The following is a 112,022-nucleotide window of genomic DNA, read 5'->3' on the forward strand; positions in this document are numbered from 1 at the left end:
GTGGAATTGGAGGCCCAGGCCGCCCGCCAAGGTTATTCCCGCATCTACCTGACGACCGGCTTTCGCCAGCCCGAAGCCGTCGGCCTCTATCTGAACTACGGCTACACCGCTCTCTTCGACACCTCCGTTGATCCCGAGATCTACAAGAGCCTGCCCTTCGAGAAGGACATCACCCATCTCGCTGAGCCTGCTCACGAAGATGCCGAACCGCGCCTGCGGGTGGCCGGCGCAAATTTCTGAAAACGGCAAAGACCGACAATCATAAAAGGGAAGCACAATGGCGCTGACAACGGATTTCGCCGGCATCGACCCCGGCAGCAGGACGGCAGGATCGAAGGATTACTCCCGTTACCGCATCGTGCCGGCGCGTCATCCGGGCCGCCTGGCAGGCACGATCTTGGCCGCCGTCGTCATCATCGCCGTGCTCTATTCCATCTTCACCAATCCGCGCTGGGGCTGGGGCGTCTTTGCTGAATGGTTCTTTGCCGAACCAGTGCTCGTCGGTCTCGGCAGGACGCTGCTTTTGACCGTGCTTGCCGCCATATCCGGATCCATCCTCGGAACCGCTCTGGCGCTCGCCCGCGTTTCCAGGTCGCCGCTGCTCTCAGGTCTTTCCTGGGGCTATATCTGGTTGCTGCGCTCGATCCCGGTCATCGTGCTGCTGCTGATCCTGAACAATCTCGGCTACCTCTACGAGACGATCAAGATTGGCATTCCCTTCACCGATACCGTCTTTCTCGACTATCCGACAGTGCAGTTGCTGACGCCCTTTGCCGCCGCCTTCCTCGGCCTCACGCTCAACCAGTCTGCCTTCTTCGCCGAGATCGTGCGCGGCGGTATTCTCTCGGTGGATCATGGTCAGCTGGAGGCGGCCGCCGCACTCGGTCTGCCGCGCCGCCGCCAGGCCTTCCGCATCGTGCTGCCGCAGGCCATGCGCTCGATCCTTCCGACCGGCTTCAACGAACTCATCGGACTGGCGAAGAGCACCTCGATGGTCTACGTGCTGGCGCTGCCGGAGCTCTTCTATACGGTCCAGGTGATCTACCGCCGCAATCTCGAAGTCATTCCGTTGCTGATGGTCGCGACCGTCTGGTACCTGATCATCATGACGGTGCTGTCGATCGCTCAGCGCTATATCGAACGCTACTTTTCCAAAGGCGCCGTGCGCAACCCGACGCCGTTGCCCTTCCAGGCATTTTTCGAGCGTTTGCGCCGTCCGCTGCCTGTCCTCGAGACGGCGACCGACACCGTGCGCAAGATCGGTTTCCAGGATGCGGCGACGCTGCGGGCCGCAGGCGGCGCGGTGCGCATCCACGGTATCTCGAAGAGCTTCGGTTCGCTGAAAGTGCTCGATGACGTCGAACTCAGCCTTCCCGCCGGCAGCGTGACCGCCATCCTCGGTCCATCCGGCTCGGGCAAGTCGACGCTTCTGCGCGCCATCAACCATCTGGAGCGTGTCGATGAGGGCTTCATTTCGGTCGACGGCGATTTCGTTGGTTACAACAGGAAGGACGACACGCTCTACGAGCTCAAGGAGAAGGATATCCTCAAACGCCGCGCCGATATCGGCATGGTCTTCCAGAGCTTCAATCTCTTCCCGCATCTGACCGTGCTCGAAAACCTCATCGAGGCACCGATCCAGGTTCGCGGTGTCGGCCGCGAGGACGCCGTGCAGCTGGCGCAGGAGCTGCTGGCACGCATTGGCCTCAGCGACAAGATCAACGCCTATCCGCGCCAGCTCTCCGGCGGCCAGCAGCAGCGTGTGGCGATCGCCCGCGCACTGGCGCTCCGCCCGAAGGTGCTGCTCTTCGACGAGCCGACATCGGCGCTCGATCCGGAGCTCGTCGGCGAAGTGCTCGACGTCATCAAGGAGCTTGCCCGCACCGGCACGACGCTCGTCATCGTCACCCACGAGGTGGGCTTTGCCCGCGAAGTTGCCGATACGGTCGTCTTCATGGACAGCGGCCGCATCCTGGAGGCCGGGCCGCCGGCCCGCATCTTCGCACAAGCGGAACATCCCCGCACCCGGGAATTCCTCGCCAAGGTTCTCTAGCGCGAAACAGCGCTGGCGAAACGCCGGGCCGCGACGGGCTGCTCCGGCCGAATAACAATAACCACAACCTAAAGATGAAATGGAGAAGGGGCATGACATTTACAGATAGGGCAAGGCTTCTGATAGCGGGAGCCGTCACCATGGCCGCAATCGGTTTCGGTTCCGCGCAGGCGCAGCAGAAGTTCGATCTCAGCCCCGAGCAGCTGAACCGGCTGCGGGTTGAAAAGAACGAGAAACGCATTGCCGAAATCAAGGACTTCAAGTTCGTCGAAAACGGCGTCTTCACCGTCGGCATCAGCTCGAGCGGCAATCTGCCGCTGCATGATTATGCCTCCGATTTAAAAACCGTCATCGGTTATGACGTCGATCTGGCGCAGGCCATTGCCGACAGCCTGGGCCTGAAGCTCGAGTTGGTTTCGGTCGCCTGGGCCGATTGGCCGCTGGGGCTGACCTCCGGAAAGTTCGACGCGGTGATCTCCAACGTGACGGTCACGGAAGAACGCAAGGAGAAGTTCGATTTCTCGACCTACCGCAAGGATGAGCTTGGCTTCTACGTCAAGGCCGATAGCCCGATCGCGGCGATCAAGCAGCCGAAGGATATTGCCGGCCTGAAGGTGATTACCGATGCCGGCACCAACCAGGAAAAAATTCTGCTGGAGTGGGATCGCGAGAACGTCGCCGCCGGCCTGAAGCCAATCGAGGTGCAATATTATGACGACGACGCGGTCAAGGATCTCGCCGTTCAGTCCGGCAGAGCAGACACCGTCTTCAGCGTGAACGCGACGCAAGCCTATTCGGCGGGGATCAACGGCAAGACCAAGCTCGTCGGCACCGTCAGCGGCGGTTGGCCGATCACGGCGGAAATTGCCGTCACCACGCGCAAGGGCAGCGGCCTGGCAGCGCCCTTGACCGATGTCGTCAACGACCTGATCGCCAGTGGCGCCTATCGGAAGATTCTCGATACGTGGAATCTCGGTCCTGAGGCGATCGACAAGGCCCAGACCAACCCGCCGGGCTTGCCGAAGAGCGGCTCCTGATCAGTTCCTATAGGGCCGGCGGCATTGCTGCCGGCCACCCTGCCTGACAGTTTGGAGAATAAAACCATGATTGCCTTTCCGGCATTCCGGACCCTGCTGATTGCCGCCATGGCGTCTGCCCTTTGCTACGGCGCAGCTCATGCAGCCGAGGATTTCGACCTCAGCCCAGAGCAGCCGGGTCGGCTTCACGCCGCCAGGAACGATGCGGCGATTGCCGCAATCCCCAAGGATTTCAAGTTCGTTACGTCAGGCAAGTTTACTATCGCGGTCAGCCCCGGCGGCCCGCCGCTTGCTACTTATGCCACCGACGCCAAGACTGTGGTCGGGGCAGATCCCGATTATGCCTATGCCATCGCCGATAGCCTCGGCCTGACGCTGGAGATCGTGCCGGTCGCTTGGATTGACTGGCCGCTCGGCCTCGCCTCGGGCAAGTATGATGCCGTCATCTCCAATGTCGGGGTCACCGAGCAGCGCAAGGAAAAATTCGATTTCTCCACCTACCGCCAGGGCCTGCATGGTTTCTTCGTGAAATCCGACAGCCCTGTCACCTCGATCAAGGAGCCCAAGGATGCGGCAGGCCTCAGGATCATTGTCGGGGCCGGCACCAACCAGGAGCGCATCCTGGTGAAGTGGAGCGAGGAAGATGTTGCCGCGGGCCTGAAGCCGATCGAACTGCAATATTACGACGACGAGGCGGCAAGCCTTCTCGCACTGCGTTCCGGCCGGGCGGATGTCATCGTCCAGCCGCATGCGCAGCTCGTCTTCATCGCCGCGCGCGACAAGAACATCAGGCGGGTCGGCACGCTGAGCGCCGGCTGGCCGGATCGCTCGGACGTCGCGATCACCACCCGCAAGGGAAGTGGGCTGGCCGATGCGCTGACTGTCGCCACCAACGACCTGATCAAGGACGGCACCTACGCAAAAATCCTCGACCACTGGCATCTTTCCGAGGAAGCCTTGCCGGCATCCGAGACCAACCCGCCCGGCCTGCCGAAATACTGATCATCGGATGGCACGAGTGGGCAATATATCCATCAGCCGTATCGGCTTCCTCACCCCCGGCAATTATCCCGACGGCGATCCGTTGTCGGGATTGGAGCAGACGCTTGAGCAACTGCAATATGGCGAAGATCTGGGCTTCGACAGCGCCTGGGTCCGCCAGCGGCACCTGGAGCCTGGAATCTCTTCGGCCAGCGCCTTCCTGGCGGCGGCGACGCAGCGCACCAGCCGGATCGAGCTTGGAACCGCGGTCATCCCGATCGGTTACGAGAGCCCTTACCGGCTGGCCGAAGATCTCGCCACCGTCGATGTTCTGTCGCGCGGACGGCTGAACATCGGCGTCAGCGCCGGACGACCATTGCACGCAGACCTGATTGCCCCGCTCGTCTTCGACGGCGACTGGAAGGGCTACGATTTTTCGCATGATCGTGTGTTGCGCTTTGCCAGCAATCTGCGTGGCACTTATCTTGGCGACGAGCAGACCTTGATCAAAACGCCCTTCGGCCCGCAGCGGCCGCGGCTGCAACCTTATGCCAAGGGCCTGATCGACCGGATCTGGTATGGCGGCGGGTCGCAGCGCTCGGCCGAATGGGCCGGCCGCAATGGCTTCAACCTGTTGACCGGCAATGTGATAACGGGTGAGGGGACCGATGATTTCTTCACCGCGCAATCGCAGCTGATCGAAACCTATCGCGCGGCGGGCACGCAGCGCCGGGTCGCGCTGGGCCGCGTCATCGTGCCTTTCGATAGCGCCGATGCGGCAACGCGGCGCCGGTATCGAGACTATGCCGATGGCCGTGAGGAGCGGACGCTTTCGCCGCAGGGCGAGCGGTGCACGCTGTTCGCCCGTGATGTCGTCGGCACATCGGACGAGATATTGACGCAGCTGTTTGCCGATCCGATCCTGCCCGAGGTCAGCGAGTTGAGACTGGAGCTCCCTTACGAATTCGAGCACGAGGAGTATCGCCAGATTCTCCACGACTTCGTGACGCTGATCGCACCGGAGCTCGGATGGAAAGCACAATCCGAAGTTAGATCCGCTTCCTGAAAATACCGTCGCCCATTCGACGCCAGAACAATCACCTCGCAGGGAACATGCATCAGTGACCAAATCAGTAGAGTACTTCTTTTCGATCGGCTCACCCTGGTCCTATATCGGCTTCGACGCCTTCGCCGAACTTGCGGCGAAGAACGACGTCGTCATCACGCCCTATCTGACGACGGTGGTCGAGGAAAATGGCGGTATCTTTTCGCGCAACCGCCCGGAGATCCGGCGCGCTTATTGGACGCGGGACCTCAAGCGCTGGGCGCGCGTGCGCGGCAAGGAACTGCGGCTCGAACATCGCCCTGATTTGAGTGATCCGACGCCAGCGTCCCTCTTCGTGATTGCCGCCTATCTCGACGGACAGGATTGGATCGGCGTTGCCCGCGCCCTGCAGCATGCCTTCTGGAGCGAGGCGAGGGATATCGGCAAGCCCGACGTGCGCGAGGCGATCGTGACATCAGCGGGTTTCGATGGCGCAGCACTCCTCAGACGACAAGCCGACGACGATGTCCAGAACAAATGGTCGGCGGACCGCGTGCATGCGCGCGACAGCGGCGTCTTCGGCTTTCCCACCTATGTCTATGATGGCGAGATCTATTGGGGACAGGACAATTTGCCCTTCCTCGAACGTCATCTTCACGGCGACAAGCCTTAGGCTTGGACTAAGCAATCCAGCCCCCGCAGACGGATTTTTTCAGATAAGCCTATAAAATAGATGGCTTTATTCTCTACTCCTGATGCCCTGCGATAGATTGGTGTGGTTGATGGGGAAATCACGCGCCTGCTCGACAGGACTTCGCAAGCCGCCGGAAACATTGCTTCCAGGCGTTCGACGGAATGGCCGACCGTCATTCTCGCACTCGTCATCCACGGCGGATTTCTCGCGCTGACATGGTGGTGGCAATCATTGCCGCTGATGGTGGCCGTGATCGCAGGAGGCTGGTTGATTGCCTGGCACGGATCCCTTCAGCACGAAGTCATTCACGGCCATCCGACGGGAAACCAAGGGATAAACGACGCGATCGGGTCGATACCGCTGTCACTGTGGCTGCCTTATCCGATCTATAAGGAAAGCCATCTGGAGCATCATCGCGACGAATATCTGACCGATCCGATCGAAGATCCGGAATCTTCCTATTTTACCAAGGCTACCTGGGAGCAGCTTGGCGCCACCGGCAGGTTGCTGGCGCGGTGGAACACCACCCTGTTCGGCCGTTTGACTATCGGTCCTGTCGTGATGCTGTTGAGTTTCCTTGGACAGGAATGGCAGCAGATACGGGCGAACGAGCCGGGACAACGTCGGATTTGGGCAATGCACGGCATCGCCGTTGCCGCCGTCCTTTTCTGGGCGATGGTCGTTTGCGGCGTGCCGCTGTGGCTTTATCTCGCTTTCGTCTATACGGGCGCTGCGATGACGCGGCTCAGATCCTATGCCGAGCACAGATATGCCGAAAGCCATGAGGAACGCACCGCCATCATCGAAAACAGCCATCTCTTCGGCTTGCTGTTTCTCTACAACAATCTGCACGTTCTCCATCACCGCCGGCCGGGCATCTCCTGGTATCGCCTCCCGGCGGTCTATCGCAAAAACCGCGAAACGCTGGTCCGCTCGAATGGCGGGCTTGTCTATGATGGCTATTGGGACATCGTGCGCCGGTTTTTTCTGAAGCCGCACGACGACCCGACGCATCCTCATCATTCATAACAGGTACGGCGCATCGTATCCGGGGTCACCGGCTGAGCCGCCAATGCCATCGCCACGTCTCAGCTTTGCTGGGCGTGGGTCCAATCGCCTTTGCTGAGGTGCGTCGCGCGAAGCAGCAGGCGCTGGCCGGCGAAGCGCGCGTCGTTCCGCTCGAGCGATGATAGCGGACGGAATTCTGTTATCTTGGCAAGATTGCGCCATCCCATCGAAACCGTTCCATTCTATTGGAGGAAAAGATATGGGAAGATTTTTTTACATTGTTTGCTGCAATTAGTTCTTTTATCTCCCGGTTCATTGAAACGCGAAACGCCGCTGTATTGATCGGAGAGAGACAATGAACCCCGCCATGAACATGATGCCGATGATGAACAACATGATGCCTGCCATGATGAACCCGATGATGGGTGGAATGATGCCGATGGGCGGCATGCCCATGATGAACGGCGCGATGATGCCGATGATGGCCTCCATGCCGATGATGATGATGATGGGCTCCATGAAATGCACCATGACCGCCGAGGGCATGGTCTGCGAAATGAAGCCGATGGAAGGCATGGACAAGGACATGTTCATGGAATGCTGCAAGCGCATGATGTCGATGATGTCCGGCGGCATGCCCGTGATGATGAACTGCGGCGGCATGATGATGTGCTGCATGATGGCCGCCTGAGCCATCCGCCTCTCAAAGGAAACGACCAGGAGCCTCCGGAGACGGGGGCTCTTTTTTTGCATCAGACGCGAACGTCTTCGAGATAGGTCGTAACCAGATAGAGGATTGCTTCCGTTCCCGTCATGTTTCGGTAGATATGGGGCACGTCTGCATCGAAGATGATGGCGTCGCCTTCACCTAGAATATGCGGTGCCTGCTTGCCGGCAATGATTTCGACGGTTCCTTGGGCAACGACCAGATTTTCGACTGTTCCATGCTGATGGGCATCGGCACTTTCTGTATGGTGCGGAGCGATCCTGAGCTCGTAGAATTCCACCTTTCTTTCGCCTTCGAAGGGGAAAAGAGCCCTTGTCCGGAAGCGCCCTTCGGAAGAGGCGAGGATCTTCGATCTTGCTCGCGGTACGGCAATGATCGAGGTTTCGCCGCGTTCGGCGATCAGCGCGGCGCACGGAATACCAAGAGCAAGTGCGATCTTCGAGAGAATGCTTAACGTCGGGCTGCTTTTACCCGTTTCGATTTGCCCGAGCATGGCACGGCTGACACCGGCGATCTTTGCCAGCCGGTCCAGGGAGTAGCCGCGGCGGGTGCGAATGCGCCGCAGATTCTGTCCTGTCTGAACCGTGATCTCCTCGGCGGTGTCTCTGGCTTCGCCGTCGGGAAGAAGCGCTTGATCAGACGCCATATCCCGCAATGCCCATTGCCATGACCGGGACAAAACCCCAATACGGCACCCACATCAGAACCGGCTGCATCGCAAAGGATACGGGTGCGGCCGCCTTAAACGCATCGGGCGCATCTTTGCTGCGCGATTGCCGGTATGCCTGGAAATCGATGACATCAGCCGTCTGCACTGGCATGAAAAGCTCCTGCTAAAATCTATAAGAAGCGTATATTTTCCGCAGGGAAAAGGCAGGGTTTGTCATCCAATCATTCCGCTGAACCGGAAATCTTATACCAATTATATTCGCCCTTGCGGCAAAGCCATTTATGGCGGGCAGTTTGCAAGAGCTCTCGCCGGGCTCGAGACATCACGATGCCGCCCGCATCAGCGTCTCCAGAAGCAGCCGAAAAGTCGCCTCCCTGCCTTTCTTCCCGCACGCGCGATCGCAGATGCCGAAGCGGCCGCCAGATCGTCGATCGCTTGTGACGATCGCCATACAGCTTATGCGTGCTCGATCGGCGGCGAACGTTTTTTTCAACCAGGCGAAGAAGGAGAGACGCATGTTTCTTTAATCTATCAATTTTGTAGACAATAGTTGAGGCAACACAAAGAGAGGAAAAACCAATGTCAGCTTTCAAACTCGTCGGCATTGCTGGCAGCTTCAACCGTCCATCGAAGACATTGGCACTCGTTCGGCATGTCGCCGAACGTGCGGGCATTCGCTACGGATTTACCAGCAAGACCTACGATCTCAATGATGTCGGTCCGTCGCTCGGCAGCGCCTTGTGGCGCAAGGATCTCGACGCGCAGGCCAGGCATGTCGTCGACGAGATCGTCCAGGCCGATGCCCTGATCATCGGCTCGCCAACCTACAAGGGCTCATATCCCGGCCATTTCAAGCACCTGATCGACCTGATCGACCCCCACGAACTTCGGGGCAAGCCGATTATCATCACGGCGACCGGCGGCGGTGACCGGCATGCGTTGATGGTCGAGCATCAGCTTCGGCCGCTGTTCGGGTTTTTCATGGCCCACACCTTGCCGACCGCCGTTTATGCGTCCGATCGCGATTTCACAGACTATGCGGTCTCATCCGACCCGCTGTTGGCCCGCATCAACGACGTGATCGGCGAGTTGGCGGCCTTCTTTCCCCGCGCAAACCCCGCCTTGGCGGCAGCCGAGTAGGAGTGCCGCGATGGCTCGATCTCAGGAATCAACGATCACCGATGCGGAACGGCCGGGGCCAAGCGAGCAATTGTGGAGCGTCTTCGAGTTCGCCCGACGATATCGTCTCGCCAAACGCGAGGAGAACCGCCTGTTGATGCTTTTCGGACCGACGGCATCGCTTCACGTTCTTCTCGCCAATGCACAACGACACTCGCTGATTTCGTAGAGCAATTCCAACAAAACTGTACAGCGGTTTTGCGTCCGGAATTGCATGAAAACAAAGAGATGAGCACTTCCGCAATTCGAAGAAAAACGGAAATGCTTTAACCGAGGAATACCGGTTCCTGACAGGAGGTTCGCATGAAGCTTGATTTTCAGTTCTGGCTGAAGCTTTCGATCGGCCGGTTCCTCGGCCTGAAGCCGCCCGCTGCACGGGAGCCGGTAAACGGATTGTTCGCGCGGGACGACGAGCGCGACCGGTCCGCCCGCGAATACGAACTCCATTATTGGGGCACCATGCCCGGCCTTTGGTATTGAGGAGAACGGCGCGATGGCGATCGTCGTTGAGACCGACCTGCGTCGGGGCGGTGCGAGAAGAGCGGAAGGCAGCGTCATGTCGCATTTCAGGCATGCGGCCGGAATCTGCACGATCGTCAGCTCCTTCACATTCCTGTTCGCCCTGGTGATCGGGTGGATCTGATGAGTGATGTCCGATGTTTGCCCCAATCGAGAAAAAGGCCGACGCGCAGCTTCAAAGAGGAAGCCGTCAGATGATCGACGTACTTATTCTTCCCGGGCTTTTCGGCTCGGGAGAAGGGCATTGGCAACAGCATTGGCTGCAGGATCAGCCGGGCAGTCGTCTAGTCGCTCAGGACGACTGGGACCATCCGAACCTTGACAACTGGCTGCTGCGATTGGAAGGCGCGCTTGAAGAGGCCGGCGAGGCCTATCTGGTTGCCCACAGTCTCGGATGCCTGCTTGCCGCCCGCTTGGCCGGGCGAAGTGCTGCTCGCCGCGTCAAAGCAGCATTGCTCGTTGCTCCATGCGATCTACCGGTCACGGAAAACCTGCATCCCGGGCTTATCTCGTTTGGCGCCATGCCCACGGCGCCTTTGCCTTTTCCGAGCATTGTCGTCGGCAGCATGAACGATGCGTACATGACGGTCGATCGGTTGACCCTGTTCGGCCGCTTGTGGAACACAGAGACCAGGAATATCGGCCTTGCCGGGCACATCAATGTCGCCAGCGGCTTTGGCCGCTGGCGCAGCGGCTACCGATTGCTGGAGGGCTTGAAGACGCAAACGCGCGGTCGAAGGCATGTCGTTTCCATGCCGCCGGCTTTTGCTATGTGAGTGGAATCGCCATGTCCGACATTGTCGCCGACCTGCTGCGCCTAAGCGAAGATCCGAATGCCGACCCGAGGACCAAGCGCCGCCAAACCATGGAGCGGCTGGTGCAGACGCTGCTCGCCATGGCAGATACCGAAATGGGATCAGAAGATCCGCAGCACCGCCATTCCATCATTCATTTGACGACGATCATCCGCGAGATGACGGGAAGGATCGCAGAGGCCGATGATGCGACGTTTTCGGCAATCGTCAGGGAGGCCGCGATGCTGATACGCAGCCTGCAGCGGCGCCAGGCCGATGCGGCCAGATTTACGGTGCACTGACGCATGACGGATATCCGGGAGCATAAGCTGGTGACGGCCCGGGAAAGCAAACTTTTGCTGACCGGATCAACAATGGCTCTGACGGACGAGCTCGTATCGCTGAGCCTTCGCCCCGCGATCGATGTCGGCCCGGAGCCACACCGAAAACCGCTGACCGAAGCGGAGGTGGAGATGCTCGCCAACCGGCTTCTTCACGAGTCTACCGGCGCGCCGCTTTGGATCTTCGCCTATGGATCATTGATATGGAAGCCGGACTTCGATGCCGTCGAATCGCAGCATGGCGCGACAAGAGGGTGGCATCGCTCCTTCTGCCTGCAGATGACCCGCTGGCGGGGAACGCGGTCCCAGCCGGGCCTGATGATGGCACTTGATCGCGGTGGACGATGCAACGGCGTCGTCTTCAGGCTTGCCGATGATGACCGCCTTGGCCAGATTCGGCGGTTGATCCGCCGTGAGGTCGGCACGATCGAAGACGCAGCGACGGTGCGCTGGATCCCGGTCGCAACCGCGCATGGGCTGGTGCGTGCGCTGGTCTTTTGGGCTGGTCCCAAAGGCGAGCGTGTTTCCCGCAAATTGCCGCTGGAGACGGTGGCGCAGGTACTTGCGAGAGCCTGCGGGCACATGGGCTCCTGTGCCGAGTATCTGTATCTGACGGTGAAACATCTGGAAGAACGTGGCATCCGGGACCGCAATTTATGGCGGCTTCAGAAGCTGGTCGCAGCCGAGCTCGTCGCCATACACGGGCTGAATGCGGCGGCGGGAAACCATTGAATATCACTCCCTGCCGCCCTCCGGTCAGAGCTTGCCCTTCCAGGGCACGAGGTACGCCTCCAGAAACCGGATTGCGGCCGAGAAGGTGAACGCGCAGATCGCGATGATGCCGATACCGACGAAGACGACGTCGGTCGCCAGGAACTGTGAAGCCGACATGATCATGAAACCAATCCCGCGCGTAGAGGCGATCAATTCAGCTGCAACCAGCGTACCCCAGCCGACACCGAGCGCAATTCGAATGCCGGTGAGAATCTCCGGCAGGGCCGACGGCAGCACGATATCAAGGAAGAGCTGCAGCCGGCTCGCGCCCAGCGAACGCGCGGCATTGACGCGCTCGATCGGCAGCGCACGGACGCCGGCCTGGGCCGAGAGGCAGATCGGTGCGAACATCGCAAGCACCAGCAGCGTGATCTTCGACGTCTCGCCAATGCCGAGCCAGATGATCATCAGCGGCAGGTAGGAGAGCGGCGGAAGCGGCCAGTAGAATTCGATCGGCGCGTCGAGCACCCCTTTTGCCCATCGGTTTAGGCCCATGAGCAATCCGAGTGGGATGCCGGCGGAGACGGCGATCAGGGCGGCGACGACGATGCGGAACAGGCTTGCAAAAACATGCTCGGACAGCGACGCACCTGCGTAACCGTCGCGATAGATGGCGCCGATCTGTGTCAGCACCTCGTCAGGACGCGGCAGAAACAGGTGTGGAACGACACCGAGCGCAGAGACGACCCACCACAAAAGCAGTATGGCCAGCGCTGTCGCAATGCTGATGGCCACCGTCGATTTCTCGCCGGCTCCAAAGCCCGCCATTTTCACCAGCTTGACCTGATGGTCCTCTCTACCCGCCGCAATCGGCGGTGCCTGCACTATATCGCTCATGCGGCGCTCCTGAGGTCTTCGGTGCTGTGGAGAATGGCGCGGATCTCCTCGCGCAGCTCGGCAAATTGCGGTGACGCCTTGATTGATCGGGCGTCGCCGGTTTCGGCGAAGCGGCGAACGAAATCCAGATCGAAGCGCGCCACGACGCGCCCCGGTCGAGGTGACATGACCAGGACCTGCGTGCCCAGGAACAAGGCCTCTTCGATCGAGTGCGTGATGAAGAAGACCTTCTTTGCCGTCTTATCCCAGATGGAAACCAGCAGTTCCTGCATCTGCTCGCGCGTCAGGCTGTCGAGTGCGCCGAACGGCTCGTCCATCAGCAGGATGTCGGGATTTGTTGCCAGAGCCCGTGCGATGCCGACACGCTGGCGCATGCCGCCCGACAGCTCGTAGGGAAAAGCGCCGGCGAATTCGTCGAGACCGACGAGCCGGAGCAGCTCCAGGGCGCGCGCTTGGCGCTCCCTGCGCTTGACCCCGGCGAATTTCAAACCGAGCGCGACATTGTCGATCACCGATTTCCAAGGCAGCAGCGAGTCTTTCTGAAAAACGACGCCGCGATCTGCGCCGGGTTGTTCGACCGCGCGGCCATCGAGCGTGATCCGGCCATCCGAAAGCGGAAGGAAGCCGGCAATCGCGTTGAGAAGGGTTGATTTGCCGCATCCCGAAGCGCCGAGTGCGACGACGAAGCCCCGTTCGGGAATATCGAAGGAAACGCGATCGAGCGCGTGAACGGTTCGCCCGTCGCGGGCTGCGAAGAAAACGCTGGCGTGATCGACTTTAAGCATGTTGCCGCTCGCAAGTTCGATGCCGGCGCGGTAAGCCGCGCCGGCGCTGGGGAGGATCAGTTGCTGACGCCGGTGAGGGCATCTGCGGTGACGAAGGCGCCATAATTCGCCTGTACATCGGAAACCTTGCCCTGTTCCTTCAGGAACGATGCCGTGTCCTTGAGAATCTTGCCGGCACCCGCCTTTTCGCCGCCGCCGAGCCAGGCATCCGATGCCTGGACCTCAGGTGTCAGAAGCGTGAGGTTCTTCAGGGCCGATGCCTGCTGGTCGGCTGTTCCGCCGAGAAGCTTGGCAAGTGATTTGGCGTTGTCGCTGTCGGGACCCCAGGCGGATTTGTCCGATGCGAAGGAGGCGTAGTATTTGTTGATGACCGAAGCGAAGCCCTTCAGAAAGTCCGGGTTGTCAGCGGCAAATTTCGAGGTCGCGACCCAGGCCGAGAATGTCGGCGCACCCTTGTCTGCCACGTCCTTGGAGGTGACGAGAACCTTCCCGTTCTTCTTCAGTTCGGTGAGCGCCGGATCCCAGACGAAGCCGCCATCGATATCGCCGCGGTTATAGCTGGCGACGATCTCAGGCTGAGGGATTGCGAAGACCTGAACGTCTTTTTCGGTCAGGCCCAGCGATTTGATCAGCGCCAGCAGCTGATAGTGGTCCGTGGATACCGGTGCAGCAGCAAGCTTCTTGCCCTTCAGATCATTCAGGCTTTCGATGCCGGAACCGTTGCGGACGACCAGAGCCTCGTCGATGCCCGAGATGGAGGCGAGGTAAAAGGCCTTGACCTCGAGCCCGCGTGATACCGCAGCCGCAAACGGGCTGGAGCCGACATAGCCGATCTGGACGTCACCGGAGGCAATGGCCGCAAAGATTTCGGCGCCGGAATTGAACCTGCGGAAGTCGATGTCGTATCCCGTCTCCTTGGCGAATTCACCATTGGCGATCGCCACGGAAGACGGCAAGGCGTCGGTCTGATAGGCGACAACGACCTTCTTGTCCGCCGCTTCGGCGACAACAGCCGTTGCAAAAGTGCCGACGCCGACGGCGATCGCGGCAACCAAATTCCTGAAATTCATCTTGAGCCCCTTTGTTCAGGGCCGGACGGCCCTTGATCTCACCCTCAAAAGCGTAATGGTTGGGGAGGGGCTAGCGGGAGAAATAACAAACTATATTTATAGACAATAGAGATAATTGTTTCGTGATTCTGCCGCTTGTGCGATCAACAGGGACCGGCGAGCGACATTGGGCTTGAATGACGAAATATCTCGATGACGCTCTGAGCTTCAGGGAGAATGTATTTGGCATATGATGTTATCGTGGTCGGTTCCGGTTTTTCAGCGATAGCGGTTACCTGCAATCTCATCGAGCAGCTTCCCGCTTCGGCGAAGGTCGCCGTCGTCGGCGACGATCCTGGTTTCGGCCGCGGGACGGCTTACCGGACGGAGCTCTATCTCCATCGCCTCAATGTTCCGGCCGGCCGCATGAGCCTTTTGCCGCATCAACCCGACGACTTTGTCGACTGGCTTAAAAGCCATGGCCGTCCGTTGCAGGCCGGCGATTTCGCCTCGCGCAGCGATTATGGTCTTTATGTCCGCGATACGCTTGCACGGTTGCTTCGAAAGCGGGACGGCCGTTGCCGGGTCGATTTCATCAAGGCTAAGGCAGCGGGATGCGTGGAACGTTACAGCAGCACGCTGGCCTTCCATCTCGGCAACGGTGACGAGATTGCCGGGAAGACCGTGGTGCTCTGCCTCGGCGTCGGGAACGCGACCCTTCCGGTCGCTCCGGACGGAATTCCGCCATCGCTGCGATCTCGGATCATCGAGAACCCGTGGCGGCTTTCGTGGCTGAGGCGCGTCGCACCATCCGATGCGGTGTGTATCCTCGGATCCGGCCTGACGATGATCGATCAGGTGCTGGCGCTTCGCGCCCATGGCCACCGCGGCAGGATCGATGTGCTTTCGCGGCGCGGGCTCGCACCCCTCGGGCACGCTTGGAAGCCGCCAGTGCCTCTGCCGATCGACGTCGAGAAGCTTCCGGATACGATCAGCGGCATATTGAAGACCCTGCGGGGAAAGAGCAGGACGGTTGCCGACTGGCGAGCCGTGATGGACGGTCTGAGGCCTGCAACGCAAGCTCTCTGGCAACGGCTTTCGGGCGAGGAACGTGCACGATTCCTCAGGCATGCGCTTCCCTGGTGGAACATCCACCGTCACCGGGTCGGGCCTGACGTGTTCGACAGGTTTGAGAAGCTGGTCTTAGACGGAACTGTTCGTTTCCACGCAGGCTTCATGAAATCGCTCGGGGCCGAGGAGGGCCGGCTTGTTGCCGGCTACAGGGTCAGAGCGGCGCGCGAGATCGCCGAGATCAGGGCGGACTGGCTCGTCAATTGCACGGGAATGGAGCGGGCCGGGATCAGTCATTCACCGCTTTTGAAGGAAATGAGCCGCTTCGAGTTGATTGCCCCCGATCCTCTTGGCCTCGGGATCCAGGTGGATGCCGCTTCCGAGGTGATAGCCCCGTCCCGGATGTCGCCGGCCCGACTATTTGCGGTCGGTGCCCTCACGGCGGGGCAATTCTGGGAGATTACCGCCGTTCCGGATATCCGGGTGCAGGCCAAGGCCGTGGTCGAAGAGATCGTTTCAAGAGGCTAGCTCCCGACGCGTCCGCAGCAGATCAAAGGTGCTGCAACGTCCTTTGCGCGTCTGAAAAGGCGAGCGGCGCTATAGGTCGGCACAGCGCTTGTTGAATTGCCGGGCGCCGACAGCTACAGTATCTGGTACGCCATAATACGATTCTTGCATTCGGCTGCCGCGGCGGAAGTTGAGCGTGCAAAGTCCAACACTGAGGTACAGAATGAGCGGCGCTCTAAAGGACGCAATTAGAGTCGAGCGTCCTGCAAAGACCTTGCGGGAATTGGCGCTCGACAAGGTCCGCGAAGCCATCGTCAACGGATATTTCCGTCCCGGAGATCGCCTTGTCGAGCGTGACCTCTGCGCCCAGCTCGGCGTCAGCCGAACAGTCGTGCGCGAGGTTCTGAGGCATCTGGAATCGGAAGGGCTTGTCGCCAATCTGCCGAACAAGGGGCCGATCGTCGCGCAGCTCGACATCGGGGAAGCCAAGCAGATCTATGAGATCCGTGGCGCGCTGGAAGGCATGGCGGCGCGGCTGTGCGCGGAGCGCCGCAGCCCCGAGATCGTCGCTGCGCTGGAGGAATCTCTGGCCGGGATCCGCAACAGTTACCGCGATAACGATATGGCGGCTGTGCTGACGAACACCTCTTCCTTCTATCATACGCTGTTCACGATGGTTGACAGGAACGTTGCCTGGGGTGTCGTCAATCTTCTCACCGTGCGCATCAACCACCTGCGCTCGATGACGATCAAGACGGAGAGACGCGGCATCGAAGGCCCGCTGCAGATGTCGAAGATCGTCGACGCCATCCGCCGCGGCGACGGCGAGGGGGCTTACCGGGCGGCGATGGATCACGTCGCCGCCGCGAGCGCGATTGCCGAAGCGGTGCTGTCGGGGAAGAAGCCTGCCGACTAGGCACGAGCGGCCCGTGCCGCTTCCCCGCAGGCCTGGCAAAGCGCTCATCTCAGCTGTCGATATCACTCCATTCGCGATGATGTTCCGCGCAATTTAGCGGAACCCATACTCCGCGCTTGACACCCAACTTTGTCCAATGTGATGGTATGCCATATTAAGTAATATGTAAGGCGGTAGCATGGACTGGGATGACCGTGACTTCTGCACTCGGCCTGCCTCCACGGGCGCCGCCATGTCGTTTGTCAGCTGACAACGCGCTGACGGGAAGAAAGCGCTGCCCGGTGGGTCGAAGGGCGCACGCGCGGCAAATCGAAAAACTCGCCTTGGCCTAAACTGCTCCTCGAGGGAACCAACTTGACACTCATATATTATGGTATACCATAATACGAAATTGAGAAATGAGGTGCTCGATGGCCATTCAAATTCGCAAGACGGGACTGCAGATCGAAACGACGCTGATCGAAGGCGGCAAGGCCGCGGCGGTTCCGCTGAAGCTGTTTACCGCCTTCGCGGTCGTGAAGAATCCCTGGGCCGGTCGCGGCTTCGTCGACGACCTCAAGCCCGAAATTCACGCAGGCGCTCCGGTGCTCGGCGAGTTGCTGACCAAGATGATCATCGATGCGGTCGGGTCCGGCGAAGCTGTCGAAGGATATGGAAAGTCCGCTGTCGTCGGCCTGGACGGCGAAATCGAACACGGATCCGCGCTTATCCACACGCTGCGTTTCGGCAATTTCTATCGCCAGGCCGTCGGCGCCAAGTCCTATCTCGCCTTCTGCAACACACGCGGTCCGGCCAATGCGCCGATCATGATCCCGCTGATGGACAAGAACGATGAAGGCCGCCGTTCGCATTACCTGACCATCCAGACGTCGATCCCCGACGCGCCTGCTGCCGACGAGATCGTCGTGGCTCTCGGTGCTTCGATAGGCGGGCGCCCGCATCACCGCATCGGCGACCGCTACCAGGATCTGAAAGACCTGGGGCAGGACGTTGCCAATCCTGCGGGCGTTTGAAGGAGCGCTCTGAGATGCTGACGGCCGGATCGACCACACGCACCGCTGCAGCAACAAACGCCGCCGGTGCCTTGCCCCGAAAAAGGACGGCAAGCGGAACGGCCTATCACGAGGCCGGCAGCGGTGAGCCGCTGGTTCTCATTCATGGCGTCGGCATGCGGCTGGAGGCCTGGGCTCCGCAGATCGCATTCCTGTCTGCGGGCCATCGCGTCATCGCCGTCGATATGCCGGGACATGGCGAGAGCGCAAAGTTGCCGGCGGGCAGTCGGCTCGAGGAGTTCGTCGACTGGTTCGGACGCTTTCTCGACGAGATGGCAATCGACACGGCAAATGTTGCCGGACACTCGATGGGCGCACTGGTTTCAGGAGGGGCGGCCGTGACCTTTGGCGAGCGGATCAGCCGCGTCGCCTACCTCAACGGCGTCTACAGGCGTGATCCTGAAGCAAAGGCCGCCGTGCTTGCGCGCGCCGCGGCCATTCCGGTATCGGGCGTCGACAAGGAAGGCCCTCTGGCCCGGTGGTTCGGCGATGATGCAGACAGCGTCACTGCGCGTGAATTGACGCGAAAATGGCTGAACCTCGTTGATCCCCAGGGCTATGCCGTCGCTTACGCCGCCTTTGCGGGAGGAGACGCGACCTATGCTAACGGCTGGAAAGACGTGGCTGGTCCGGCCCTGTTTCTGACGGGGTCCGATGATCCGAACTCGACGCCCTTGATGGCGACGCAAATGGCAGAGCTTGCGCCGCAGGGCTACGCTCGCATCGTCGAAGGCCATCGTCATATGGTGAACCTGACCGCGCCTGATATCGTCAATTCGCTGCTCGCTGAGTGGCTGTCGTTCGGGGAGGATGAACGATGACAATCCAGACTGTCGACCCAAGAGCACTGCGAGATGCATTCGGGGCCTTTCCGACCGGGGTGACTGTCGTCACCGCCTGTGACGGGGATGGAAATCCGATCGGCTTCACAGCGAACTCCTTCACCTCAGTCTCGCTTAATCCGCCTTTGCTGCTCGTCTGCCTTGCCAAGTCGTCGCGCAATTTCGCCACCATGACCGGAGCACAGCACTTTGCGATCAACGTGCTTTCGGAAACGCAGAAAGACGTGTCGAACACCTTTGCACGCCCGGTCGAGGACAGGTTTGCGGCGGTCGAGTGGGCGAAGGGATCGGCAGGCTGCCCGATATTCTCGAACGTTGCGGCCTGGTTCGAATGCGCCATGGAAGAGGTCATCGAGGCTGGCGACCACGTCATCTTGATGGGGCGCATCGAAGCTTTCGACAATAGCGGCCGCAACGGTCTCGGCTATGCGCGTGGCGGTTATTTCACGCCGACGCTCGCAAGCAAGGCGGTGTCCGCGGCAAGCGAAGGCAATATGGAACTTGCAGCCGTTGTCGAACGCCGCGGCGAGGTTCTGCTGCTCGGCGAAGATGTGCTCTCCCTGCCAGGTGTCGATGCCCATGACGGCAGTCCGACCGAGACGCTGCAAAAATACCTGGAAACGCTCACCGGGTTGAAAGTCAGCATCGGCTTTCTCTATTCGGTTTATGAGGGCAAGAGCGACGGCAAGCAGCACATCGTCTATCACGCCGTTGCCGGAGAGGGCGAGCCTGCCGGCGGCAGGTTCCTGAAGCCTGACGCATTGGTTGCGGCAAAGTTCAAGACCAGTTCGACTGCCGATATCGTCAACCGTTTTGCGATGGAAAGCTCGATCGGCAATTTCGGCGTCTATTTCGGCGACGAGACCGGCGGCACTGTTCACCCAATTCCAGCCAAGGACGCAAAAGCATGAAGTTCTCCCTCTTCGTCCATATGGAACGGCTCGACGCCAGCCAAAGCCATAAGATCCTCTACGAGGAATTCGTCGCGCTTTGCGAGATCGCCGACAAGGGCGGCATGCACGCGATCTGGACCGGTGAGCACCATGGCATGGATTTCACCATCGCGCCCAATCCGTTCGTGACCATTGCCGATCTGGCGCGCCGCACATCGCGGGCACGGCTCGGAACGGGGACGGTGATCGCCCCCTTCTGGCATCCGATCAAGCTTGCCGGCGAGGCGGCCATGGCCGATATCATCTGCGATGGACGACTCGACATCGGTATCGCGCGCGGGGCCTATTCTTTCGAATACGAGCGTCTGCTGCCCGGTCTCGATGCCTGGGGCGCCGGCCAGCGCATGCGCGAGCTCATCCCGGCGGTCAAGGGCATATGGGCCGGCGACTACGCCCATGACGGGGAATTCTTCAAGTTTCCGTCGACCACGTCGGCGCCGAAACCGCTGCAGCAGCCGAACCCGCCCATCTGGGTGGCAGCGCGCGATCCGAACTCGCACGAATTTGCCGTCGCCAACGGCTGCAACGTTCAGGTGACGCCCCTCTGGCAAGGCGATGACGAGGTTCAGTCGTTGATGGAGCGCTTCAACGACGCCTGCGCCAAGCATCCCGAGATCGAGCGGCCCAAGATCATGTTGCTGCGCCATACCTATGTCGGCTCGTCGGCGGACGATGTCGCCCAGGCCGCCCATGAGCTCAGCGTCTACTACAATTATTTCTTCGCCTGGTTCAAGAATGAGAAGCCGGTTACCCAGGGTCTGATCGAACGTATCCCGGACGAACAGATCAGAGCAAACGCCATGCTGTCGGACCAGGTCATGCGCACCAACAATGTCGTTGGTGACGCTGAGACCGTCATCGCCCGGCTCAAGGCGTATGAAGCACTCGGCTACGACGAATATTCCTTCTGGATCGACACCGGCATGAGCTTCGAGCGCAAGAAGGCGTCGCTCGAACGCTTCATCACCGAGGTCATGCCGGCATTTCAGGAGTAACACCATGCGGCGTTTCCAGCACTATATCGACGGCGAATTTTCAGATGGCGAGGCCAGCTATCCGAGTATCGACCCCGCTTCCGGCGCGGTCTGGGCTGATATGCCCGAAGCGCGCGAGGCCGATGTCGACCGGGCTGTCAACGCGGCCGACAGGGCGCTTTACGACGGCCCATGGCCGAAACTGACGGCCACCCAACGCGGCAAGCTGCTTTACAAGCTGGCCGATCTGGTTGCCGCTAACGCGCAGATCCTCGCAGAACTGGAGACGCGCGACACCGGAAAGATCATCCGCGAAACATCGGCTCAGATCGCTTATGTCGCCGAATACTATCGCTACTATGCCGGCATCGCCGACAAGATCGAAGGCGCCTACCTGCCGATCGACAAGCCCGACATGGATGTCTGGCTTCGCCGCGAGCCGATCGGCGTCGTTGCGATGGTCGTGCCGTGGAACAGCCAGCTCTTCCTGTCTGCGGTGAAGATCGGACCGGCGCTGGCGGCCGGCTGCACGATGGTGGTCAAGGCCTCGGAAGACGGGCCGGCGCCGCTTCTCGAATTTGCACGGTTCGTGCACGAGGCAGGCTTTCCCGCCGGCGTCGTCAACATCATCACCGGTTTCGGCGCGTCGTGCGGCGCCGCCCTCGGACGGCACCCGAAGGTTGCGCATGTCGCCTTTACCGGCGGCCCTGAAACCGCCCGGCACGTCGTTCGCAACTCGGCCGAAAACCTCGCCTCCACCTCGCTTGAACTTGGCGGCAAGTCGCCATTCATCGTCTTTGCCGACGCGGATCTCGAGAGCGCTGCCAATGCCCAGGTCGCGGGGATCTTCGCCGCGACAGGGCAGAGCTGCGTTGCCGGATCGCGCCTCATCGTCGAACGCAGCGTCAAGGACAAATTCGTCGCCCTGCTGCGTAAGAAGGCGGAGGCAATCCGGATCGGTGCTCCGCTCGATATGGCGACCGAAGTCGGCCCGCTTGCCACCAAGCGCCAGCAGGACAATATCGGCGCCCTCGTCGCCAAGTCGATTGAAAGCGGCGCCCGCCTCGTCACGGGAGGGCGCAAGATCGACGGCGACGGCTACTATTTCCCACCGACGATTCTCGACTGCGACGATGTCGCCTCGCCCTCGCTCATCGAGGAATTCTTCGGGCCGGTCTTGTCCGTCGTGTCATTCGAGACGGAGACCGAGGCGCTGCGACTCGCCAACGATACCCGTTATGGCCTGGCTTCCGGCGTCTTCACCCAGAACCTGACCCGGGCGCACCGGCTGATGAAGGGGCTGCGAGCCGGGATCGTCTGGGTCAACACCTACCGCGTGGTATCACCGATCGCGCCGTTCGGCGGTTTCGGCCTGTCGGGCCATGGCAGGGAAGGCGGCATGGCCGCAGCACTCGACTATACCCGCACCAAGACGATCTGGCTCAGGACATCGGACGATCCGATCCCCGATCCCTTCGTGATGAGGTAGCGCCGATGTTTTACGAAATCCGCACCTATCGGCTGAAGAACGGCACCATCCCGCAATATCTCAAGGTCGTCGAGGAAGAGGGGATCGAAATCCAAAAGAGCCATCTCGGCACGCTCGTCGGTTACTTCTTTTCGGAGATCGGAACGATCAACGAGATCGTTCACATCTGGGCCTTTGCGAGCCTGGACGACCGGGAGGCGAGGCGCCAGAGGCTTCTGGCCGATCCCCGGTGGCAGGCCTTCCTGCCCAAGATCCGCGATCTGATCGAAGTGGCGGAAAACAAGATTATGAAGCCAGCCAACTTTTCTCCCAGGAGCGAGTCGCACTGACGGCATAAGGCATACCCGTAGGACAAACCAGAACAAGGATAAGGGAACATGAAAACAACATTTGCTGTCGCGGCGGTTGCCGCATTCGTGGCTGTGTCCGTACCGGCTCACGCCGACAACATGGTCTTCTCGAGCTGGGGAGGAACGACCCAGGACGCGCAGAAGGCCGCATGGGCCAGCCCGTTCACGGAGAAGACCGGTATCACCGTCGTGCAGGACGGGCCGACGGATTACGGCAAGCTCAAGGCGATGGTCGAGGCTGGCCAGGTCACCTGGGACGTCGTCGACGTCGAAGGCGACTATGCCGCCCAGGCCGGCAAGAATGGCCAGCTCGAGAAACTCGATTTCTCGGTCATCGACAAATCCAAGCTCGATCCGCGCTTCGTGACTGATTACTCGGTCGGCAGCTTCTATTATTCCTTCGTCATCGGCTGCAATGCCGATGCCGTCACCGCCTGCCCGAAGACATGGGCGGATCTGTTCGACACGGCAAAGTTTCCGGGAAAGCGCACATTCTACAAGTGGTCGGCTCCCGGCGTGATCGAAGCGGCGCTGCTTGCCGACGGTGTGGCCGCCGACAAGCTCTATCCACTTGATCTCGACCGCGCCTTCAAGAAGCTCGATACGATCAAATCGGATATCGTCTGGTGGTCGGGCGGCGCACAGTCGCAGCAGCTTCTGGCATCCGCCGAGGCTCCCTTCGGCAGTGTCTGGAATGGCCGCATGACCGCGCTTGCGGCGAGCGGTATCAAGACCGAGACCTCATGGGAACAGAACATCACCGCTGCGGATTCGCTCGTCGTGCCGAAGGGTTCGCCGAACGTGGAAGCCGCGATGAAGTTCATTGCAATGGCGACTTCTGCCGAACCGCAGGCCGCCCTTGCAAAAGCCACCGGATATGCACCAATCAACGTTGACTCGGCCAAGCTGATGGATCCGGAGACTGCCAAGACCCTGCCGGATCAGCAGACGGCCAGCCAGGTGAATGCCGATATGAACTACTGGGCTGATAATCGCGATGCCATCGGCGAGAAGTGGTACGCCTGGCAGGCGAAATAGCCTGAAACTTGAGATGAACGGGTACGGCGAATGTTCGCCGTGCCCCCGCAGTGTCGGTGCCCGCTTGTCGGACCTCGGCGCCTGCGGAAATTGACGGGTGGGAAGGACTGTCATGTCGACATATAGCGATGCCTCCGCTGCAATTGCGCCCCTTCCAAAGGTGCGCAGGGCAACAGGTTTTGGCGGGGTGCTTCCGGCTCTCGCCTTCGTGACGATCTTTTTCATCGCGCCGGTGGCAGTGCTCCTGTTGCGCAGCGTGCTGGAACCCGTGCCGGGTTTTGGAAACTATGCGCAGCTGATCGGGTCCGCGACCTATCTGAAGATCTTCGCCAACACCTTCATCGTCTCAGGTCTCGTCACGGTGATTTCGCTGCTGATCGGATTTCCCGTTGCCTGGGCGCTGGCAATCATGCCCGGGCGCCTAACCTCGGTGATCTTTGCGATCCTGCTCCTATCGATGTGGACCAACCTGCTTGCCCGCACCTATGCCTGGATGGTTCTTTTGCAGCGCACGGGGCTCATCAACAAGATGCTGATCGGAATGGGGCTGATCGACAAGCCCCTGGCACTGGTCAACAACCTGACCGGGGTGACCATCGGCATGACCTATATCATGCTGCCCTTCATCATCCTGCCGCTCTACGGCGTGATCAGGAAGATCGACCCGTCTACCCTGCAGGCGGCGGCACTTTGCGGCGCCAACCGGTGGCAGTGCCTGACCCGTGTTCTGCTGCCCTTGGCAATGCCCGGCATGGCGGCTGGTGCACTCATGGTCTTCGTCATGTCGCTTGGTTATTTCGTCACGCCGTCGCTTCTCGGCGGCACCGCCAACATGATGCTCGCAGAGCTGATCGCGCAATTCGTGCAGTCGCTGGTCAACTGGGGCATGGGAGGTGCTGCGGCGCTGGTTCTCCTCGTGGTGACCCTGTTGCTTTATGCCGTGCAGCTGCGCTTCGTCGGCAACCAGAATCCGGGAGGGCGTTGACATGTTGCTCAATTTCGACCGTCTCGGCTGGTGGAAATACATCCTGCTGGCGATAACGCTTCTGACTTCGGCCTTCCTGCTGATGCCGATCGTCTTTATCGCGGCGCTCTCCTTCGGCTCCTCGCAGTGGCTGATCTTTCCGCCGCCCGGCTGGACGCTTCAATGGTACAGCGAGCTCTTTGCCGATCCGCGCTGGCTGGAATCGGCCTGGACGAGCTTCAAGATCGCGGTCATCGTGACTGTTCTGTCGGTGCTGCTCGGGCTCGTGACCTCCTTCGGGCTGGTGCGCGGTTCGTTCCTGTTCCGCGATGCGCTGAAAGCACTGTTCCTGACGCCGATGATCCTGCCCGTCGTGGTTCTTGCGGTCGCCCTTTATGCCTTCTTTCTGAGGATCGGCCTTGGCGGCACGTTGGTAGGCTTCGTCATTTCGCACCTCGTTCTCGCGCTGCCCTTCTCGATCCTCTCGATCTCAAGTGCGCTGGAGGGCTTCGACAAGTCGATCGAGGACGCGGCGGTTCTGTGCGGCGCCTCGCCTCTGGAAGCAAAGATCAGGGTCACCCTGCCGGCGATCAGCCATGGGCTGTTTTCGGCGGCCGTCTTCTCGTTCCTGACTTCCTGGGACGAGGTGGTGGTGGCAATCTTCATGTCCAGCCCGACCCTGCAGACGCTGCCCGTCAAGGTATGGGCAACGCTGCGGCAGGACCTGACGCCCGTTGTCGCTGCGGCGTCGACCCTTCTCATCCTTTTGACGATCCTCTTGATGGCGCTGGTTGCCGTCGTGCGTAAGGTACTGAAACAATGAAAGAACCGTTCCTTCAGATCCGCGGAATACGCAAGGAATACGGCCCGGTCGTCGCCGTCCACGACGTCAATCTCGACGTCCGGCGCGGGGAGTTCCTGACCTTTCTCGGACCGTCCGGATCCGGCAAAAGCACCACCCTCTACATCCTGGCCGGTTTTGAAACTCCAACGAAAGGCGACATCACGCTGGAGGGCAAGACCTTGCTCGACACGCCTTCGCACAAGCGCAACATCGGCATGGTGTTCCAGCGCTACACCCTGTTTCCGCATCTGACGGTGGGCGAAAACATCGCCTTCCCGCTGAAGGTGAGGCGGAGGTCCAAGGCCGAGGTCGACAGCAAGGTCAAGGAGATGCTGCGTCTCGTCAGGCTCGAAGGCTTCGAGGATCGCAAGCCTGCGCAAATGTCCGGCGGCCAGCAGCAACGTGTCGCCCTTGCCAGGGCCCTTGCCTATGACCCGCCGGTGCTTCTGATGGACGAGCCGCTGTCGGCGCTCGACAAGAAGCTGCGCGAGGAAATCCAGCATGAGATACGCCGGATCCACCAGCAGACCGAAGTGACTATCCTCTATGTCACGCACGACCAGGAGGAGGCGCTGCGGCTCTCCGACCGGATCGCCGTCTTTTCCAAGGGTGTCATCGACCAGATCGGCACGGGGCCGGAACTCTATGCCAATCCGCGGACCCGCTTCGTGGCCGAATTCATCGGCGACAGCGACTTCATTTCCTGCGACCTGCTGTCATCCTCCGATGGGCAGGCCACCATTTCGCTTGGCGGCGGAAGCGTCTTCAATGACATTCCGGTGCATGGAAAAGGAAGCTCCGGGACAAGGGCAGCCCTGATGCTGAGGCCTGAGCGCATTCGGTTGTCGCGAAACCAGGTGGCGGGAGCGGGTCTTGCCGCAACCGTCAGCGACATTACCTTCCTCGGCAACAATATTCACGTCTCGACCGAGACGGCGACGGGTGAGGCGCTGGCGGTTCGTCTGCCGTTCGGTCATGAGGCTATCGTCGGGCTCAGCCGTGGCGATATAGTCCATCTGAATTTCGATCCCGGTGCCGCTCACGTATTTTGTTGAAAGTTGTCATATGAAGCTCAATGATCCCTCGCTGTTCCGTCAGGCGTGCCCCATCGCTGATCGCTGGATCGAAGCGGAAGGCCGCAAGGCGGCGACGGTCCGCAATCCGGCCACAGGCGAGCCGCTGGGGCTGGTCCCCGACCTCGGTGCGGCGGAAACGGAAGATGCGATCCGCGCCGCGGTCATCGCCCAGAAGCTTTGGGCGAAGAAGACGGCCGGGGAGCGCGCCGCCGTTCTGAAGGCTTGGCACAGGCTGATGATCGAAAACCGCGACGATCTGGCGATGATCCTGACGCTGGAGCAGGGAAAGCCGCTCGCCGAAGCCAAAGGGGAGATCACCTATGGTGCGAGCTTCATCGAATGGTTCGCCGAAGAGGCGAGGCGCATCAACGGCGAGGTCGTACCGGGACATCAGCCGGACAAGCGGATCCTCGTCCTGCGCCAGCCCGCAGGCGTAGTGGCGGCAATCACGCCCTGGAACTTTCCGAATGCGATGATCACCCGCAAGATTGGCCCCGCGCTCGCCGCCGGCTGTGCCGTGGTTCTCAAGCCGGCGCTGCAGACGCCATTCTCCGCCATTGCCATCGCCGTTCTCGGTGAGCGTGCCGGCCTGCCGCCGGGGCTTCTCAACATCGTCACGGGTGACGCAGCGGCAATTGGCGGAGTGCTGACGGCAAGCCGTGATGTTCGGGTCCTGACATTCACGGGTTCCACCCGGACGGGCGAGCTGCTTTACCGGCAATGCGCGCCGACGATCAAAAAGCTCGGCCTTGAGCTTGGCGGCAATGCACCCTTCATCGTGTTCGACGACGCCGATCTCGACGCTGCCGTCGAAGGCGCGCTCATCGCCAAGTTCCGCAACAACGGTCAGACCTGCGTCTGCGCCAATCGGCTGTATGTTCAGGACGGCGTCTATGAGGCGTTTGCCGCCAAGCTCGCCGCGGCGGTTTCGGACTTGAAGGTCGGCAACGGTCTCGACCGTGACGTCGTGCTTGGCCCGCTGATCGACGACAACGCCGTCGCCAAGGTCGAAAGCCATATCAGCGACGCCGTTTCAAAGGGTGCTGGGATCGTCATAGGCGGCAAACGTCACGCGCTCGGCGGCCATTTCTTCGAGCCGACAATCCTGCGCGATGTCGCTGCCGGCATGCAGGTCGCGGGCGAGGAAACCTTCGGGCCGCTTGCACCGCTGTTTCGCTTCCGCGACGAAGAGGACGTTATCGAACAGGCAAACGACACCGAGTTCGGGCTTGCTTCGTATTTTTACGCTCGCGATCTGTCGCGGGTATTTCGTGTGGCTGAAGCGCTCGAATATGGCATGGTCGGCGTCAATACCGGTCTCGTCTCGACGGCTGAGGCTCCGTTCGGCGGTGTGAAGATGTCGGGTCTTGGCCGCGAAGGGTCGCGGCACGGATTGGACGAATATACCGAGCTTAAATATGTCTGCCTGGGCGGTATTGCCTGACGTGGTCGATGCTTTCGCTTTGCCGCAAAGAAAGACCTAAAATGCATCTCTTGAAACCCATTGAACTAGATCTGTTGCGCGTTTCCCTGAAATTGACTGCGATGGAATTGAACGGTGCCGCTACGCGAAATATACAATACCGATGCTATGCTAAAACCGGCAACACCGATTCCTGCAACCAAATCGACGACATAGTGTCCGCCTTCGGTGATCGCGGACAGCAGCATTAGCGTATTTAAGAAGATCGTCGGAATTCTTATCCATCGTATTGTCCACGCACCCCAACTGCACAAAACCGCTACCGCCGCATGGACCGACGGGAACGAGATGATGCCGCTCGCGTGCTCCAATTGCAGAACAAATTGGGGGTCATCCCTGACTGCTAGGATTTGAGGAACGTATTCCAAACCGAGCATGCCGTTGATATTTTTAAGATCGGCGGGATTGATGGCAAAATCTGTGTAGGTCCCGAGCGCAGGATACCAAATGGTTATGACACTCGCGATGACGCATATCAGGCCGTATGCCCCGACGACCTGATATGCGCGAGCTCGGTAACCGCACAGGCTTAGCAACACTGGAAGAAATAAAAGCTGATGGTGGAATGTTTGATAAGCAAGCGTCAGTGACTTTGCGAGCAGGGGATGTGTGTCCAAAAATGCAATCAAGCTCAACAATCGACGCCAATAAGCCGATCCAGTTGGAGCAGCTTTTGATCCTGCAAAGGCAGCTTCAGGGCAAAAGCAACGTAGGTGGACACGACAAGCGGGCTCGTTAGCAATAAGCCGATGCCAGTGCATTCAACAATGCAGAGCAGGGACGGGATTCTGCGCCAATGACATAGGAGGCCGAAGCCCAAGAGAAAAATCAGGGCGACCGTGCTAAGCTGCGTGAAGCCTCTTGGATCCACCGACAGGCCAACGAGCCAAGCCAGTATCGGAACAAGCGCGTAAGCGCATCCGGTAAGGCCCATCAAAAAGGCTCGCGCTCTGGATGCCTCAGTCATGAGATAACCCCTTAACGTGTCCGTGATCTATTACCAATCACAAGTTAAGGTTTAGTGGATTTTTGTAGCCGTTTGTTGCCAATTCTGGATGCACGATGATGGCGTTTCCGCCATTTATCACCTCGGGCGATGTTTTGGATGACAGGGCCCTTCTCCTGCCGAACGCACTCACCGCAGCGAGCCGTCGCTGGCATCGATGCGCACACATACAGCCTCGCCGTTTTTCGCTGCTTTCCGGAGCGAACTACTCGCCGCTCTTGTCGTTGCCGGCGCAATTGAAAGCGTCAGTTCCTATCACTCGCACTTTGATGTAAGGAAAAATTCCATTATTCGTATTGGTTAAGACAGGTGAAATTCCATGGCTTCCCTTGCCGTCACAATGAAAGGGCAAGCACACTGAAACGGGATTTGCTGACGCACCTTGGGGTCAAACCGGGGGAACGGATCGACTTCGACAAGCTGCCTGGGGCTGAGCTTCGGTAGCTGCTCGTCCGACGGGGAAAATCGACGACTTTATCGGTCGGCATGCTGGCAAGATGAAAAAACCGTTGACCGTTGACGAGATGAACGAAATCGCGGCATCGGGCTGGGCCGGCGAGGAATGAAAGTTTCAGTCCATACCAGCACTCTTGCTCGAACAGTCCTGCAGGACGATGCTGAGTAGGGGAGGGCCGCGGCGATTTCGCAGATGGCGTGATTGCCCACGAAGGAACACGGCTTGGCGGCGAGAGCTTCGCATCTGCGACAAGCAGGCGGTCGAACTGGTAATCCGCTAAGACTAACCCGCACGTCTTCTCACCTGAAATTCCGTAGGGCTTCTGACCAAGAATGGCTCCAGCCCTGGGCGCTTTTCGCCTGGTGCCGATTAGGTCAATGCTGAGCGGTTGCATAGTTTTCAAGGCTGGGACGATGGGCGAGCGTTCGCTCAGAACCGATGTTCCGCTCCTTCGACCGGATTTGCCCAGACCGTCATTCCAGGCGCAAACGGCGTCTCGCCTTCGGCGCGCACCACCATCTCGCCGAGTTCGGGAACGTCGAGGTAGAGGATCGCGTCGGCGCCAAGCCGCTCGAGATGCCGGATCCTGCCCTGCCATTGCCCGGCACTTTCCGAAAGCCTGATATGCTCAGGGCGGATGCCATAGGTCGTGCAGTTCAATCGCCGCGCTATCTCGCCGCCATAGAGGTTCATTTTCGGGCTGCCGATGAACCCGGCGACGAAAGGTGTTGCGGGATTGCGGTAGAGTTGCATCGGGCTACCGATCTGCTCAACCGCGCCGCCCTTCAGGACGACGATCTTGTCCGCCATCGTCATGGCTTCGACCTGGTCGTGGGTGACATAGATCATCGTCGATTTCAGGCGCGCGTGCAGATCGGCGATCTCAAGGCGCATCTGGGCGCGGAGCGAAGCGTCGAGATTGGAGAGCGGCTCGTCGAACAGGAAAACCTTGGGATCGCGGATGATCGCGCGGCCGATGGCGACGCGCTGCCTCTGGCCGCCGGAGAGCGCTTTCGGCTTTCTCTCCAGTAACTGGGTGAGCTGCAGCGTTTCAGCTGTCGCCGCGACCTTGGCGGCGATTTCCGCCTTTGGTCGGCGGGCGAGCGAAAGCCCGAAGCCGATATTCTCGGCAACGGTCATGTGCGGGTAGAGCGCGTAGCTCTGGAACACCATGGCGATGCCGCGCTCGGAGGGTTCGGCATAGGTCACGTCCTTGCCGCCGATGGTCAATGTGCCTGATGTCGTCTCCTCCAGGCCAGCTATGATGCGCAGCAGCGTCGACTTTCCGCATCCCGACGGGCCGACGAAAACGACGAACTCGCCTGAGGCAACCTCCAGATCGATCCCCTTGATGACTTCAAGGGCGCCAAAGCTCTTGCGAACTTGCTTAAGAGTGAGCTCAGCCATTCGGTTACCCTTTTACTGCGCCGGCCGTCATGCCGGCGACGATCTGCCGGTTGAAGAAGATGAAGACGATCAGCGGCGGGATCGTCACGAGGAGGATATTCATGAAGAGGAGATTGTACTGGCTCGTATACATGCTCTGGAAATTATAGAGCGTCAGCTGCACGGTTACGTTCTCCCTGCCGGGAAGGTAGTAGAGCGGATTGGTAAAATCGTTGAAGATCGCAATCGACTGCACGACGATGTTGGTGACGGTCACAGGCTTCAGCAGTGGCAGGATCACTCTGAAGAAGATCTGTCGGGGCTTGGCGCCGTCGATCAGCGCCGCCTCGTCGAGGTCGCGCGGTATGGTCGAAATGAACGACCGGTAGAGCAAGGTCGAGAAAGAGAGATTATAGGCGACCTGGATCAGGATCATCCCGGTCACGGTCTTGAAGAGACCGATCTCCTGCAGGAGGCCGATGGTGGGCACGACGGCCGGCGGCATCATCAGACCCATGAACAGGGCAACGGAGGCCACCCTGTTCCAGACGGTCTTGCGGCGCTGCATCACATAGCCGACCATTGCCGACAGCAGGATCAGGATCGTGACGGAGGCTACGGTGATCAGGGTGGAGTTGAAATAGGCGAGCGCGAGCTGGTAGTCGCGCGCCTTGAAAACGGCGACCAGATTATCCCAGAACAGCCACTGCGCAGGCAATTCGAAATTAAGGCGAGACGCCTCGGATTTCGATTTGACCGCCTGCAGAGCGACGAAAACGAAGGGCATGACGAAGATGACGGCCGCCGCCGCAAGGGCTATCGCGCCGGTCACGTAAGGGCGGACGCTTCTCATTCCTCGACCTCGCGCCGGTTGAACCACAGGGTGAATGGCAGGATGATTACGGCGATTAGCGCAAACAGGATGACGTTTCCGGCCGTCGACAGGCCGTAGAAACCCGCCTGGTACTGCTTATAGATCACCGAGGCGACCACATCGGAGGAGAAACCTGGCCCGCCGCGGGTCATGGCCCATATCAGATCGAAGGATCGAAGCCCGCCGATCAGCGACAATGTCACCACGATGACAGTGGCGGGACGCACGAGTGGCAGAGTGATTCGGAAAAATTGCTGGAGACGCGTGGCGCCGTCAATCCGCGCGGCCTCATAATAATCGGGGCTGATCGCAGCAAGGCCGGCGATGAAGATCAGCGTTGCGAGGCCGACACCCTTCCAAACATCGACCAAAGCCACCGAAAAAAGCGCCAGCGCCGGATTGGTGAGCCATCCCGGGCCGGGAATGCCGAGCGTTTCGAGCGTGACGTTGATGATGCCCCTGGTTGGATGCATCATCACCGTGAAGGTGATGCCGATACCGATCGTCGAGACCAGGACGGGAAAGAAGACCAGCGTGCGCAGGAAGCCGCGGGCAAAGATATTGCTGGTCAGGAGCACGGCGAGCAGCAGCCCGCAGACCGTCTTCAGGCCGGATGTCGTAACAGCATAGATCAGCGTGTTGACCAGTCCCTTGACCAGGAATGGTTCGGAAAAGAACTGCTGAAAATTTTCGAGCCCGATGAATTCGGCGGTCGAAAGATCCCAGCGCGTGAGGCTGAACCAGAGGGAGGATACCGTGGGAACCAGAAACAGCACGCCGTAGATGATTGCGGCCGGAATGAAAAACCACAGCGGGTAGGGCGATTTGCGCGAGCGGGGGCGTGTCTCGGTCATGACTACCTCTTCGATCGGGTGGAACCTCGCTCCATCGGGAGCGAGGTTAATTGACCCGAAAGACCGCTACCAGTTCGGCAGGCCGAGTTGCTTGGCCTGTTTGCGCACATCGTCGTCATAGAGTTTTGCCGCGTCGGCGGGCTGGCGAATACCGGAGCCGACTTCGACGGTGATCTGCTCGAGAGCCGGCCCCTTGACCGGCGAAACAAATTCCAGCGCCGGGGTCGTCTTGTCCTTGGCCTCGAAATAGGGAAGCATGTCCTTCACCGCAGGCGGCACGTCGGCAGGCAGACCGCAGCCGTCGATCAAGGGAGGCCCTTGCACGGTGTTGGTTTCCACCATGATCTTGCAGCCTTCGACGCTTCCTGCGAAATCCACGAATTTCTGCGCTTCCTCTGCGTGCTGACTGGTAAGGGGAATGTAGAGGGCGGGCGGCATCCAGACCGTCAGGCCATTCGTCGCCGCGTCGTCGCTCGGCTGCGCGAAGAAACCGACATCTGCGAGGTTGTCGGGATAATTCTGCTTGAGCGCGCCGATTGCGAAGCTCAGCATTGGATAGTGCGCTGCCTCGCCCGTTGCCACCATTCTCAGGCCATCGTCATAGCTTGCTGCGCCGAAATCCTCGTTCATCAGGCCAGCGTCGTGAACGTCCTTCAGCCGTTCGAAGCCTTTCATGGCCGCCGGCGTCTCTGCGTATTTCGCCTTGTTGGCAGTGTAGTCGGCGGCGAAGTTCGGCACGGCGGCATGCAGGTTGTAATAGTCCGCCAGAACGAATAACTGCGAGGTCCAGGTATCGCGATAGGTCTGCGCCACGGCGACCTTGCCTGATGCCTTGACCTTTGCGTTGTTCGCCATGAAGTCCGCCCATGTCTTCGGGACTGACAGGCCGAGGTCCTGGTAGATTTTCCTGTTGTAGAGGATGCCGCCCGCCATCGCCGTGCCGAAGGGAACACCGTAGAGCTTGCCGTCGGCGCGGACGACCGACTTGAAGCCTTCGTCCACCTTCGCCTGCGACGCAAGACCGCTCAGATCGACAAGCGTCTGCGCGGGTTTCAGCGCCTGGAGCAGCGAGCCGGAATTATAGAGAAACACATCGGACATCTCGCCGGTCGCTAGGCGCGTCTTGATGATGTTGTCACCCTCGCCGCCACCGGCCCGTGGCTCGATTTCGATCGTCACGTCGGGCACCTTTGTCTGATAGGCGGCAACCAGCGCCTCGGCGGCAGCGACCGTGTCCGGATTGTTGTCGATCAGGAATGACAGCGTGGTTTCTGCATGCGACGGGCCGGCCGCAACCAATGCCAAAAGCGCGGACGCGCCCGCAAGAATGAGTTTAATCCGATGTGTCATGACGTTCCTCCTCTGAACGGTGTGACGTTTATGCTCCTCAGGAAGTGGGTAGAGAAAAGGCCAGTCGGTGCGTCCCGGGGTGAATAACGGCTTCCTCGACGACGGGCTCTCCGTTGAGCGACGGGTTTTGATGCCGTTTTCCGGGCCGGAACCGGCCGATGCAACCTTCCGGAAGTGTCAGCACATAGGTGACCTTGTTGCCGTCGCACTGCCAGCCGGCCTCGATGCGTCCCTGGCTGATATCATGATGGGCCGATACCGGCGAAAGCGAAGGAATCGGCGCTGGATCGACGATCACCTCGGCAAATCCGGGTGCGCTCGGGCTCGGCGAAATTCCGGCGACGCTTTCGAATAGCCATTGGCAGACCGCGCCATAGGCATAGTGGTTATAGCTGTTCATGTCGGGTTCGTAGATCGTGCCGTCAGGCGCCATGGAATCCCAGCGCTCCCAGATCGTCGTCGCCCCTTTCGACACCTGGTAGAGCCACCCCGGCACATCCTCCTGCAGGAAGACCTTTTCGGCAAGATCGTCCATGCCGAGCTTCGTCAGTGCCGGTAGCAGGGCGGGCGTGCCGATGAAGCCGGTGCCGATCTTGTAGTCGGCATCAATGATCACCTGCCGGAAATGCTGCTGCGCGGCTTGCCTGTGCTCTGCCGGTATCAGGTCGTGAAGGAAGGCCAAGGCGTAGGATGTCTGGTCGTTGTGCGCGAGCCGTCCCGCCGGCGTGATGAACTCGTTGCAAAATGTCAGCCGGATCTCGTTTGCGCGCTGTTTCATCTTCTCTTCAAGGGCATGCTCGCCGAGAGTGGCTGCGATCCTTGCCAGAAGGTCGGTCGAGATGAAGTGATAGAGCGTCGCCGCGCAGTCGTCGGCGATCGTCGGGCGAGGCTTTCGATTGTCGCCGACCGGCTGCAGCCAGTCGCCGAAGGTGAAGCCTCGGGCGCCCCAATGCGACGGCGGGCGAACCAGGGGACCGTCCGAGATCGACCAGACAAAATCGACCCAGCGCACCATGGAATCCAGGCACTCCGCCAGAACGGCCCGGTCGCCGTAATGGGTGTAGAGCACCCAGGGGATGACGACGATCGCGTCGCCCCAGCCGGTCGAGCCGGCATAGCCCGGGAAATTGGCCGGATGCAGACGCGTCGGATCCGGCGAAAAATGTGAGACGGCGCCATCCTCGCGCTGATCGGCCATCACATCCCGCAGATACTTTCTCAGGAAGGATTGGCTGTCGCTCAGCCAGCATGCGGTTGCGGCAAAGACCTGGGCGTCGCCCGTCCAGCCGAGGCGTTCGTCGCGCTGCGGGCAATCGGTCGGCACTTCGACGAAATTGGAGCGCTGCGACCAGATGGTATTTTCGACCAGACGATTGACCAACGCATTGCCCGAGGTGAAACCGCCGGCGGGCTCGGCCACAGACGAGATCGGGATGGACGCGATTGCGAGGATCTTCGCATCGCCCGTAATCGTCACCCTGGCATAACGGAAGCCGTGGAAGGTGAAATGCGGCGCGTAGGTCTCGTCGCCGTCTCCCCGTAGCGTATAGACGGTGTGCGCGGCAGCCGTGCGATAGTTGCGATTGTCGAAATGACGGTCGGGACCAAGAATTTCCGAATGCTCCACCCGGACTTCGGCGCCGGCCGTGCCCCGGACCGTATATCTAATGTAGCCGCCGGCATTCTGGCCGAAATCATAGATCGTCCTGCCCTCATCGTCGATCCAGTTTTCGACCGCGGCGAGTGGCCGCAGCTCGCGCACCGCAGCAGTTTCATGCGCGACGAGCAATGCCCTGTCGAACGGCAGTCTCTCGGTGCCGTGGCTCTCCAAGTAGTTTTCCTGCCGGGCATCATAGATTTCGCCGAAATAGATCCCCGACTTCAGAATCGGCAAAACACCGCTTCGCCATGTGGTGTCGGTGGAAAGAAGGGCGCCATCAGCTCCGATCAGATCCGCAATGGCGCCGATCCTGTCACCCCAGCAATTCGGGATCGCCTGGGCGCCCCACATCAACGGCGATCGGTACCATCCGTCGGCAAGCCAGATCTCGATGCGGTTGAGGCCCGGCTTGAGCAGGTTCGAGACATCATACCGCTGGTAAGCAAGGCGATCGTCGTAGTTCGTCCAGCCGGGTGTCAGCAAGTCACCGCCGACGCGAACGCCGTTGATGAAGCAGCGATAGAGGCCAAGTGCGGAGATGAAGAGATCGACGGGGAGCCCCGGGCCATCATGCTCGAAATTTTGAGAAACGAAGCTTGCCGCCGTTCCCTGACCGCCATCCGATAGCGGCGCGATCATATCCCCGGACCAGGTACGCGAAACGAGGTTGCCGCTTATGGCTGCCGGCTGAAAGTTCATCAAGTCCTCCCGACGAGTTGTAGAACGTTCTCCATATAACGTTCTACATTTTCTTCGGAAGCGCAATAGAATTTTCGTTACCAGTCTGCCATGGTGGTTGTGCGGGCGATGTTGACGACCCGCAGCAAGCCAGAGATTTCATGTCAATCGAAGAAAAACAAAAGCCGCAACGGAATGATCGCGTAACGATCCGGACCGTGGCAACTCACGCCGGCGTATCGGTCGCAGCAGTTTCCAAGGTGATGCGAAACGCCTATGGCGTCAGTGATGCACTGCGCGCAAGGGTGACTGATTCCATCGAAACACTCGCATATCGCCCCTCGCGGGCAGCACGAGGGCTGCGTGGCCGGAGTTTCACCATCGGCGTGCTCCTGATCGATATCCGCAATCCTTTCCTTCCGGAGGTGATTGCCGGCGTGAACGGGGTGCTGGCGCCTTCGCACTATCAGGCGATGATCGGGGTCAGCGATGCGCGCGTGCAGCTGGAGACGTCGTTGATCGAGTCGATGATCGACTACAAGATGGATGGCCTGATCCTCGTTGCGCCGCGTTTGCCCTCGGACATCCTCGCAAAGTTCGCAGTCCAGATACCGATCGTCGCCGTCGGTTACCACGATGCCAGCGCTACGGCCTTCGATACCGTCAATGCCGACGATCAGCGCGGCGCGGAGATCGCGGTGGAAGCGCTTCTTGCCTGCGGCTATCGCGACATCGAAATGCTGAGCCTTGGCGAGCGCCAGGGGCACGCGGTCTCCGTCGTCCGCCAGCGTGAGATCGGGTTTCGCCGGGCGATGCAGCGTGGCGGGCTCGGCTCCTCGCCAGCGATCGGCAAAATTCCGATTGCCTCGCCGAAGCGGGAAGAGGCGATGCGAAAATTCCTATCGAGGAAGGACAGGCCGCGCGCCGTATTCTGCTGGAGCGATCTCGACGCGATCACCCTTCTCAGCCTGGCTATGGAGATGGGCGTGCGCGTCCCCGAAGATCTCGCCGTCATCGGATACGACAATTCGCCGACCGCAGCACTCGGCCTCGTCAATCTCGCGAGCATCGATCAGTCGGGCCGGGAACTCGGTCAGGTCGCAACCCGGGCCCTCATTTCCAGAATAGAAGGCCGCACCGCTTCCGAGCATATTTTCCAGATACCGTCACTGGTCAGCCGCAACAGCCTGACCCGTTCAGGCAATTCCACGGACAGATAATAGCGACGACGGCCGGCTTGCCTGTGTTGCTTGCCGTCGTTTTCAGTCGGATTGAGGCGGACTGCCGCACGACTGCCGCACAACCAGGCGACACGGCAATCTGGTGATGCCGGCAGGGACCGGTTCACCCTTGGAGAGGCTGAGGATTGCCAGGCCGGCGCGATGGCCCAGTTCCTTCAACTCCATGTCTATGGTGGTCAGCGGCGGGCGCGTTTGCCGTGCGACGACCTCCCAATTGTCGAACCCGACCACAGCGACATCCGTGGGAATCTCCACGTTGAGGTCGCGCAGCGCATCGATGACGCCGCGGGCGATCTCGTCACTGCCGCAGAAGATGGCGTCGGGCTTTGCGCCGGACCGGGCAAACACCGTCTGGACGGCTTCGTGACCCCATTCCTCCGACCACTCGCCGAACATCGCTTCGGCACCGTCGCCGCAGGCGTCGAGATAGGATTGAGCGCGGATGCGAGCGGCCAGGTAATCCCGCGGGCCGGTGATGTGCAGGATCCGCGACCGGCCCAGTTCCTTGAGATGGTCGACGGCGAGGCGGGCGCCCTGTTCGTCATCCGGGAAGAAAGTGACGCTGTCGGCCGGCCCCTCGGCAAAGACGTAGACGACGGGTATCGGCAAGCGGGACAGCTGGACCGGCGGCTTGAGGTCGAGGCGGGTCGCGGTGAATATGATGCCGTCGACCTGCCGGTCAAGAAGCGCCTCCAGGTGCAGCTGGGCGAGCCTTGGATCATTGTTCGTGGCGCAAAGGAAGACGGAAACGCCGTGATCGACGAGCACCTCCGATACCCCGGCCGCCATCGGCAGCGTCAGTCTGCCATAGGTGTCGTTGGTCAGCATGCCGATCGCATGGCTTCGCTTGCTTAGCAACCCACGGGCGAGTGCGTTGGGCCGAAATCCGATCTTTTCCGCCACACGCCGGACCCGTTCGCGCGTCTCCGCATTCGTCCGGCCGGTGTCGTTCAGCGCGTTCGACGCCGTCGAAATGCTGACGCCCGCAGCCTTCGCCACGTCGTAGATCGTCCGTCTCCGATCACCGCTATTCTTCAAATTCCGCCTCGTCATCGGTTCATGATAAAAGCTTTTAGCAGAAAAAAATGTGCTGTTAAAAGGTTTTATCAAACGGACATCCGATTTATGCACACAGACTGTCGACACCAAAAAATTTCTGATCTAACGTCCATTTCGTCCGACGGCCTTGGGCCTGAACGAGAAAAAGGGGAACAAGCATGCTTCGACTGAAAACAACGATCACTGCTCTTGCGCTGCTGGCAAGCTCTTCTCTCGCCGGCGCCGAAGAAATCACCCTATGGGTGCGCACGTCGTCCGGCGCCGTCCTTCAGGGACTGGCAGACAAATACAATGCCGCACATTCCGACAAGGTCAATGTCACCCAGATCACGGCGGAGCAGATGGTGCCGAAGCTCGGTGCGGCGATTGCCGGCAGCGCGGCTCCTGATGGCGCCGTGCTCGACCTGATCTATCTCCCGACCTTTGCTGCCGCGGACGGTCTCGAGGATATCTCCGACTTCGTGAAAGGCCTGCCTTATTCCGCGGCGATGAGCCCGTCCCACATCCGCCTTGCCACCTATGACGGCAAGATCTACGGCGTGCCGGCCCTGCCGGATGCCTCGATCATCGCCTATAACACCGATCTCTTCACCAAGGCCGGCCTCGACCCCAACAAGGCGCCGGCATCGATGGAGGAGGTCGCCGCCGATGCCAAGAAGATCGCCGCGCTCGGCAACGAGACCTACGGCTTCTATTTCGTGGCAAATTCGGGAAGCTGGCTGATCTACGACTTCCTGCCGCATCTGTGGGCCGCCAATGCCGATGTGCTGAGCGATGACGGCCGCAGCGCCACGGTCGATACGCCGGCGCTGCGTGAGACCATCGCCGCCTATCGCGATATGTGGAAGGCCGGTGCGATCCACCCGACCTCGCGTTCCGGCAACGGCAACAATGCCGTCGAAGCCTTCGCCTCGGGCAAGGTCGGCATCCTGATGACTGGCTCCTACATCGTCAATCTTCTGACCAGCAAATATCCCGACGTGAAATTCGCCGTCGCACCGATCCCGGGGCCGAAGGGCGGTGAATCGAGCTTTGCCGGCGGCGATACGCTGTCCCTCATCAAGGGCATCAGTGAAGAGAAGAAGAAGGTCGCGCTCGACTTCGTCAATTTCTACATGCAGCCCGAGCAGCAGGTCTATATCACCCAGGAATCGGGGATGCCGTCGCGCACCGACCTCGCAGCGGAAGCCTATGCGAAGTTCGACCCGCGCAATCTCGTTGCCTACAATATCCTCGCCAAGGCGCGCACGCCCTACACTTTTTCGTCCGATGAACTCTTCGTCAGCCGCACCGGGCCCTTCCTCAACCTGATCCAGGGCACGATCTTCGGTGACGACGTCGACGGAACGATTGCCAAGACGCAGGCCGACTTCACCCGTATCCTTGAACGTACCAATCCGAACTAAGCCAACGCGTTTCGTCAGGGTGTCCGTGGATGCCCTGACGTTCATTTCACATCTCGACATTCAAGCGGAAGGAGGAGTTGCGGTGGTATCCTCGACACTTCGCAGCCGGAGGCGCGCAATCGCGACCGGAGAAGCCGAGCCAAAGGGTTGGCTTGGTCTTGCCTTCATCCTGCCGGGCTTGCTGTTCATCGTCGTGCTTTTCCTCGTGCCGCTTGTCATGACGGTCTGGATGAGCTTTTACAATTGGCCGCTTCTCGGCCGGACGAAGTTCATCGGCTTGTCCAACTATGCCGAACTGATCGGCGATACCCAGCTCTGGCATTCCCTGGGTTTCACGCTGCTCTACACTGTGCTGGTTACGGTTGCGATCTTCCTGGTGGCCTTTCCTCTGGCGCTGCTCGTCGACCGGCCGCTACGGATCGCCGGCTTTTTCCGCACGATCTATTTCATGCCCGTCGTCATCGGCTTCGGGGCGGCCTCGACATTGTGGATGTGGCTTCTCAATCCCGATAGCGGCGTCTTTGCGCAGCTGCTGCGCGGAGCGGGCATCATCGACAGCGCGCCGAGGCCGCTCGAAAGTTTCTGGCCAGCCCTCGGCGTCGTCATCCTGATGGTCGTCTGGAAAACAGCGGGCTTCACGATGATCATCCTCCTGACCGGCCTTCAGAGCATATCGAACGACGTCATCGAGGCCGCCAGGACCGACGGCGCCAGCGTCTGGAGCCGGTTTCGCCGGATCACGCTGCCTTTGATGAGGAACTCGGTGGTGCTGGCGCTTGTCCTCAACGTCACCTCGTCGATGCTGGCCTTCGACCAGTTCTTCATCATCACCCAGGGCGGCCCCGAGAACAGCACGATCTCGGCGGTCTTCTCGATCTATCTCGCGTCGTTCTCATCCTACCGTCTCGGTTATGGCTCGGCGATCTCCTTTGCCCTGCTCATCGTCCTGGTGGCGATCAGCGCCATCCAGTTCGTCCTGCTGCGCCAGCGGCCGGAGGAAGGTTGATGGAACGGCTCAACCACAATCTCGCAGGGAAGCCGGCGAGCGAGCGGCTCGGTTATCTCGCTTTCGTTCTGACGGCATGCGTCTTTGCCGTCTTCTTCGTGATGCCGATCGTCTGGTCTTTCGCCAATTCCTTCAAGCCCGCGGCCGCAGCACTTGCCGATCCGGCATCGCTTTTCTCGAAAGCCTTCTCGCTCGAAAACTACCGTCGCCTCGAGCATGTCGGCGCCGGCTGGTACGTCTATGCCGGCAATTCGGTGCTGATCGCCGCCGGAACGGTGATCCTGACGGTGCTCGTCGCGGTGCCGGCGGGATACGGTTTTTCGAAGTTCCGCTTTCCCGGCCAGTCGCTGCTCTTCGTGCTGATCATGGCAACGATGATGATCCCCTTTCAGTCGATCCTGACGCCGCTTTTCCTGATCCTGAAATTCCTCCACCTGCAAAACAGCCTTCTCGGGCTGGTGCTGATCTACGTGACGTTCCAGCTACCCTTTTCCGTCTTCATGATGCGCAACGCCTTCGACGCGGTGCCAAAGGCGCTGATCGAGGCGGCGCGGATAGACGGTGCGTCGCAGGCGACGATCCTGCGCCGGATCATGCTGCCGATCGCGCTTCCCGGTGTTGCCACCGTTGCCATGTTCGCCTTCCTGAACTCCTGGAATGAATTCCTTGCCGCCCTCATCTTTCTGTCCGACCAGAACAAGTTCACGCTGCCGATCATGCTGGTCAATGTTTCGTCGGGCATCTATGGCATCATCGACTGGGGCGCGCTTCAGGCCGGCATAGCCGTGACCATGGTCCCCTGCATCCTGCTTTTCCTTCTCTTGCAACGATATTACGTGCGCGGCCTGACGGCCGGCGCCGTGAAGTAACAGCGCTCGTCCCGCTCAGGAGTACTCATGACCAGCTCACCTCGTTTTCAACCGGCACGCGCTGCGGGACGGCAGCGATACAGGCCTGCCGACCATTCCGGTGTCGTATTCGATGGCGGCTTCTGGCAGAGCTGGACGGAGACGGTCCGCAACGTCACCATCCCGACGCAGCACAAGCGGCTGGAAGAGGAGGGCTTCCTCGAGGTGCTCGATTTTGACAAGCCGGCCGCGCCGCTGGTGCGCCCGATCCAGCCGAGCGGACTGTCGATGCAGCATTTCTTCGATTCCGATTTCGGCAAATGGATCGAGGCCGCAAGTTACACGCTGAAGGCTTACCCGAATGCTGCGCTCGAAACGAAGATCGATGCTATCGTCGAAAAACTCGAGAAAGGGCAGATGGCAGATGGCTACCTCAACAGCTGGTTCATTCGCCGCGAGCCGGAGAGGCGCTGGACCAATCTGCGCGACCTGCACGAGATGTATTCGATGGGCCACCTGCTGGAAGGGGCCGTCGCCTACTACGAGGCGACGGGAAAGCGCCGTTTCCTCGATGTGATGATCCGCGCAGTCGACCATATCATCGCCACCTTCGGCGCGGAGCCCGGAAAGCTCAGGGGTTACGATGCCCATGAGGAAATCGAGCTGGCGCTGGTCAAGCTCTACCGTGTGACGCGCGATCCGCGGCATCTGAAGCTTGCGACCTATTTCGTCGACGAACGTGGCCGGATGCCCTCATATTACGACGAGGAGGCTCGCAAGCGCGGCGAGAGCCCCGATGATTACGTCTACAAGACATATGCCTATAGCCAGGCCCATATGCCGGTGCGCGACCAGCACCAGGTCGTCGGACACGCGGTTCGCGCCATGTACCTGTTTTCGGCGATGGCGGATCTCTCCCGCGAGAACGACGATCCGACATTGAAGGAGGCCTGCGACCGGCTTTTCGACAATCTGGTCAGCCGCCAGCTCTATGTGACCGGCGGCCTTGGCCCATCGGCATCCAATGAAGGGTTCACCCGGGAATTCGACCTGCCGAACGAGACGGCCTATGCCGAGACATGCGCCGCCGTCGCGCTCGGCTTCTGGAGCCATCGCATGGCGCAGGTCGATCTCGACAGCAAGTTCACCGACAGGCTGGAAACGGTGCTTTACAATGGCGCGCTTTCCGGCATCTCGCGCGACGGCGAGCGTTATTTCTATGAGAACGTCCTTGAAAGCCACGGGCAGCACCGCCGGTGGAAATGGCATTACTGCCCCTGCTGCCCGACAAACATCGCCCGTTTCATCACGTCGCTCGGCCAATATTTCTATTCGACTGATGATCATCAGCTCGCCGTCCATCTCTACGGCACCAATTCCGCCGAGCTGACAGTCGGCGACAGCTTCGTGCGCCTGATCCAGGAGACGCAATATCCCTGGGATGGCGACATCAGCCTGCGGTTCGCCGTCGAGCGGCCAAGCCGGTTTCAGCTTCGTCTTCGCATCCCCGGATGGTGCAGGCAGGCGCAAATCTCGGTCAACGGCGTTGCCGTCGATCTCGATCAATGCGTGACGAAGGGTTATGCCGCAATATCAAGGGAATGGCGCAATGGTGACGAGGTGCGCATCGGCTTCTCGATGCCGGTCGAGCGCATCTACGCGCATCCTGCCGTCTCCGAAGACGGCGGGCGCGTCGCGCTGCGGCGCGGGCCTGTCGTCTATTGCATCGAGGAGACGGACCTCGGCGGCGAGCCGCAGCGGCTCCGCCTGCCGGCATCTGAGGAAATTTCTGCCCGTTACGATGCCTCGCTTCTCGGCGGAGCGACCGTCCTCGAAGGCACCGCGCTCGAAGCCGATATATCCGATTGGCAAAATGCGCTCTATCGCACCGCGCGCCCCGCGCTGAAGGAGCGGCCTTTCACCGCGATCCCCTATCACCTCTGGGCCAATCGCGAGCCCGGAGCGATGGCGATCTGGTTGCACGAGGTCTAGGAGAAAACCATGGCACGGCTGGAACTCAAGAGCATCGTCAAATCCTATGGCATCTACGAGGCCGTGCGCGGCATCAGCCTTGACATCGAAGACAATGAATTCGTCGTTTTCGTGGGTCCGTCGGGATGCGGAAAATCGACGACATTGCGCATGATCGCGGGTCTCGAACACATCACCGGCGGTGAGATCGTGATCGGCGACCAGGTCGTCAACCGGCTTGGCCCGGGCAAACGCGATATCGCCATGGTCTTTCAGAACTACGCGCTCTATCCGCACATGACGGTGCGGGAGAATATTTCGTTCTGCCTGGAGCAGCAGAAGCTCGCCAAGAGCGAGATTGACGCCCGTATCATCAGGGCGGCGGAAACCCTGCATATCAGCGAGCTGCTCGGCCGGCGCCCGGGCCAGCTTTCGGGCGGCCAGCGCCAGCGCGTCGCGATGGGGCGCGCGATCGTGCGGAACCCGAAAGTCTTTCTCTTCGACGAGCCGTTGTCCAACCTCGATGCCAAGCTTCGCGTACAGATGCGCACGGAGATCAAGCGGCTGCACCAGCTGTTGCCGACGACGACCGTCTACGTCACGCACGACCAGGTCGAGGCGATGACCATGGCGGATCGTGTCGTGGTGATGAATGGTGGCATCATCGAACAGGCGGGACCGCCGCAGGCGCTCTATCATCGGCCCGTCAGCCAGTTCGTCGCCGGCTTCATCGGCTCACCGTCGATGAATTTCCTGTCGGCGACGCTGCTATCAGGAGACAAGGGTCTCGTCGTCAAACTGACTGACGGCAGCGAGCTTCCGGTGCCGAAGGCGCGCGCCGGCGACTATGCCAGCCATGCCGGTAAATCAGTCGTGTTCGGGATCAGGCCGGAATCGATCACCGACCGCCAGGCCCGTCCTGGTTATGCCGACATCGAAGCTAAGATCGATCTTGTGGAACCACTCGGGCCGGAGACCATGGTCTATTTCGGCATCGGCGAGGCAAGTCTTTGCGCCTGCATCGATCCCGAGAGCGGGCCCAGGCCGATGTCGACGATGCCGCTCTCGTTCAACATGAACCAGATGCATCTGTTCGATCCGGCGACCGGCCGGTCGCTGGCGCTTGCCTGAACCGCAAACACTGAAAGGCCGGCAACCGCGAGGGTCGCCGGCCTCGATGATCAGGCAGCCTGGCGGATCTTCGAAGGACGCGTGGCAGCGGCCTTCTCGACCATCGCGGTGACTTCGGCGCGTCGGGCGCCCGAAAGCGGCAGGCGCGGCATGCGAACGCGCTCGGAGCCGCGGCCCATGATCTGCTCGGCAAGCTTGATCGACTGCACGAGGTCGTGTTCGGCATCGAGGTGCAGAAGCGGCATGAACCAGCGATAGATCTTGCGGGCCTCTTCCCAGTCGCCGCGTTCGGCGGCGGCAACGAGTTGTACGGATTCCTGCGGGAAGGCGCTGGTCAAGCCCGAGACCCAGCCCTTGGCGCCGAGCATCAGGCCTTCAAGCGCCACGTCGTCGAGACCTGCGAAGATATCGAAACGATCGCCGAATTCATTGATGAGATCGGTGAAGCGGCGCGGATCCGGCGCGCTTTCCTTGACCGCCTTGATGTTTGGCACATCGGCAAGCACCTTCAGCACATCGGCGCCGATGTTGACGCGGTAGGCCGGCGGGTTGTTGTAGAGCATGATCGGCAGCGAGGTCGCTTCGGCGACGGTACGGAAATGCGCGATCAGCTCTTCGGGCTTCGGCACATAAACCATGGCCGGCAGCAGCATCAGCCCGTCGGCGCCGAGTTTTTCGGCGTCGCGAGCATAGGCGACGGCACGGCGCGTGTCGAATTCGGACACGCCCGTCACCACGGGAACGCGGCCGTTGACGACCTCGACGGCAGCTTTCAAGATCGTGCGCTTCTCCTCGGGGTCCAGCGAATTGTTCTCGCCGCATGTGCCCATGACGATCAGTCCGTTGACGCCATCGTTTACAAGCGCGTCCTGGACGCGCTGGGTCGAGGGCAGATCAACGGAAAGATCATCGTTGAACTGTGTCGTTACGGCGGGAAATACGCCCTTCCATCCTGTGGTCATTGATCGAGCCTCGTTGAAACTGGTTGCCTTATATACAAACTGTCGACAAGATTCAATGATGTGAGCTTACATATTTGAGACCCCGAAGACCGACATTGCGAGAATCGGCCGAAACGCAATACAAGGCTCTAACAAAAGAGGGCGGACGAATGCGGAACGACGCGGAAAATGTGCGGGTGCGCGGCTCTGGCACGCAGAGCGTCTATGTGACGCTCAGGCAGGAAATCCTGTCGATGGCGCTGGAACCCGGCAGTCCGCTCGACGAAGTGCGGCTGTCGGAGCGTTTCCGGATGTCGCGGACACCCATTCGAGAGGCGCTGTTGCGGCTCGCCGCCGATGGGCTCGTCACGACGCTGCCGAACAGGAACACGATCGTCGCAACGATCGATTTCGCAAGCCTGCCCACCTATTTCGAAGCGCTGACGCTGATGTACCGGGTGACGACGCGCGGCGCGGCGCAACGGCGAAACGGCGAGATCATGAAGACCATCCGCCGGCATCAGAAGGACTTCGCCGATGCCGTTGCCGCGCGCGATGCCTATGCGATGATCGAGGCCAACCGCGAATTTCACGTCGCGATCGCTGAACTAGCCGGCAATTCCTATTACACGGCCTTCTTCGCCAGGCTGCTCGACGAGGGCCGCCGCATCCTGCGCCTTTACTACTCGACATTCGACGACCGCCTGCCGCGCCAGTATGTCGACGAACACGAGGAGATCATCGCCGCAATCGAGGCCGGTGACGTCGAGCGGGCCGACCAACTGGCGATCGCCCACGCCGGGCAGATCGTCCGCCAGATCCAGGAATATATTGCCCGCGACCTCGACCGGCCGGTGGCGATCAGCATGTCCTGACGCGACGAGAGCAATGAACCGCTCGAGCCTCAAGAGGCGAGGGGGCCGCCTTGCTCTCTGACCAAGGTCATCAGCCGGCGCAGGACAGCCGCTGACTGGCGAACACCGTCATGCTCGAATTCGTTGGTCACCCATGCCTGCACATTGGCGACGTGGCGCGCTGTTTCGAGCGAAAGCCCGGCATCGACATACATGTCGTCATGATAGATGACCGCGGCGACCGGCACCTCGTTTGCAGCGAGACGTGCCGGAGCATAGAGCGGGGCGTAGTGCTCAAACGTTGCCAGCGCCTCGACACCTGCCCTGAAGGCCCTAAGCGAGCGAATTTCCTCGAACATCCAGGGATACATCATCTCCCCCGTCAACAGCAGCGGCCGCCGGTCGCCGGCAAAGGCCGGATGCTCGGCGCGGATGCGTTCGGCTGCCCAGGCAGTCGGCGTCCCGGCCTGGCCATAGATGCTTTCCTGCAAAACGGCGAAGAGCGGATTGTCGTCATATGAGGTCAGCGACATCACCGACGCGAGGAAGCGCTCGGAGAGACGTTCTTCATTGGGACCGGAGAAAGCCTCGTCGACCAGCCAATGGATGTTCTCGTAACCCGGCGCCATGCCGAAATCGATGCCAATGGTCTGAAAGCGGCGAACGGAGAGGCGATCGCCATCGGGCAACCGCACCTCATTGGTCTCGATATAGTCGGCGATCCGGCCGATGCGTTCGGCATCCCCGGGGTAGCGGCGGTAATAGGCGGCGTTCTTTTCGGTAACGCGCGGGTAGGTGCGCCGATAGACATCATCGGCCGTCGCCCCAAGTCCGGCAAGGCCGCCGGTGACATAACAGGCGGAAAGTCCCTCCGGCGCCTTCGAGAGATAGGTGAGTGTCAGGAAGCCGCCATAGCTCTGGCCAAGCGTCTGCCAGCGCCCGCCGCCGAAGACGGTTTTCCTCAGATGTTCGCAATCGGCAACGATGCTGTCGGCACGAAAGAGGCTGAGATAGTCGGCTGCGGCCCTGCCGTCGGCAAAGTGCTCCATCGTCGCACTTTCGATCCGGCTGCTGCGCCCGGTGCCGCGCTGGTCGATCAGGATAACGCGGTGCGTCTTCAGGGCTTCGGCAAGCCATGGCGGCCCGCCGTTGCTCGGCCGCGGCGACTTTCCGCCAGGACCGCCTTGAAGGAAAGCCAGCAACGGCAGTGTTTCACGACGGCGGGCGGGATCGCACACTTCACGTGCAAAAATCCGGATCGTCTCACCCTCCGGCTTCGACCAATCCAGGGGCACGTCGACCATATGATCGCGCATCAGCATGCCCGGTGTGGTGTATTCGACCGCCATGGCTATCTCCTCACTTTTCATGTCGACATATTGCCTACAGCGGCATTAGTGTCGGTTCAAGATCCTGGCTGCAAGGCGAGGGTTTCATCGATCTCGAAGCGCAGGAAAAGCAGGAAAACAACATGTCGTGGCAGCACCCCGTACCCCGCATCACTGAGGACGAACGGCAGAACCGCCTCGCCGGGCTTCGGCAACTGATCGAAGCCGAAGGATTGGCTGCCGTGCTTCTTGGGCCGACCGAAAGCCTCCACTACTTCACCGGGCTCGTCTGGCATCCGAGCGAAAGGTTCCTCGGCGCGCTCGTCATGCCCGCGACCATTTCCTACATCGTTCCGGGGTTCGAGCGCAGCCGTGTCGAAACGCTGCCACATCTGCCGGGGGAAATCCTGGTCTGGGAAGAGGAGGAGAGCAGCGCCGCTCTCATCGCCCGCCTTGTTGCCCAGGGCGGCAGACTTGCCCTCGACGATGGCTTGCCGCTTTTCTTCTATCACGCATTGGCAGCGGAGATGGGCGCGGCAAGGCTTGCCGATGGCGGGCGGCTGATCCGCGACCTGCGTTGCATCAAATCGGCCGCGGAGCTTGCCCTCATTCAGTATGCGATGGACCTGACGCTCGACGTCCACAAGCAAGTGCATGGGCTTTTGAAGCCGGGCATCAAATCATCCGAGGTGATCGAATTCATCGACCGACAGCATCGCCAGGCCGGCGCCGATGCCGGCTCGACGTTCTGCATCGTCTCCTTCGGCGCGGCGACCTCGCTTCCGCATGGCGCCGACGGCGATCAGGTCCTTGGTCGCGACGACGTCGTTCTCGTCGATACCGGCTGCCGGATCGACGGTTATCATTCCGATATCACCAGGACCTATATTCTGGAGGACGGCAACAGCGCGTTCGAACGCGCCTGGTGGATCGAGCGCGAGGCGCAACAGGCCGTCTTCGACGCAGCCCGGATCGGCGCCGCCTGCTCGAGCCTCGACGATGCGGCCCGCAAGGTGCTTGCCAAACACTCGCTCGGCCCCGACTATCGCCTGCCGGGTTTGCCGCATCGCGCCGGTCATGGCCTCGGGCTCGAGATCCACGAGGAGCCCTACATCGTTCGCGGCAACGACGCGCCGCTTGCCGCCGGCATGTGTTTTTCCAATGAACCGATGATCGTCTTCCCCGGGAAATTCGGGATCCGGCTGGAAGACCATATCTACATGACCGCCGAGGGACCACGCTGGCTGACCAATCCGGCGGCGGGACCGACAAAGCCATTCTCCTGAGAAGGCCCCATCTCGCCCGCTCAGGCAGCGCCGATTTTCAAGTGGCTGTCAGGCTGGGCGACCTTGAGGAGATCATCGCCGCGATCAAGCCTGACGATCGCTCACGCCGCGCAGATCGTCCGACAGCACCAGGACTAAATTGGCCGCGATCTCGGCCGGCCGCTGGCGATCAGCGTAGCCTGAAGCGACCGGATTGAAGAGGTGGAGGCTGCCCCGGCCCGCACATTAGCGAGAGGTGCCGGAAATTCGATCCGTAAAGTATTACTTCGCAAACATTACTTGCTTTCTGGCGTGGTAAAAGGTTGACTATGGTTAACCCTATAGTCTCGAGGATAGGATGATGGATTTGTTTAGAAGGGAGGGGGATGACCAGGCTCAACTGAAGAAAATGACACTAAATAGCAGATATAGAAATATAGCGGCGATGCTTTCGATTGCAGTGGTTGCCCTGTCTATATTCTTGATATCGATTGGCGCTTTAATTGAGTTTTTTCAACCCGCATTTTTGTCAAACGTCATTCTCGACGACGTCCCTTTGCACTACATCGCGTGGTTCATGATAACCTTCGGGATCACTATCGCCGTCATCAACGTGATTTTGGCGGCAAGGCGGGAGATCGAGCAAGAGACGGCCGAAAGCATGCTTCCATCGGACGCAGCCGAGATCAAAAGGCAGGCTTTGCGTGACCTTCGAACACATCGAAACGGCTATGCTCGTTCCTCCAAGGTTAATCAATATCTCTGGAATTTTCTCACCTTGGCGATCATCGTTCTGAGTGGCCTTTCATCATTGTTTTCGGCCTATGGACCGGTTGTCCCGAATTGGCTGCCAATGACCGCTTCCGCGCTCGTGGCGCTTTTCGGCGTCATAATGGTCCAATTTCGCGTCAGGGATGTCTGGCAGTTGAGAGAGCAGGGCAGGATTGAAGCGGAAATGCTGGTCGCCGATGCGCATCTCATTGAGACGACAGACAACCTTGCAACGCTCAAACAGGCAGCCGCCCTCAGAAGGCGCGCCCATGCACTTGAGATGAAACAGCTCAACCAGCTCTTCGTGGAAACCACAGAAGCAAATCGGTAAGTCACTCTCGGCATATGGCGGACCGTTCTTCTGAGCGGGCATATGCCTCGTCGCTCGAGCACGTGTCGACTGACGCTCCACGACTTTGACAACGAACCGATGCCTCACGACGGTCCCTGGTGTCAGCGTTCGCCTTCTATTTCGGCCCTTCGCTCTGCGCCCGTGCCGCGCTCGATGGCTATTGCCGCCTTGCCGGCATTTGCTTCCTCGAGGCGATGCGCCGCAACCTCGTCGGCGTCGGTAGGCTTGTGGAACTGTTCGATCTGTCCGGTAAACACGCCGTGATCACCCGGAGCATCAATCACCCCGTTCCCCCAATGGAGATGTCTTCCAGGTGAGCATGACGCTCTATTGGAACGGTTTCTGCGCGTCCTGAGTGGATCCCGGGACTCAAGAAAGAAGCAATTGAGACATAGTTCGTTGAAGCAAGCTTCGATAACCACCGCCAAATCTCGACACAGATGACTTTCCGCTCCGCAAAGCGGCACCGCAGAATATTTCGATGTGCCTTGGACACACGACACTCCGGATCGAACTGAGGTCGAACTGTAATAGCTGTGTGGATGTTAAGCGCGGTTAAGGAAGTGTAAAGTTTGGTAAAGGTTCTCTCTGCGACACAGGCCAGATACGCTGTTGGCCGAGAAAATGCAGGACGCGCAGGCGGCGCGGGGCCGCCTGCGGGGTAACGCGTCCCGCGGTCTCGTTCCGGGGGGGAATTCGACCGAAGAGGTGGTCAAAGGCATCGATGCCTTTTCCCGATCCGCGCCAACTCAACGAGGGATTGCGGGCCATGTCGCTGCAATCCGGTTTCAGCGCGTATTATGTCATGGCAGGATCAGTAGCGGGACGAACGTTAAGTGCGGTCAAGTTAGTGTTAAGTTAGGTAAAACTTGGCTGCGCGACTGTATTTGTGCTGTATGGCTTGCCGGGATTGAGAGCGGATAATGCGAATGAACAAGGTTCTCCTTATCGACGACGATGCCGAGCTGACGACGCTTCTGCAGGAATATCTGGTCGAAGAAGGATATGAGGTCGTCACGGATACAGACGGGCGCGCCGCCATTGCCGCGGCGGCCGGCAATACGGTTGATATTATCGTGCTCGACATCATGATGCCTCGGATGAACGGGATCGAGGTTCTGCAGAGGATCAGGAAGCTCAGCCAGGTTCCTGTGCTGATGCTGACCGCAAGGGGCGATGACGTCGACAGGATATCGGGTCTCAATCTCGGCGCCGACGACTATGTGCCGAAGCCATGCTCGCCGGGCGAACTTGCGGCGAGACTGCGCGCCATCCTCCGCCGGGCGGGCCAGCCGGCAGCCGGTGCTTCGATCGACATCATAAGGGCCGGAAAACTCGTGATCCATCCTGGCAGCAGGATCGCCGAATGGCGCGGCGAAAGCTTGGACCTGACCGGCACGGAATTCAGCCTGCTCGAGGTCCTCGCCCGCAGCGCCGGCCAGCTCGTGTCGAAGCAGGACATTTCGAAGCGGGCCTTCGGCAAGCCGCTGACCCCGTTCGATCGCCGGATCGACGTCCATATCAGCAGCGTTCGCCAGAAGCTCGGACTGAGGGAGGATGGCCAATCCTGGATCCAGTCCGTTCGCGGCCAGGGCTATCAACTTCTCGTGGACTGACCATGCCCCGGCTTTTCTGGAAATTCTTCACGACGATCTGGTTGACGATGGCGGCAACCGTCGGCGTTATCATCCTGCTCGTCAATTTCCTCCAGGGCGTTCCTTTTGCGCGCGAACTGGAGGAAGAGCGGCGAGTGATTGCCCTGAATCTCACCGCAAACATGCTCGCCAGAGATGGCGAGGATGCCGCCGCGCATTTCGTGCGCGCAAGTGAAGAGACGCTACCATCTGGTCTGACGATCTCCAAAACGGCCAAAGCCGATGCCTGCGCGGTTCAAAAGACCGTCGACACACGATTCGTCCTGAAGGACGAGGTTTGCTACCAGATTTCCCTGCCGGCCAAGGCGACGTTCACGTTCGAGAACTTCGGTCCGTTCTTGCCGTGGCTCACGATCCTGATTTCGAGCACGATTTCGGCAGGTGCACTCGCCCGATATCTCATTCGTCCCGTGGTGCATCTGCGCGATGGCTTGAGCGCGCTCGCCCATGGCCGCTTCGATTTCCGCATCGGTGACAAGATGGCCGGCCGAAAGGACGAGGTTACCGCGCTTGCGCATGACTTCGATTCCAGCGCCGCCCGGCTTCAGGAGCTGCAGGATGCGCAGCAGAGGCTGTTCCATGATGTCTCCCACGAGCTGCGTTCGCCTTTGTCCCGCCTGCAGGCCGCCGTCGGCGTGCTCCGGCAGAGCCCGGCAAAACTCGGCGCCATGCTAGACCGCATGGACCGGGAGGTCGAACGGCTGGATGCGCTGGTCGGCGAAGTTCTGACGCTTGCCAGGTTGACTGCCGGATCCAGCCGGCCGCTGAAAACGCACGCTCTTGATGTCATCGAGCTGCTCAACGAAATTCTCGGCGATGCGGCATTCGAAGCTCAGGCGCGGGAGGTCTCAATCACAACCAGTGTCGAGGGCGTTTTCCGCGCCGAAGTCGAAGGCGAGCTCATCTACAGGGCGCTCGAAAACGTCGTCCGCAACGCCGTCAAGTACACAGCCGAGCATTCGCGCATATCCGTATCGTGCGAGACGACAGACGAGCGCCTCAAAATCTGTGTCACCGATCAGGGGCCAGGTGTCAGTCGAGACGAACTCGAACGGATCTTCCAGCCGTTCTCACGCGGAAACGAGGCTGTACCGAGAGGTGGATATGGCCTGGGTCTGGCCATCACCAGACAGGCCATCGAGCGCCATGGCGGGCGGGTACATGCGTCGTTGCCGGATGCCGGAGGTCTGGCAATCACCCTGGAGCTTCCCCGAAAGCCGACACTCTATGGTTCGGCTGACGACCAAGCCTGATCCGGCCCAGCGATTTTACCTAACTTTACAGTGTCTTTACCGCCATTAACGTTGGCGTCGCTAAGCCTGAACCCACGATCCCGGTTCAGAAAGCTCGCCCGTGAATCCGTCGCTCTGCATGAACCTATCATCGCTCCGCTACGCCGCATCGGCGGTCACGCTTCTGCTGGCAGGCTGCGTCAGCGGCCCGAATCACGTACCCCCAGAGATGCCGCTTCCTGCTAAATTCAAAGAGGGGAGTACCAAGAGCAACGGCGATGTCGTGGCGGCGCAGTGGTGGACGGCTTATCGTGACAAGCGGCTCGACGGCCTGGTGGCTCATGGCCGCAGCGAGAACCTTGATGTCCTGCAGGCGCTCGAGCGCATCAATTCGGCTTCCGCCAATGTCACGGTTGCCGCTGCCGGTGGCCTGCCGAGCCTCGATGTCGGCGCATCGCACACGGTATCCGGTGAGAAGGGTTCTGAGCGTACGACGATCGGTACCACGAATGAGACAGGTGGCGAGGCCAGCCTTTCCTGGCTGCTCGACATCTTCGGCCAGTACCGTCGCTCGAAGGAGAGTGCGATCGCCTCGCTGGGGGCCGCCTATGCAACGGCCGACAATGCAAAGCTCACCTTTCTGAAAGACCTGGTCGAGAGCTATATCGACGCCCGCTATTATCAGCAGCGCATCGCGCTTTCGCAGGCGAATTTGAAATCCCGCCAACAGACTTACGAACTCACGCAGCTGCAGCTCAAGGCGGGTGCGGCCTCCCGCCTCGACGTCATTCAGGCCGAGGGTCTGGTACAGTCGACAAAGTCCGACATTCCTGGCCTCGAACAGAGCTTCACCGAATCGGGCCATCACATTGCCACTCTGCTCGGGATGCCGGCGGCCTCGCTGATGGGCGAACTGCAGAAAAGCGCCGGCCAGCCGGTTTTCCGCGGCGACATTCGGGCCGGCATTCCGGCCGATCTCATCCGCAACCGTCCCGATATCCGCAAGGCGGAACGCGAGCTGGCGGCGGCTGTCGCCGATATCGGGGCCGCGGAAGCCAAGCTCTACCCGTCGATCTCTCTATCCGGCTCGATCTCGCCGAGCTGGGTCAAATCATCCGGTGCAAGCGGCGGAACTCTGACCAGTTGGACCTTCGGGCCGACACTCAACCTGCCGATCTTCGATGGCGGCAAATTGCGTGCGAATGTCGACATCGAAAAATCCGATGCCAGGACCCAATATCTCGCCTGGAAAGCGGCGGTGCTGAACGGGGTCGAAGAGGTGGAAAATGCGCTGTCGGCTGTTCGCCGTGACACGCAGACGCTCGAACCGTTGCGCAGACAGGTGCAGACGGCACAGGAGTCGCTTGCGCTTTCGACCACGAGCTACAAGGATGGCGCCTCGTCATTGCTCGATGTCCTGGAGGCGCAGCGGTCGGTCTCCGATGCCCAGGAGAGCCTTGCCGACACCGTGCAACAGGTTGCCAAGGACTATGTGGATCTCTACGTCGCCATCGGTGCCGGCTACCTCAACCGAGAGAACGCCGCCTCCAAGCACACCGCAAAGGCGGGCTGATTGGTGGCGCATTTGCTCTATCGCCCGGCCACATCGAGAATGCGGGTCGCGAGCTTGAGATGCGGCAGGTCCATCATGCGTCCGTCAAGCTGGATGACGCCCGCGTCAGGGCTGGCGGCAAAGGCGGCGGCGACTTTCTCGGCCCAGGCGATCTCGGACGGATCCGGCGTGAAGGCGTGATTGATCGTTTCGATCTGGCTCGGATGGATGGCCATCATGCCGGAAAAGCCGTCGCGCCGGGCTCGGCCGACATAGGCCCTGAGACCGTTGAGATCGTGGAAATCGGGATAGACGGTGTCGATTGCCGGAACGGCGGCGGCATGGGCTGCGAACAGCGTGAGCGAGCGGGCAAGCTCGTAAGGCGGCGTGTAGCGGCCATCCGTCCTCCGCGCGGTCGTAGCCCCCATCGCGGCAGGCAGATCCTCAGCACCCCAGGTCAGGCCGCAGAGGCTGGTCGCGACATTCCGGTAGCTGCCGATCTCGAAGATCGCGGATGGCGTTTCGGTTGCGATCGGCAAGATGGGCATTGCAGATGCAAGAGAGCCTGCAAGCTTCAGCACCGAAGCGGCACCCTCGGCCTTCGGCAGCACGATCGCAAAAGGACGAAGGCCGCTCAAAGCGGCAAGGTCGCCTTCGAATTCTGGCGAGGCGAGGGGATTGATGCGGATCAGGAGAGCGGTCTCGCCGGCATGATGCAGGACGAACTCGTGCACTCTCTCGCGCGCTTTCGGCTTGTTTGCGGGCGCAACCGAATCTTCCAGGTCGAGAATGACGGCGTCGGCGCCTGAGGCGAGCGCTTTTTCGAAACGCTCCGGCCGGTCACCGGGCGCAAAGAGCAGCGAGCGCAGCCTCATGACGGTTTCACCTTCAGCATTGCCGTGCGCAGGCACTGGCAGACGATCTCGCCGCGCTGGGTCAGGGTGATATGCCGGAAGGTGACGATGCCGGCATCGGGCCGGGAGTTCGAGCGACGCAGCTCCATCACTTCCGTTTCCACCCGCAGCGTATCGCCGATGAAGACCGGCTTTGGCATCGTTACCTTGTCATAGCCGAGATTGGCGACGAGCGTGCCGAGCGTCGTGTCGCCGACCGAAAGGCCGACCGTGAGGGCAAAGGTGAAGGTGCCGTTGACGACGATCCGGCCGAATTCGGTGCCGGCCGCATAATCGGCATCGAGATGCAGCGGCTGCGGATTGTGGGAGAGCGTCGTGAACAGCAGATTGTCGGTCTCGGTGACCGTGCGGCGGATGTCGTGGGCGATGCGGTCTCCGACCGTCCACTCGTCGAAATAACGGCCGGCCATCAAATCTCCTCCTTCACAATGCTGACGACCAGCTGGTTTTCCGAGACCCTGATCCCTGAGGAAACCTGCAGTTTTTCGACGATGCCGTCGAAGGGCGCACGCAGAGAATGTTCCATTTTCATCGCTTCGACCGTCAGCAGGCGGTCGCCCTTGGCGACACGATCGCCGTCGGCGACATCCACCGAAATGACGAGGCCGGGCATGGGCGACAGGATCGCGCCATCGCCGGCACTCTGACTTGCCTCGACCTCGCTGGCGACGGGCAGGCTGATCGGCCAGGCATTGCCGGCCTCGAAAAGCACCGTGGTTTCACCGATCGTGATGGTATTGGCCTCAAACTCCGGACGCGATTGCCCCCAATGGAGGTGATCGCCAATACGGATGCGCACCCTCTTGTCCTCCGCGCCGGCGATGCGGAACCCGGTCAGCGCGGTCCAGGGATTACCATCGGTGTTCTTTAAAAGCGCCGTGGCCGCGCTATCGATTGCAGTTTCGCTCGGCTCCGTCGCCACAAGCCTTTCGTCATGACGATCGAGAAAGCCGGTATCGATCCGAGCTGCGCGAAAATCCGGATCGATGGCGATGTGGGCGAGAAGACCGGCATTGGATCTGACCGGCCAGACCTCGATGCCAGCGCAGGCGGCTGCGAGCTTCGAAAGTGCGGCCTCGCGGTTCGGCCCATGCGCAATGACCTTGGCAATCATCGGGTCATAGAAGGCGGTGATGTCATCCCCTTGCTCGACACCGCTATCGACACGGACGGTTTGCGGCAGGCTGAGATGTTCAAGCCGGCCGATCGACGGCAGATAGCCGGCGGCAGGATTTTCGGCATAGAGCCGGGCTTCGAAGGCCCAGCCGCTCATGGCGATCTCGTCCTGCATTTTCGGCAGCGGTTCGCCGCTAGCGACCTTCAACTGCCAGAGCACCAGATCCTCGCCAGTAATTGCCTCGGTGACCGGATGTTCCACCTGCAGGCGGGTGTTCATCTCCATGAACCAGATGCGATCTTCGCGAAGGCCTTCCGAGGCATCGGCGATGAATTCGATGGTGCCGGCGCCGACATAATTCACCGCTCTTGCGGCTTTCACCGCCGCATCGCAGATCACTGCCTGGGTGGCGGCATCGAGACCGGGGGCAGGGGCCTCCTCGATGACCTTCTGGTGACGGCGCTGCAGCGAACAATCGCGTTCGAAGAGATGAACGCAATTTCCGAGCTTGTCGGCGAAAACCTGCACCTCGATATGGCGCGGATTGGCGATACAGCGTTCGATCAGAACGCGGTCATCGCCGAAGGCGGCAGCCGCCTCACGGCGGCAGGAGGCGAGAAGTTCGGCGAAATCCTGTGGGCGATCGACGCGGCGCATGCCCTTGCCGCCGCCACCAGCGACCGCCTTGATGAGCACGGGATAACCAATGATATCAGCCTCGGCCGCCAGCCTCTCTTCGCTCTGGTCCGCGCCGATATAACCGGGGGTCACAGGCACGCCGGCTGCTTGCATCAATTCCTTGGCCGCATCCTTGAGCCCCATCGCCCGGATTGCAACAGGGGGCGCGCCGACCCAGATGATCCCGGCCTTTTCCACCGCTTCGGCAAATCCGGCATTTTCCGAAAGGAAACCGTAGCCGGGATGGATCGCGGCAGCGCCGGTTTTCCGGGCGGCATCGAGGATGCGTTCCTGCGAGAGATAGCTTTCGCGGGCCGGCGAGGGGCCGATGGCGATCGCCTCGTCCGCCTCCCTGACGAAGGGGAGGCCGGCATCGGCCTCGGAGTAGACGGCGATGGTGCGGATGCCGAGCATCTTGGCCGAGCGGATGATGCGGCGAGCGATTTCGCCCCTGTTGGCAATGAGAAGGCTTTCCATCATGCCGCACCTCACATCCTGAACAGGCCGAAGCGCGGCCCTTTCGGGATCGGCGCATTCAGGCAGGCGGAAAAGGCAAGGCCCAGCACGTCCCGGGTCTGGCGCGGATCGATGATGCCGTCGTCCCAGAGGCGAGCCGTGGCATAATAGGGATTGCCCTCGGCCTCGTAGCCCGCGCGGATCGGCGCCTTGAAGGCTTCCTCCTCTTCAATTGGCCAATTCTCACCGCGCGCCTCCGTGGAGTCTCGGCGGATCGTGGCGAGCACCGAGGCCGCCTGTTCGCCGCCCATCACGCTGATGCGGCTGTTCGGCCAGGTGAAGAGAAAGCGCGGGCGATAGGCGCGGCCGCACATGCCGTAATTGCCGGCGCCGAAGCTGCCGCCGATGATGACCGTGACCTTCGGCACGCTCGCGGTCGCAACCGCCGTCACCAGCTTTGCCCCATCCTTGGCGATGCCGCCGGCCTCATAGCGGCCGCCGACCATGAAGCCGGAGATGTTTTGCAGGAAAAGCAAAGGCACGCGGCGCTGGCAGGCGAGCTCGATGAAATGCGCGCCCTTCAGCGCGCTTTCGGAAAACAGCACGCCGTTATTGGCGATGACGGCGACGGGCATGCCCCATATGCGGGCGAAGCCGCAGACCAGCGTGGTGCCGTAGAGCGGCTTGAACTCATGCAGTTCCGAGCCATCGACGATCCGGCCGATGACCTCCCGCACATCATAGGGCGAGCGCACATCCCCCGGGATCAGGCCGCAGAGATCCTCGGGATCGAGTTTGGGCGGCCGTGGCTGCTGCAGGTCGATATCAATGGCCTTCACGCTGTTGAGAGTGGCTGCGATATCACGCACGAGCAGCAGCGCATGTTCGTCGTTCTCGGCGACATGATCGACGACGCCGGAGCGACGGCCATGGGTTTCGGCGCCGCCGAGCTCTTCGGCTGAAATGATCTCGCCGGTCGCGGCCTTCACCAGCGGCGGGCCGGCGAGGAAGATCGTGCCCTGATTGCGCACGATGACCGTCTCGTCGGACATGGCGGGCACGTAGGCGCCGCCGGCGGTGCAACTGCCCATCACGCAGGCGATCTGCGGGATTCCCTCGGCCGACATCTGCGCCTGATTGTAGAAGATCGCGCCGAAATGATCGCGATCTGGAAAGACTTCGGCCTGATGCGGAAGATTGGCGCCGCCGCTATCGACGAGATAGAGACAGGGCAGCCGGTTCTGCATGGCGATCTCCTGCGCCCGCAGATGTTTCTTCACCGTCATCGGGAAATAGGCGCCGCCCTTCACCGTCGCGTCATTGGCGACGATCATCACCTCGCGGCCGGAAACGCGGCCGATGCCTGATATGATGCCGGCGCCGGGCGCCTCGTCATCATACATGCCGTTGGCCGCCAGCGTGCCGATCTCCAGGAACGGGCTGCCGGCATCGATGAGCAGCTGGATGCGATCGCGCGGCAGCAGCTTGCCTTTGCCGGTATGGCGCTCGCGCGCCGTTTGCGATCCGCCCTCGCGCGCTTTCGCCGAACGATTGAGGAGTTCGTCGATCAGGGCTTTATTCTTGCTGGCATTGGCCTTGAAGCTGTCGCTGTCGCGATCGATCGCAGTCGAAATCACCGTCATGATGCAATGAGCTCCCGGCCGATCAGGTAGCGGCGGATCTCATTGGTGCCGGCGCCGATATCGTAAAGCTTGGCGTCGCGCAAAAAGCGTTCGACCGGCCATTCCTTGGTATAGCCGGCGCCGCCGAGCGCCTGGATCGCCTCCAGCGACACTTTCACGGCGTTCTCGCTGGCGAAAAGGATCGCGGCAGCAGCATCCGTGCGCGTCGCGCGGCCGGCATCGCAGGCGCGGGCGACGGAATAGACATAGGCGCGCGCCGAATTCAGCGCCACATACATGTCGGCGATCTTGCCCTGCATCAGCTGGAAATCGCCGATCGCTTTGCCGAATTGCTTGCGATCGCGCACATAGGGCAGCACGACATCGAGGCAGGCTTGCATGATGCCGAGCGGCCCGCCGGCAAGCACGGCGCGCTCATAATCGAGGCCGGACATCAGGATCTTCACGCCTTCGCCTTCCCTGCCCATCAGCGCCTCGGCCGGCACCGCGCAATCCTCGAAGACCAGTTCGGCCGTATCGCTGCCGCGCATGCCGAGTTTGGAAAGCTTCTTGGAGACGCTGAAACCCGGCAGACCCTTTTCTATGATCAAGGCGGAAATGCCTTTCGGGCCGGCTGCGGGATCGGTCTTGGCATAGACAACCAGCACGTCGGCGTGCGGCGCATTGGTGATCCAGAACTTGGTGCCGTTCAGAATATAGCGATCGCCCTTTTTCTCGGCACGCAACCGCATGGAGACAACATCGGAACCGGCGCCGACCTCCGACATGGCGAGCGAGCCGACATGTTCGCCGGAGATCAGCTTCGGCAGATAGCGGCGCTTTTGTTCCGGCGAGGCCCAGCGGCGGATCTGGTTGACGCAGAGATTGGAATGGGCGCCGTAACTGAGCCCCACGGAGGCCGAGGCGCGCGAAACCTCTTCCATGGCGACGACATGATCGAGATAACCAAGACCGGCGCCACCGAATTCTTCCTCGACGGTGATTCCATGCAGGCCGAGCGCACCCATCTCGGGCCAGAGCTGGCGTGGAAACGTGTTGCTTTCGTCGATCTCCGCAGCCAGCGGAGCAATATGATCGGCAGCAAACCGCGCCGTCGTTTCACGGATCGCGTCCGCGGTTTCGCCGAGCGAAAAATCAAACATGGCACTCCTCCCGCTGAAATATGTAGCGCGGGTTGCGGCGGGGTCAAAGTGCCCTTGAATGATGCGGCGGAAGAGCCTTGCGAATCTTGTCGAGGGCGCGTGAGCGTGATTTTCTTGAAAATATGGAAAATATGGAATATATGGAAATAAACTGGAGACGATAATCATGCGGCAGTTCACGACAGGTGATCTCAATAAACAGATTGGTGATGTCACCGATGTCGCGAGCCGCGAGCCGGTTATTCTTACCCGCCACAAAAAGCCACGTTTCGTGCTGATGAGCTATGAGCACTATCAGCTAATGCGCAGCGGCGGGGACCCGCGTCGTGCCCATCACATTTCGGAGATGCCGGACGAGCATGCCGAATTGTTCGACGAGGCGATTGAGCGGCTGGCGCGCGGTGAAAGCTACGACGATGAACCATGAGTTTCGTCCTGGCGAGGTGATAACCTATCCCTATCTCTGAGCATGGCAACAGCAGCGTGGTGAGACCGAGGGGCGCAAACAGCGCCCAGTCTGTGTCGTCATCGCGATCCGCAGTGCGAGCGATGGAAACAGCCATCTCGTCCTTCTGGCAATCACCACACAGCCGCCGGAAGTGGGAAGGGTTGCGCTGGAAATTCCCGACATCGAACGGCGGCGCGCCGGTCTCGGTGATCTCAAGCAGAGTTGGATCGTCGTCGACGAATACAATTACGATATCGTCGAGCGATCCTGGTACATCGAGCCTCATCAGGCGGTTCTTGGTCGCTTCAGCAAGTCCTTCATGATGAAGATTGCCGCCATGTTCGCGAAAGCGCGAGGCCAGTCAGGGCGGGTCAACAGATTCGACTGACATGCCCTCGATTTCCGCTCCGTCCCGCCGAAAGGCTTCGGGGCTCTTGTCCATCCATTTTCGGAAGGCCCGGAAGAAGGCGCTCGGCTCGGAATAGCCGAGCTGCACGGCAATCTCGCCGATGGTCTTCGGCGTGTTCAGCAGCAGTTCGACGGCGAGGTCGCGACGGATGTCGTCCTTGATGGCGGCATAGCTTTGTCCCTCGTCGCGCAGGCGGTGGCGGAGTGTGGAGGGCGGCATGCGCATATCGGCGGCAAGCTTGGCGAAGTTCGACCAGGCAGCCGGCGTGGCCAGATTCAGTCGGCGGCGGACGGCGGCGGCGATACCGGCATCATAGCGATAGCGCACCAGAATATTGGCGGGCGCGCCGCGCAGGAACTGTTTGAGCGCCTGTTCGCTGCGCGCCACCGGCAGGTCGAGCAAGGCACTGTCGAAGCCGAGCCGGCTGATGGCTTGCGAGAAACGCACAGGGGCGCCGAAGAAGAGCCGATAGTCGGCGCCTTGTTTGGGTTCCGCGCAGCGGAAATCGACGAGCCGGATCGGAATGCGCCGGCCGACCAGCCAGCAGATAATGCCGTGCAGGATGATCCAATAGGTGCGGTAGGCGAAGGCCGAACGCGGGTCACCGGCGTCGCTGAGTTCGATCTCGGCCAGACCGTCGCGGATGACGAGCCGTCCCCGGGGATCGTCGAGCACGACATCGAGGAAGCGCAGCGCCCGGCGGAGCGCCTGACCCAGCGTCGGCGCATGCAGCACAGAGTGGCAGAGCAACGTGAAGCTGCCGCTGCGCATCGGCCGTGCGCCCATGCCGAAGAATTCATCGTCGAGCTCGGCGGCGATCGCCAGCCAGAGCGCGCCATAGGTCTCTGCCGAAACCGGCTGATCGACCGGGGATGCCAGGCCGACGCGGGCAAGGATCGGCGCCGTCGGCTTGCCGAGCCGCCGCAGGCTGTCGAGTGCCTCCTCCACGAAGCCCGGCGCGATCATGCGTCGTTCGATCTCGGCCATTCTATCCCCGCTATGGCAAAACTGGCCGAAATAATGGAGCAGTTCTGTCATCGCTTGCAATAGGTGGAGCGAATAGAATCGTGTCCGTCGGTTGCGCTTGGAGGGGGGTGTGGTCGGCAGGGAGGAAGAGATTCATGCTGATCCGTGGAGCAAGTTTCATCGTGACCGGCGGCGGCTCCGGCTTGGGTGCGGCAACAGTGCGCGCGCTTGTGGAGGCCGGCGGGCGCGTGACGATTGCCGATCTCAATATGCAAGCGGGCGAAGAGATTGCCCGGGAATTCGGAAGCGATGCCTGCTTCCTCAAGGCCGATGTGACCGATGGCGAGGAGGGGGCGGCGGTGGTTGCCGCTGCCGTCGAAGCCTTCGGCAGCCTGCGCGGATTGGTGAATTGCGCGGGCGTGGCGCCGGCCGAAAAGGTGATCGGCCGCGACGGACCGCACCGGCTGGAGAGTTTTGCCCGCACGGTCGGCATCAATCTCATCGGCACGTTCAACATGATCCGGCTGGCCGCCGCAGAGATCCAGACGACCGAGCCGGATGCGGAAGGCGAACGCGGCGTCATCATCAATACGGCCTCGGTTGCCGCCTTCGATGGCCAGATCGGCCAGGCAGCCTATGCCGCCTCCAAGGGCGGGGTGGCGGCGATGACCTTGCCGATCGCTCGCGAGCTTGCCCGTCACGGCATTCGCGTCGTCGCGATCGCACCCGGCATTTTTGAGACGCCGATGATGGCGGATATGCCGGCCGAGGTTCAGGCAGCACTCGGCAAGAGCGTGCCCTTTCCGCCGCGGCTTGGCCGTCCGGCGGAATTCGCCGGGCTGGTACGCCATATCTTGGAAAACAACATGCTGAACGGCGAGGTCATCCGCCTCGACGGCGCATTGCGGATGGGCGCGCGCTGAGCGCTTTGCCCGAAGGAGGAAAGATGGTTTTGCAAGACCCCATCGTTATCGTCGGTGCAGCGCGCACCCCGATCGGCAGCTTTCAGGGAGAGCTGAAGGAGGCGACGGCGCCGGAACTCGGAGCAACGGCGATCCGCGCGGCATTGCAGCGGAGCCGCGTCGAGGCCGAGGCGATCGAGGAGGTCGTCTTCGGCTGTGTACTGCCGGCGGGGCAGGGCCAGGCACCGGCCCGCCAGGCGGCGATCCATGCCGGTCTGCCCTTCGCCACCGCGGCCAGCACCGTCAACAAGATGTGCGGCTCGGGCATGAAGGCGGTGATGATGGTGCATGACCTGATCGCCGCCGGCAGCGCTTCTGTAGCGGTTGCAGGTGGCATGGAAAGCATGACCAATGCGCCCTATCTCCTTGACAAGGCCCGTGGCGGCTACAGGCTCGGCCATGGGCGTGTCGTGGATCATATGTTCCTCGACGGGCTGGAGGATGCTTATGACAAGGGGCGCTTGATGGGCAGCTTCGCGGAGGATTGCGCCGAGGCCTATCAGTTCACGCGCGAGGCGCAGGACAGCTACGCCATCACCTCGCTGACGCGGGCGCAGAAGGCGATCGCCGAAGGCTGTTTCGAAAGCGAGATCGTGCCGGTCACCGTAAAAACGGGTAAAGCCGAGCAGGTGGCGAGCCGGGACGAACAGCCCGGAAAGGCGAAGCTCGACAAGATCCCGACGCTGAAGCCCGCCTTCCGCGAGGGCGGCACGGTGACCGCCGCCAATTCCAGCTCGATCTCCGATGGCGCGGCGGCCCTGGTGCTGATGCGCCGCTCCGAGGCGGAGCATCGCGGCCTGAAGCCGCTTGCCACGATCCTTGGCCATGCCACGCATTCACAGGCGCCCAATCTTTTTGCCACCGCACCGATCGGCGCGCTGCAGAAGCTGTCCGATCGCACCGGCTTGCCGCTGTCGGAGGTTGATCTGTTCGAAATCAACGAGGCTTTCGCCGTCGTCGCCATGGCGGCGATGCGCGATCTCAACCTGCCGCATGAAAAAGTGAACGTGCATGGCGGCGCCTGCGCGCTCGGCCATCCGATCGGCGCCTCGGGGGCTCGCATCCTGGTGACGCTGCTTGCAGCACTGGAGCGATACGACCTGAAGCGCGGCATGGCCGCGCTCTGCATCGGTGGCGGCGAGGCGACCGCCGTTGCCATCGAACGGCAATAGGAGAGGGAGAGAACAGATGATCCTTTCCGACCTCCAGCAGCAAATCTCAGATCTCGCCCGTGACTTTGCCCGCGACCGGCTAGCGCCGGGGGCAGCCAAACGCGACCGGGAGCATCTCTTCCCACGCGAGGAATTGAAGGAAATGGGTCAACTCGGGCTGCTCGGCATGCTGGTGCCGGAAGCCTATGGGGGATCGGATACCGGCGTGGTCGCCTATGCCGCGGCGCTGGAGGAGATTGCCGCGGGCGACGGAACCTGTTCGACGATCATGAGCGTGCATAGCTCCGTCGGCTGTGTGCCGATCCTGAAATTCGGCACCGAGGAGCAGCGGCAGCGCTTCCTGCCGAAACTGGCCAGCGGCGAATGGATTGGCGGCTTTGCGCTCACCGAGCCGCAGGCCGGCTCCGATGCCTCGAACCTGAAGACCCGGGCGCGGCGTGATGGCGACCACTACGTGATCGACGGCTCCAAGCAATTCATCACCTCGGGCAAGAACGGCAATGTCATCATCGCCTTTGCCGTTACCGATCCCGATGTCGGAAAGAAGGGCATCACCGCCTTCATCGTGCAGACGGATACGCCGGGCTACGAGGTGATCCGCGTCGAGGAAAAACTTGGGCTGCATTCCTCCGATACCTGCCAGATCGCCTTCAACAGCATGCGCATTCCGGCAGAACTCAGGCTCGGCGCGGAAGGCGAGGGCTATCGCATCGCGCTCGCCAATCTCGAGGGCGGACGGATCGGCATCGCGGCGCAGGCCGTCGGCATGGCGCGGGCGGCCTTTGAGGCGGCACGCGATTACGCCCGCGAGCGTACCGCTTTCGGCAAGCCGATCTTCGAGCACCAGGCCGTTGCCTTCCGCCTTGCCGATATGGCGGTGCGGATCGAGGCGGCGCGGCAGCTCGTCTTTCATGCCGCGTCCCTCAGGGAGGCAGGGCTGCCCTGCCTGTCGGAAGCCTCGATGGCGAAACTCTTTGCCTCCGAGATGGCGGAGCGCGTCTGTTCCGATGCGATCCAGATCCATGGCGGTTATGGCTACATGGCCGATTATCCGGTCGAGCGCATCTACCGCGATGTGCGCATCTGCCAGATCTATGAAGGAACGAGCGACGTGCAGCGCATGGTGATCGCCCGCAATCTATAAGAACCACATCCGGCCCTGCTTCCGGAGGAGAGGAGCAAGGCCGGCAAAGGGAGGAAAGAAAAGACATGGTGGATTCCGCTCGTTTGAGCCTGCATGTCCCCGAACCCGCCGTTCGCCCGGGCGGTCAGCCCGATTTTTCCAACGTCAAGATTGCCAAGGCCGGTTCGGTGCCGCGGCCGGAGGTGGATGTCGCATCCGAAGATATCCGTGATCTCGCCTATTCCATCATCCGCGTTTTGAACCGCGAGGGCGAGGCGGTCGGTCCTTGGGCTGGGTCGCTCTCCGATGAGGCGTTGCTGACCGGGCTTCGCAACATGATGAAGCTGCGTGCCTTCGACGCCCGCATGCTGATGGCGCAGCGGCAGGGCAAGACCTCCTTCTACATGCAGCATCTCGGTGAAGAAGCCGTCAGTTGCGCCTTCCGCAAGGCGCTCGAGACGGGAGATATGAATTTCCCGACCTATCGCCAGGCCGGCCTGCTGATTGCCGACGACTATCCGATGGTCGAGATGATGAACCAGATCTACTCGAACGAGAGCGATCCTTTGCGCGGCCGGCAACTGCCGATCATGTATTCCTCCAAGGAGCATGGCTTCTTCACCATCTCGGGTAATCTCGCCACCCAATATGTGCAGGCTGTCGGCTGGGCGATGGCCTCGGCGATCAAGAACGACAGCCGCATTGCCGCGGCCTGGATCGGCGACGGATCGACGGCGGAATCGGATTTCCACTCGGCGCTGGTTTTCGCCTCGACCTACAAGGCGCCTGTTATTCTCAACATCGTCAACAATCAGTGGGCGATCTCCACTTTTCAGGGCATCGCCCGCGGCGGTTCCGGCACCTTCGCGGCGCGCGGCCTCGGCTTCGGTATTCCGGCGCTGCGTGTCGACGGAAACGACTATCTCGCCGTCCATGCCGTCGCCCACTGGGCGGCCGAGCGCGCGCGGCGCAATCTCGGCCCGACGCTGATCGAATATGTGACCTATCGCGTCGGCGCCCATTCGACTTCCGACGATCCGAGCGCCTATCGGCCCAAGACGGAATCGGAGGCCTGGCCGCTCGGCGATCCCGTGCTGCGGCTGAAGAAACATCTGATCATCAAGGGCGCATGGTCGGAAGAACGGCATGTGCAGGCCGAAGCCGAAATCATGGACGAGGTGATCGAGGCGCAGCGCCAGGCAGAGGCGCATGGCACGCTGCATGCCGGCGGCAGGCCTTCGGTGCGCGACATTTTCGAGGGCGTCTATGCCGAGATGCCGCCGCATATCCGCCGCCAGCGACAGAAGGCGGGGTACTGATATGGCCAGGATGACGATGATCGAGGCCGTGCGCAGCGCCATGGACGTCTCGATGGCACGGGACGACAATGTCGTCGTTTTCGGCGAGGATGTCGGCTATTTCGGCGGCGTCTTTCGCAGCACCCAGGGCCTGCAGGCAAAATACGGCAGAACGCGCTGCTTCGATACGCCGATCAGCGAATCCGGCATCGTCGGCACGGCGATCGGCATGGCGGCCTATGGGCTGAAACCCTGTGTCGAAATCCAGTTCGCCGATTACATGTATCCGGCCTATGACCAGCTGACGCAGGAGGCGGCGCGCATCCGCTACCGTTCCAACGGCGATTTCACCTGCCCGATCGTCGTGCGCATGCCGACCGGCGGCGGCATTTTCGGCGGCCAGACGCACAGCCAGAGTCCGGAGGCGCTTTTTACCCATGTCTGCGGGCTGAAGGTGATCGTGCCGTCCAATCCCTATGATGCCAAAGGCTTGCTGATCGCGGCGATCGAGGACCCTGATCCGGTCATGTTTCTGGAGCCGAAGCGCCTCTATAACGGCCCCTTCGACGGCCATCACGAGCGGCCGGTGACGCCCTGGTCGAAACACGACCTCGGGGAGGTGCCTGATGGCCATTACACCATCCCGATCGGCAAGGCCGAAGTGCGGCGCGCGGGATCGGCGGTGACCGTCGTTGCCTACGGCACCATGGTACATGTGGCGCTTGCTGCGGCCGAGGATGCCGGCATCGATGCCGAGGTGATCGATCTCAGAAGCCTGCTGCCGCTCGATCTCGATACGATCGTCAAATCGGTCTCGAAGACGGGTCGTTGCGCCGTCGTGCATGAGGCAACCCTGACATCCGGCTTCGGCGCCGAGGTCGCAGCACTGGTGCAGGAACATTGCTTCTATCATCTCGAAGCGCCAGTCGTGCGTGTTGCCGGCTGGGACACGCCCTATCCGCATGCGCAGGAGTGGGACTATTTTCCCGGTCCCGGCCGTGTCGGGCGGGCGCTTGCCGAAGTCATGGAGGCCTGAGCCATGAGCGAATTCATCATCAAGATGCCTGATGTCGGGGAAGGGGTCGCCGAGGCCGAGATCGTAGAATGGCATGTGAAGACGGGAGATCCCGTCCGTGAGGACATGGTGATCGCCGCCGTCATGACCGACAAGGCCACCGTGGAAATTCCGTCTCCTGTCAATGGTACCGTCACCTGGCTTGCCGGTGAAGTCGGAGACCGTATCGCGGTCAAGGCTCCGCTGGTGCGGATCGAGACGGCGGGAGATGTCGGCGAGGTTCAGTTTGCAGGGATTTCGCAGACGCCGATTGCCGGAACGCCCAATGCCGAGATTGCAAAACCTGCTCCGCCAGCGCCAACTCCCGCGCCGGCGCCGGCGGAAAAGCCGCTTGCCGCGCCCTCCGTGCGGCTCTTCGCCAGGGAAAGCGGTGTCGATCTTAGGCAGGTGCAGGCGACCGGACCGGCCGGGCGCATCCTGCGCGAGGACATCGAGCAATTCCTAAGCCATGGGACCGCGCCTGCAACGGCAAAGAACGGCTTTGCCAGGAAGACGGCGACCGAGGAGATCAAGCTGACCGGCCTGCGTCGCCGCATTGCCGAGAAGATGGTGCTTTCCGCCTCGCGCATCCCCCACATCACCTATGTGGAGGAAGTGGATATGTCCGCGCTTGAGGAGTTGCGCGCCACCATGAACGGCGATCGCAGGCCTGATCATCCAAAGCTAACGGTTCTGCCCTTCCTGATGCGGGCGCTGGTCAAGGCGATTTCCGAGCAGCCTGACGTCAACGCCACTTTCGACGACGATGCCGGCATCATCATGCGCTATAGTGCCGTGCATATCGGCATCGCCACGCAGACACCGGCCGGTCTGACAGTGCCGGTGGTGCGGCATGCCGAAGCCCGTGGCATCTGGGATTGCGCCGCCGAGATGAATCGGCTGGCGGAAGCGGCGCGCTCGGGGACTGCGACACGCGATGAGCTTTCCGGCTCCACCATCACCATCAGCTCGCTCGGTGCGCTTGGCGGCATCGTCTCGACACCCATCATCAATCATCCCGAAGTGGCGATCATCGGCGTCAACAAGATCGCCACGCGACCGGTCTGGGACGGCGCGCAGTTCGTGCCGCGCAAGATGATGAACCTCTCCTCCAGCTTCGATCACCGCATCATCGACGGCTGGGATGCGGCAAACTTCGTCCAGCGCATCCGCACGCTCATCGAAACGCCTGCGCTCATTTTTATCGAAAGCTGAGATCCATGAAAGAGATCGTCTGCAAGCTCCTCGTCATCGGTGCCGGTCCGGGCGGTTATGTCTGCGCCATCCGCGCCGGGCAGCTCGGCGTCGATACTGTTATCGTCGAGGCCGGCAAGCCGGGCGGCACCTGCCTGACGGTCGGCTGCATTCCCTCCAAGGCGTTGATCCATGCGGCCGAGGAATTCGACGTCGCGCAAAAGATGCTTGCCGGCAAGAACCCGATGGGCATCCGCGTCGAAGGCGCCTCGATCGATCTCATGAGGACGATTGCCTGGAAGGACGGGATCGTCGGCCGGTTGACGACCGGTGTTTCGGGGCTGCTGCAGAAGGCGCGAGTCAAGATCGTCCACGGCCGAGCCCATTTCCGCGATGGCAAGACGGTGGAGGTGGAGACGGAAACCGGCCAGCAGATCATCCGCGCCGAGACCGTGGTGATCGCCACCGGTTCGGATCCGGTGGAGCTTGCGAACCTGCCTTTCGGCGGCCGCGTGATTTCCTCGACAGAGGCACTGTCGCTGACGGAACTTCCGAAAAGGCTCGTCGTGGTCGGCGGCGGTTATATCGGGCTGGAGCTCGGGACCGCCTTTGCCAAGATGGGGTCTGATGTGACGGTCGTCGAGGCGACGCCACAGGTGCTGCCGCAATATGATGCCGAGCTGGTGCGGCCCGTCATGCGCAAGCTGACCGAAGGCGGTATCCGGCTGTTGACGGGTGCGAAGGCGATCGGCCTTGCCGATAATGGGGAGGCATTGATCGTCGAAACGGCTGATGGCCGGCGTGAGACCCTGCCGGCCGACCGCATCCTCGTCACCGTCGGCCGCCGCCCGAGAACCGCAGGATCCGGTCTCGAAGAGCTCGATCTCGATCGTGCCGGCCCTTATCTGCGGATCGACGACCGTTGCCGCACCTCCATGCGCGGCATCTATGCGATCGGCGATGTGACCGGCGAGCCGATGCTTGCCCATCGGGCCATGGCGCAAGGCGAGATGGTGGCGGAAATCATCGCCGGAAAGAAGCGGGCCTGGGACAAGCGATGCATCCCCGCCATCTGCTTCACTGATCCGGAGATCGTCAGCGCCGGCCTGTCGCCGGCGGAGGCGAAGGCGCAAGGTTATGAAATTCGCACCGGCCAGTTTCCGTTCAGCGCCAACGGGCGGGCAATGACGATGTTGTCCGAAGAAGGTTTCGTGCGCGTCGTGGCCCGCGCCGACACCAATCTCGTGCTCGGCCTGCAGGCGGTGGGAGCCGGGGTCTCCGAGCTTTCGGCGGTTTTTGCGCTCGCCATCGAAATGGGTGCGCGCCTGGAAGACATCGCCGGCACCATCCACGCGCATCCGACCCGCAGCGAAGCGGTCATGGAAGCGGCACTGAAAGCGTTGGGAAGCGCGCTGCATATCTGAGCCGGAGTCCTGTATGAAAGGTGGCAATCTTCGAAAAAATTGAGCAGGGAAACCGTCCCGCGATGATTATCGAATTTCTCGACGGTCTCCGTTCGTCCCAAGCAACAGACTAGCTAGTTTCGTTCAGTTCGGTGTTGTCACATAAACCTGCTGTCAGTGAGTGGGGTGTAGAGATGGTGGGATGAAGAATTCAGCCATCAGCTACAAGCGTCACCGTCTCCCGCAACAGATCATCGCGCACGCGGTCTGGCTGTATTTCAGATTTCCTTTGAGCCTGCGGCTGGTCGAGAACTGCTGCTGGAGCGCGGCATCGTCGTTTCGTATGAAACGATCCGGCGACGGGGTCGGAAATTCGGACCGGCCTACGCGAAGCAAATCCGCCGCCGACGGCCGTCGGGCCGGGACGTCTGGCATCTGGACGAGGTGGTAGTTTCCATCGCCGGCCGCAAACACTGGCTCTGGCGTGCCGTTGACCAGGACATGACGAGATCGGGCAGGCGTTCAAGGCAGCGGGATTGGATGCCTATCTCGTTCATGTGCTGTCGCCGGGCGACCTCGACACCATTGCCACGACACGTGAGGCGGGAACGCGGATCGCCTATTCCGAGCAGCAACTGTCGGGCTGGATCTTGGCCGTTCAGGGCGTAGTCGCCTATCTCAAGGGGCAACCGCGCTCTGGCGGTAAGATCGGAATTTTGGGAATTTCCCTTGGCGCGCAAATCGCCTCGGCCGCTTCGCTCGGGCGAAGCATCATCGAGGCGGAAGTCGTAGAAGAGCTGCGCAGGAACCACCTGACACCATCATCACTCAATCCGCCGCAAATCAATGCGACGATTGAATCATGACACCAAAGCATCGGCAACGCCGAGTGTTTTCAACACTATCTCTCCGAAGGGGACATTAAGCACATATTGGCTAGATGCTGCTGGCGGACGCTTATCTCAGGCATGGTTCATATTGCGCCGCTGTCCAACAAGCCTTCCAACAAGGCTCCGCTGAACTTTCTCTTATTCTGGGCACCGTCCTTCAAAGGACGGAAAGATATGGCGCCGTCGCTCGCTGGCCCTACCTGAACACCCAGAGAAGGTTTATCAGGAAATTGAAGACGAAGGCCGCGCCGATTCCAAAAAGCTTTGCCCACAAGGGCGAGAGCCCAACCTGCTGCACGAGGATCAACGTCACGAAGACATTGATCGAGAGGCCGAGCAGTGCGCCGATCAGGAACAGTGAAGCGCGCTTGCGGCTTGTTGCCTGATTGAAGACATAGCGGCTGGTGGCGCTGTGATTGACGGCGGCCGCGATCAGCCAGCTCGATGTCGCCGAGAGCCCGAGGGGCACGCCAAACGCCAGCAGGCCACGAAACACCGTGAGGTCGACGAACGCGGCCAGCCCTCCGGTGAACACATAGCGGATAGCCTTTGACAAGATCATCCGGACGCTTCCTTTGCCCGCAGCGCTGCGAACACAGGGTCCGAATAGGTCGAAAAGGTCAGCCAGCCCTCGCGTGGCCCGTCGGAGCGAATGAGCGGCAGGACACCGGCGCGCCGCGCCGCAAGGCCATCCCGCTCGGGCCTGTCGCCTATCAATACGGTTTGCGCCGGGCCGACGCCGGCGCGCTGCATCAGCATCTGCAGGCCGCGCGGATCAGGCTTCTGGATGCCGACGCCGGGATCGCTTGCGGCCAATATGTAATCGGCCGACAATGTCATCCTCTGCAGCTTCTCGTCGGCAGGATAATCAGAATAAATCCCGATCGACTTGTTCTGCCGTCTGAGCCCGGCAAACAACTCCACCAGCCCATCATACCGGCAGGATGCGATATAGGCGAGCGGACGGCGCTCGATCCACTCGCTGACGATTGCCTCTATGCTTTCGGCTGGCTGGCCGGTTCGCGCGACGGTTCGCGTCATCAGGCTCGCCTGAAAATCGTCGATCTCCCCCTCGCCGATGGCTTCACGCAAGGAGCGGTATGCGCGTAGCACACGCAGATTGGTCAGGCTGCCTCTCGCCGCTGCATCAGCAATCAATTCGCCGGCCATTCGAAGGCGTAGCATGCGCTGGTTGTATAACGTTCCGTCGACGTCGAAGACGACGAACCGGATACTGCCCCAGTCGACATTCCTCGCGATCATCGGATGGTGATGTAGTGCTGTTCGGTCAGCGTCACTAAAAGCGGAATGTCGACGAATGTCGCGAAGATGAAGGCCGCCGCCAGGGCCGCGACGATCGCGATCAGGCCGGGCTCGCGGAACAGCTTTTCCGGTTTCTGCGCCGTAGAGCCCGGTTTCGTCGCCATCACGAAATAGGCCGTGAACAGGGCTACGACGAAGGGCAAGACGAGCATGTACTCGATGCGATACTTGACCAGGAAGACGGACAGAAAGGCAATCGAAAACAGTGAATACGCAATGCAGGAGGCGGTCAGCGATACCTTCGTATACTTGGCGAAACTCGCCCGGTAGCGCGACAGCAACTCCTTGCCATGCGACGCGACGATCTCGTCATATTCCGATAAGCGTTTGGCCGCCATGAGGAACGCGCCGCCGAACCAGTAGGCCAGGATGATCGATCCCGGCGGCAGGCTCGTTGGGTCGATCATTGACCAGCCGATCACTAAGCGGATCGGATTATTGATCGATTCTGAGATGACGTCGAGATAGGTCTTATCCTTGCTTCTGATCGGATCGAGATTGTAGAGGATCCCCTGAATCGCAAACAGGCAGGCGACGAAGAACAGAAGTTTGCTCGAGAGGATGGCGCAGCCCAGGCCGACGATGAGCAGCACGGTCCATTCGAGCTGAACCAGCCTGCCGTTCATCGCGCATTGCACGGCGGACCGCTGCGATTTCGTCGGATGATGCCGGTCAAACTCGCGGTCGAACCACTCGTTAATGCAGTAGTTCGCGGATGCGATGCAGAGCGCGGTCACAAATCCGAGCAGGATCGAGGACGTCAGGTCGTCGGTTCTGACCCCCCGCAGAAGATAGGCGAGGATGATGCCGGGAACGATGAAAACATGCTTCGTACTGTGATCGAGCCGTGCAATGGCGATATAGTCGCGCAAGCCCGCTCGGCCTGATGCGGTCACCCTGCGGTCACCCAAGCTTGTGTTCATGCCGGACGCCTCCTTTTTCGTCAGACGGTCTATTTCCGATCACCGTCCAACAGATACACATCATAGGTTTCGAAATAATTCGCAGGGCCGAATTCGGCGAGCAGCATCGCAGTCAACAGGAAATCGTCGATCTGTTGGCGCGAGGCATGGAAGGTCTCCAGTTGTAACCCTCCCGGCAAATCTGGTCCGGAACTATTCTCTTCAGCTTGTGCTGCATCAGGATTACCACTGGAGACCGGGTCTGGGCGTGCAGGTCCTGGCTAGTTTTCAGCGTCTCTCCAAGATCCGCGTCGAGCTGACCCTTCTTGGTGAAGCGGACGTAGGTCCTGAATTTCTGCTCGCGGGTCAGATATATCGGATCGTTGATGTAATATAGCAGGGCTTCCGCGAGATATTCCGGTTCGGCAACGATGGTTGCCTTGGCGAGTTAAGGCCGGGAGAGGATGAGACGGGCGAGATCCGCACTGCGGTGACTTGCCCTGAGAATTTACTCCAGAATGGATTAATGTCCGCCGCCGAGGTGGTGCATCAGAACTCGTCACTTAAGATAGGTTGCTTATCCGGCTCCGAAGGAGCTCAATTTCTCCAGAAGCGCCTGTGAAATCTCGAACTGGCGTGCCGTTCCACGCCCCATGGAATTCTTGACGATCGTCTCGTCCAGCATCCCTCGCTTCACCAGCAGATCCACCGTCTCCTTGACGCCACTGCGTGTCAGAGCGGTTATTTCCATGATGCTGGAAAGCGTTAGCTTCTGGTGTGCCTGGTTCATGCTGTAGAGGATCGTCATCATGCCGACCTGCTTCAGCCTTGCTTGAGGCGTCTCGTCATCGTCGAGGGGATGATCGAGGATCTCATGCAGGATCAGGCCTGAAAAAGCGAGATTGTGCCATTGAATCTTGAGTGCTCTTGTCATGTCATTTTACTGTGTTATATAAGTCAGTATAAATTGCTCTACACGCAAACCACCTCTTCCGCAAAGGGATGTCCTTTGAAGGATCGTGCTCATGAAAAACCTTCTGTTCAACTCAGTTGTCGCGGCCTGCTGCATATTGCCACCCTATCTTACCTCGCCTGGCAACGCGCAAGCAACTGATTGGGGTTGCGAGGTCGTCCTGTGCCTCTCCAATCCCGGCGGCCCAACACAATTCGCAGAATGGCGGGAGCTTGCCGAGGGGCATTCGTTCCCGACATGCAGCGGCGTCGGCTGTAGGAGTTCGCGCCCGGGCTACGAGCCCTATTACTGCGAAACCGGATATTGGCTGGAAAGCGATTATGGTCCGCGCGGGCGAGAAGCGATCTGCGTGTCGACGGCCCCTGCAGCCGGTGAGCGACGCATTCTGCCTCAATCTTGGCGCCGGCAACAATTTCAGCAAGGTTCGGTCCTCTCGCCGCGATGGCAGCGGGAGGATGGGCGCCGCCGGTGCATGGGTTATTCGACGGCTCGTCCGAACGTGCGATCGCAACCTCACTACGTCGATGTCACCATCGATGGGACAGCCACGCAGCGGGTCTGGTATTGATCGATGGCGGTCGCTTTCGTGGATCTCGCGCAGACATGCGCGCCCATTGTGGAAGTCAGAACGCTCGCTGCTGTCGTCAGTCTCGAGAGCCGTTTCAAGCCTTTCGCCATTCGGATCAACAGCGGTTCGCCGCTTGAGCGCCAACCCGCATCGAAGGCGGAAGCAATTGAGCTTGCGACCTCCCTCATTGCGGATCACCAGAACATTCAGGTCAGTCTTGGTGGTATCGGCATGGAGGAGTTGCGCAAGCTGAAGCTTTCGATTTCGGATGCGTTCGATCCCTGCCTGAACCTCAAGGCCACGGCCACACTGCTCGATAGCTACTATCGGCTTTCCTTGCGCGCCGGTGCTGATGCGAGCCATGCCGAGAACGTCATGCTTCAGTCCTATTACGGACGGGACGATCCGTCAGTCGGTAAGATGGTCAAATATGACAGGCAGGTCCGCCAGGAAATGGTCCCCCTGTCCTCCAACCTGGCGTCTGTCGCCATCGCCGAGCCGCGCGAAGAAGTCCCTCTCGAGGAATCGGCTGATGGCGAGGCGGCGCCAGCACCCGGAAAATCCCTCTCCCAGCCCGATGAAGCCGCATCGTGGGACGTCTTCAGCGCCCGGCGGCAATCCTCGGTTCTCGTGTTTCAGAATGATCGATCGGAACAAAGCAAATGATCTCAAATGCAACTCTTCGCCCTGTCGCCGCTTCTATCTTGATGGCAGCAGCCATGGCGATTATGTCGACGGATTCAAACTGACGGAGCGAGAGTTCGAACTTCTTTCGCGCGAGCTCTCGGTCGAAAGCCGCCGCTTCATCGTCAAGCAAGGTCACAATAGCGTCGTCGCCGAACTAAACCTCAGGGGTTTCGATGACGAGCTCGACATCTTGACCGGCCGCACCGCGAACGTCGAACTCGCCGAGGCGATCCGCGCGGAGGTCGGCGACCGGATTGAAGACTGGCTACCATTGTTTCAGCAAGGAAGGAGAACGGATTGATGGAAAGGAGCACGACACGGTTTGCTCTGGTGCTAGCGGCTACCCTGCTGCCGGTCGGAACGGCGTTCCCACAGGGCATCCCGGTCATCGATCAGACGGCGATCGCCAAGCAGATCGAAAGCATCACCCAGCTGAAATCCCAGCTCGACACGCTCAATCAACAACTTCAGCAGGCGCGTCAACCATCAGCAGAGCGCGTCCTCGACGACGACGTCCGCGCCTGTCGTCACGGATATCCGCGCCGGCGCCATTACCCTCCACCGCCCGGCCTCGTGCCGGGCTTCTTTTTCCCAGAAGGCAATTCCAACGACTGATCTCGATACTCCTTGACGTCCATCGGAGTGGCTTGAATACGGAACGCACAGGCGGGGGCAGTGTCGGTTCCGCCTCTGTCGGCCGCTATGCTGAGGCTCCTGCGGCTGCCCTTGATCCGCCCTTAGCGTGTCGAGAATTCCCGAAATCCCGTCTTGCGGCGCTTCTCTAATCGGTGTCGAGGTCAACCGCCGTTCGAGCTTTTCCCTGGAAAGGAAGAGATGACATCGTCATCCGCAGTCCGCCCGAAGGAGACATAGCACTGAAGGTCGGCTAAAGAAGCCTAGACGGTGGTGGAGAGCAGCGGCGTGATATCGTGGTTGTCGGCTGCGCGAAGGGCTGCGAGGTAGCGAGTGCGCAGTTCACCGACATCGGCCAGAGTTCGCCGCCCCAACTGAAACGCTCGTCGCCAAGACCTTCGATCAGAAGATCGGCCGCCGAGCGAGCGTGACGGCCATTTCTGTTTGGATACGGGTGGATCGCGACCAGGCGATGGTGAAACCTGATCGCAATTTCATCCGGCGGAAATGTCTGGTGCTCCACTCAATACCGGACGTCACTTAAGGCGAAGAGAGCGACTAGGGCACAGACTCATGACGTGTCGCCGTCGAAAGCCTTTGCCACCTCATGCAGGACATGATCCCAGACGCCTGCTTTGCGCCACCGCACGAAGCGATTGTAGCAGGTTGTATAAGGTCCATATCGCTCGGGCACGTCCGCCCATGGCGAGCCGGTTCGGAACCGCCACAAGATGCTGTTGATGACACGGCGATCGTCGACACGAGGAACGCCGCGCGGCTTGTTCGGCAACAACGACTGTATGATGCTCCATTCGAAATCAGTCAGGTCGAACTGCTGACGGGACATGAGAGGCCTCCAAATCAAAGCCCCAGTGAATCAAAAACCTGCCATTCTCGGAACCCAACTTCTGAGGAAAGGCTCAAATTATCGGCTTTCCTGTAGCCCAGAATTCATGGACCTTAGTCCACCATCCGAGAGTTTCCGGCCGCAGCCATGGAATAAAATCGTCAGAGCGAGTTTTGCGATGCAAATGACTATTCTGCAAATCTTCGAGTAGACCTACTGTAGCCGCCTGTTTAACATACGGATCGCCCTTGATGTGCCAGCGTTCGACCACATCAAAGACCGCGTCAAATCGATGCGTGTTACCTGTTTCCAAATCCTGAATCAGATGACGAGCAAGCTCTGACAGTGCCAAGTAAAATGGCAACTGGTCGTCAGATCGATATTCCTCCTGGAATGTCTCCCACTTTTCACGAAACGACGGGTCAGCCTGCAAAAGCGGCTCAAACATATTCGAGCGATCGAACTCGAACGAAAGCGCGTTGACGTTGTTCTCGGACATAACGCTTTTTGCTCTTCTGATGCCCGCGTTGCAAGGCTTGATCTGACAAGCGGATTAATGAGTTCACGCTCTAGATCTATTTCCCATTGGGAACAAAGACGCGAAAGCGGTGGTCAGGCTCGGTCTCGCTCGAATGCGTCGGCATAGAGCGCCTCGATCCTTTCGACCTCGAGGTCGTCCAGTGCAGCAAACTCCTTCGTGCGTGCCCTCTGCGACAGCCGGCCGTCGTTCTGCCCGAGGAACTTGTGTAGCAGTTCGGCTTGAGCCGTTGGCATGTCGATGATCTGCTGGACCCCTTCGGAAAACGTGTCAAACGCCTGCAGGAAGCGAACCTCTTGCGGTAGATCGTGTTCGACCGTCTGTTCGACGCAGGCATAGAGGAAGGTCGCATGCGCCGTGGCATCGAAATAGCGGTAGAAAACGGCCGTGTCGTTTAGCACCTCCACATTGGCCGAGACCGTCGGACGCCATTCGATGAACGGAAGGAGCGGCGCCGACCAGGACTCCAATACCGCTCTGTACCGGTCGATGTTGCGCAAGATCACCGCGCTGACTGGAAACACAAGGCCGGGAGGACTGTAGGAAGCGGCGGCAAGCGCATGGTGGATAAGCCAGCGATGCAGGCGGCCGTTACCGTCCACGTAAGGGTGAATGTAGACGAACGAATGCAAGACATGCCGCTGCTACGACTGGGTCCATCGCGCCCCGCGCGGCGCGGTCAGAGAATGCGATCAGGCCGCCCACCAGGCTTTCCAGATCCTCATGCCGCGCGCTGATGTGATCGGGGATGGGCATGTTGGTGTCTCGGTCATGTACGCCGATGAAACCGCCTTCGTCCCGAAGGCCGAGACGTACGAAGCGGGCGTCTCCGATGACGATGCGCTGAAGGCGATCGAGTTCGTCGAGGCTGAGCGGACGCACGCCCGCTTGCGCGATGGCCTGGCCCCAGCGCGCTGCCCTTTGGCCTGATGGTCGCTCTCCTTCGATGGCGAAGGAGGACTTCGAATCGTTGAGCAGAATAAAAGCAGCGGCTCGCGCTACAAGATCGGGACGGACGCGACCCATCGCCTCGCGGGCCCGTTCACCGAGCGCCTTTTGCGAGAACGCGGCGAGATCCGGCGTCCGGCGAACTAGTGGGCAGAATGCCGGCGTGCCCGGCAGATTGTTCGAGACCTTGTGCCGCGGAGATGGATCGCCTTCGGCTAGTGCATATTGCTGATCCGGGTCGAGGATCGTCACCATCCGCACCTTCCCGGGATCGGGAATATCAAGCTGCCGATCGGTCAGCCACTCGTACAGGAACCAGAGGCGGCGCGCGAAAGCGCCAGTTGGCGTGGCCCGGATGATAGCCTCGATCTCGTCAGTCTCAATGATCTGGAACAGAGCCGATAACACCTGGAGATCGACGCCTTCGTATCTGAAGGCAAAAACCAGATGAGCGCCAAGCTCGGGCTGTGGACGATACCGGGGCGTCAGCATCAACCACGCCTCGGTTGATGTCGGATGATGTCGCTCGGCTATCGCGGTCATCCTTATAGGTGGCGGCAAGATCAGATCGTAGCGTGCCATGATCGCGGCATACCCAGCCGGTTCACCGCGCTCAGGCAGCGGCCGTCCGTGAAAATCCCTCACACTCTGCGTAGGCCATTCACGCATCAGCGTCTCCGCGAAATTGGATCACTCGGTCTAGACCCGACCGTGAAAATCGTTCACAGCTTGCGCAAAACTATCACCTCTTCTTCTTTTTGTGAACGCTAATCACCAGGCTCGGGAGCAAGTCGGCGGTCGATAACGGAGGAGTGGCAAACAAGCTCTGCTTTGCTCGCCGCAGCATCCATTGGTTTCCGTTTGGTCTTCGTGTTCCCCAGAATTTGGCGCAGCTGGCAGAGACGTTCGACCTGGCCGGCACGCTTCGCGCAGAGGCAATTGCGCAGCGACTGCCCATCGCCTTCAGAAAAGCCGACCCTCTTCGGGATATCAGGCCCATCGCCGCCTTAGCGAACTCCAGCTCCGGGAAAAAGATAGGGCAGCAGCGGAACAGCACCGGCTGATCGCGGACAAATTGTGGGCAGGCAAAGATGCGGACGTCGGGCTATAGCCTGCGATCCAGGCAAAGGAAATCAGGCTGTAGCCTTCGAGCTGCGGGCGGTCGGCAGTATCGACTTCAGGATCGGGTTCGGCGTTGCCTCGGACAAGGAAGATCCAAATCCGGCGTCAGGGACGGCGCGGTCTCCCCCAATTTTGCCGCAAGCGACAAAATCGGTTCCCCCGCTTGCAAGCCGCGGTCCGCGGTCCTCGACCCCTCTTTGCCGGGGAGTGGCCGATCTACGTCAAAGATGAAGGAGATCACATTATGACAACCGATCAGAACCTCATGCTCTGCGCCAAGCTTTCTGGCTTTCGCTTGTCGTCCTCGCAAACCGCTTCGGTTGCGACAGCGGTTTCTCGCGAGAGCTTCATGTTCGCCTGATTGAGGGGCTCGACGCGGCAATCGCTCGGATACAGGTAATCATGGCATTGCAACGACGTGTTTTCACCGGAGAGGATGAATTCGCCGGATATCAGCTGCAGGGCGAGAACGAGATTTTTGGGCGCTTGACCATCCATCTGCTGGATGATCTCGAAATCGACGTCGGCACCTACGAATACCGCATCAATGGCGGCAGTTGGATCAACGCTTTGACGGCCGATGACGGTGGGGTCGAGGTCCGGTTTCCGACATTGGTTGGGTTGACCGACGAAGAATTCGGATCACTGGCATGGATTATTAGGGATATCACGCCGGAAACTGGCATCCCCGTTCATGCGGTGCGCGCCATTTGATCCTCGTGGTAAAAGGCGCTTCAGACGCTGAGAGGCGGTGGACGACGCCCGCCTCACAATTGGCGATCGCCGCAGCCGTTGTGAGCTGAGCGGCAATGGCGGACGCAATTCCCGTCCGCGCAAGGCCGCAACGCCTCAAATAAGCAACTTGCAGCATTGTTGGAAATGCTGTATATTGCAACAAATACAGCAACAAGGAAACCCATATGTCCAAGTCAAGCGGTTCCTATTCAACCAGCGACCTCTCCCGTAAGTCTGGCGACATCATCGCCGAGGCCCTCCGCCATCCAGTGACCATCACCCAGCGGAACAAACCCCGACTGGTCCTCCTCAATATCGAAGACTACCAACGGCTGATGAAGCAGTCGGATCGGCGCACCGCCGGGACCATTGAAACGATGCCCGATGAACTGTTTGCTGAGTTCGAAAACGCCGTCGAGGCCTACGCCGGCGAGGACGAGGCAGGCAACTGATGAACTACGAGCTGATCCAGACCGCAAGCGTCATACGCTATCCCTATCTATGGGCGAGAGAGGCTGGGCGTGGAGAGACGGAAGGACGCAAGGAGCGGCCGGTGGCCGTCGGCGTGAGAATGCCGCGGCCGGACGGGGATCTGGTTCTCTTCTTTCCCATCACCACCAAGCAGCCGGAGGCGTCGCGGTTTGCTGTGGAAGTGCCGGCCATCGAAAAGCGCCGCGCCGGCCTCGATGCCGATCGCAGGCTTTGGATTATCTTCGATGAGTTCAATACCGACATCGTCGGAAATTCATTCTATCTTGAGCCTGAGCCGCCAACCGGCCGCTTCAGCAAAGCCTTCTTCCTGCCGCTGCTGCGCGAATTCATCCGTCGCCGCAAGTCGGCCACGGAGGTCAGCCGATTCCGCTGAGCAGGCCCTGAGAACTCGAATTAGGGTTTGCGCACGAACTCGGTGCGTAGAACGAGGCCCTTAATTCCATCATGGCGGCAATCGATCTCCTCGGGATTATCAGTGAGGCGGATCGACCTGATGACGGTGCCCTGTTTCAGCGTCTGGCCGGCTCCCTTGACCTTCAAATCCTTGATGACGGTGACCGAGTCACCATCGGCCAGAACATTGCCGCTTGCGTCTCGAACGACCGCCTCACCGCCACTGGCGGATGCTGCCATCTCCGAAGCCGGACGCCATTCGCCAGTCACTTCGTCATAGATGTATTCGTCATTTTCAGCGGCCATGCTCGTCTCGGTTCCTCAGAAGTCCTTGGCGCCTTCCGTGCGGGAGCGGCGTACAAAGGCGCTTATCGCAGACGTCCGCCCAACGCAACTCGGGCGGCGCTGCTGAACGTGTGAGCTCGTCAAGTTCGCACGAAGCGATTGGCCTTTGCTTGCGCATCCAATGAAGAAGCAGGGGCGAAAATCGTGCTGGTCGGCGATGCGATGCAGCTTCAGCCGATCCAGGCGGTATAGGGGAAAGCCTTCAGCGACATGCTGCGCAGATGGGGCAAACCGAGTTCATATGCGTAGCGCGATGAACCCGATGAAGGATGCTTTGCGATCAAACCAAATGTCGACTGCAGCGCGTCAACGAAGCTAATCGCGACTTGAGCGCCAGCCTCGCGAGCATAGTAGTCCACGGCATTCTCGATATCCCCGCGGGCCGACTCGCGGGGAACGATAGACTTTGCAATCACTTGGAGCTTTGCCGCGAGGCACGGGCTCGCAGGCTATTGAAATAGGCGGCATCAACCGGCTCGGTCGTCTCGAATGAAGCACCCTCAAGCAGGAGACTACGCAAGTGCTGCCGATCTTTGTCGTGACGGATCAACTCGCGGACGTATTCGCTGCTGGTACCATAGCCTCGCCGGGCGACCTGCTGGTCGACGAACGGCTTCAGGTTATCCGGCAGCGAAATATTCGTAGTGCTCATCGGGCTAAAATAGCCAGCATGGCAAAATTTGGCAAGGCGAGAAATCCAGGTGGAGGTTACCGCTCGAGGCAGGCGCTACTCTCGCGAAGCTAAACGCGCACGTTCAGATACCTCCAGCGTCATTGCGAAGCCTGCCTTTGCTTTTGGAAATCCACAATCGCTTCCGTCCCCAGATGTTTGAAAACGCCTACCCAAAAGGTGCAATCACCTGAGCGACCATCGTAGCGCGCACATAGTGCGCACCAGGCGGCCGCTGTTTTGCATCTTGTCCGTAAAGCGATCGGGCAGCAGTACTTATGTTCCCAACATCTGCAATCCGATGCGCCGATCGCTTTTCGGACATTCCTTCGGCGGCCTCTTTACTCTCTATGCCCTGTTCGAGCGTCCAGGTCTGTTTGCCAATTGGATTGCGGCCAGCCCAACCATCTATTGGGAGAACAGTGAAATCCTCAAGAACGAGGCGCAGCGTCAAGACGCACCGGGGAATGCACCCTTCCTGCATTTGTCCGCCGGAGAATACGAAGGCGATGAGCTGGCTCCCTTCCAGTACCGCAACGAGGATGCCACCGCACGCCTGGAGAAGAGGAAGACGGAACGGACCGTCCTCCTGGCGCGGGAGATGGCGGAGCGATTAAACGGCACTACCGACGGATTGCGTACCGAATTCGAGCTTTATGCCGGCGAGACCCACATGTCCGTTCTTGCGGCGGCCGTGAATCGCGCGGTTGGCATCGCATTCGCTGTCCAGAGTTTGACCGACATGTGACGCTCTCTGCAAGTGCTTCATCGGTGAATAGACCCGGCGGTTGGACGATCGTCCTCGCGCGTGCACTCGTCAAGGTCAGTGCCAGATGGGCCGTTCAGGATTACATCCTCTCTCCGTGTTGTCCCCAAACCTCTCGGTCCCGACCAGGAGCAAATATAGTCACAAAAGCGTGACTATTAAGTTGACGCAAATTCTCCTGTTTTAGTAAACGGACTCGCTGCAGTGGCCGGAGGGGCGGCCGTCACGCTGCTCGATATTGGTCTGACAGGGGATAGTATGACAGTAGGACTACAGGGAAAGTTGCGTGTGTTCACAAGCCGATTGATTGCGAGCAGCGCTTTGATGACAGTGTCGTTCGGATCGGTAGGCATCGGCTGGGCCCAAGACAATGCGGCGGAAGAGGCGACGCAATTGGCCCCGATCGTCATAACCGGCAAGTCGGATCGTGTGGTTGGCCCTGATCGCACCATCGTTGCCAAGGATACCGCCACAGGCACCAAAACAGATACTCCGGTCTTCGATGTACCGGCGTCAGTGTCGGTGGTGACGCAAAAAGAGTTGGAAGAGCGTCATGTGGACAATCTTCAGCAGGCGGTCGCTTATACCGCCGGCGTCTTTTCAGACGAGTTCGGTAACGACGATCGCTACGATTATATAAGAATTCGAGGCTTTGATCAGACGGCGCTTGGCACCTACCGGGATGGACTGGCGGCGCGTATTCCCGCCTGATTCACTGCCAGCCGCCTCGAACCCTATGGTCTTCAGCGCGTCGAGGTCATGAAAGGATCGACGTCGACCCTCTTTGGCCTTAACGGTCCGGGAGGACTCGTCAATGCAATCACCAAGCGTCCCTTGGATGAGAAGCATGGTGAAGTTTACACGTCGTATGGGGATGGTACCAAGGAGGTGGGTGCGGATTTTGGCGGCCCGATCGATGCCGATGGCGTATGGACCTACCGGCTTACCGGACTTGCCAAGGACGGTGACTAAGGCTTGGATTATTCGAACGACGACCGCACCTACATTGCACCGGCACTGACGATCAAGCCGGAAGAGGGCACCTCGCTCACCATTCTGACCGATTATTATAAACGCGATGGAACGGGCGCGCGGGGTGTTCCGACCGGCGCAAATATCGATATCGACGCTTTCCTAGGCGAACCGGACTTCAATCGCTTCAATACGGAGCAGACCGACATCGGCTATCAGTTCGAGCACGAGATCAACGACAACCTGACCTTCCGCTCGAATGCCCGCTATACGCATCTCGAGCTCGACTATGCCGAAGTCTATGGCGCATCGCTGGATCCGACGGCCAATCGAACGGCGTTCTCGGTCGACGGCATGTCCAACCGCTACGCCTTCGACAATCAGCTGCAGTACGATACCGGATGGGACGGGATCGACAGCAAGACGCTGGTCGGCGTCGACTATACCAGTGACAATACGCGCGAAAACATCCTGTTCGGCACGGCGGGGCCGATCGATATTGATAATCCGGTCTATTGCGGTCTTTCCTGCATCAATCTCGGCCCTTACGTGAACTGGCGCGTCAAGCAGCAGGCGCTCGGGATCTATGCTCAGGAGCAATTGACGTTCGACGATCGATGGATCGTTACCCTGGGCGGACGATGGGACCAGGTTCACACGACTGCGGATTACCTCGATAGCGGGACAAGTGACGACGACACGGCGTCAGCTTTCACCAAGCGGGCCGGACTGACGTATAAATTTACGCCGAATCTCGCAGCTTATGCGAACTATTCGGAAACCTTCCAACCGCTCGTCGCGCAGACCGCAAACGGCTACGCTGTGACGGGATCGTTGAAACCACAGCAGGGTGAACAATACGAGGTTGGCCTCAAATATCAGCCGGATGGGTTTGACGGCCTCTTTACCTTGGCGCTGTTTGATCTTACCCAAACCAATGTGCCGAGCTATGTCAGCCCTCTGGTGCAGGAGCAGATTGGCAAGGTTGGTGTGCGCGGCATCGAACTTGAAGGGAAAGCCGCAATCAACGACAGGCTCAATCTCACGCTTGCCTATTCCTATTGGGATGCTGAAATCCGCGAAGACGGGACAGGCGGCAATGTCGGTAACCGGCCTTCCCGCGTGCCGCGACATCTGGCATCGGCCTGGCTCGATTATACGATTCCGGGAGATGGATGGCGCGGTGACCTGACGATCGGGGGAGGTGTCCGCTATATCGGTCAAACCTACGGTAACGATGCAAATACGGTGTCGCTTACCAGCTATACGCTGGTTGATGCCGCAGTCAGCTACAAGGTGACCGAGGATGTGACGCTGGCCGTCAATGCGACGAACCTCTTTGACCATAAGTATCTCGCCACCAGCTATTACGGAACTGAGTTCTACGGCGATCGGCGTAAGGTCGTCGGTACGCTGAAGTATTCCTGGTAAAAGTGACGGACGCCGCCTGATCAAGGCGGCGTCCACAATCTGAGCGAAGGAATTATGCAGTAATTCCGACTGTTTCAGCGGCGCTGTAGCCGGCGTCGTGGATGACCGTTTGTCTGCGGATCTTCGCTGGTGGAGCAAACCGCTCCTAGTGATGGCGGACTTCATCGCCGCGATGACACCCACGGCCCTGCGCGCGCAACCCTCAGCCGGCTCCGCGCTTCCGCATCATCAGCATCAAGAACGGCGCTCCGATGAGTGCGGAAACAAGACCGGCCGGGATCTGGTAGGGCGATACGATCGTGCGGCCGACGAAGTCAGCAGCAACCATAAGCCCCCCTCCGATCAGAGCGGCGCCGACCATTTGCGGCAGCGCGCGCGCCAATCCCGCCTCCCGTGCAAGGTGAGGTCCCATGAGGCCGATGAATGACAATGGGCCAACCGTGAGCGTCGCGGCAGCCGTCAACAATCCTGCGAGGCCAAAAAGCGCAAATCGCGATTTCGCCAAGGGTATACCGACCGCCGCCGAAGGCGACGGCCCAAGCGGAAGTATGTCAAGCCAGCGGCGAGCGGCGAGCGAGACGGCAATCAGCACGGCGCCGAGCGCCACCTCCATTGCGGCGGTCGACCCGTCGATAAGATAGGTGGACCCGCTCATCCACCGCATCAGCAGAACTGCTCTTGGATCTCCCGTCGAGCTCAACACGCCGACGACGGCATCGACCATCGCGCTTAAGGCAATGCCCGCAAGCAGGACCCGTTCAGGTGCGAACGCCGATCGCCGGGAGCTGACGAAGATGACAAAAAGAACGCTGATCGCACCAGCCACGGCAAATGCAAATTGCCCGGAAAATCCTGGAGCGACTGCAAACAGGGCAATTGCAACACCGAAGGTCGCGCCGGCACTGATTCCCAGGACTTCGGGACTTGCCATTTCGTTTCCCGTCAGCCGCTGAAGGATGGAGCCCGCAACAGCAAGCATGGCGCCCGATGTCAGGGCGGCGAGGATTTTAGGTATCCTGATCGCAAGGACATCGACCGAAAATTCGCCTGATGTAAAAGCCCAGCCGCCATTGACGTCGCGTCCGAGAAAAGCGCTGACCATCAACAGGACGAGCAGGCCGGCGGCCGCGATGATGACCGGTCGGGTTCCATCCCATCGACGTGGCCGTCTGAACGCCGGCGATTGCTGTAGTCTATGACGGATCTTCAGCCGCGGCAGGAGCGCGAGAAGCAGCGGCGAACCGAAGATGGCTGTCACCGCCCCCGTCGGCAAGAAATCACCAAGTCCGCCGGCGACGAGTTGCAGGATGGAGTCGGCGAAGAACAGCAGCCCGGCGCCGATCAGCGGAGACCAGAGGATGAGCTGCGTGGGACGCCGTGCTCCGGACAATCGCGCAATCGTCGGCGCGACCAGTCCAATGAAACCAATGACCCCAACGGCGCTCGTGACAAATGCAGCAAGCGTGACGGCAAGGGCGATGACAACGAAACGCAGGCGGACCAATCTGACGCCAAGTGCCGTGGAACTGCTTTCGCCAAGATCGAGCAGCGAAAGCGGTCTCATCACGAAAGCGCAGCCGATGGCGATGACAGCCAATTTCCAAAGAAGCGACAGGGGAATGACCCAGCTTTGCTGTGCCAGCGAGCCGGCGCCCCAGATGAACAGGCTCGAGAGGTAGCGCTGGTTCAAATAGGTCAGGATGGCAGCGAGGCCGCCGCACCAAAGACTGAGAACCAGCCCCGACAGAACAAGCGAATAAGGCGAAAAGCCGCGGCGCGCGCCCAGGCTGACGACGATCGCAGCAGCGGTCGCGCTGCCGATCAGAGCGACAAGATCGCGGCCGGCGCCAAGCAAGTCGGGGAGAAACAGCGATGTTACCACCAGCGCCAGGTTTGCTCCGGCCGACACGCCAAGGGTGGCAGGATCGGCGAGCGGGTTTCGCAAAACTTGCTGAAACAGCGCACCGGACAAGGCAAGCGCGGCTCCGGCAATCAGCGCCGTCGCAAGACGGGGAAGCGTCGAATAGGTGAACACCATTCGCGTGACATCGTAGTCCCCTCGAGCCATTTCCGACAGCGCAGGAGCGGCAAGAAACCACGATGCCACGCCTCCACCGCACATCAGGAGGAGGAAGACAATTGCTGGCCCGATATTGTCGCGGCGGGAAACCATCAAGTGTCCTTCTCCAGAAGATCTGTCAAAAGGCCTGCGAAACGCATGGCTTCGTTCACCATCCCGAACATCAGGGCTGGCGGCAGAATCGACAGATGGCCTGGACGCGCAAACGAAAGCCTGTTCCACAGCGGGCTCTGAGCGAGTTTCGGAAGAACGTCCAGAGGAATTGGCTCAAAGGCGATCAGACGCGCGTCTGGATCGGTGATCTTGGAGAGATCTTCAATCCCGATCGTTTCAAAGCCCCAGTAATTCGACTCTCTGGTCCAGGCGTTCCGGACACCGATGCGCTCGAGTACATTGTGGAACAGTCCAGGACTTGAGTAGATGCGGGCATGGCGGGCATCCATGAAGTTCACCAGGGCGACCGGCGGCAGGTTCTTGCCCACCAGGCGGCTGCGGCAGTGCGCAAAGAAGACGTCGGCGCGCGCCAGGAACTGCTCTGCTTCATTCTCACGTCCAAGCTCAATGGCCAATTTACGCGTTGCCGCGATAGCAGCGGTAAGAATAGGTCCAATGCCCGGCGTAAAGATTTCCAGCCGAACGACTTTCGCCACCGACTGCAGCTTGGGCAACAGCTCATCCAGGTAGGGTGTAGTCAAGATAATGTCGGGCTTCAGCGTAACGAGAATCTCAAAATTGACCTCGAACGCACTGCCGATATCGACGACGGATTTTGGCATCGGCGGTTCGACAACCCATCTGTCCCAATCGGCGAGGTCCGAAATCCCGATCGGAGGCAATCCGAGGGATAAAAGAGTGGACGCAAGGCCGTAGTCGAGACTGACGATCCTTGGGCCCATCGACTGTGCAAACAGCGGAGCTGGAATGAGCGAGGCCCCGGCGAACTGCAAAAAGGAGCGCCGCGAAACCCCCATTGAACGCAGAGCCTCAGCAAACATAGGCGAGCGGATAGGGCAGGTTGGGCGCAGAGATCACGTCCATGTCGATCCCATAGATCTCTTGCAGCGTGTTCGGCGCGAGGATCGCGCCCGGCGTTCCGCTGGCCACCACGCGACCACGTTTCAATGCATGGATCCGATCGCAGAAGCGAGCGGCCATGTTGATGTCGTGGAGAACGATAATGACACTCCTTCCACCCTCATGCGCCAAGCGTCGCACAAGTGAGAGCACCTCGACCTGATGAGCAACGTCGAGTGCCGCAGTCGGTTCGTCGAGCAACAGGCAGCGAGCGTCCTGAGCAATCAGCATCGCAATCCAGGCACGTTGCCGCTCACCACCCGATAGCGTTCCCATGATACGTTCGGCGAACGTCTCGATATGCGTGGCTCGAAGGGCTTCCTCGACTTTCTCTTCATCGTTCTTGGTGAAGCGACCGAGCGCTCCGTGCCACGGATAGCGACCGCATCCCACAAGCTCGCGGACCGTCATTTCCGATCCGGTCGTGACATCCTGGGGCAGATATGCGACCGAACGCGCAAAGGCGCGTTCGCTATACATCCTCAGATCCTGGTTCCCGTAAGAGATCGATCCAGTGCTCGGCACAAGCTGGCGAGCCAACATTTTGAGAAGACTGGATTTGCCGGAGCCGTTGTGGCCGACCAGTGCGACAACTTCTCCTGCCGGAAATTTAAGACTGACGTCGAAGAGAATTTCGTTCCGCTCTATCAAAAGACCTATATTTTCGGCGACAAAAGTTTCAGCCGTTCGAGGCGGATCTTGTATCGGGAGTATAGCCACGTGACTTCCTTTAACCGGGTGACAGTCGGTACTAAAGATGAGAGCGGCAATCAACTATTTTCGTTAGTCCTCCGCCTAGCTCCTTCGTCATCTCGTGCGGCGGCCTCGGCTTTCGGCCGGCAACGCCGGCTTTGTGCCGCCTCACGTTAAGAGGGGGAAGAGGAAGTCAAAATCCTCTCCAGCGTGTGTAGTTCTGTTGAGATTATCATTATTTAGCAGTCGGTTGGCGGATCTTTCGCAGTTCAACGGCGAAAATATATGCAATCTAAGATGGCGTAAAGTGGCATAAGCTGAATTATGGAACTACGCTATCGGCCTTCATTCGAACTTCGACGACACATGGTAAGCTCCCTAAGTGCTGACGACTGCATCACCACTTTTGCGGCCTTCCCAGAGATGAAGGGCCCTCCCGGGCCCTTCGGATCAATTTGAAGATCGGCCGTTCAGCCCCACTTCATTTCTCCCTTAGCAACCTTGGAGCCGATGTCGAGCGCAACGCCCATGCCGAGACCGGGGAAGCGGGCTTCCATGGCGGCCTTCAGCGCAGCGGAATCGGCTGCCTTGGCGAGTTCTTCCTCGAAAGCGAGCAGATAGCTCTTCGTGTGTTCGACGGCGGACAGATCGGTTGCCGCTTCCGGCGTCATGTGGCCGGGAACGACAATCGTTGGCTTGCGAGCGCTGATTTTGTCGAGGGTGGCCACCCAAGCGGCACGCTGCTCCGGAGCCTGGGTGTCGGCCGTCCACACGTGGACGCCGGAGAAAATCATGACGCCCCCGAAAACGGCGTTCAGCGATGGCACGAACAGGTACCGGCGATTGCTTACCCCTGCTTCGGCCGCGACAATCTCGACTGTTTCGCCATCAACTGTGACGCTTGGAGCGTCGAAGGCTTCCGGCATGACGATGTCTGCAAGGGTCTGCGGGCCGTTCTCCTTGAGCTGCGGCCCCCAAACGGCAAGCTTTTTCTCGATATTGCCCTTGATCGCTGCAATCGTATCGGAAGCGGCCAGCACTTTTGTGCCGGGAAAGGCTTCGAGGACCGGCTTCAGGCTGAAGTAATAGTCCGGATCGGACTGGCTGACATAAATTGCGGTCAGCGTCTTGCCGGTGGCCTTGATCGCCTCCGCCAGCGCACGGCCGTCGGGATAGGTGAACCCGCCATCGATCAGCAACGCTTCGCTGGCGCCGGTCAGCAGCACCGGAGCGCGAAAGAAGCCATTCTGACCGGCGGGGAAGTGCTTCCAGGCCAGCTTTGATCCGGCCGCGTTGCCGAGATCGGCAGGCGCAAAAACGGCAACGGCGCCGGCTGCGAGGGTGGTTTTCATGATTTCTCTCCTTGAATACATGGTTGTCTCCGATGTTCGCCAGTTTCGATTTTCTGCTGCCGTGAGGGTTGCCCCCCGCAGGTCGGTAGTTCATGGAACGGTCTGCTGAAAACGAACGATCACGCTGCCTGAAGCTCGGCAGCAAGTCGGTCAAAGCCGCCGAACAAGGCATCGCTGCGCAGCACGCGGCGCTTATCGCCGTCGCTGACCAAAAGCGCCGGGACCCCATCCGTCCGGAATGCAGCCATGAGTTGGCGGGACTTCCCGATCGCGATAGATTTCGAGCAGAGCCTCGTCCGGAGCCCGGACACGAGCGGCGGAATCGGAAAAGCCGGCCTGATCGAGAACGTCGGCCACGACAGCGATCTCCGAGGTATTGCGGCCGTCAACATAGCGAGCGCTTTGAAGTGCCTTCAGGGCATCGCCTTCCCTGTCGAGTTGCGTCACCCCGACGGCTATGATCCCAAGCGTCGCAGGGGCGGAGTCGAACATACCGTCTGCGCCCCCGAGAACCTGATCGCGATAGAGCTGGCTGAAGACCTGTCCCGTGAGCCGGTTGATCCGCTGGTCATTGTGCCAGGCATAGGCTGCGAAACGTTCATCCAACGGACGGGCGCCTTCGCCCGCGAAGAGCCCGGTGGGCGCAAGCTCGACGGTGAGATTGTCAAGCTTGGCCATTTTGTCGAGCGCGGGCGCCGCACCATAGCACCAGCCGCAAAGCGGATCGTAGAGATAGGTAAGATGCATATCGGACCATCCTTGAGCGATGGACAACAGATAGTGCACTTTTATTGAGTGATAAATATTGTTAAATGTGACAGAATGTATGTCAAAAACTTACAATCAAATGGAAGAAGGTTATGGAGGCTGTCAACCTCAATCGGCTGGCCTATTTCGCAGCCGTCGTCGATACCGGCTCGTTCACGAAAGCTGCCGAGCGCCTCGCAATCACGAAGACGGTCGTCAGCCAGCAGGTTGCGCGGCTGGAAGCTGAGTTGAAAACCAGCTTGCTCCTCCGAACAACACGACGCGTCGAGCCGACTGAGGCCGGCAAGCTTCTCTACGCGCGCTGCGTCTTGATTTTCCGCGAAGCCGAGGACGCGGTCGATGAAATCACCCGCGCAAATGCCGAGCCGACAGGCATGCTACGCATTGCTGCGCCCAATGATTATGGTGCGAGCACGATCGCTCCGATTGCTGCATCCTTTATCCGGAAGTACCCCGCTTGCAGGGTCGAGCTTCTGCTCGCCGATACGAAGATGGATCTGCTCGCCAATCAGATCGATCTGTCGATCCGCGTTGGTTGGCTCGATGACTCCAGTCACCAAGCGAGACGGATCGGTTCGTTCCGGCAGTTTCTTGTGGCGTCTCCCAGCTTCTCCGCCACGCTCAGTTTGAACAGTCCAGAGGATGCGGCGGGCCAGCCGTTTATCGCCAATCTGGCCCTCAAGGAGCCGGTGACCTGGAGGTTTATCCAGGGCGATTTCGACAGGCGCACCGTGCGGATGCAACAGAGCCTCATGAGCAATTCGACGCCTGCGGTTCTCGCGGCCACGCTTGCGGGGGCGGGCATATCCGTGCTGCCGGATTTTCTGGCTGGAGAGCATATAGACGCTGGCCGACTGATAAGATTGTTGCCGGACTGGAGCCTGCCGGCCGGAGGAATCTATGTCGTCTATCCGGCAGCTCGGTTCCGCACACCCAAAGTCACGGCCTTTGTCGCAATGCTGACTGGCGGTCGCTCGCCCGACTAGGCTGTGCCATCACGCAGCCTGAGTTGTTTCCATACGTCGCGTCGCCAGCGGCGCAGCCATACGGTGGCGGGGAATTGGTATGCCGCCGCAGGGCTTTGCAAAGGAAACTCCGACGCCATATTCTCGCCTTGACGGCGACCCTTCCCGAAGTTCATTCAGGCGCTATGATGTAGGAAAACAAGGGCGAGCATGGGACAAGATACAAGCGACCTTCTAGAACGGATGACGATTGTCGGTGATCTCGAGGTCGCCTCCTTCGTTCCCTGGATCCGGCGCCATGCCGCCAAGCTTGGGCTTTCGCACACCATATCTCATACGAGTTCCATGCGGATCGAACTTGAGGTTGCTGGGCCGGTGGAGCTGATCGACATGATGGAGATGGGATGCTCTCTCGGGCCCATCGACGTGTGGGTCGAGAGGATAGATCGCACGGCGATCAGCGGCGAAAGGACCTAGTGCCGGGCTGTGGCACATTTCCCCCGTGCATATTATTTACTCATTGTTGCCAATGCGAAATAATTATGCAAACCTGATAAGGTTGCGGCGGAATTGCCTCGGCGCCGATGCGGGACTTGATCGGCAAGCATTTGGTTTTGTTTGGGAATTCTACTCATGCCTTCCGATACGACGGGCTTTTGGACGCCAGTCGCCCTTTCCCGGGATTTGCCGGCCGGAACCGTCATGCCGGCTTGGACGGCAGCCGGATCGATTGCCCTGTGGCGTAGCGCTTCGAGGCGCATTTCGGCATCGGCGGATCGCTGTCCGCACCGTGGCATGCGCTTGTCTCACGGCTTCGTTCGTGGCGAGGCGCTCTCTTGCATCTATCACGGGTGGAGCTATGGCCAGGCCGGAAACTGTCTGCGCATCCCCGCCCATCCGGGGCTGACGCCACCGGAAAGCATCCGCGTCGCCACCCATGACGTCGAGGAAACAGATAACGTGATCTGGGTGGCTGTGGGTGCGCCCGCTTCGAAGCCACCGAGGCTTGATGACCTCACTCCCTTGCGTTCGCTGACGGCATTCGCCGGCATCGCGGCGATCGAGGCGGCGGCCGGTGCGAAGACGAGCCCTGACGGTCTTGTCGAAATCGACGCATCCACCGGGGTCGTCTGTCTGCTATTATCCGCTTGGGAAGACGGACAGACGTTGATCCATGTGCTGCTGAAGGGTGACACCGGCCCGGAGGCGGGCATCGGCGCCTCACGGGTCGCCGAGAGCCTGCGCCGCCGGGCTGAGGGTCTTCAGAGGGATATCGCGCAATGACCATGCAGGCGATGATCGACGAATGGTATCCGGTCGGGCTTTTCAGCCAGCTCGACAGCGCCGGCCGCAAGACGGCGCTGATGGGCGAGCCGATTAAAGTGGCGCGAGATGCCGATGGCAATGCGAAGGTGACGCGCGGCGATGGGCGTGCTCTGCCGGTGCGCGTCCGTTACGGTCATGTATGGTCCTCCCTCGGCGAGCCGAAGAAGGAACTTTTCCCCATTCCCGAGGCCGACCAGCCCGGCCGCCGCTTCGTCGATGTCGGCGTGGTGCGCGTGCGCTGCTCGCCGCTGCGCGCCGTCGAGAACTTCCTCGACATCGCCCATTTCCCCTTCGTCCACACCGACATTCTCGGCGCGGAGCCGCATACCGAGGTCCAGAACTACAAGGTCGAGATCCGCGAGGAAGAAGACGAGGTCTGGGCAACGCAGGTGAAATTCTACCAGCCGCAGGCCGCCAAGTCGGCAAGTGGCGGGATCACGACAGAATATATGTACCGCGTGCCGGCGCCCACCTGCTCCGTGCTTTACAAGACCTGCCCGCCGCGCCCGAGCGAATGGGATGTCATCACGCTCTTCGTGCAGCCGCTTGCCGAGGACCTCTGCGACGTCTGGCCATGGATGGCGCTCTTCGACGACGAGACCGCGATGACCGACCTCATCCATTTCCAGCAGACGATCTTCCTGCAGGACCGTTCGATCCTCGAAAACCAGATCCCGCGGCTGCTGCCGCTCGACCCCGGCATGGAAATTCCGACGCGGGCCGACCTGACATCGATTGCTTACCGGCGCTGGTTGAAGCGCCACAATTATACCTACGGCGCACAGCTGGTGGCGCAATGAAGCTCTACGACTATATTCTCTCGCCCAGTTGCTACAAGGTGCGCCTGATGGCGGCGCTGACCGGCGTGAAGCTTGACTTGCGCCCAGTGGATTTCCATCCCGGCGCCGAGCATCGCGGCCCCGAGCTGCTTGCACTCAATCCGGCAGGCTCCATTCCGATCCTGGAGAATGGCGACCTGATCCTGACGGAATCGTCGGCGATCCTCGTTTATCTCGCCGCCAAGGCAGCACCCGAATGGCTGGGCAGCGTCAAGGCCGAGGAAGCGGCGCGGGTGCAGCAATGGCTGTCGTTCTCCGGCCGGCTGACGGCAAGCCTCGGCGGTGCGCGGCTCCATGAAATGCTGCTGCGGCCGGGCGATATCGGCGCGCTGCAGGCCCAGGGCATCGCCGCCCTTCGCGAGCTTGAAGCCGGGCTTGTCGAGCAGGGTCTTCGCGGCATGCGTTTCCTCGCCGCCGACCGGCCGACAATTGCCGACATCGCCTGCTTTCCCTATGTGGCGCTGGCGCCCGATGGGGGCGTCACGCTGGATGCTTATCCTGCGATCCGGCTCTGGTCCCGGGCGCTGCGCGCCCTCGACAAGTTTATCGAAATGCCTGGCATTCACCGACTACACGAGTTGAAGCCCGAACCCCAGATCGAACCGGGCGAGGTGTAACATGGCCGGCTACCTCCTGAAGAACTGTGCAGCCGTGATCGCCGACGAGGGCAAGGGGCCGGTCGTCCATCGCAATGTCGATCTGCTGACCAGCGGTCCGGCAATCGTGGCGATTGGCGAAAATCTCGAGGCGGACGCGCTGCCTGCCGGCACGACCGTTCAGGATGCCGCCGGCTGGTTTGTCTATCCGGGCCTCGTCAACACCCATCATCACTTCTTCCAGTGTTTTGTGCGCAACCGCGTTGATCTCGACTGGACGAAGCTCTCCGTGATCGAGTGGCTGGACCGCATCTACCCGATCTTTTCGCAACTCAACGAGGAATGCTTTTACCACGCCTCCGTCACGGCGATGGCCGAGATGGTCAAGCATGGCTGCACCACGGCCTTAGATCACCAATACAATTTCCCCCGGCACGCCGGAAAGCGGCTGATCGACCGGCAGTTCGAAGCAGCCGAACTGCTCGGCATGCGTTTCCATGCCGGCCGCGGCGGCAATACCCTGCCGAAGTCGGAAGGCTCGACTATCCCCAACGAGATGCTGGAAACGACCGACGAATTCATCGCCGACTGCGCACGGCTGATCGAGACCTACCACGATACCAGCCCCTTCAGCATGCGCCAGGTGGTGGTCGCGCCGTGCCAGCCGGTGAACTGCTACCGAGAGACCTTCGTGGAATCGGTGGCATTGGCGCGTGATCGCGGCGTCATGATGCATACCCATGTCGGCGAAGGCGAAAGCCCGGTCATTCAGGCTCGCCATGGCATGCGCACGGTCGACTATCTCGAAGAACTCGGCTTTGCCGGGCCTGATACTTTCTATGCCCATTGCTGGGAACTGACACACGACGAACTCAGGAAGATGGCCGCCAGCGGCACCGGTGTCGCGCATTGCCCGGAACCGGTCTATCTGGTCGGCGCTGAGGTCACCGACATTCCCGCCATGGCCGCCTTCGGCCTGCGTGTCGGCCTCGGCTGCGACGGCGCGGCCTCCAACGACAATTCCAACCTGATGCACTGCCTGCACTCCGCCTACATGCTGCAATGCCTCGTCTCCTCCAGCCGTGCCCATCCCGTGCCGCCGCCGGTCGATTTCCTCGGCTACGGCACGGCAGGCGGCGCCAGCCTGCTCGGCCGGCGCGATATCGGCCGGCTCGCGCCGGGCATGGCTGCCGACCTGTTTGCGATCGACACTCGGCGTATGGATTATGTCGGCACGCGCCACGATCCGCTGAGCCTGATTGCCCGCGTCGGCATCGGCATGGCGACGGACATGACCATGATCAATGGCCGCGTCGTCTGGCAGAAGGGCGAATTTCCCGGGCTCGACGAAGCCAAGTTGGCTGCCGATGCCGAGGCCGCACTATCCACCGTGGAATTTTAAAAAAACCAAAAGAGGGAACTGAGAACATGACCAAACTGACCCGCAGAAACCTGATGACGGCCGCTGCCGCCACCGGCCTTGCCGGCGTGCTCGGCAGCCGCCTTGCTTTGGCCGCCGACGAGCCGCTCGGCATCACGCTCGTCGTCCCGTCGCCGATCGGCGACGTTGGCTGGGGGCATGCGCTTGCCGCCGGTCTCGAGCCGATCAGGGCCGCTTACGGCGACAAGGTAAAGGTCACCGTGCTTGAGAATATCGCGGAAGGCCCGGACGCCGACCGCATCATGAACAAGACCGTCGCCGACGGAAACAAATTCCTGATCGCCGGCTCTTTCGGCTATCAGAACGGCGCCTTGCAGATCGCCCGCCGCGATCCAAGCGTCACGGTCCTGCACGCCTCCGGCTTCCAGGTTGCTCCGAACTTCTCGCCCTTCGCCGCCAAGTATTTCCAAGGTACCTATCTGCTCGGCATGGCTGCCGCAGCACTTTCCAAGACCGGCAAGCTTGGCTCTGTCTCCGCCTTCGCCATTCCCGAACTCATCACGTCCATCAACGCCTTCACCCTCGGCGCCCAAGCCGTCAAGCCCGACATCGAGGTCTCGGTGGTTTGGGTGAACTCATGGTTCGACCCGGCCAAGGAGCAGGAAGCCGCCAAAGCCCTAATCGCGCAGAAATGCGACGTGATCTTCTCCAACGCCCAGGACACGCCGTCTGTGATCTCGGCCTGCGAGGAAGCCGGCGTCTACGCCTTCAACCTCAACTCCTCGATGAAGAAGTACGCACCGAAAACCTATCTCGGATGCATCTCGACGGACTGGTCGCCGTTCTTCAAGGCATCGGTCGACGCCCACCTTGCCGGCACTTTCAAGGGCGCCAATGCGTTCCTCGGCGTCGCCGACAAGGTCGTCGAAGTGGTCGACTGGAATGCGGATGTTCCGGCTGACGTGATGACCAAGATCAAGGAGATCGAGGCAAAGGTTGCCGACGGCAGCTTCTCGCCCTTCACCGGGCCGATCGCCAAGGCCGACGGCAGCGAAGGTGTCGCATCCGGTGCAACCATGGCCGACCCCGAGATCATCGCCATGAACTGGCACGTCAAGGGCGTCTCCACGCCGCTGCCGAAATAAGTCATGACCACCCCGCTCCTGTCGCTGCGCGGCATTTCGAAGAGCTACGGCCAGATCCATGCCAATCAGGCCATCGATCTGGACGTGGCGCCGCAATCGATCCATGCGATCCTCGGAGAAAACGGGGCGGGAAAATCGACGCTGATGAAACTGATCTACGGCGTCGAGCAACCGGATGACGGTGAGGTCATCTGGGAAGGAAACTCTTTGCGCCTCGCCTCCCCCGCCGAGGCGAGGCGCAACGGCATCGGCATGGTCTTCCAGCACTTCTCGCTGTTCGAGACCCTGACCGTCCTGGAGAATATTCGGCTGGTCGTGCCGGGCCGCAAGGCTGAGCTCAAGGAACGCATTCGGACGCTCGGACGGGAATTCGGCCTCGAAGTCGACCCGCTCGCCCATGTGCATGCGCTGTCCGTCGGCGAGCGGCAGCGGGTGGAGGTCATCCGAAGCCTGATGACCAATCCGAAGCTGCTGATCCTCGACGAGCCCACCTCCGTCCTGCCGCCGCAACTGGTGGAGAAGCTCTTCGACACACTGCGCCGGCTGCGCGACGGCGGCGTTTCCATCCTGTTGATCTCCCACAAGCTCGAGGAAATCCGGGCGATCTGTGACCGGGCGACGATCCTGCGCGGCGGACGGGTGACCGGAGATGTCGACCCGCGCGAGCATGATGCCCATGACCTTGCCCGCATGATGATCGGCCGTGAGATGCCGGCGCCCATCTCGGCCCTGCCACTGTCCGGCGGGGAAAAGCGGCTGGAGATCATTGGGTTGGATTATCAGCCCGACGATCCCTTCGCGGTGCCGCTCTCCGGCATCAGCCTCGAGGTGCGTGCCGGAGAGATCCTAGGGATCGCCGGTATTTCGGGCAACGGCCAAGGCGAGCTTGCCGCGTTGATTTCAGGCGAGACGGTGCTGGGGCGTGACCAACGCGACCGGATCTACATGATGGAGATGGATGTCGGCAGGCTCGATGCCGCCGCGCGGCGAACGCTCGGATTTGCCTTCGTTCCGGAAGACCGGCTCGGACGCGGCGCGGTGCCCGAAATGTCGCTCGTCCTCAACAGCCTGCTGACGGCTCATCCGCTCAAGCTTTTGCGGCACGGTCTCGTCGACAAAGCGCGTGCGTTGGCGTTCACCCATGATTGCATCCGTCAGAATGATGTCCGCACGCCCGGCCCGGATGCCGAAGCCGGCACTCTATCGGGCGGCAATCTGCAGAAGTTCATCGTCGGCCGCGAAATCATGCTGTCTCCCAAATTGCTTTTCCTGGCGCAGCCGACCTGGGGCGTCGATATCGGCGCCGCATCCGCCATCCGCAGCCGTCTGGTCGCATTGCGCAATCAGGGCATGGCGATCCTCGTCATTTCCGAGGAGCTGGAGGAATTGTTCGAGCTCTGCGATTCCATCCAGGTGCTGCATCACGGCCGGCTAAGCCCGCCGCTCGCAACGCGGGACACGAAGCCCGAGGAGATCGGCCGACACATGATCGGGGCACAAGCCTCGCCCGAGAAAGTCCAGTGATGAGTGCTTGGTCCCTTGCTTTCGTTCCCACCCTGGTCCGCCGGGAGCGCGCTTCGCTTGCCGCGACCTTGCTCGCGCCCGTCATAGCACTTGTCATAGCGGTCGCGCTCAACCTCGGACTTTACATTTTGATGGGCCGTGACCCTGTCGCGGTCATTTATGCGATGCTCTTCGAGCCCTTCCTTTCCTGGGCCTCATTTTCGGAAGTGCTGCTAAAAGCAGGCCCGCTCCTTCTGATCGCACAGGGACTGGCGATCGGCTTTCGCGCCAAGGTCTTCAACATCGGCGCCGAAGGCCAATTCATTCTCGGCGCGATCTTCGCCTCTGCCATTCCGGTCTGGTTTCCGCAGGCGACGGGCCAGTGGATCTGGCCGGCGATGCTGCTGCTCGGCGCCATCGGCGGCGCACTTTGGGCTTCTCTCACCGCCTTCTGGCGCGTGCGCCTCAACGCCAACGAGATCCTCGTTTCGCTGATGCTGAGCCTCGTCGCGGCGCAGCTGCTGAACTATCTGCTGCTCGGCCCCTGGAAGGATCCGAACGGCTTCAACTTCCCCCAGTCGGTGATGTTCCAGTACGATGCGATGGTACCGACCCTGATTGCCGGTACCCGCGTCAATGTTTCGTTCCTCATCACGCTCGCTTTGTCGGTTGCGGCCTGGGTCTTCATGCAGAGGAGCTTCATCGGTTACAAGCTGCAAGTCGGCGGTCTGGCGCCGCGAGCTGCCGGCTATGCCGGCTTTAAGGAAGGGTGGGCGATCTGGCTTTCGCTGCTGATCGGCGGTTTTGCAGCCGGTCTTGCGGGGGCCGCCGAAGTCGCCGGTCCGCTCGGCCAGCTGCAGCGTTCGGTCGCGAGCGGCTATGGCTATGCGGCCATCATCGTCGCCTATCTCGGTGGCCTGCATCCGATCGGCATCGTGATCTCGGCGCTGGTCATGGCGGTCATCTATATCGGCGGCGACAATGCCATGGTCTCGGCCAACCTGCCGATCGCCGCCGTCCGTGTCTTCCAGGGCAGTCTGCTGCTCACTTACCTGATTGCCGTCGCCTTCGTGCGCTATCGCCTTGAATGGCGCCGCGCCGCCCACCGGAGCCCATCATGAACGCCATCGAGTTCATTCTTGCCGGCATGCTCGCGGCTGCGACACCGTTTCTTCTGGCAGCCCTTGGCGAGCTGGTGGCCGAGCGCGCCGGCGTCCTCAACCTCGGGGTCGAGGGATTGATGGCCTTCGGTGCCGTGCTCGCCTTCATTATCGTCTACCAGGGCGGCGGACATCTCCTGGGTTTCGTCGTCGCCGGGCTCGGCAGCGCGGTCCTTTCGCTGCTCTTCGCCTTCGTCACGCTGGGTTTCCGGGCAAACCAGGTGGCGGCGGGGCTTGCCATCGGCATTCTCGGCCAGGGCCTTTCCGCGCTTTTCGGCAAGACCTATGAAAGCCTCACGGTCAGGGGACTGCCGAAGCTTGGCCTTCCCGGGCTTTCGGAACTGCCGGTTGTCGGCGGCCTGTTCGTCCAGGACATCGTCGTGTGGATTTCACTCGCCGCGACCCTCGCTTTGTGGGCCATATTTGCCTACACCAAGCTTGGCCTCATCGTCCGCGCCGTCGGCGAGAATCCCAAGGCCGCTCACGCCATCGGCTACTCGGTAATCTCAGTTCGCGTCCTCGCCATCGCCTTCGGCGGCGCGATGGCCGGCTTCGCCGGCGCCTATGCGTCGGTGGTCTATACACCACTCTGGGCCGATGGGATGATTGCCGGGCGCGGCTGGATCGCGATTGCCCTCGTCGTCTTCGGGACTTGGCTCACCGGCCGTATCTTCCTCGGCGCCTGCCTGTTCGGCGCAGTCTCGCTGATGGGGCTTGCAGCCCAGGCAACCGGACTGGACGTTCCCTCGCAACTGCTCTCGAGCCTGCCATATCTGGTGACGATCATCGTGCTCGGCATCATCTCCGCCGACCGCCGCCTGTTGAAACTGAACGGCGTCGCTTCGCTCGGCGAGCCATTCGAGCGGTAGTCTTCGGTGTTGCGGGACAGCGCGGCGCGCGTGCGCTGCACAAATAGGCGCTCTCACGACCGCGCACATAGCAGCAGTCGCACAAAACCTCGGCACAAAGCAAGCATGCCTAAAGTATAGGCACTCGCGAATTCTTCGGGTTTCTCTTTTTACTTCAAGCTGTTACCAGCATCCTGCAGAACTGGCACGCCGATTGCAGGTTCAGATACGCATCGGTCAACGGCGACCGGTGCGGATAGGCGCGGCATAAGCGCCTACAATAGACACCGACGTCGCAAGGTTTTTGCTCCGGGATTCTCCCATCCCCTGGACGCAATTTCCGGCGGCGTTTTTTTGTGTCCAAATTCAGCCAGCAGAGGGAACCTGCGCATGACTAAGAATTTGCAGACTGGGATTTCGACAACCGGCATTACCCGCCGCAGCATGCTCAAGACGACTGCAGCGGCTGCCCTCATCGGCGCTGTCAAGACGGCCTTTCCATCCGGCGCCTTCGCAGCCGGAGCAGGCCCTGAGGTGAAGGGCGTCAAGCTCGGTTTTATCGCTCTCACCGATTCCGCGCCGCTGATCATCGCCAAGGAAAAGGGCTTTTTCGACAAGCATGGCCTTCCGGAAACGGATGTGGCCAAACAGGCCTCCTGGGGTGCGACCCGCGACAACCTCGTGCTGGGTGGCGCCGCAAACGGCATCGACGGTGCGCATATGCTGTCGCCGCTCCCCTATCTCATGCATACCGGCAAGGTGACGCAGAACAATAAGCCGGTGCCGATGGCAATCCTCGCCCGGCTCAACCTCGACAGCCAGGGCATTTCCGTCGCCAAGGAATATGCCGACACCGGCGTGCAGCTCGATTCCTCCATGCTGAAGGCGGCATTCGAGAAGAAGAAGGCGGAGGGCAAGGAGATCAAGGCCGCCATGACCTTCCCGGGCGGCACCCATGACCTCTGGATCCGCTACTGGCTCGCCGCCGGCGGCATTGATCCGAACAAGGACGTTTCGACCATCGTCGTGCCGCCGCCGCAGATGGTTGCCAACATGAAGGTCGGCAACATGGACGTCTTCTGTGTCGGCGAACCGTGGAATGAGCAGCTCGTCAACCAGGGCATCGGCTTTACCGCAGCCACCACCGGCGAGCTCTGGAAGGGTCATCCTGAGAAGGCGCTCGGACTGCGCGCCGAATGGATCGAAAAGAATCCCAATGCTGCCAAGGCCCTGCTGATGGCTGTCATGGAGGCGCAGCAGTGGTGCGAAAGCATGGACAACAAGGCGGAGATGGCTGACATTCTCGGCAAGCGCCAATGGTTCAACGTTCCGACCAAGGACGTGCTCGGCCGCCTCAAGGGCGACATCAATTATGGCAATGGCCGCGAGGTCAAGGCCACCGACCTCTATATGAAGTTCTGGAAAGACGGCGCCTCCTATCCGTTCAAGAGCCACGACACATGGTTCATGACGGAAAACATCCGTTGGGGAAATCTGCCGGCGAGCACCGACATCAAGGCGCTGGTCAACCAGGTGAACCGTGAAGACATCTGGCGCGAGGCCGCCAAGGATCTCGGCGTCGCGGCGGCCGATATCCCCGCATCGTCTTCTCGCGGCAAGGAGACTTTCTTCGACGGCAAGGTCTTCGACCCTGAAAATCCTTCGGCCTATCTCGACAGCCTTTCGATCAAGGCTGTCTCCTGACCCGCTCCGGCGCGCAACGGGCGCGCCGGCCTTTCATTCCCGTGAGGAGCGCGTTGATGTCCGCCCTGGCAAATAAAGAAATTCCCTCAACGTCTGCCTCCGCCAAGCTGGCGGCAAAGGTTCTGCCATTTTCCGGCAAGCATGGATCGCGGATCGATTTTCGTCGAGCGGCACTGACCGCACTTCGCAACGTCGTTCCGCCAGTCGTCGTGCTGGCACTCATCCTGCTCGTCTGGCAGGTGCTCTGCTCATCGGCGGATGCGTCTTTACCCTCGCCGCATCGGGTCTGGCTGGATAGTTATGACCTGATCGCCTATCCGTTTTTCAACTACGGCTCCCAGGATATCGGGCTCGGCTGGCGCGTGTTCATTTCGCTGCAGCGCGTTCTCTATGGCTTTGGGCTTGCCGCGGTTACGGGCGTCATCATCGGTGCGATCATCGGCCAGTCGATCTGGGCAATGCGTGGCCTCGATCCGATCTTCCAGGTGCTGCGTACGGTTCCGCCGCTCGCCTGGCTGCCGCTGTCGCTCGCAGCCTTCCAGGATTCCAATCCTTCGGCGATCTTCGTTATCTTCATCACTTCGATCTGGCCGGTGATTATCAACACCGCCGTTGGCGTCCGCAATATCCCGCAGGATTACCGCAATGTCGCCGAGGTGCTGCGGCTCAACCAGTTCGAGTTTTTCTGGAAGATCATGCTGCCTTCGGCAGCGCCTTACATCTTCACCGGCCTCAGGATCGGCGTCGGCCTTTCCTGGCTCGCCATCGTCGCGGCCGAAATGCTGACGGGTGGCGTCGGCATCGGCTTCTTCATCTGGGACGCATGGAACTCGTCGCGCCTTCCGGACATCATCGTCGCGCTCGCCTATATCGGCATCGTCGGCTTCGCCCTCGACAAGCTGGTGGCAGCACTCGGCAAACTCATCACCCGCGGCGCCATGGCCAACTGAGGAACGCTCCTATGAACGCCTATCTGAAGCTCGACCATATCGACAAACATTTCGATCGGGGCGGCGTACGCGCCGAGGTCCTGAAGGACATCAACCTGACGATTTCCGCGGGCGAATTCGTCTCGATCATCGGCCATTCGGGCTGCGGCAAATCCACCCTGCTCAACCTCATCGCCGGCCTGACTCCGGTATCGGCAGGCGCCGTGCTCCTTGAAAACCGTGAGGTCAACGGACCCGGCCCGGAGCGCGCCGTCGTCTTCCAGAACCACTCGCTGCTGCCCTGGCTGACGGTCTACGAGAACGTCAATCTCGCCGTCTCCAAACTCTTCAACCGAACGAAGACCAAGGCCGAACGGCATGACTGGGTCATGGCCAACCTCGACCTCGTGCAGATGGCGCATGCGAGGGATAAGCGGCCATCGGAAATTTCAGGCGGCATGAAACAACGCGTCGGCATTGCCCGCGCGCTTTCAATGGAGCCGAAGATCCTGCTGCTCGACGAGCCCTTCGGCGCGCTCGATGCGCTGACCCGCGCCCATCTTCAGGATGCGGTGATGGAGATCCACGCTCGCCTAGGCAACACCATGGTGATGATCACCCATGACGTCGATGAAGCGGTGCTGCTGTCCGATCGCATCGTGATGATGACCAACGGTCCGGCGGCCCGCATCGGCGAAGTGCTCGATGTGACCATGCCCCGCCCCCGCAATCGCATCGAACTCGCCTCCGACCGGACCTATCTCAAATGCCGTGAAGCCGTGCTGAAGTTCCTCTACGAACGCCACCGCTTCATCGAAGCGGCGGAGTAGAGACCGGGACATAACCTCGGCGTTTACCGGCCGTGGTTTTTTCGCCTTTGTAGCGGCGCCTGATTTCAGGCGTCGCGCCTCTTTACTCCCCGGGCGTTGCAAAGACCGCGCTGGCATCGCTGACAATTTCCACATGGGAATATGCCGCCTGCCCGGCGGCGGCGGCGTCCGCGCGCATGATCGCGGTGACGATCCGGCCGTGCTCCTCATAGGATTTTGCCAGGCGCCCGGGCAGACGGAACTGCGCCCGCCGAAAGGGCGCGAGGCGCGCCCGCGTCTGCGTGACCATCTCGAAGACATGATCATTGTGCGCGCCGCGATAAAGCCGGGTGTGAAAGTCGGTATTGTGAGCCGAATATTCTTCTTCCGCACCGGCATGCACGAGCCTCACCGATTCCCGATGCTCCAGCTCCAGCGCGCGCCGCTCATCGACCGTCATACGCTCGGCCGAGAGCCTGGCGCAGATCGCTTCGAGTTCGGCCATCGCTTCGAACATCGAATGCAGATAAGCCTCGGTGACATTGGTCACGACGGCACTGCGGTTCGGCTCGCGCGCAATCAATCCCATGGCGCCCAGCTCACGCAGAGCCTCGCGTACCGGCGTGCGCGAAACGTCAAAACGAACCGCGAGCGACACCTCGTCCAATTTCGCGCCGGGCAGGATTTCCCCCGTGACGATCATGTCGGCAATCGCTCGCACCATCTGTTCGACGGTGGTTCCGGTACGGATCACTTCTCTGCGCCTGGTCTGCTTCACGATACGAATCTGCTCACGTCAACATTCTGCATACAGATGAGGTTCGAGACTCGATAAGTCAAATCTAGTGGCGAAGATATTGTTAAATTTTCGCTTTCCGATGCACGAGCACCTCAGGCAATCCGAATTTATGCCAATCGCGCAGTAACAATGAACAAGAAATATCTATTGATTACTTTTTACGCAAAGATTCGATCAATCTGCATGCACTTTGCAATTCGCAGATCTTTCTGGGGCGGATAAACTATAAAAAACAATAGATTAATTTCTGGCACATGCATTGCATGCACTTTTCTGTACCCGTTCGCAACCGGCCCAGCGCCGCAAGGAGCATTCCGATGACCAAACTCCTTTCCATGAACCGCCGTAATTTCCTCCAGGCTTCCGCTGCCGGTGCGCTTGCCGGCGCCATGCCCGGCCTGATCGCCTCCTCCGCCGCAGCCCAAACAGCGCTGACCGTGGGCTTCATCTATGTCGGTCCTAAGGACGACTACGGCTACAACCAGGCGCATGCGGAAGGTGCAGCCGTGGTCAAGGCGCTATCGGGCGTGACGCTGGTCGAAGAAGAGAATGTGCCGGAAACCGTCGACGTCCAGAAGACGATGGAATCCATGATCAACCTGGATGGCGCGACCCTGCTCTTTCCGACCTCCTTCGGCTACTTCGACCCGCACATGCTGGCCGTGGCCGCCAAACATCCCGACATCCAGTTCCGCCACTGCGGCGGCCTCTGGCAGGAGGGCAAGAACCCGGCGAACACCGGCTCCTATTTCGGCTATATCTTCCAGGGCCAGTATCTGAACGGCATTGCCGCCGGCCATGCGACGAAGAGCAAGAAGATCGGCTTCGTCGCCGCCAAGCCGATCCCGCAGGTTCTGCAGAATATCAACGCCTTCCTGCTTGGAGCGCGCGCAGTCGATCCTGGTATCACCTGCCAGGTGATCTTCACCGGCGAATGGTCGCTCGCCGTCAAGGAGGCCGAAGCCACCAACGCCTTGGTCGACCAGGGCGTCGATGTCATCACCTGCCACGTCGACAGCCCCAAAGTGGTCGTCGAGACGGCTGCCGGCCGCGGCGCCCTCGTCTGCGGCTATCACGCCAACCAGAGCCCGCTTGCTCCCGAAAAATACCTGACCGGCGCCGAGTGGGCCTGGGGCAACGTCTACAGCGACTTCGTCAAGAAGGCGCAGGCCGGCGAAAAGCTCGGCAACTTCGTGCGCGGCGGCCTGAAGGACGGCTTCGTGAAGATGAGCGCGCTCGGTCCCGCCGTGTCGGCAGAGGGCCGCAAGGCCTTCGAAGCCACGCAGGCTGAGATGATGAAGGGCGGCTTCTCGGTCTTCAAGGGACCGTTGAAGGACAATAAGGGCGACACCGTCGTGGCTGCCGACAAGAGCTACGCCGAAGACGCGATCGAGCTCGAGAGCATGAATTATCTGGTCGAGGGCGTCGTCGGGTCCACGGCATAAACCGCGAAGGGAGAAGCGCCATGACCATCGAGGCCAATGATCCCGCAATAGCCATCACGGAAAAACCGGTGTCGCTGCGCCCCATCTTCGAATGGATCGCGCGGCGAGCCGAGCCTGTTGTCATCGGCCTCGCGGCCATCCTGATCGGTCTTGCGCTCTTCTCCCTCTTCATCCTGGCGGTCGGCAAGTCGCCGGCCACCCTCTTCCAACTGATGTATACCGGCGGTTTCGGCAGCTGGTTTTCGGTGCAGAACAGCTTAAGTCGTGCCGCACCCCTTCTCCTGACGGCACTCTGCGTCGCCCTGCCCGCCCGTCTCGGCCTCGTCATCATCGGCGGGGAAGGAGCGGTCGTGCTGGGCGGCGTTGGCGCCGCAGCCATGGCTCTGCCGCTCGCCGGCACCGCGCCTGTTTTCCTCACTCTCATTCTGATGGCAATCGCTGCCATGGTGGTCGGCGGCATCTGGATCGGCCTTGCCGGTTTCCTGCGGCACTATCGCGGCGTCAATGAAACCATTTCGTCGCTGCTGCTCTCCTATATCGCCATCGCCCTGATGAACCAGTTTGTCGAAGGGGTGCTGCGCGATCCTGCAAGCCTCAACAAGCCGTCGACCAGGCCGCTGCCGGCGGACTACATGCTCGGCAACATTCCCGGCATGGACGTGCATTGGGGCCTCGTCATCGGCATCCTCGCCTGCATGATCTCCTGGATCGTGATCGAGGCGACGAGCTATGGTTTTGCCGCCCGCATCGCCGGCGGCAACGTGCGCGCCGCGCAGATCCAGGGGCTGCCGGTGGGCAAGCTGATTGCCGGATTTACCGCGCTTGCCGGCAGCTTTGCCGGTCTGGCGGGCATGATCGAAGTGGCGGCGGTGCAGGGAAGTGCCAACGCCTCGCTTGCCGCCGGCTACGGTTATACCGGTATCCTCGTCGCCTTCCTCGCCAGGCACAATCCACTGGCGATCATTCCGGTCGCGATCCTGCTCGGTGGCATCGACGCCTCGGGCGGCCTCATCCAGCGGCGCATGGGCCTGCCGGATGCTACGGTTCTGGTGCTGCAGGGGACGCTCTTCATCGTCATTCTCTTCTGCGAGACCTTCTACGGCCGCTTCAAGATCTTCAATCCCGACCTCTGGAAAAGGAGCCTCTGATGGAAGAGACAGGCATCGGCATCTGGGGCGTGCCGCTGGCGATCTTCGCCGGCGCCATCCGCGTTTCCACGCCCTTCATCTTCGTCAGCCTCGGCGAGACGATCACGGAACGCTCCGGCCGCATCAATCTTGGCCTCGAAGGCACGCTCGTCTTCGGCGCCATGACGGCCTATGCGGTGGCCGTCATGACTGGCTCCCCGACCCTCGGCGTGCTGGCCGCAATGGTGGCGGGCGCGACCTTCGGCCTTATACACGGCTGGATCTGCAAATTCCCCAAGGTCAACGACATCGCCATCGGCATTGCCATGATGCAGTTCGGTCTCGGCATGGCGTTCTTCCTCGGCAAATCCTTCATCCAGCCGGTTGCCCCGAAACTGCCCTCGATCCCGCTCGGCGGCTGGTCGAGCACTCCGCAAGTCCAGGCGGCGCTCAATATCAACGTGCTGTTCTTCATCGGCGCGGCACTTGCCCTCTTCCTGTTCTGGGCCTTCAAGAATACCCGCATCGGCCTGATCCTGCGCGTCGTCGGCGACAGCACCGACGCGGCCCGGGCCATGGGCATCCATCCGGACCGGGTTCGCTTGCTGGCAACGGCAGTGGGCGGTTCGCTGGCGGCAATCGGCGGCGCCTATCTCTCGCTCTACTATCCGGGCTCCTGGAACGAAGGCATCTCGTCGGGTCAGGGCCTGATGGCGGTGGCTCTCGTCATCTTCGCTCGCTGGAATCCGATCGGCTGCTTTCTCGCTGCCCTGCTTTTCGGCGGTGCTGGCGCGCTCGGCCCGGCGCTGCAATCGGTCGGCGTCACGCAAGGCTACTACCTTTTTTACGCCGCGCCTTACGTGCTCACCCTCATCATCCTGATCGCCACCTCCTCGCCCACCCGTTCGCTCGCCGGTGCGCCGGGTGCGCTCTCGCTCACGAAATAACGGAGCCTTTCGATGAACGGACTTGGCGGTCTCAACAAATCCGAACACGGCGTCGGTATCGGCCTGGTGCAGCTCCAGCTGCCGGTGACCGTTACCAAAGCGGACTTGGCAAAACAGACGCAGGTGATCGTCGATCTGGTGGCCAAAGCGCGGCGCAACCAGCCGGGCATGGACCTCGTCGTCTTTCCCGAATACGCGCTGCATGGCCTTTCCATGGACATCAATCCGGAGATCATGTGCACGCTCGGCGGGCCGGAGGTCGCGGCCTTCAAGCAGGCCTGCAGGGACAACCGGATCTGGGGCTGCTTCTCGATCATGGAGCTGAACCCTGGCGCCATGCCCTACAACTCCGGCATCGTCATCGACGATCAGGGCGAGTTGAAGCTCTATTACCGCAAGATGCATCCCTGGATCCCCGTCGAGCCCTGGGAGCCCGGCGATCTTGGCGTCCCTGTCATCGAGGGCCCGCGGGGCGCGAAGCTCGCTCTGATCATCTGCCATGACGGCATGTTCCCGGAGATGGCGCGCGAATGCGCCTACAAGGGCGCCGAAATCATGATCCGCACAGCCGGCTACACGGCGCCGATCCGCGATGCCTGGCGCTTCACCAACCAGGCCAACGCCTTCTGCAACCTGATGATCACCGCGAATGTCTGCATGTGCGGCTCGGACGGAACGTTCGATTCCATGGGTGAAGGCATGATTTGCAATTTCGATGGCACGATCATCGCCCACGGAACCTCCGGCCGCGTCAACGAGATCATCACCGCGGAGGTGCGTCCCGATCTCGTTCGCGAGGCCCGGCTCGGCTGGGGCGTGGAGAATAATATCTACCAGTTCGGTCATCGCGGCTACGTCGCCGTCGCCGGCGGCGCGCAGGATGCGCCCTACACCTACATGCACGACCTTATCGCCGGCAAATACCGCCTGCCATGGGAAGACGAGATAAAGGTCAAGGACGGCACGTCCTGCGGATTTGACAAGCCGATGCGCCGTTACGGCGAACCCCTCAAACCTGCCGCGGAATAGGAGAGAGAATGATGGACGCGATGGTCGAAACCAACGGGCATTTTATCGACGCCGATCCGTATCCGTGGCCCTATAATGGCGCTCTGAGGCCTGATAACACCGCCCTCATCATCATCGACATGCAGACGGATTTCTGCGGCAAGGGCGGCTATGTCGACCATATGGGCTACGACCTGTCGCTGGTGCAGGCGCCGATCGAACCCATCAAACGCGTGCTTGCCGCCATGCGGGCCAAGGGCTACCACATCATCCACACCCGCGAGGGCCACCGCCCGGACCTCGCCGATCTGCCTGCCAACAAACGCTGGCGCTCGCAGCGGATCGGCGCCGGCATCGGTGATGCCGGCCCCTGCGGCCGAATCCTGACGCGTGGCGAACCGGGCTGGGACATCATCCCCGAACTCTACCCGATCGAAGGCGAGACGATCATCGACAAGCCCGGCAAGGGTTCGTTCTGCGCCACCGACCTCGAACTCATCCTCAACCAGAAGCGCATCGAGAACATTATCCTCACGGGGATCACCACCGATGTCTGCGTTTCGACGACGATGCGCGAGGCAAACGACCGCGGCTACGAATGCCTACTTCTGGAGGACTGCTCCGGTGCGACCGACTACGGAAACCACCTCGCCGCGATCAAGATGGTGAAGATGCAGGGCGGCGTCTTCGGCTCGGTCTCCAATTCCGCGGCTCTAGTCGAGGCGCTGCCCTGATGCCGTCATTGCGTGCCCATGTCTTTCGCGTGCCAGCCGACGGCCCCGATGACGTTGCCGGCGTCGAGGCGCTCTTTGCCAGCGGCCTTCAGGCGAACAACGTCGTCGCCGTTCTCGGCAAGACGGAAGGCAACGGCTGCGTCAATGATTTTACCCGCGGTTATGCCACCCGCAGCTTCGAGACATTGTTCAGTAGATATGGCGTCGACGGCGTCTCGATCATCATGTCCGGCGGCACCGAGGGGGCGCTCTCGCCGCATTGGACGGTTTTTGCGCGTGAAACCGTAGAAACCCCGGGCGAACGGGCGCTGGCCATTGGTGTGTCGCGTACCCCCGCGCTGCCCCCCGAACATCTCGGGCGCCGGGAACAGATCCTGCTCGTTGCCGAAGGCGTGAAGTCCGCGATGAGGGATGCCGGCATCGATGATCCCGCCGATGTCCATTTCGTGCAGATCAAGTGTCCGCTGCTCACCTCGCGCCGGATTGCCGAGGCCGAGGCAGCAGGCAGGACGGTCGCAACCCACGACACGCTGAAATCCATGGGCCTCTCGCGCGGCGCTTCGGCTCTCGGCGTCGCCGTGGCACTCGGCGAGATAGATGCGACATCGATCGGCGATGCCGACATCTGCACACGTTTCGATCTCTTT

At 60.6% G+C, this 112,022-nt stretch carries 108 protein-coding genes and 14 pseudogenes (2 of these 122 cut by a window edge); 81 read left to right on the forward strand and 41 right to left on the reverse strand.

From position 1 onward, the window contains the following. The 8 genes from AC245Y_RS35215 to AC245Y_RS35250 all read left to right on the forward strand — a co-directional run. A protein-coding gene (locus tag AC245Y_RS35215; protein ID WP_017997716.1) for a GNAT family N-acetyltransferase crosses the window boundary here: on the forward strand, positions 1 to 240 show its end. The gene continues 318 nt to the left of window position 1, outside the view; the window shows 240 of its 558 coding nt (coding positions 319–558); its start codon lies beyond the left edge, outside the window; its stop codon occupies positions 238 to 240. A 37-nt stretch (positions 241 to 277) separates the two neighbouring features. Then, positions 278 to 2,053: an amino acid ABC transporter permease/ATP-binding protein gene (locus tag AC245Y_RS35220; protein WP_080635511.1), complete on the forward strand. Its 1,776-nt coding sequence runs from the start codon at positions 278 to 280 to the stop codon at positions 2,051 to 2,053. Positions 2,054 to 2,145: 92 nt separating this feature from the next. Next, positions 2,146 to 3,090: an ABC transporter substrate-binding protein gene (locus AC245Y_RS35225; RefSeq protein WP_487762888.1), complete on the forward strand. Its 945-nt coding sequence runs from the start codon at positions 2,146 to 2,148 to the stop codon at positions 3,088 to 3,090. A gap of 66 nt (positions 3,091 to 3,156) precedes the next feature. Next, positions 3,157 to 4,092 carry an ABC transporter substrate-binding protein gene (locus tag AC245Y_RS35230; protein ID WP_017997714.1) on the forward strand — a complete coding sequence of 312 codons (936 nt, stop codon included), beginning with the start codon at positions 3,157 to 3,159 and terminating at the stop codon, positions 4,090 to 4,092. A gap of 7 nt (positions 4,093 to 4,099) precedes the next feature. Next, positions 4,100 to 5,137 carry an LLM class flavin-dependent oxidoreductase gene (locus tag AC245Y_RS35235; RefSeq protein WP_032997115.1) on the forward strand — a complete coding sequence of 346 codons (1,038 nt, stop codon included), beginning with the start codon at positions 4,100 to 4,102 and terminating at the stop codon, positions 5,135 to 5,137. A gap of 55 nt (positions 5,138 to 5,192) precedes the next feature. Continuing rightward, on the forward strand, positions 5,193 to 5,789 hold the full coding sequence (locus AC245Y_RS35240) for a 2-hydroxychromene-2-carboxylate isomerase (protein WP_017997712.1): 597 nt from the start codon (positions 5,193 to 5,195) through the stop codon (positions 5,787 to 5,789). Between the two features lie 126 nt (positions 5,790 to 5,915). After that, entirely contained in the window at positions 5,916 to 6,839 is a 924-nt protein-coding gene (locus AC245Y_RS35245; protein ID WP_026157761.1) for a fatty acid desaturase, read from the forward strand. Between the two features lie 334 nt (positions 6,840 to 7,173). Next, positions 7,174 to 7,509: a hypothetical protein gene (locus tag AC245Y_RS35250; RefSeq protein ID WP_157628399.1), complete on the forward strand. Its 336-nt coding sequence runs from the start codon at positions 7,174 to 7,176 to the stop codon at positions 7,507 to 7,509. A gap of 61 nt (positions 7,510 to 7,570) precedes the next feature. Here AC245Y_RS35250 and AC245Y_RS35255 read toward each other — a convergent pair whose 3' ends face one another. From AC245Y_RS35255 to AC245Y_RS35265, 3 genes are all read right to left on the reverse strand, one after another. Continuing rightward, on the reverse strand, positions 7,571 to 8,191 hold the full coding sequence (locus tag AC245Y_RS35255; RefSeq protein WP_017997708.1) for a helix-turn-helix domain-containing protein: 621 nt from the start codon (positions 8,189 to 8,191) through the stop codon (positions 7,571 to 7,573). Then, complete coding sequence (locus tag AC245Y_RS35260; RefSeq protein WP_017997707.1) at positions 8,181 to 8,366, reverse strand: hypothetical protein; 186 nt, start codon at positions 8,364 to 8,366, stop codon at positions 8,181 to 8,183. The genes AC245Y_RS35255 and AC245Y_RS35260 overlap by 11 nt, the downstream gene beginning before the upstream one ends. A 171-nt stretch (positions 8,367 to 8,537) precedes the next feature. Beyond that, the gene (locus AC245Y_RS35265) at positions 8,538 to 8,732 is read right to left on the reverse strand and encodes a hypothetical protein (protein WP_487762889.1); all 195 of its coding nucleotides are present in this window, start codon (positions 8,730 to 8,732) and stop codon (positions 8,538 to 8,540) included. A 62-nt stretch (positions 8,733 to 8,794) separates the two neighbouring features. On the opposite strand from AC245Y_RS35265, the gene msuE reads away from it, so the two are divergent. The 7 genes from msuE (at position 8,795) to AC245Y_RS35300 (ending at position 11,780) form a co-directional block, all read left to right on the forward strand. Then, the gene (gene msuE, locus AC245Y_RS35270; protein WP_017997706.1) at positions 8,795 to 9,355 is read left to right on the forward strand and encodes an FMN reductase; all 561 of its coding nucleotides are present in this window, start codon (positions 8,795 to 8,797) and stop codon (positions 9,353 to 9,355) included. A gap of 10 nt (positions 9,356 to 9,365) precedes the next feature. Then, the gene (locus AC245Y_RS35275; RefSeq protein WP_017997705.1) at positions 9,366 to 9,563 is read left to right on the forward strand and encodes a hypothetical protein; all 198 of its coding nucleotides are present in this window, start codon (positions 9,366 to 9,368) and stop codon (positions 9,561 to 9,563) included. 134 nt (positions 9,564 to 9,697) lie between these two features. After that, positions 9,698 to 9,874: a hypothetical protein gene (locus AC245Y_RS35280; RefSeq protein WP_017997704.1), complete on the forward strand. Its 177-nt coding sequence runs from the start codon at positions 9,698 to 9,700 to the stop codon at positions 9,872 to 9,874. Between the two features lie 13 nt (positions 9,875 to 9,887). Beyond that, complete coding sequence (locus tag AC245Y_RS35285; RefSeq protein WP_017997703.1) at positions 9,888 to 10,037, forward strand: hypothetical protein; 150 nt, start codon at positions 9,888 to 9,890, stop codon at positions 10,035 to 10,037. A gap of 70 nt (positions 10,038 to 10,107) precedes the next feature. Next, complete coding sequence (locus tag AC245Y_RS35290; protein ID WP_026157760.1) at positions 10,108 to 10,689, forward strand: RBBP9/YdeN family alpha/beta hydrolase; 582 nt, start codon at positions 10,108 to 10,110, stop codon at positions 10,687 to 10,689. 11 nt (positions 10,690 to 10,700) lie between these two features. After that, a complete protein-coding gene (locus AC245Y_RS35295) occupies positions 10,701 to 11,009 on the forward strand; it encodes a hypothetical protein (protein ID WP_003555672.1) in 309 nt (102 codons plus the stop codon). Between the two features lie 3 nt (positions 11,010 to 11,012). Beyond that, on the forward strand, positions 11,013 to 11,780 hold the full coding sequence (locus tag AC245Y_RS35300) for a gamma-glutamylcyclotransferase (protein ID WP_017997700.1): 768 nt from the start codon (positions 11,013 to 11,015) through the stop codon (positions 11,778 to 11,780). A 24-nt stretch (positions 11,781 to 11,804) separates the two neighbouring features. Here the strand turns inward: AC245Y_RS35300 and AC245Y_RS35305 are convergent, their stop codons facing one another. Genes AC245Y_RS35305 through tauA form a run of 3 tightly spaced genes read right to left on the reverse strand, consistent with a single transcriptional unit; the run spans position 11,805 to position 14,514 of the window. Continuing rightward, complete coding sequence (locus AC245Y_RS35305) at positions 11,805 to 12,659, reverse strand: ABC transporter permease subunit (RefSeq protein WP_003555670.1); 855 nt, start codon at positions 12,657 to 12,659, stop codon at positions 11,805 to 11,807. After that, positions 12,656 to 13,444, reverse strand: a complete 789-nt coding sequence (locus AC245Y_RS35310; RefSeq protein ID WP_003555669.1) for a taurine ABC transporter ATP-binding protein — start codon at positions 13,442 to 13,444, stop codon at positions 12,656 to 12,658. Before AC245Y_RS35310 ends, AC245Y_RS35305 begins: the two co-directional genes overlap by 4 nt. Positions 13,445 to 13,500: 56 nt before the next feature. Beyond that, positions 13,501 to 14,514 (reverse strand): taurine ABC transporter substrate-binding protein, encoded by a 1,014-nt coding sequence (tauA, locus tag AC245Y_RS35315; RefSeq protein WP_017997699.1) that lies wholly within the window; start codon positions 14,512 to 14,514, stop codon positions 13,501 to 13,503. A 216-nt stretch (positions 14,515 to 14,730) separates the two neighbouring features. Here tauA and AC245Y_RS35320 point away from each other — a divergent pair, with 216 nt between their 5' ends. From AC245Y_RS35320 to AC245Y_RS35380, 13 genes are all read left to right on the forward strand, one after another. Then, a complete protein-coding gene (locus tag AC245Y_RS35320; protein ID WP_017997698.1) occupies positions 14,731 to 16,092 on the forward strand; it encodes an FAD/NAD(P)-binding protein in 1,362 nt (453 codons plus the stop codon). Positions 16,093 to 16,294: 202 nt separating this feature from the next. Next, complete coding sequence (locus tag AC245Y_RS35325; protein WP_003555665.1) at positions 16,295 to 16,987, forward strand: GntR family transcriptional regulator; 693 nt, start codon at positions 16,295 to 16,297, stop codon at positions 16,985 to 16,987. 410 nt (positions 16,988 to 17,397) lie between these two features. Next, a complete protein-coding gene (locus tag AC245Y_RS35330; RefSeq protein WP_003538313.1) occupies positions 17,398 to 18,000 on the forward strand; it encodes an amino acid synthesis family protein in 603 nt (200 codons plus the stop codon). A gap of 14 nt (positions 18,001 to 18,014) precedes the next feature. Then, complete coding sequence (locus tag AC245Y_RS35335; protein ID WP_017997697.1) at positions 18,015 to 18,860, forward strand: alpha/beta fold hydrolase; 846 nt, start codon at positions 18,015 to 18,017, stop codon at positions 18,858 to 18,860. Continuing rightward, positions 18,857 to 19,792, forward strand: a complete 936-nt coding sequence (locus tag AC245Y_RS35340; protein WP_017997696.1) for a flavin reductase family protein — start codon at positions 18,857 to 18,859, stop codon at positions 19,790 to 19,792. The genes AC245Y_RS35335 and AC245Y_RS35340 overlap by 4 nt, the downstream gene beginning before the upstream one ends. After that, entirely contained in the window at positions 19,789 to 20,829 is a 1,041-nt protein-coding gene (locus AC245Y_RS35345) for an LLM class flavin-dependent oxidoreductase (protein ID WP_017997695.1), read from the forward strand. Before AC245Y_RS35340 ends, AC245Y_RS35345 begins: the two co-directional genes overlap by 4 nt. 4 nt (positions 20,830 to 20,833) lie before the next feature. Continuing rightward, positions 20,834 to 22,297 (forward strand): aldehyde dehydrogenase, encoded by a 1,464-nt coding sequence (locus tag AC245Y_RS35350; RefSeq protein ID WP_017997694.1) that lies wholly within the window; start codon positions 20,834 to 20,836, stop codon positions 22,295 to 22,297. Positions 22,298 to 22,302: 5 nt separating this feature from the next. Further along, entirely contained in the window at positions 22,303 to 22,626 is a 324-nt protein-coding gene (locus AC245Y_RS35355) for an NIPSNAP family protein (protein ID WP_017997693.1), read from the forward strand. Positions 22,627 to 22,674: 48 nt separating this feature from the next. Further along, entirely contained in the window at positions 22,675 to 23,685 is a 1,011-nt protein-coding gene (locus AC245Y_RS35360; RefSeq protein WP_003555659.1) for an ABC transporter substrate-binding protein, read from the forward strand. Between the two features lie 112 nt (positions 23,686 to 23,797). After that, the gene (locus AC245Y_RS35365; RefSeq protein ID WP_017997692.1) at positions 23,798 to 24,670 is read left to right on the forward strand and encodes an ABC transporter permease; all 873 of its coding nucleotides are present in this window, start codon (positions 23,798 to 23,800) and stop codon (positions 24,668 to 24,670) included. Position 24,671: 1 nt separating this feature from the next. Continuing rightward, positions 24,672 to 25,472, forward strand: coding sequence for an ABC transporter permease (locus AC245Y_RS35370; RefSeq protein WP_017997691.1), 801 nt, complete (start codon positions 24,672 to 24,674; stop codon positions 25,470 to 25,472). After that, complete coding sequence (locus AC245Y_RS35375; protein ID WP_017997690.1) at positions 25,469 to 26,548, forward strand: ABC transporter ATP-binding protein; 1,080 nt, start codon at positions 25,469 to 25,471, stop codon at positions 26,546 to 26,548. Before AC245Y_RS35370 ends, AC245Y_RS35375 begins: the two co-directional genes overlap by 4 nt. 10 nt (positions 26,549 to 26,558) lie before the next feature. Beyond that, entirely contained in the window at positions 26,559 to 28,013 is a 1,455-nt protein-coding gene (locus tag AC245Y_RS35380; RefSeq protein WP_017997689.1) for an NAD-dependent succinate-semialdehyde dehydrogenase, read from the forward strand. A 65-nt stretch (positions 28,014 to 28,078) separates the two neighbouring features. Here AC245Y_RS35380 and AC245Y_RS35385 read toward each other — a convergent pair whose 3' ends face one another. Together AC245Y_RS35385 and AC245Y_RS35390 are read right to left on the reverse strand one after the other, a co-directional pair. After that, on the reverse strand, positions 28,079 to 28,687 hold the full coding sequence (locus AC245Y_RS35385; RefSeq protein ID WP_020487196.1) for a phosphatase PAP2 family protein: 609 nt from the start codon (positions 28,685 to 28,687) through the stop codon (positions 28,079 to 28,081). Beyond that, positions 28,684 to 29,019 (reverse strand): hypothetical protein, encoded by a 336-nt coding sequence (locus AC245Y_RS35390; protein ID WP_245274088.1) that lies wholly within the window; start codon positions 29,017 to 29,019, stop codon positions 28,684 to 28,686. The genes AC245Y_RS35385 and AC245Y_RS35390 overlap by 4 nt, the downstream gene beginning before the upstream one ends. 358 nt (positions 29,020 to 29,377) lie before the next feature. Between AC245Y_RS35390 and AC245Y_RS35395 the strand changes: the two are divergent. Together AC245Y_RS35395 and AC245Y_RS35400 are read left to right on the forward strand one after the other, a co-directional pair. After that, a pseudogene (locus AC245Y_RS35395) lies at positions 29,378 to 29,624 on the forward strand (AbrB/MazE/SpoVT family DNA-binding domain-containing protein). A 61-nt stretch (positions 29,625 to 29,685) separates the two neighbouring features. After that, positions 29,686 to 29,795: pseudogene (locus AC245Y_RS35400) on the forward strand (VapC toxin family PIN domain ribonuclease); the annotation flags it as partial. A 149-nt stretch (positions 29,796 to 29,944) separates the two neighbouring features. Here AC245Y_RS35400 and AC245Y_RS35405 read toward each other — a convergent pair. The 5 genes from AC245Y_RS35405 to AC245Y_RS35425 form a co-directional block, all read right to left on the reverse strand. Continuing rightward, complete coding sequence (locus tag AC245Y_RS35405) at positions 29,945 to 30,922, reverse strand: ABC transporter ATP-binding protein (RefSeq protein WP_017997686.1); 978 nt, start codon at positions 30,920 to 30,922, stop codon at positions 29,945 to 29,947. 4 nt (positions 30,923 to 30,926) lie between these two features. Further along, the gene (locus AC245Y_RS35410) at positions 30,927 to 31,754 is read right to left on the reverse strand and encodes a carbohydrate ABC transporter permease (RefSeq protein ID WP_017997685.1); all 828 of its coding nucleotides are present in this window, start codon (positions 31,752 to 31,754) and stop codon (positions 30,927 to 30,929) included. Continuing rightward, positions 31,751 to 32,629, reverse strand: a complete 879-nt coding sequence (locus AC245Y_RS35415) for a carbohydrate ABC transporter permease (RefSeq protein WP_003555628.1) — start codon at positions 32,627 to 32,629, stop codon at positions 31,751 to 31,753. The genes AC245Y_RS35410 and AC245Y_RS35415 overlap by 4 nt, the downstream gene beginning before the upstream one ends. A 66-nt stretch (positions 32,630 to 32,695) precedes the next feature. Further along, a complete protein-coding gene (locus AC245Y_RS35420; protein WP_017997684.1) occupies positions 32,696 to 33,979 on the reverse strand; it encodes an ABC transporter substrate-binding protein in 1,284 nt (427 codons plus the stop codon). Between the two features lie 37 nt (positions 33,980 to 34,016). Then, positions 34,017 to 36,338: an alpha-L-rhamnosidase gene (locus tag AC245Y_RS35425; RefSeq protein WP_017997683.1), complete on the reverse strand. Its 2,322-nt coding sequence runs from the start codon at positions 36,336 to 36,338 to the stop codon at positions 34,017 to 34,019. 140 nt (positions 36,339 to 36,478) lie between these two features. Between AC245Y_RS35425 and AC245Y_RS35430 the strand changes: the two genes are divergently transcribed. Next, positions 36,479 to 37,537 (forward strand): LacI family DNA-binding transcriptional regulator, encoded by a 1,059-nt coding sequence (locus AC245Y_RS35430; RefSeq protein ID WP_017997682.1) that lies wholly within the window; start codon positions 36,479 to 36,481, stop codon positions 37,535 to 37,537. A 42-nt stretch (positions 37,538 to 37,579) separates the two neighbouring features. On the opposite strand, the gene AC245Y_RS35435 is transcribed toward AC245Y_RS35430, so the two are convergent. Continuing rightward, entirely contained in the window at positions 37,580 to 38,596 is a 1,017-nt protein-coding gene (locus tag AC245Y_RS35435; protein ID WP_017997681.1) for a LacI family DNA-binding transcriptional regulator, read from the reverse strand. A gap of 179 nt (positions 38,597 to 38,775) precedes the next feature. On the opposite strand from AC245Y_RS35435, the gene AC245Y_RS35440 reads away from it, so the two are divergent. The 5 genes from AC245Y_RS35440 (at position 38,776) to AC245Y_RS35460 (ending at position 44,979) form a co-directional block, all read left to right on the forward strand. Continuing rightward, positions 38,776 to 40,023: an ABC transporter substrate-binding protein gene (locus AC245Y_RS35440; RefSeq protein WP_017997680.1), complete on the forward strand. Its 1,248-nt coding sequence runs from the start codon at positions 38,776 to 38,778 to the stop codon at positions 40,021 to 40,023. 82 nt (positions 40,024 to 40,105) lie between these two features. Next, complete coding sequence (locus tag AC245Y_RS35445; protein ID WP_017997679.1) at positions 40,106 to 41,029, forward strand: carbohydrate ABC transporter permease; 924 nt, start codon at positions 40,106 to 40,108, stop codon at positions 41,027 to 41,029. Next, a complete protein-coding gene (locus AC245Y_RS35450) occupies positions 41,029 to 41,898 on the forward strand; it encodes a carbohydrate ABC transporter permease (RefSeq protein ID WP_017997678.1) in 870 nt (289 codons plus the stop codon). The genes AC245Y_RS35445 and AC245Y_RS35450 overlap by 1 nt, the downstream gene beginning before the upstream one ends. Before the next feature lie 27 nt (positions 41,899 to 41,925). Further along, a complete protein-coding gene (locus tag AC245Y_RS35455; protein WP_017997677.1) occupies positions 41,926 to 43,869 on the forward strand; it encodes a glycoside hydrolase family 127 protein in 1,944 nt (647 codons plus the stop codon). Positions 43,870 to 43,878: 9 nt separating this feature from the next. Beyond that, the gene (locus AC245Y_RS35460; protein ID WP_003555616.1) at positions 43,879 to 44,979 is read left to right on the forward strand and encodes an ABC transporter ATP-binding protein; all 1,101 of its coding nucleotides are present in this window, start codon (positions 43,879 to 43,881) and stop codon (positions 44,977 to 44,979) included. A 50-nt stretch (positions 44,980 to 45,029) separates the two neighbouring features. Here the strand turns inward: AC245Y_RS35460 and AC245Y_RS35465 are convergent, their stop codons facing one another. Then, positions 45,030 to 45,941, reverse strand: coding sequence for a dihydrodipicolinate synthase family protein (locus AC245Y_RS35465; protein ID WP_012760756.1), 912 nt, complete (start codon positions 45,939 to 45,941; stop codon positions 45,030 to 45,032). A 149-nt stretch (positions 45,942 to 46,090) separates the two neighbouring features. Between AC245Y_RS35465 and AC245Y_RS35470 the strand changes: the two genes are divergently transcribed. Beyond that, positions 46,091 to 46,795, forward strand: a complete 705-nt coding sequence (locus AC245Y_RS35470; RefSeq protein ID WP_003555614.1) for a GntR family transcriptional regulator — start codon at positions 46,091 to 46,093, stop codon at positions 46,793 to 46,795. A gap of 29 nt (positions 46,796 to 46,824) precedes the next feature. Here the strand turns inward: AC245Y_RS35470 and AC245Y_RS35475 are convergent, their stop codons facing one another. Continuing rightward, positions 46,825 to 48,123 carry an alpha/beta fold hydrolase gene (locus tag AC245Y_RS35475; protein ID WP_017997676.1) on the reverse strand — a complete coding sequence of 433 codons (1,299 nt, stop codon included), beginning with the start codon at positions 48,121 to 48,123 and terminating at the stop codon, positions 46,825 to 46,827. Between the two features lie 122 nt (positions 48,124 to 48,245). Here AC245Y_RS35475 and AC245Y_RS35480 point away from each other — a divergent pair, with 122 nt between their 5' ends. Further along, on the forward strand, positions 48,246 to 49,388 hold the full coding sequence (locus AC245Y_RS35480; RefSeq protein WP_017997675.1) for a M24 family metallopeptidase: 1,143 nt from the start codon (positions 48,246 to 48,248) through the stop codon (positions 49,386 to 49,388). A 340-nt stretch (positions 49,389 to 49,728) separates the two neighbouring features. Further along, positions 49,729 to 50,469, forward strand: a complete 741-nt coding sequence (locus AC245Y_RS35485; protein WP_020487194.1) for a hypothetical protein — start codon at positions 49,729 to 49,731, stop codon at positions 50,467 to 50,469. 122 nt (positions 50,470 to 50,591) lie between these two features. Here the strand turns inward: AC245Y_RS35485 and AC245Y_RS35490 are convergent, their stop codons facing one another. Then, positions 50,592 to 50,774 carry a hypothetical protein gene (locus AC245Y_RS35490; RefSeq protein WP_017997673.1) on the reverse strand — a complete coding sequence of 61 codons (183 nt, stop codon included), beginning with the start codon at positions 50,772 to 50,774 and terminating at the stop codon, positions 50,592 to 50,594. A gap of 645 nt (positions 50,775 to 51,419) precedes the next feature. Here AC245Y_RS35490 and AC245Y_RS35495 point away from each other — a divergent pair. From AC245Y_RS35495 to AC245Y_RS35505, 3 genes are all read left to right on the forward strand, one after another. Beyond that, positions 51,420 to 52,106 carry a response regulator gene (locus AC245Y_RS35495; RefSeq protein ID WP_003555609.1) on the forward strand — a complete coding sequence of 229 codons (687 nt, stop codon included), beginning with the start codon at positions 51,420 to 51,422 and terminating at the stop codon, positions 52,104 to 52,106. A 2-nt stretch (positions 52,107 to 52,108) separates the two neighbouring features. Continuing rightward, positions 52,109 to 53,398, forward strand: coding sequence for a HAMP domain-containing sensor histidine kinase (locus tag AC245Y_RS35500; protein WP_017997672.1), 1,290 nt, complete (start codon positions 52,109 to 52,111; stop codon positions 53,396 to 53,398). A 118-nt stretch (positions 53,399 to 53,516) separates the two neighbouring features. After that, complete coding sequence (locus AC245Y_RS35505) at positions 53,517 to 54,950, forward strand: efflux transporter outer membrane subunit (protein ID WP_017997671.1); 1,434 nt, start codon at positions 53,517 to 53,519, stop codon at positions 54,948 to 54,950. Positions 54,951 to 54,967: 17 nt separating this feature from the next. Here AC245Y_RS35505 and AC245Y_RS35510 read toward each other — a convergent pair whose 3' ends face one another. From AC245Y_RS35510 to AC245Y_RS35530, 5 genes are read right to left on the reverse strand one after another with little or no spacing between them, the layout of a single operon-like run. Continuing rightward, entirely contained in the window at positions 54,968 to 55,804 is an 837-nt protein-coding gene (locus tag AC245Y_RS35510) for an HpcH/HpaI aldolase/citrate lyase family protein (protein WP_017997670.1), read from the reverse strand. After that, a complete protein-coding gene (locus AC245Y_RS35515; protein WP_017997669.1) occupies positions 55,801 to 56,253 on the reverse strand; it encodes a MaoC family dehydratase in 453 nt (150 codons plus the stop codon). The genes AC245Y_RS35510 and AC245Y_RS35515 overlap by 4 nt, the downstream gene beginning before the upstream one ends. After that, positions 56,253 to 58,118, reverse strand: coding sequence for an acetyl/propionyl/methylcrotonyl-CoA carboxylase subunit alpha (locus tag AC245Y_RS35520; protein WP_026157758.1), 1,866 nt, complete (start codon positions 58,116 to 58,118; stop codon positions 56,253 to 56,255). The genes AC245Y_RS35515 and AC245Y_RS35520 overlap by 1 nt, the downstream gene beginning before the upstream one ends. Positions 58,119 to 58,126: 8 nt before the next feature. Further along, entirely contained in the window at positions 58,127 to 59,737 is a 1,611-nt protein-coding gene (locus AC245Y_RS35525; protein WP_017997667.1) for a carboxyl transferase domain-containing protein, read from the reverse strand. Beyond that, positions 59,734 to 60,879 (reverse strand): isovaleryl-CoA dehydrogenase, encoded by a 1,146-nt coding sequence (locus AC245Y_RS35530; protein ID WP_017958365.1) that lies wholly within the window; start codon positions 60,877 to 60,879, stop codon positions 59,734 to 59,736. Before AC245Y_RS35530 ends, AC245Y_RS35525 begins: the two co-directional genes overlap by 4 nt. Before the next feature lie 166 nt (positions 60,880 to 61,045). Between AC245Y_RS35530 and AC245Y_RS35535 the strand changes: the two genes are divergently transcribed. Continuing rightward, positions 61,046 to 61,306 (forward strand): type II toxin-antitoxin system prevent-host-death family antitoxin, encoded by a 261-nt coding sequence (locus tag AC245Y_RS35535; RefSeq protein ID WP_017997666.1) that lies wholly within the window; start codon positions 61,046 to 61,048, stop codon positions 61,304 to 61,306. After that, positions 61,296 to 61,715: pseudogene (locus AC245Y_RS35540) on the forward strand (hypothetical protein). The gene AC245Y_RS35535 and the pseudogene AC245Y_RS35540 overlap by 11 nt, the downstream one beginning before the upstream one ends. Here AC245Y_RS35540 and AC245Y_RS35545 read toward each other — a convergent pair. Next, on the reverse strand, positions 61,689 to 62,774 hold the full coding sequence (locus tag AC245Y_RS35545) for an AraC family transcriptional regulator (RefSeq protein ID WP_017997665.1): 1,086 nt from the start codon (positions 62,772 to 62,774) through the stop codon (positions 61,689 to 61,691). The pseudogene AC245Y_RS35540 and the gene AC245Y_RS35545 sit on opposite strands and share 27 nt — an antisense overlap. 83 nt (positions 62,775 to 62,857) lie before the next feature. On the opposite strand from AC245Y_RS35545, the gene AC245Y_RS35550 reads away from it, so the two are divergent. From AC245Y_RS35550 to AC245Y_RS35590, 9 genes and pseudogenes are all read left to right on the forward strand, one after another. Next, positions 62,858 to 63,625, forward strand: coding sequence for a 3-hydroxyacyl-CoA dehydrogenase (locus tag AC245Y_RS35550; protein WP_017997664.1), 768 nt, complete (start codon positions 62,858 to 62,860; stop codon positions 63,623 to 63,625). Positions 63,626 to 63,648: 23 nt separating this feature from the next. After that, positions 63,649 to 64,836 (forward strand): acetyl-CoA C-acyltransferase, encoded by a 1,188-nt coding sequence (locus AC245Y_RS35555; protein ID WP_017997663.1) that lies wholly within the window; start codon positions 63,649 to 63,651, stop codon positions 64,834 to 64,836. Positions 64,837 to 64,852: 16 nt separating this feature from the next. Then, complete coding sequence (locus AC245Y_RS35560) at positions 64,853 to 65,980, forward strand: acyl-CoA dehydrogenase family protein (protein ID WP_017997662.1); 1,128 nt, start codon at positions 64,853 to 64,855, stop codon at positions 65,978 to 65,980. A 65-nt stretch (positions 65,981 to 66,045) separates the two neighbouring features. After that, positions 66,046 to 67,278 (forward strand): thiamine pyrophosphate-dependent enzyme, encoded by a 1,233-nt coding sequence (locus tag AC245Y_RS35565; RefSeq protein WP_017997661.1) that lies wholly within the window; start codon positions 66,046 to 66,048, stop codon positions 67,276 to 67,278. Between the two features lies 1 nt (position 67,279). Next, positions 67,280 to 68,293, forward strand: a complete 1,014-nt coding sequence (locus AC245Y_RS35570) for an alpha-ketoacid dehydrogenase subunit beta (protein WP_017997660.1) — start codon at positions 67,280 to 67,282, stop codon at positions 68,291 to 68,293. Positions 68,294 to 68,296: 3 nt separating this feature from the next. Beyond that, on the forward strand, positions 68,297 to 69,526 hold the full coding sequence (locus AC245Y_RS35575; RefSeq protein WP_017997659.1) for a dihydrolipoamide acetyltransferase family protein: 1,230 nt from the start codon (positions 68,297 to 68,299) through the stop codon (positions 69,524 to 69,526). Positions 69,527 to 69,531: 5 nt separating this feature from the next. Further along, positions 69,532 to 70,929 (forward strand): dihydrolipoyl dehydrogenase, encoded by a 1,398-nt coding sequence (gene lpdA, locus AC245Y_RS35580; RefSeq protein ID WP_017997658.1) that lies wholly within the window; start codon positions 69,532 to 69,534, stop codon positions 70,927 to 70,929. Positions 70,930 to 71,110: 181 nt separating this feature from the next. Next, positions 71,111 to 71,406 (forward strand): annotated as a pseudogene (locus tag AC245Y_RS35585) (DDE-type integrase/transposase/recombinase); the annotation flags it as partial. 38 nt (positions 71,407 to 71,444) lie between these two features. Beyond that, entirely contained in the window at positions 71,445 to 71,774 is a 330-nt protein-coding gene (locus AC245Y_RS35590) for a hypothetical protein (RefSeq protein WP_050563567.1), read from the forward strand. A 220-nt stretch (positions 71,775 to 71,994) separates the two neighbouring features. Here AC245Y_RS35590 and AC245Y_RS35595 read toward each other — a convergent pair whose 3' ends face one another. The 4 genes from AC245Y_RS35595 to AC245Y_RS35610 all read right to left on the reverse strand — a co-directional run bounded on the left by AC245Y_RS35595 (position 71,995) and on the right by AC245Y_RS35610 (position 74,957). After that, positions 71,995 to 72,360, reverse strand: coding sequence for a GtrA family protein (locus AC245Y_RS35595; protein ID WP_017997657.1), 366 nt, complete (start codon positions 72,358 to 72,360; stop codon positions 71,995 to 71,997). Beyond that, complete coding sequence (locus AC245Y_RS35600; RefSeq protein WP_017997656.1) at positions 72,357 to 73,061, reverse strand: HAD family hydrolase; 705 nt, start codon at positions 73,059 to 73,061, stop codon at positions 72,357 to 72,359. The genes AC245Y_RS35595 and AC245Y_RS35600 overlap by 4 nt, the downstream gene beginning before the upstream one ends. Next, positions 73,058 to 74,044 carry a UbiA family prenyltransferase gene (locus AC245Y_RS35605; RefSeq protein WP_017997655.1) on the reverse strand — a complete coding sequence of 329 codons (987 nt, stop codon included), beginning with the start codon at positions 74,042 to 74,044 and terminating at the stop codon, positions 73,058 to 73,060. The genes AC245Y_RS35600 and AC245Y_RS35605 overlap by 4 nt, the downstream gene beginning before the upstream one ends. 556 nt (positions 74,045 to 74,600) lie before the next feature. Then, positions 74,601 to 74,957 (reverse strand): hypothetical protein, encoded by a 357-nt coding sequence (locus AC245Y_RS35610; protein ID WP_017997652.1) that lies wholly within the window; start codon positions 74,955 to 74,957, stop codon positions 74,601 to 74,603. Between the two features lie 610 nt (positions 74,958 to 75,567). Between AC245Y_RS35610 and AC245Y_RS35615 the strand changes: the two genes are divergently transcribed. From AC245Y_RS35615 to AC245Y_RS35625, 3 genes and pseudogenes are all read left to right on the forward strand, one after another. Continuing rightward, positions 75,568 to 76,230: a lytic transglycosylase domain-containing protein gene (locus AC245Y_RS35615; protein WP_012760731.1), complete on the forward strand. Its 663-nt coding sequence runs from the start codon at positions 75,568 to 75,570 to the stop codon at positions 76,228 to 76,230. Positions 76,231 to 76,279: 49 nt separating this feature from the next. Further along, positions 76,280 to 76,552: pseudogene (locus AC245Y_RS35620) on the forward strand (transporter); the annotation flags it as partial. Beyond that, positions 76,552 to 76,734: pseudogene (locus tag AC245Y_RS35625) on the forward strand (type IV secretion system protein); the annotation flags it as partial. The pseudogenes AC245Y_RS35620 and AC245Y_RS35625, both read left to right, overlap by 1 nt. Before the next feature lie 413 nt (positions 76,735 to 77,147). Here the strand turns inward: AC245Y_RS35625 and AC245Y_RS35630 are convergent. The 4 genes and pseudogenes from AC245Y_RS35630 to AC245Y_RS35645 form a co-directional block, all read right to left on the reverse strand. Next, positions 77,148 to 77,428: pseudogene (locus AC245Y_RS35630) on the reverse strand (mobile mystery protein B); the annotation flags it as partial. Positions 77,429 to 77,464: 36 nt separating this feature from the next. Next, a pseudogene (locus tag AC245Y_RS35635) lies at positions 77,465 to 77,731 on the reverse strand (transposase); the annotation flags it as partial. 73 nt (positions 77,732 to 77,804) lie between these two features. After that, a complete protein-coding gene (locus AC245Y_RS35640) occupies positions 77,805 to 78,230 on the reverse strand; it encodes a DUF7674 family protein (RefSeq protein WP_012760728.1) in 426 nt (141 codons plus the stop codon). A gap of 113 nt (positions 78,231 to 78,343) precedes the next feature. Then, positions 78,344 to 79,886 (reverse strand): annotated as a pseudogene (locus AC245Y_RS35645) (Fic family protein). Between the two features lie 143 nt (positions 79,887 to 80,029). Here AC245Y_RS35645 and AC245Y_RS35650 point away from each other — a divergent pair. The 4 genes and pseudogenes from AC245Y_RS35650 to AC245Y_RS35665 all read left to right on the forward strand — a co-directional run bounded on the left by AC245Y_RS35650 (position 80,030) and on the right by AC245Y_RS35665 (position 81,939). Further along, positions 80,030 to 80,281 (forward strand): hypothetical protein, encoded by a 252-nt coding sequence (locus tag AC245Y_RS35650; RefSeq protein ID WP_017997649.1) that lies wholly within the window; start codon positions 80,030 to 80,032, stop codon positions 80,279 to 80,281. Between the two features lie 302 nt (positions 80,282 to 80,583). Further along, a pseudogene (locus AC245Y_RS35655) lies at positions 80,584 to 81,053 on the forward strand (hypothetical protein). A gap of 206 nt (positions 81,054 to 81,259) precedes the next feature. Further along, positions 81,260 to 81,526, forward strand: coding sequence for a type II toxin-antitoxin system prevent-host-death family antitoxin (locus tag AC245Y_RS35660; protein WP_012760726.1), 267 nt, complete (start codon positions 81,260 to 81,262; stop codon positions 81,524 to 81,526). Beyond that, on the forward strand, positions 81,526 to 81,939 hold the full coding sequence (locus AC245Y_RS35665; protein WP_011654346.1) for a hypothetical protein: 414 nt from the start codon (positions 81,526 to 81,528) through the stop codon (positions 81,937 to 81,939). The genes AC245Y_RS35660 and AC245Y_RS35665 overlap by 1 nt, the downstream gene beginning before the upstream one ends. Before the next feature lie 20 nt (positions 81,940 to 81,959). Here AC245Y_RS35665 and AC245Y_RS35670 read toward each other — a convergent pair whose 3' ends face one another. The 4 genes and pseudogenes from AC245Y_RS35670 to AC245Y_RS35685 all read right to left on the reverse strand — a co-directional run bounded on the left by AC245Y_RS35670 (position 81,960) and on the right by AC245Y_RS35685 (position 83,285). Then, entirely contained in the window at positions 81,960 to 82,265 is a 306-nt protein-coding gene (locus tag AC245Y_RS35670; RefSeq protein ID WP_012760725.1) for an alkylphosphonate utilization protein, read from the reverse strand. Positions 82,266 to 82,492: 227 nt separating this feature from the next. Further along, positions 82,493 to 82,717, reverse strand: a pseudogene (locus tag AC245Y_RS35675) (type II toxin-antitoxin system RelE/ParE family toxin); the annotation flags it as partial. Then, a complete protein-coding gene (locus AC245Y_RS35680) occupies positions 82,717 to 82,956 on the reverse strand; it encodes a type II toxin-antitoxin system ParD family antitoxin (RefSeq protein ID WP_012760723.1) in 240 nt (79 codons plus the stop codon). The pseudogene AC245Y_RS35675 and the gene AC245Y_RS35680, both read right to left, overlap by 1 nt. A gap of 119 nt (positions 82,957 to 83,075) precedes the next feature. Next, a complete protein-coding gene (locus AC245Y_RS35685) occupies positions 83,076 to 83,285 on the reverse strand; it encodes a hypothetical protein (RefSeq protein ID WP_487762892.1) in 210 nt (69 codons plus the stop codon). On the opposite strand from AC245Y_RS35685, the pseudogene AC245Y_RS35690 reads away from it, so the two are divergent. Beyond that, a pseudogene (locus tag AC245Y_RS35690) lies at positions 83,264 to 83,722 on the forward strand (alpha/beta hydrolase); the annotation flags it as partial. The gene AC245Y_RS35685 and the pseudogene AC245Y_RS35690 overlap by 22 nt on opposite strands. Positions 83,723 to 83,998: 276 nt before the next feature. Beyond that, positions 83,999 to 86,143, forward strand: a pseudogene (locus AC245Y_RS35695) (TonB-dependent siderophore receptor). 202 nt (positions 86,144 to 86,345) lie between these two features. Here the strand turns inward: AC245Y_RS35695 and fhuB are convergent. The 5 genes and pseudogenes from fhuB to AC245Y_RS35720 form a co-directional block, all read right to left on the reverse strand. Next, positions 86,346 to 88,316 (reverse strand): Fe(3+)-hydroxamate ABC transporter permease FhuB, encoded by a 1,971-nt coding sequence (fhuB, locus tag AC245Y_RS35700; protein ID WP_012760721.1) that lies wholly within the window; start codon positions 88,314 to 88,316, stop codon positions 86,346 to 86,348. Next, positions 88,316 to 89,194, reverse strand: coding sequence for an iron-siderophore ABC transporter substrate-binding protein (locus AC245Y_RS35705; protein ID WP_017997645.1), 879 nt, complete (start codon positions 89,192 to 89,194; stop codon positions 88,316 to 88,318). The genes fhuB and AC245Y_RS35705 overlap by 1 nt, the downstream gene beginning before the upstream one ends. Before the next feature lie 13 nt (positions 89,195 to 89,207). Beyond that, the gene (locus AC245Y_RS35710; protein ID WP_012760719.1) at positions 89,208 to 90,017 is read right to left on the reverse strand and encodes an ABC transporter ATP-binding protein; all 810 of its coding nucleotides are present in this window, start codon (positions 90,015 to 90,017) and stop codon (positions 89,208 to 89,210) included. Between the two features lie 443 nt (positions 90,018 to 90,460). After that, a complete protein-coding gene (locus AC245Y_RS35715) occupies positions 90,461 to 91,363 on the reverse strand; it encodes an MBL fold metallo-hydrolase (protein WP_017997644.1) in 903 nt (300 codons plus the stop codon). A 98-nt stretch (positions 91,364 to 91,461) separates the two neighbouring features. Then, positions 91,462 to 92,089 (reverse strand): annotated as a pseudogene (locus AC245Y_RS35720) (DsbA family protein). 113 nt (positions 92,090 to 92,202) lie between these two features. Here AC245Y_RS35720 and AC245Y_RS35725 point away from each other — a divergent pair. From AC245Y_RS35725 to AC245Y_RS35785, 13 genes are all read left to right on the forward strand, one after another. Further along, complete coding sequence (locus tag AC245Y_RS35725) at positions 92,203 to 93,096, forward strand: LysR family transcriptional regulator (protein ID WP_012760716.1); 894 nt, start codon at positions 92,203 to 92,205, stop codon at positions 93,094 to 93,096. A 189-nt stretch (positions 93,097 to 93,285) separates the two neighbouring features. Next, positions 93,286 to 93,552, forward strand: a complete 267-nt coding sequence (locus AC245Y_RS35730; RefSeq protein ID WP_017997643.1) for an acylphosphatase — start codon at positions 93,286 to 93,288, stop codon at positions 93,550 to 93,552. A 156-nt stretch (positions 93,553 to 93,708) separates the two neighbouring features. Beyond that, positions 93,709 to 94,359 carry a Rieske 2Fe-2S domain-containing protein gene (locus AC245Y_RS35735; RefSeq protein WP_017997642.1) on the forward strand — a complete coding sequence of 217 codons (651 nt, stop codon included), beginning with the start codon at positions 93,709 to 93,711 and terminating at the stop codon, positions 94,357 to 94,359. After that, on the forward strand, positions 94,356 to 95,201 hold the full coding sequence (locus AC245Y_RS35740; RefSeq protein WP_012760713.1) for an aromatic ring-hydroxylating oxygenase subunit alpha: 846 nt from the start codon (positions 94,356 to 94,358) through the stop codon (positions 95,199 to 95,201). The genes AC245Y_RS35735 and AC245Y_RS35740 overlap by 4 nt, the downstream gene beginning before the upstream one ends. Beyond that, positions 95,198 to 95,857: a glutathione S-transferase family protein gene (locus AC245Y_RS35745; protein ID WP_017997641.1), complete on the forward strand. Its 660-nt coding sequence runs from the start codon at positions 95,198 to 95,200 to the stop codon at positions 95,855 to 95,857. The genes AC245Y_RS35740 and AC245Y_RS35745 overlap by 4 nt, the downstream gene beginning before the upstream one ends. 1 nt (position 95,858) lies before the next feature. Further along, positions 95,859 to 97,238, forward strand: a complete 1,380-nt coding sequence (locus AC245Y_RS35750) for an amidohydrolase (protein WP_017997640.1) — start codon at positions 95,859 to 95,861, stop codon at positions 97,236 to 97,238. A 26-nt stretch (positions 97,239 to 97,264) separates the two neighbouring features. Beyond that, a complete protein-coding gene (locus AC245Y_RS35755) occupies positions 97,265 to 98,362 on the forward strand; it encodes a BMP family ABC transporter substrate-binding protein (protein ID WP_012760710.1) in 1,098 nt (365 codons plus the stop codon). Between the two features lie 3 nt (positions 98,363 to 98,365). Next, complete coding sequence (locus tag AC245Y_RS35760; protein WP_017997639.1) at positions 98,366 to 99,886, forward strand: ABC transporter ATP-binding protein; 1,521 nt, start codon at positions 98,366 to 98,368, stop codon at positions 99,884 to 99,886. Further along, the gene (locus AC245Y_RS35765) at positions 99,886 to 100,986 is read left to right on the forward strand and encodes an ABC transporter permease (RefSeq protein ID WP_012760708.1); all 1,101 of its coding nucleotides are present in this window, start codon (positions 99,886 to 99,888) and stop codon (positions 100,984 to 100,986) included. The genes AC245Y_RS35760 and AC245Y_RS35765 overlap by 1 nt, the downstream gene beginning before the upstream one ends. Then, positions 100,983 to 101,894, forward strand: coding sequence for an ABC transporter permease (locus AC245Y_RS35770; protein ID WP_012760707.1), 912 nt, complete (start codon positions 100,983 to 100,985; stop codon positions 101,892 to 101,894). Before AC245Y_RS35765 ends, AC245Y_RS35770 begins: the two co-directional genes overlap by 4 nt. Before the next feature lie 369 nt (positions 101,895 to 102,263). After that, positions 102,264 to 103,577, forward strand: a complete 1,314-nt coding sequence (locus tag AC245Y_RS35775; protein ID WP_026157757.1) for a CmpA/NrtA family ABC transporter substrate-binding protein — start codon at positions 102,264 to 102,266, stop codon at positions 103,575 to 103,577. A gap of 56 nt (positions 103,578 to 103,633) precedes the next feature. After that, positions 103,634 to 104,527 carry a nitrate ABC transporter permease gene (gene ntrB, locus AC245Y_RS35780; protein ID WP_017997637.1) on the forward strand — a complete coding sequence of 298 codons (894 nt, stop codon included), beginning with the start codon at positions 103,634 to 103,636 and terminating at the stop codon, positions 104,525 to 104,527. Between the two features lie 11 nt (positions 104,528 to 104,538). Beyond that, positions 104,539 to 105,336 (forward strand): ABC transporter ATP-binding protein, encoded by a 798-nt coding sequence (locus AC245Y_RS35785; protein ID WP_012760704.1) that lies wholly within the window; start codon positions 104,539 to 104,541, stop codon positions 105,334 to 105,336. An 82-nt stretch (positions 105,337 to 105,418) separates the two neighbouring features. On the opposite strand, the gene AC245Y_RS35790 is transcribed toward AC245Y_RS35785, so the two are convergent. After that, entirely contained in the window at positions 105,419 to 106,093 is a 675-nt protein-coding gene (locus AC245Y_RS35790; protein ID WP_017997636.1) for a GntR family transcriptional regulator, read from the reverse strand. A 338-nt stretch (positions 106,094 to 106,431) separates the two neighbouring features. Between AC245Y_RS35790 and AC245Y_RS35795 the strand changes: the two genes are divergently transcribed. The 6 genes in view from AC245Y_RS35795 to atzD are tightly spaced (at most 20 nt apart) and all read left to right on the forward strand, a layout consistent with a single transcriptional unit that may run on beyond the window. Continuing rightward, positions 106,432 to 107,559: a BMP family ABC transporter substrate-binding protein gene (locus tag AC245Y_RS35795; protein ID WP_017997635.1), complete on the forward strand. Its 1,128-nt coding sequence runs from the start codon at positions 106,432 to 106,434 to the stop codon at positions 107,557 to 107,559. Positions 107,560 to 107,579: 20 nt separating this feature from the next. Continuing rightward, positions 107,580 to 108,707, forward strand: a complete 1,128-nt coding sequence (locus AC245Y_RS35800) for an ABC transporter permease (RefSeq protein WP_017997634.1) — start codon at positions 107,580 to 107,582, stop codon at positions 108,705 to 108,707. Continuing rightward, positions 108,707 to 109,633: an ABC transporter permease gene (locus tag AC245Y_RS35805; protein WP_017997633.1), complete on the forward strand. Its 927-nt coding sequence runs from the start codon at positions 108,707 to 108,709 to the stop codon at positions 109,631 to 109,633. Before AC245Y_RS35800 ends, AC245Y_RS35805 begins: the two co-directional genes overlap by 1 nt. Before the next feature lie 12 nt (positions 109,634 to 109,645). Then, on the forward strand, positions 109,646 to 110,662 hold the full coding sequence (locus AC245Y_RS35810) for a formamidase (protein ID WP_017997632.1): 1,017 nt from the start codon (positions 109,646 to 109,648) through the stop codon (positions 110,660 to 110,662). A gap of 11 nt (positions 110,663 to 110,673) precedes the next feature. After that, positions 110,674 to 111,375 carry a biuret amidohydrolase gene (gene biuH / locus AC245Y_RS35815; RefSeq protein ID WP_017997631.1) on the forward strand — a complete coding sequence of 234 codons (702 nt, stop codon included), beginning with the start codon at positions 110,674 to 110,676 and terminating at the stop codon, positions 111,373 to 111,375. Then, positions 111,375 to 112,022: the 5' portion of a cyanuric acid amidohydrolase gene (gene atzD / locus AC245Y_RS35820; RefSeq protein WP_017997630.1), read on the forward strand. It continues 408 nt past the right edge of the window; only the first 648 of its 1,056 coding nucleotides appear in the window; it begins with the start codon at positions 111,375 to 111,377; its stop codon lies off the right edge, out of view. Before biuH ends, atzD begins: the two co-directional genes overlap by 1 nt.

This window comes from Rhizobium sp. SRDI943 (assembly GCF_057653695.1).

Coding starts and splice junctions, on each gene's coding strand:
- AC245Y_RS35220 (WP_080635511.1), top strand. CDS start 278: ATGGCGCTGACAACGGATTTCGCCGGCATCGACCCCGGCAGCAGGACG.
- AC245Y_RS35225 (WP_487762888.1), top strand. CDS start 2,146: ATGACATTTACAGATAGGGCAAGGCTTCTGATAGCGGGAGCCGTCACC.
- AC245Y_RS35230 (WP_017997714.1), top strand. CDS start 3,157: ATGATTGCCTTTCCGGCATTCCGGACCCTGCTGATTGCCGCCATGGCG.
- AC245Y_RS35235 (WP_032997115.1), top strand. CDS start 4,100: ATGGCACGAGTGGGCAATATATCCATCAGCCGTATCGGCTTCCTCACC.
- AC245Y_RS35250 (WP_157628399.1), top strand. CDS start 7,174: ATGAACCCCGCCATGAACATGATGCCGATGATGAACAACATGATGCCT.
- AC245Y_RS35255 (WP_017997708.1), bottom strand. CDS start 8,191: ATGGCGTCTGATCAAGCGCTTCTTCCCGACGGCGAAGCCAGAGACACC.
- AC245Y_RS35260 (WP_017997707.1), bottom strand. CDS start 8,366: ATGCCAGTGCAGACGGCTGATGTCATCGATTTCCAGGCATACCGGCAA.
- AC245Y_RS35265 (WP_487762889.1), bottom strand. CDS start 8,732: ATGCGTCTCTCCTTCTTCGCCTGGTTGAAAAAAACGTTCGCCGCCGAT.
- msuE (WP_017997706.1), top strand. CDS start 8,795: ATGTCAGCTTTCAAACTCGTCGGCATTGCTGGCAGCTTCAACCGTCCA.
- AC245Y_RS35275 (WP_017997705.1), top strand. CDS start 9,366: ATGGCTCGATCTCAGGAATCAACGATCACCGATGCGGAACGGCCGGGG.
- AC245Y_RS35280 (WP_017997704.1), top strand. CDS start 9,698: ATGAAGCTTGATTTTCAGTTCTGGCTGAAGCTTTCGATCGGCCGGTTC.
- AC245Y_RS35285 (WP_017997703.1), top strand. CDS start 9,888: ATGGCGATCGTCGTTGAGACCGACCTGCGTCGGGGCGGTGCGAGAAGA.
- AC245Y_RS35290 (WP_026157760.1), top strand. CDS start 10,108: ATGATCGACGTACTTATTCTTCCCGGGCTTTTCGGCTCGGGAGAAGGG.
- AC245Y_RS35295 (WP_003555672.1), top strand. CDS start 10,701: ATGTCCGACATTGTCGCCGACCTGCTGCGCCTAAGCGAAGATCCGAAT.
- AC245Y_RS35300 (WP_017997700.1), top strand. CDS start 11,013: ATGACGGATATCCGGGAGCATAAGCTGGTGACGGCCCGGGAAAGCAAA.
- AC245Y_RS35305 (WP_003555670.1), bottom strand. CDS start 12,659: ATGAGCGATATAGTGCAGGCACCGCCGATTGCGGCGGGTAGAGAGGAC.
- AC245Y_RS35310 (WP_003555669.1), bottom strand. CDS start 13,444: ATGCTTAAAGTCGATCACGCCAGCGTTTTCTTCGCAGCCCGCGACGGG.
- tauA (WP_017997699.1), bottom strand. CDS start 14,514: ATGAATTTCAGGAATTTGGTTGCCGCGATCGCCGTCGGCGTCGGCACT.
- AC245Y_RS35320 (WP_017997698.1), top strand. CDS start 14,731: ATGTATTTGGCATATGATGTTATCGTGGTCGGTTCCGGTTTTTCAGCG.
- AC245Y_RS35325 (WP_003555665.1), top strand. CDS start 16,295: ATGAGCGGCGCTCTAAAGGACGCAATTAGAGTCGAGCGTCCTGCAAAG.
- AC245Y_RS35330 (WP_003538313.1), top strand. CDS start 17,398: ATGGCCATTCAAATTCGCAAGACGGGACTGCAGATCGAAACGACGCTG.
- AC245Y_RS35335 (WP_017997697.1), top strand. CDS start 18,015: ATGCTGACGGCCGGATCGACCACACGCACCGCTGCAGCAACAAACGCC.
- AC245Y_RS35340 (WP_017997696.1), top strand. CDS start 18,857: ATGACAATCCAGACTGTCGACCCAAGAGCACTGCGAGATGCATTCGGG.
- AC245Y_RS35345 (WP_017997695.1), top strand. CDS start 19,789: ATGAAGTTCTCCCTCTTCGTCCATATGGAACGGCTCGACGCCAGCCAA.
- AC245Y_RS35350 (WP_017997694.1), top strand. CDS start 20,834: ATGCGGCGTTTCCAGCACTATATCGACGGCGAATTTTCAGATGGCGAG.
- AC245Y_RS35355 (WP_017997693.1), top strand. CDS start 22,303: ATGTTTTACGAAATCCGCACCTATCGGCTGAAGAACGGCACCATCCCG.
- AC245Y_RS35360 (WP_003555659.1), top strand. CDS start 22,675: ATGAAAACAACATTTGCTGTCGCGGCGGTTGCCGCATTCGTGGCTGTG.
- AC245Y_RS35365 (WP_017997692.1), top strand. CDS start 23,798: ATGTCGACATATAGCGATGCCTCCGCTGCAATTGCGCCCCTTCCAAAG.
- AC245Y_RS35370 (WP_017997691.1), top strand. CDS start 24,672: ATGTTGCTCAATTTCGACCGTCTCGGCTGGTGGAAATACATCCTGCTG.
- AC245Y_RS35375 (WP_017997690.1), top strand. CDS start 25,469: ATGAAAGAACCGTTCCTTCAGATCCGCGGAATACGCAAGGAATACGGC.
- AC245Y_RS35380 (WP_017997689.1), top strand. CDS start 26,559: ATGAAGCTCAATGATCCCTCGCTGTTCCGTCAGGCGTGCCCCATCGCT.
- AC245Y_RS35390 (WP_245274088.1), bottom strand. CDS start 29,019: ATGACTGAGGCATCCAGAGCGCGAGCCTTTTTGATGGGCCTTACCGGA.
- AC245Y_RS35405 (WP_017997686.1), bottom strand. CDS start 30,922: ATGGCTGAGCTCACTCTTAAGCAAGTTCGCAAGAGCTTTGGCGCCCTT.
- AC245Y_RS35410 (WP_017997685.1), bottom strand. CDS start 31,754: ATGAGAAGCGTCCGCCCTTACGTGACCGGCGCGATAGCCCTTGCGGCG.
- AC245Y_RS35415 (WP_003555628.1), bottom strand. CDS start 32,629: ATGACCGAGACACGCCCCCGCTCGCGCAAATCGCCCTACCCGCTGTGG.
- AC245Y_RS35420 (WP_017997684.1), bottom strand. CDS start 33,979: ATGACACATCGGATTAAACTCATTCTTGCGGGCGCGTCCGCGCTTTTG.
- AC245Y_RS35425 (WP_017997683.1), bottom strand. CDS start 36,338: ATGAACTTTCAGCCGGCAGCCATAAGCGGCAACCTCGTTTCGCGTACC.
- AC245Y_RS35430 (WP_017997682.1), top strand. CDS start 36,479: ATGTCAATCGAAGAAAAACAAAAGCCGCAACGGAATGATCGCGTAACG.
- AC245Y_RS35440 (WP_017997680.1), top strand. CDS start 38,776: ATGCTTCGACTGAAAACAACGATCACTGCTCTTGCGCTGCTGGCAAGC.
- AC245Y_RS35450 (WP_017997678.1), top strand. CDS start 41,029: ATGGAACGGCTCAACCACAATCTCGCAGGGAAGCCGGCGAGCGAGCGG.
- AC245Y_RS35455 (WP_017997677.1), top strand. CDS start 41,926: ATGACCAGCTCACCTCGTTTTCAACCGGCACGCGCTGCGGGACGGCAG.
- AC245Y_RS35460 (WP_003555616.1), top strand. CDS start 43,879: ATGGCACGGCTGGAACTCAAGAGCATCGTCAAATCCTATGGCATCTAC.
- AC245Y_RS35465 (WP_012760756.1), bottom strand. CDS start 45,941: ATGACCACAGGATGGAAGGGCGTATTTCCCGCCGTAACGACACAGTTC.
- AC245Y_RS35470 (WP_003555614.1), top strand. CDS start 46,091: ATGCGGAACGACGCGGAAAATGTGCGGGTGCGCGGCTCTGGCACGCAG.
- AC245Y_RS35475 (WP_017997676.1), bottom strand. CDS start 48,123: ATGGCGGTCGAATACACCACACCGGGCATGCTGATGCGCGATCATATG.
- AC245Y_RS35480 (WP_017997675.1), top strand. CDS start 48,246: ATGTCGTGGCAGCACCCCGTACCCCGCATCACTGAGGACGAACGGCAG.
- AC245Y_RS35485 (WP_020487194.1), top strand. CDS start 49,729: ATGGATTTGTTTAGAAGGGAGGGGGATGACCAGGCTCAACTGAAGAAA.
- AC245Y_RS35495 (WP_003555609.1), top strand. CDS start 51,420: ATGAACAAGGTTCTCCTTATCGACGACGATGCCGAGCTGACGACGCTT.
- AC245Y_RS35500 (WP_017997672.1), top strand. CDS start 52,109: ATGCCCCGGCTTTTCTGGAAATTCTTCACGACGATCTGGTTGACGATG.
- AC245Y_RS35505 (WP_017997671.1), top strand. CDS start 53,517: ATGAACCTATCATCGCTCCGCTACGCCGCATCGGCGGTCACGCTTCTG.
- AC245Y_RS35510 (WP_017997670.1), bottom strand. CDS start 55,804: ATGAGGCTGCGCTCGCTGCTCTTTGCGCCCGGTGACCGGCCGGAGCGT.
- AC245Y_RS35515 (WP_017997669.1), bottom strand. CDS start 56,253: ATGGCCGGCCGTTATTTCGACGAGTGGACGGTCGGAGACCGCATCGCC.
- AC245Y_RS35520 (WP_026157758.1), bottom strand. CDS start 58,118: ATGATGGAAAGCCTTCTCATTGCCAACAGGGGCGAAATCGCTCGCCGC.
- AC245Y_RS35525 (WP_017997667.1), bottom strand. CDS start 59,737: ATGACGGTGATTTCGACTGCGATCGATCGCGACAGCGACAGCTTCAAG.
- AC245Y_RS35530 (WP_017958365.1), bottom strand. CDS start 60,879: ATGTTTGATTTTTCGCTCGGCGAAACCGCGGACGCGATCCGTGAAACG.
- AC245Y_RS35535 (WP_017997666.1), top strand. CDS start 61,046: ATGCGGCAGTTCACGACAGGTGATCTCAATAAACAGATTGGTGATGTC.
- AC245Y_RS35545 (WP_017997665.1), bottom strand. CDS start 62,774: ATGACAGAACTGCTCCATTATTTCGGCCAGTTTTGCCATAGCGGGGAT.
- AC245Y_RS35550 (WP_017997664.1), top strand. CDS start 62,858: ATGCTGATCCGTGGAGCAAGTTTCATCGTGACCGGCGGCGGCTCCGGC.
- AC245Y_RS35555 (WP_017997663.1), top strand. CDS start 63,649: ATGGTTTTGCAAGACCCCATCGTTATCGTCGGTGCAGCGCGCACCCCG.
- AC245Y_RS35560 (WP_017997662.1), top strand. CDS start 64,853: ATGATCCTTTCCGACCTCCAGCAGCAAATCTCAGATCTCGCCCGTGAC.
- AC245Y_RS35565 (WP_017997661.1), top strand. CDS start 66,046: ATGGTGGATTCCGCTCGTTTGAGCCTGCATGTCCCCGAACCCGCCGTT.
- AC245Y_RS35570 (WP_017997660.1), top strand. CDS start 67,280: ATGGCCAGGATGACGATGATCGAGGCCGTGCGCAGCGCCATGGACGTC.
- AC245Y_RS35575 (WP_017997659.1), top strand. CDS start 68,297: ATGAGCGAATTCATCATCAAGATGCCTGATGTCGGGGAAGGGGTCGCC.
- lpdA (WP_017997658.1), top strand. CDS start 69,532: ATGAAAGAGATCGTCTGCAAGCTCCTCGTCATCGGTGCCGGTCCGGGC.
- AC245Y_RS35595 (WP_017997657.1), bottom strand. CDS start 72,360: ATGATCTTGTCAAAGGCTATCCGCTATGTGTTCACCGGAGGGCTGGCC.
- AC245Y_RS35600 (WP_017997656.1), bottom strand. CDS start 73,061: ATGATCGCGAGGAATGTCGACTGGGGCAGTATCCGGTTCGTCGTCTTC.
- AC245Y_RS35605 (WP_017997655.1), bottom strand. CDS start 74,044: ATGAACACAAGCTTGGGTGACCGCAGGGTGACCGCATCAGGCCGAGCG.
- AC245Y_RS35610 (WP_017997652.1), bottom strand. CDS start 74,957: ATGACAAGAGCACTCAAGATTCAATGGCACAATCTCGCTTTTTCAGGC.
- AC245Y_RS35615 (WP_012760731.1), top strand. CDS start 75,568: ATGGCGGTCGCTTTCGTGGATCTCGCGCAGACATGCGCGCCCATTGTG.
- AC245Y_RS35640 (WP_012760728.1), bottom strand. CDS start 78,230: ATGTCCGAGAACAACGTCAACGCGCTTTCGTTCGAGTTCGATCGCTCG.
- AC245Y_RS35660 (WP_012760726.1), top strand. CDS start 81,260: ATGTCCAAGTCAAGCGGTTCCTATTCAACCAGCGACCTCTCCCGTAAG.
- AC245Y_RS35665 (WP_011654346.1), top strand. CDS start 81,526: ATGAACTACGAGCTGATCCAGACCGCAAGCGTCATACGCTATCCCTAT.
- AC245Y_RS35670 (WP_012760725.1), bottom strand. CDS start 82,265: ATGGCCGCTGAAAATGACGAATACATCTATGACGAAGTGACTGGCGAA.
- AC245Y_RS35680 (WP_012760723.1), bottom strand. CDS start 82,956: ATGAGCACTACGAATATTTCGCTGCCGGATAACCTGAAGCCGTTCGTC.
- fhuB (WP_012760721.1), bottom strand. CDS start 88,316: ATGGTTTCCCGCCGCGACAATATCGGGCCAGCAATTGTCTTCCTCCTC.
- AC245Y_RS35705 (WP_017997645.1), bottom strand. CDS start 89,194: ATGGGGGTTTCGCGGCGCTCCTTTTTGCAGTTCGCCGGGGCCTCGCTC.
- AC245Y_RS35715 (WP_017997644.1), bottom strand. CDS start 91,363: ATGTATTCAAGGAGAGAAATCATGAAAACCACCCTCGCAGCCGGCGCC.
- AC245Y_RS35725 (WP_012760716.1), top strand. CDS start 92,203: ATGGAGGCTGTCAACCTCAATCGGCTGGCCTATTTCGCAGCCGTCGTC.
- AC245Y_RS35730 (WP_017997643.1), top strand. CDS start 93,286: ATGGGACAAGATACAAGCGACCTTCTAGAACGGATGACGATTGTCGGT.
- AC245Y_RS35735 (WP_017997642.1), top strand. CDS start 93,709: ATGCCTTCCGATACGACGGGCTTTTGGACGCCAGTCGCCCTTTCCCGG.
- AC245Y_RS35740 (WP_012760713.1), top strand. CDS start 94,356: ATGACCATGCAGGCGATGATCGACGAATGGTATCCGGTCGGGCTTTTC.
- AC245Y_RS35745 (WP_017997641.1), top strand. CDS start 95,198: ATGAAGCTCTACGACTATATTCTCTCGCCCAGTTGCTACAAGGTGCGC.
- AC245Y_RS35750 (WP_017997640.1), top strand. CDS start 95,859: ATGGCCGGCTACCTCCTGAAGAACTGTGCAGCCGTGATCGCCGACGAG.
- AC245Y_RS35755 (WP_012760710.1), top strand. CDS start 97,265: ATGACCAAACTGACCCGCAGAAACCTGATGACGGCCGCTGCCGCCACC.
- AC245Y_RS35760 (WP_017997639.1), top strand. CDS start 98,366: ATGACCACCCCGCTCCTGTCGCTGCGCGGCATTTCGAAGAGCTACGGC.
- AC245Y_RS35765 (WP_012760708.1), top strand. CDS start 99,886: ATGAGTGCTTGGTCCCTTGCTTTCGTTCCCACCCTGGTCCGCCGGGAG.
- AC245Y_RS35770 (WP_012760707.1), top strand. CDS start 100,983: ATGAACGCCATCGAGTTCATTCTTGCCGGCATGCTCGCGGCTGCGACA.
- AC245Y_RS35775 (WP_026157757.1), top strand. CDS start 102,264: ATGACTAAGAATTTGCAGACTGGGATTTCGACAACCGGCATTACCCGC.
- ntrB (WP_017997637.1), top strand. CDS start 103,634: ATGTCCGCCCTGGCAAATAAAGAAATTCCCTCAACGTCTGCCTCCGCC.
- AC245Y_RS35785 (WP_012760704.1), top strand. CDS start 104,539: ATGAACGCCTATCTGAAGCTCGACCATATCGACAAACATTTCGATCGG.
- AC245Y_RS35795 (WP_017997635.1), top strand. CDS start 106,432: ATGACCAAACTCCTTTCCATGAACCGCCGTAATTTCCTCCAGGCTTCC.
- AC245Y_RS35800 (WP_017997634.1), top strand. CDS start 107,580: ATGACCATCGAGGCCAATGATCCCGCAATAGCCATCACGGAAAAACCG.
- AC245Y_RS35805 (WP_017997633.1), top strand. CDS start 108,707: ATGGAAGAGACAGGCATCGGCATCTGGGGCGTGCCGCTGGCGATCTTC.
- AC245Y_RS35810 (WP_017997632.1), top strand. CDS start 109,646: ATGAACGGACTTGGCGGTCTCAACAAATCCGAACACGGCGTCGGTATC.
- biuH (WP_017997631.1), top strand. CDS start 110,674: ATGGACGCGATGGTCGAAACCAACGGGCATTTTATCGACGCCGATCCG.